General features: G+C 73.4%; 100 protein-coding genes and 1 riboswitch (1 of these 101 cut by a window edge). Of the genes, 35 read left to right on the top strand and 65 right to left on the bottom strand.

Annotated elements, in window-relative coordinates; translation table 11 throughout:
* Nucleotides 1-184: 184 nt before the first annotated feature.
* The 8 genes from QMF98_RS00005 to QMF98_RS00040 all read right to left on the bottom strand — a co-directional run bounded on the left by QMF98_RS00005 (nucleotide 185) and on the right by QMF98_RS00040 (nucleotide 10,866).
* Entirely contained in the window at nucleotides 185-1,192 is a 1,008-nt protein-coding gene (locus QMF98_RS00005) for a D-alanine--D-alanine ligase family protein (protein ID WP_337974071.1), read from the bottom strand.
* Between the two features lie 133 nt (nucleotides 1,193-1,325).
* Nucleotides 1,326-2,675 (bottom strand): aminotransferase-like domain-containing protein, encoded by a 1,350-nt coding sequence (locus tag QMF98_RS00010; RefSeq protein ID WP_337974072.1) that lies wholly within the window; start codon nucleotides 2,673-2,675, stop codon nucleotides 1,326-1,328.
* Nucleotides 2,676-2,798: 123 nt separating this feature from the next.
* Nucleotides 2,799-3,131 (bottom strand): thioredoxin, encoded by a 333-nt coding sequence (gene trxA / locus QMF98_RS00015; protein WP_291760281.1) that lies wholly within the window; start codon nucleotides 3,129-3,131, stop codon nucleotides 2,799-2,801.
* Nucleotides 3,128-4,144, bottom strand: a complete 1,017-nt coding sequence (gene trxB, locus QMF98_RS00020; protein ID WP_337974073.1) for a thioredoxin-disulfide reductase — start codon at nucleotides 4,142-4,144, stop codon at nucleotides 3,128-3,130. Before trxB ends, trxA begins: the two co-directional genes overlap by 4 nt.
* Nucleotides 4,145-4,264: 120 nt before the next feature.
* The gene (locus QMF98_RS00025; protein WP_337974074.1) at nucleotides 4,265-6,391 is read right to left on the bottom strand and encodes a protein kinase family protein; all 2,127 of its coding nucleotides are present in this window, start codon (nucleotides 6,389-6,391) and stop codon (nucleotides 4,265-4,267) included.
* 7 nt (nucleotides 6,392-6,398) lie between these two features.
* Nucleotides 6,399-8,072: a murein biosynthesis integral membrane protein MurJ gene (murJ, locus tag QMF98_RS00030; RefSeq protein WP_337974075.1), complete on the bottom strand. Its 1,674-nt coding sequence runs from the start codon at nucleotides 8,070-8,072 to the stop codon at nucleotides 6,399-6,401.
* Complete coding sequence (locus QMF98_RS00035; protein ID WP_337974076.1) at nucleotides 8,069-10,315, bottom strand: DUF6049 family protein; 2,247 nt, start codon at nucleotides 10,313-10,315, stop codon at nucleotides 8,069-8,071. The genes murJ and QMF98_RS00035 overlap by 4 nt, the downstream gene beginning before the upstream one ends.
* Nucleotides 10,312-10,866 (bottom strand): NUDIX hydrolase, encoded by a 555-nt coding sequence (locus QMF98_RS00040; RefSeq protein WP_337974077.1) that lies wholly within the window; start codon nucleotides 10,864-10,866, stop codon nucleotides 10,312-10,314. The genes QMF98_RS00035 and QMF98_RS00040 overlap by 4 nt, the downstream gene beginning before the upstream one ends.
* A gap of 71 nt (nucleotides 10,867-10,937) precedes the next feature.
* Between QMF98_RS00040 and QMF98_RS00045 the strand changes: the two genes are divergently transcribed.
* Nucleotides 10,938-12,413, top strand: a complete 1,476-nt coding sequence (locus tag QMF98_RS00045) for a CCA tRNA nucleotidyltransferase (RefSeq protein WP_337974078.1) — start codon at nucleotides 10,938-10,940, stop codon at nucleotides 12,411-12,413.
* Here QMF98_RS00045 and QMF98_RS00050 read toward each other — a convergent pair.
* The 6 genes from QMF98_RS00050 to QMF98_RS00075 form a co-directional block, all read right to left on the bottom strand.
* A complete protein-coding gene (locus QMF98_RS00050) occupies nucleotides 12,404-14,167 on the bottom strand; it encodes a SpoIIE family protein phosphatase (protein WP_337974079.1) in 1,764 nt (587 codons plus the stop codon). The two genes, QMF98_RS00045 and QMF98_RS00050, sit on opposite strands and share 10 nt — an antisense overlap.
* Nucleotides 14,164-15,474, bottom strand: a complete 1,311-nt coding sequence (locus QMF98_RS00055) for an MFS transporter (protein WP_337974080.1) — start codon at nucleotides 15,472-15,474, stop codon at nucleotides 14,164-14,166. Before QMF98_RS00055 ends, QMF98_RS00050 begins: the two co-directional genes overlap by 4 nt.
* A gap of 97 nt (nucleotides 15,475-15,571) precedes the next feature.
* Entirely contained in the window at nucleotides 15,572-16,927 is a 1,356-nt protein-coding gene (locus tag QMF98_RS00060) for a phosphoribosyltransferase family protein (RefSeq protein WP_337974081.1), read from the bottom strand.
* Nucleotides 16,928-16,956: 29 nt separating this feature from the next.
* Complete coding sequence (locus QMF98_RS00065; RefSeq protein ID WP_490715630.1) at nucleotides 16,957-17,367, bottom strand: Hsp20/alpha crystallin family protein; 411 nt, start codon at nucleotides 17,365-17,367, stop codon at nucleotides 16,957-16,959.
* Between the two features lie 143 nt (nucleotides 17,368-17,510).
* Nucleotides 17,511-18,605 carry an inositol-3-phosphate synthase gene (locus tag QMF98_RS00070; RefSeq protein ID WP_291760303.1) on the bottom strand — a complete coding sequence of 365 codons (1,095 nt, stop codon included), beginning with the start codon at nucleotides 18,603-18,605 and terminating at the stop codon, nucleotides 17,511-17,513.
* Nucleotides 18,602-19,267 (bottom strand): PadR family transcriptional regulator, encoded by a 666-nt coding sequence (locus tag QMF98_RS00075; protein WP_337974082.1) that lies wholly within the window; start codon nucleotides 19,265-19,267, stop codon nucleotides 18,602-18,604. Before QMF98_RS00075 ends, QMF98_RS00070 begins: the two co-directional genes overlap by 4 nt.
* 322 nt (nucleotides 19,268-19,589) lie before the next feature.
* Here QMF98_RS00075 and QMF98_RS00080 point away from each other — a divergent pair, with 322 nt between their 5' ends.
* The 5 genes from QMF98_RS00080 (at nucleotide 19,590) to rplI (ending at nucleotide 23,864) form a co-directional block, all read left to right on the top strand.
* The gene (locus QMF98_RS00080; RefSeq protein ID WP_337974083.1) at nucleotides 19,590-22,016 is read left to right on the top strand and encodes a transglycosylase domain-containing protein; all 2,427 of its coding nucleotides are present in this window, start codon (nucleotides 19,590-19,592) and stop codon (nucleotides 22,014-22,016) included.
* 190 nt (nucleotides 22,017-22,206) lie between these two features.
* The gene (gene rpsF, locus QMF98_RS00085) at nucleotides 22,207-22,500 is read left to right on the top strand and encodes a 30S ribosomal protein S6 (protein ID WP_291760311.1); all 294 of its coding nucleotides are present in this window, start codon (nucleotides 22,207-22,209) and stop codon (nucleotides 22,498-22,500) included.
* Between the two features lie 66 nt (nucleotides 22,501-22,566).
* A complete protein-coding gene (locus QMF98_RS00090; protein ID WP_337974084.1) occupies nucleotides 22,567-23,094 on the top strand; it encodes a single-stranded DNA-binding protein in 528 nt (175 codons plus the stop codon).
* A gap of 69 nt (nucleotides 23,095-23,163) precedes the next feature.
* Nucleotides 23,164-23,400, top strand: coding sequence for a 30S ribosomal protein S18 (rpsR, locus tag QMF98_RS00095; RefSeq protein WP_263731870.1), 237 nt, complete (start codon nucleotides 23,164-23,166; stop codon nucleotides 23,398-23,400).
* Between the two features lie 14 nt (nucleotides 23,401-23,414).
* A complete protein-coding gene (gene rplI, locus QMF98_RS00100) occupies nucleotides 23,415-23,864 on the top strand; it encodes a 50S ribosomal protein L9 (RefSeq protein ID WP_291760318.1) in 450 nt (149 codons plus the stop codon).
* A gap of 107 nt (nucleotides 23,865-23,971) precedes the next feature.
* Here rplI and QMF98_RS00105 read toward each other — a convergent pair whose 3' ends face one another.
* The 5 genes from QMF98_RS00105 to QMF98_RS00125 all read right to left on the bottom strand — a co-directional run bounded on the left by QMF98_RS00105 (nucleotide 23,972) and on the right by QMF98_RS00125 (nucleotide 29,289).
* A complete protein-coding gene (locus QMF98_RS00105) occupies nucleotides 23,972-24,691 on the bottom strand; it encodes an ABC transporter ATP-binding protein (RefSeq protein WP_337974085.1) in 720 nt (239 codons plus the stop codon).
* Nucleotides 24,678-25,682, bottom strand: a complete 1,005-nt coding sequence (locus QMF98_RS00110) for an ABC transporter ATP-binding protein (RefSeq protein ID WP_337974086.1) — start codon at nucleotides 25,680-25,682, stop codon at nucleotides 24,678-24,680. The genes QMF98_RS00105 and QMF98_RS00110 overlap by 14 nt, the downstream gene beginning before the upstream one ends.
* Nucleotides 25,679-26,905, bottom strand: a complete 1,227-nt coding sequence (locus QMF98_RS00115; RefSeq protein WP_337974087.1) for a branched-chain amino acid ABC transporter permease — start codon at nucleotides 26,903-26,905, stop codon at nucleotides 25,679-25,681. The genes QMF98_RS00110 and QMF98_RS00115 overlap by 4 nt, the downstream gene beginning before the upstream one ends.
* On the bottom strand, nucleotides 26,902-27,945 hold the full coding sequence (locus QMF98_RS00120; RefSeq protein WP_337974088.1) for a branched-chain amino acid ABC transporter permease: 1,044 nt from the start codon (nucleotides 27,943-27,945) through the stop codon (nucleotides 26,902-26,904). The genes QMF98_RS00115 and QMF98_RS00120 overlap by 4 nt, the downstream gene beginning before the upstream one ends.
* 99 nt (nucleotides 27,946-28,044) lie before the next feature.
* Nucleotides 28,045-29,289, bottom strand: a complete 1,245-nt coding sequence (locus QMF98_RS00125) for a branched-chain amino acid ABC transporter substrate-binding protein (RefSeq protein ID WP_337974089.1) — start codon at nucleotides 29,287-29,289, stop codon at nucleotides 28,045-28,047.
* Between the two features lie 653 nt (nucleotides 29,290-29,942).
* Here QMF98_RS00125 and QMF98_RS00130 point away from each other — a divergent pair.
* Nucleotides 29,943-33,686 carry a replicative DNA helicase gene (locus QMF98_RS00130; RefSeq protein ID WP_490715631.1) on the top strand — a complete coding sequence of 1,248 codons (3,744 nt, stop codon included), beginning with the start codon at nucleotides 29,943-29,945 and terminating at the stop codon, nucleotides 33,684-33,686.
* 64 nt (nucleotides 33,687-33,750) lie between these two features.
* Here QMF98_RS00130 and QMF98_RS00135 read toward each other — a convergent pair whose 3' ends face one another.
* Nucleotides 33,751-34,107, bottom strand: coding sequence for a YciI family protein (locus QMF98_RS00135; RefSeq protein WP_263731877.1), 357 nt, complete (start codon nucleotides 34,105-34,107; stop codon nucleotides 33,751-33,753).
* A 333-nt stretch (nucleotides 34,108-34,440) separates the two neighbouring features.
* Between QMF98_RS00135 and QMF98_RS00140 the strand changes: the two genes are divergently transcribed.
* The 3 genes from QMF98_RS00140 (at nucleotide 34,441) to QMF98_RS00150 (ending at nucleotide 38,944) form a co-directional block, all read left to right on the top strand.
* Nucleotides 34,441-35,508: a cytochrome c oxidase assembly protein gene (locus QMF98_RS00140; protein ID WP_337974090.1), complete on the top strand. Its 1,068-nt coding sequence runs from the start codon at nucleotides 34,441-34,443 to the stop codon at nucleotides 35,506-35,508.
* 216 nt (nucleotides 35,509-35,724) lie between these two features.
* A complete protein-coding gene (locus QMF98_RS00145) occupies nucleotides 35,725-37,722 on the top strand; it encodes a penicillin-binding transpeptidase domain-containing protein (RefSeq protein WP_337974091.1) in 1,998 nt (665 codons plus the stop codon).
* Nucleotides 37,723-37,894: 172 nt separating this feature from the next.
* Nucleotides 37,895-38,944 (top strand): zinc-dependent alcohol dehydrogenase, encoded by a 1,050-nt coding sequence (locus tag QMF98_RS00150; RefSeq protein ID WP_337974092.1) that lies wholly within the window; start codon nucleotides 37,895-37,897, stop codon nucleotides 38,942-38,944.
* A gap of 63 nt (nucleotides 38,945-39,007) precedes the next feature.
* Here QMF98_RS00150 and QMF98_RS00155 read toward each other — a convergent pair whose 3' ends face one another.
* From QMF98_RS00155 to QMF98_RS00170, 4 genes are all read right to left on the bottom strand, one after another.
* Nucleotides 39,008-39,829, bottom strand: coding sequence for a hypothetical protein (locus QMF98_RS00155; protein WP_337974093.1), 822 nt, complete (start codon nucleotides 39,827-39,829; stop codon nucleotides 39,008-39,010).
* 73 nt (nucleotides 39,830-39,902) lie between these two features.
* Nucleotides 39,903-40,439: a GNAT family N-acetyltransferase gene (locus QMF98_RS00160; protein WP_337974094.1), complete on the bottom strand. Its 537-nt coding sequence runs from the start codon at nucleotides 40,437-40,439 to the stop codon at nucleotides 39,903-39,905.
* Between the two features lie 131 nt (nucleotides 40,440-40,570).
* A complete protein-coding gene (locus QMF98_RS00165) occupies nucleotides 40,571-41,194 on the bottom strand; it encodes a YbhB/YbcL family Raf kinase inhibitor-like protein (RefSeq protein ID WP_337974095.1) in 624 nt (207 codons plus the stop codon).
* A gap of 62 nt (nucleotides 41,195-41,256) precedes the next feature.
* The gene (locus tag QMF98_RS00170) at nucleotides 41,257-41,706 is read right to left on the bottom strand and encodes a MarR family winged helix-turn-helix transcriptional regulator (RefSeq protein WP_337974096.1); all 450 of its coding nucleotides are present in this window, start codon (nucleotides 41,704-41,706) and stop codon (nucleotides 41,257-41,259) included.
* A gap of 88 nt (nucleotides 41,707-41,794) precedes the next feature.
* Between QMF98_RS00170 and QMF98_RS00175 the strand changes: the two genes are divergently transcribed.
* The 3 genes from QMF98_RS00175 (at nucleotide 41,795) to QMF98_RS00185 (ending at nucleotide 45,947) form a co-directional block, all read left to right on the top strand.
* Nucleotides 41,795-43,210 (top strand): MFS transporter, encoded by a 1,416-nt coding sequence (locus QMF98_RS00175; RefSeq protein ID WP_337974097.1) that lies wholly within the window; start codon nucleotides 41,795-41,797, stop codon nucleotides 43,208-43,210.
* Between the two features lie 106 nt (nucleotides 43,211-43,316).
* On the top strand, nucleotides 43,317-44,453 hold the full coding sequence (locus tag QMF98_RS00180; protein ID WP_337974098.1) for a 6-phosphofructokinase: 1,137 nt from the start codon (nucleotides 43,317-43,319) through the stop codon (nucleotides 44,451-44,453).
* A gap of 228 nt (nucleotides 44,454-44,681) precedes the next feature.
* Nucleotides 44,682-45,947: a hypothetical protein gene (locus tag QMF98_RS00185; protein WP_337974099.1), complete on the top strand. Its 1,266-nt coding sequence runs from the start codon at nucleotides 44,682-44,684 to the stop codon at nucleotides 45,945-45,947.
* Here QMF98_RS00185 and QMF98_RS00190 read toward each other — a convergent pair.
* Nucleotides 45,860-47,626, bottom strand: coding sequence for a cation:proton antiporter (locus QMF98_RS00190; RefSeq protein WP_337974100.1), 1,767 nt, complete (start codon nucleotides 47,624-47,626; stop codon nucleotides 45,860-45,862). The genes QMF98_RS00185 and QMF98_RS00190 overlap by 88 nt on opposite strands.
* Before the next feature lie 125 nt (nucleotides 47,627-47,751).
* On the opposite strand from QMF98_RS00190, the gene QMF98_RS00195 reads away from it, so the two are divergent.
* Together QMF98_RS00195 and QMF98_RS00200 are read left to right on the top strand one after the other, a co-directional pair.
* Complete coding sequence (locus QMF98_RS00195) at nucleotides 47,752-48,567, top strand: putative protein N(5)-glutamine methyltransferase (RefSeq protein WP_337974101.1); 816 nt, start codon at nucleotides 47,752-47,754, stop codon at nucleotides 48,565-48,567.
* Between the two features lie 97 nt (nucleotides 48,568-48,664).
* The gene (locus tag QMF98_RS00200) at nucleotides 48,665-49,159 is read left to right on the top strand and encodes an ATP-binding protein (RefSeq protein WP_337974102.1); all 495 of its coding nucleotides are present in this window, start codon (nucleotides 48,665-48,667) and stop codon (nucleotides 49,157-49,159) included.
* On the opposite strand, the gene QMF98_RS00205 is transcribed toward QMF98_RS00200, so the two are convergent.
* A complete protein-coding gene (locus tag QMF98_RS00205) occupies nucleotides 49,156-50,025 on the bottom strand; it encodes a hypothetical protein (protein ID WP_337974103.1) in 870 nt (289 codons plus the stop codon). The two genes, QMF98_RS00200 and QMF98_RS00205, sit on opposite strands and share 4 nt — an antisense overlap.
* Before the next feature lie 205 nt (nucleotides 50,026-50,230).
* Between QMF98_RS00205 and QMF98_RS00210 the strand changes: the two genes are divergently transcribed.
* Nucleotides 50,231-51,052, top strand: coding sequence for an SDR family NAD(P)-dependent oxidoreductase (locus QMF98_RS00210; protein WP_337974104.1), 822 nt, complete (start codon nucleotides 50,231-50,233; stop codon nucleotides 51,050-51,052).
* Nucleotides 51,053-51,086: 34 nt separating this feature from the next.
* Here the strand turns inward: QMF98_RS00210 and QMF98_RS00215 are convergent, their stop codons facing one another.
* The 3 genes from QMF98_RS00215 to QMF98_RS00225 form a co-directional block, all read right to left on the bottom strand.
* Complete coding sequence (locus QMF98_RS00215) at nucleotides 51,087-52,016, bottom strand: NAD(P)-dependent oxidoreductase (RefSeq protein ID WP_337974105.1); 930 nt, start codon at nucleotides 52,014-52,016, stop codon at nucleotides 51,087-51,089.
* Between the two features lie 42 nt (nucleotides 52,017-52,058).
* The gene (locus QMF98_RS00220) at nucleotides 52,059-52,901 is read right to left on the bottom strand and encodes an aldo/keto reductase (RefSeq protein ID WP_337974106.1); all 843 of its coding nucleotides are present in this window, start codon (nucleotides 52,899-52,901) and stop codon (nucleotides 52,059-52,061) included.
* Between the two features lie 117 nt (nucleotides 52,902-53,018).
* Nucleotides 53,019-53,711, bottom strand: a complete 693-nt coding sequence (locus QMF98_RS00225) for a GNAT family N-acetyltransferase (protein ID WP_337974107.1) — start codon at nucleotides 53,709-53,711, stop codon at nucleotides 53,019-53,021.
* A gap of 163 nt (nucleotides 53,712-53,874) precedes the next feature.
* On the opposite strand from QMF98_RS00225, the gene QMF98_RS00230 reads away from it, so the two are divergent.
* Complete coding sequence (locus QMF98_RS00230; protein WP_337974108.1) at nucleotides 53,875-54,567, top strand: 1-acyl-sn-glycerol-3-phosphate acyltransferase; 693 nt, start codon at nucleotides 53,875-53,877, stop codon at nucleotides 54,565-54,567.
* 52 nt (nucleotides 54,568-54,619) lie between these two features.
* Nucleotides 54,620-54,790: a CsbD family protein gene (locus QMF98_RS00235; RefSeq protein WP_337974109.1), complete on the top strand. Its 171-nt coding sequence runs from the start codon at nucleotides 54,620-54,622 to the stop codon at nucleotides 54,788-54,790.
* Nucleotides 54,791-55,065: 275 nt separating this feature from the next.
* Nucleotides 55,066-55,140: riboswitch (cyclic di-GMP riboswitch) on the top strand.
* Nucleotides 55,141-55,434: 294 nt separating this feature from the next.
* Here the strand turns inward: QMF98_RS00235 and QMF98_RS00240 are convergent.
* From QMF98_RS00240 to QMF98_RS00270, 7 genes are all read right to left on the bottom strand, one after another.
* A complete protein-coding gene (locus QMF98_RS00240) occupies nucleotides 55,435-57,999 on the bottom strand; it encodes a flippase-like domain-containing protein (RefSeq protein ID WP_337974110.1) in 2,565 nt (854 codons plus the stop codon).
* Between the two features lie 139 nt (nucleotides 58,000-58,138).
* Nucleotides 58,139-58,993, bottom strand: a complete 855-nt coding sequence (locus QMF98_RS00245; RefSeq protein ID WP_490715673.1) for a CPBP family intramembrane glutamic endopeptidase — start codon at nucleotides 58,991-58,993, stop codon at nucleotides 58,139-58,141.
* A gap of 431 nt (nucleotides 58,994-59,424) precedes the next feature.
* Nucleotides 59,425-59,643 carry a type II toxin-antitoxin system antitoxin gene (locus QMF98_RS00250; protein ID WP_337974112.1) on the bottom strand — a complete coding sequence of 73 codons (219 nt, stop codon included), beginning with the start codon at nucleotides 59,641-59,643 and terminating at the stop codon, nucleotides 59,425-59,427.
* A gap of 7 nt (nucleotides 59,644-59,650) precedes the next feature.
* A complete protein-coding gene (locus QMF98_RS00255) occupies nucleotides 59,651-60,613 on the bottom strand; it encodes an SPFH domain-containing protein (protein WP_337974113.1) in 963 nt (320 codons plus the stop codon).
* 173 nt (nucleotides 60,614-60,786) lie between these two features.
* On the bottom strand, nucleotides 60,787-63,138 hold the full coding sequence (locus tag QMF98_RS00260; protein WP_490715674.1) for a heavy metal translocating P-type ATPase: 2,352 nt from the start codon (nucleotides 63,136-63,138) through the stop codon (nucleotides 60,787-60,789).
* A 65-nt stretch (nucleotides 63,139-63,203) separates the two neighbouring features.
* Entirely contained in the window at nucleotides 63,204-63,437 is a 234-nt protein-coding gene (locus QMF98_RS00265; protein WP_263731902.1) for a heavy-metal-associated domain-containing protein, read from the bottom strand.
* A 28-nt stretch (nucleotides 63,438-63,465) separates the two neighbouring features.
* Nucleotides 63,466-63,747: a metal-sensitive transcriptional regulator gene (locus QMF98_RS00270; protein ID WP_263731903.1), complete on the bottom strand. Its 282-nt coding sequence runs from the start codon at nucleotides 63,745-63,747 to the stop codon at nucleotides 63,466-63,468.
* Between the two features lie 174 nt (nucleotides 63,748-63,921).
* Here QMF98_RS00270 and QMF98_RS00275 point away from each other — a divergent pair, with 174 nt between their 5' ends.
* Nucleotides 63,922-64,353 carry an SRPBCC family protein gene (locus QMF98_RS00275; RefSeq protein ID WP_337974115.1) on the top strand — a complete coding sequence of 144 codons (432 nt, stop codon included), beginning with the start codon at nucleotides 63,922-63,924 and terminating at the stop codon, nucleotides 64,351-64,353.
* A gap of 57 nt (nucleotides 64,354-64,410) precedes the next feature.
* Here QMF98_RS00275 and hemL read toward each other — a convergent pair whose 3' ends face one another.
* The 6 genes from hemL to hemE form a co-directional block, all read right to left on the bottom strand.
* Nucleotides 64,411-65,754 (bottom strand): glutamate-1-semialdehyde 2,1-aminomutase, encoded by a 1,344-nt coding sequence (gene hemL, locus QMF98_RS00280; protein WP_337974116.1) that lies wholly within the window; start codon nucleotides 65,752-65,754, stop codon nucleotides 64,411-64,413.
* Nucleotides 65,751-66,785, bottom strand: coding sequence for a porphobilinogen synthase (hemB, locus tag QMF98_RS00285; protein ID WP_337974117.1), 1,035 nt, complete (start codon nucleotides 66,783-66,785; stop codon nucleotides 65,751-65,753). Before hemB ends, hemL begins: the two co-directional genes overlap by 4 nt.
* Nucleotides 66,782-67,621, bottom strand: coding sequence for a uroporphyrinogen-III synthase (locus QMF98_RS00290; protein WP_337974118.1), 840 nt, complete (start codon nucleotides 67,619-67,621; stop codon nucleotides 66,782-66,784). The genes hemB and QMF98_RS00290 overlap by 4 nt, the downstream gene beginning before the upstream one ends.
* Nucleotides 67,618-68,628, bottom strand: a complete 1,011-nt coding sequence (hemC, locus tag QMF98_RS00295; RefSeq protein WP_337974119.1) for a hydroxymethylbilane synthase — start codon at nucleotides 68,626-68,628, stop codon at nucleotides 67,618-67,620. The genes QMF98_RS00290 and hemC overlap by 4 nt, the downstream gene beginning before the upstream one ends.
* A gap of 177 nt (nucleotides 68,629-68,805) precedes the next feature.
* On the bottom strand, nucleotides 68,806-70,296 hold the full coding sequence (locus tag QMF98_RS00300) for a protoporphyrinogen/coproporphyrinogen oxidase (RefSeq protein WP_348773386.1): 1,491 nt from the start codon (nucleotides 70,294-70,296) through the stop codon (nucleotides 68,806-68,808).
* Nucleotides 70,293-71,357 (bottom strand): uroporphyrinogen decarboxylase, encoded by a 1,065-nt coding sequence (gene hemE, locus QMF98_RS00305; protein WP_337974120.1) that lies wholly within the window; start codon nucleotides 71,355-71,357, stop codon nucleotides 70,293-70,295. The genes QMF98_RS00300 and hemE overlap by 4 nt, the downstream gene beginning before the upstream one ends.
* 45 nt (nucleotides 71,358-71,402) lie before the next feature.
* Here hemE and QMF98_RS00310 point away from each other — a divergent pair, with 45 nt between their 5' ends.
* On the top strand, nucleotides 71,403-72,656 hold the full coding sequence (locus tag QMF98_RS00310; protein WP_337974121.1) for a glutamyl-tRNA reductase: 1,254 nt from the start codon (nucleotides 71,403-71,405) through the stop codon (nucleotides 72,654-72,656).
* Between the two features lie 154 nt (nucleotides 72,657-72,810).
* Here QMF98_RS00310 and QMF98_RS00315 read toward each other — a convergent pair whose 3' ends face one another.
* Together QMF98_RS00315 and purB are read right to left on the bottom strand one after the other, a co-directional pair.
* Complete coding sequence (locus QMF98_RS00315) at nucleotides 72,811-73,686, bottom strand: UCP033725 family protein (RefSeq protein WP_337975669.1); 876 nt, start codon at nucleotides 73,684-73,686, stop codon at nucleotides 72,811-72,813.
* A 162-nt stretch (nucleotides 73,687-73,848) separates the two neighbouring features.
* A complete protein-coding gene (gene purB, locus QMF98_RS00320) occupies nucleotides 73,849-75,279 on the bottom strand; it encodes an adenylosuccinate lyase (protein ID WP_337974122.1) in 1,431 nt (476 codons plus the stop codon).
* 193 nt (nucleotides 75,280-75,472) lie between these two features.
* On the opposite strand from purB, the gene QMF98_RS00325 reads away from it, so the two are divergent.
* A complete protein-coding gene (locus QMF98_RS00325) occupies nucleotides 75,473-77,173 on the top strand; it encodes an alpha/beta fold hydrolase (protein ID WP_337974123.1) in 1,701 nt (566 codons plus the stop codon).
* A gap of 4 nt (nucleotides 77,174-77,177) precedes the next feature.
* On the opposite strand, the gene QMF98_RS00330 is transcribed toward QMF98_RS00325, so the two are convergent.
* Both QMF98_RS00330 and QMF98_RS00335 read right to left on the bottom strand, forming a co-directional pair.
* Nucleotides 77,178-77,567, bottom strand: a complete 390-nt coding sequence (locus QMF98_RS00330; protein ID WP_291760475.1) for a phage holin family protein — start codon at nucleotides 77,565-77,567, stop codon at nucleotides 77,178-77,180.
* A 91-nt stretch (nucleotides 77,568-77,658) separates the two neighbouring features.
* Nucleotides 77,659-78,102: a VOC family protein gene (locus tag QMF98_RS00335; protein ID WP_337974124.1), complete on the bottom strand. Its 444-nt coding sequence runs from the start codon at nucleotides 78,100-78,102 to the stop codon at nucleotides 77,659-77,661.
* A 59-nt stretch (nucleotides 78,103-78,161) separates the two neighbouring features.
* Here QMF98_RS00335 and QMF98_RS00340 point away from each other — a divergent pair, with 59 nt between their 5' ends.
* The 5 genes from QMF98_RS00340 (at nucleotide 78,162) to QMF98_RS00360 (ending at nucleotide 84,311) form a co-directional block, all read left to right on the top strand.
* Nucleotides 78,162-79,187, top strand: coding sequence for a helix-turn-helix transcriptional regulator (locus tag QMF98_RS00340; RefSeq protein WP_337974125.1), 1,026 nt, complete (start codon nucleotides 78,162-78,164; stop codon nucleotides 79,185-79,187).
* Nucleotides 79,188-79,199: 12 nt separating this feature from the next.
* Nucleotides 79,200-80,288, top strand: coding sequence for a histidinol-phosphate transaminase (hisC, locus tag QMF98_RS00345; RefSeq protein ID WP_337974126.1), 1,089 nt, complete (start codon nucleotides 79,200-79,202; stop codon nucleotides 80,286-80,288).
* A 169-nt stretch (nucleotides 80,289-80,457) separates the two neighbouring features.
* Complete coding sequence (gene pdhA / locus QMF98_RS00350; RefSeq protein WP_337974127.1) at nucleotides 80,458-81,609, top strand: pyruvate dehydrogenase (acetyl-transferring) E1 component subunit alpha; 1,152 nt, start codon at nucleotides 80,458-80,460, stop codon at nucleotides 81,607-81,609.
* Complete coding sequence (locus QMF98_RS00355) at nucleotides 81,606-82,664, top strand: alpha-ketoacid dehydrogenase subunit beta (RefSeq protein WP_337974128.1); 1,059 nt, start codon at nucleotides 81,606-81,608, stop codon at nucleotides 82,662-82,664. The genes pdhA and QMF98_RS00355 overlap by 4 nt, the downstream gene beginning before the upstream one ends.
* A 57-nt stretch (nucleotides 82,665-82,721) precedes the next feature.
* Nucleotides 82,722-84,311, top strand: coding sequence for a dihydrolipoamide acetyltransferase family protein (locus QMF98_RS00360; RefSeq protein WP_337974129.1), 1,590 nt, complete (start codon nucleotides 82,722-82,724; stop codon nucleotides 84,309-84,311).
* A 292-nt stretch (nucleotides 84,312-84,603) separates the two neighbouring features.
* On the opposite strand, the gene QMF98_RS00365 is transcribed toward QMF98_RS00360, so the two are convergent.
* From QMF98_RS00365 to QMF98_RS00390, 6 genes are all read right to left on the bottom strand, one after another.
* On the bottom strand, nucleotides 84,604-85,008 hold the full coding sequence (locus tag QMF98_RS00365) for a VOC family protein (protein WP_337974130.1): 405 nt from the start codon (nucleotides 85,006-85,008) through the stop codon (nucleotides 84,604-84,606).
* Between the two features lie 10 nt (nucleotides 85,009-85,018).
* A complete protein-coding gene (locus QMF98_RS00370; protein ID WP_337974131.1) occupies nucleotides 85,019-85,531 on the bottom strand; it encodes a helix-turn-helix transcriptional regulator in 513 nt (170 codons plus the stop codon).
* Between the two features lie 68 nt (nucleotides 85,532-85,599).
* The gene (locus QMF98_RS00375; protein WP_337974132.1) at nucleotides 85,600-86,280 is read right to left on the bottom strand and encodes a response regulator; all 681 of its coding nucleotides are present in this window, start codon (nucleotides 86,278-86,280) and stop codon (nucleotides 85,600-85,602) included.
* The gene (locus QMF98_RS00380) at nucleotides 86,277-87,518 is read right to left on the bottom strand and encodes a sensor histidine kinase (RefSeq protein WP_337974133.1); all 1,242 of its coding nucleotides are present in this window, start codon (nucleotides 87,516-87,518) and stop codon (nucleotides 86,277-86,279) included. Before QMF98_RS00380 ends, QMF98_RS00375 begins: the two co-directional genes overlap by 4 nt.
* A gap of 215 nt (nucleotides 87,519-87,733) precedes the next feature.
* Nucleotides 87,734-88,582 (bottom strand): ABC transporter permease, encoded by an 849-nt coding sequence (locus QMF98_RS00385; RefSeq protein WP_337974134.1) that lies wholly within the window; start codon nucleotides 88,580-88,582, stop codon nucleotides 87,734-87,736.
* Complete coding sequence (locus QMF98_RS00390) at nucleotides 88,582-89,532, bottom strand: ATP-binding cassette domain-containing protein (RefSeq protein ID WP_337974135.1); 951 nt, start codon at nucleotides 89,530-89,532, stop codon at nucleotides 88,582-88,584. Before QMF98_RS00390 ends, QMF98_RS00385 begins: the two co-directional genes overlap by 1 nt.
* Nucleotides 89,533-89,755: 223 nt before the next feature.
* Here QMF98_RS00390 and QMF98_RS00395 point away from each other — a divergent pair, with 223 nt between their 5' ends.
* Nucleotides 89,756-90,145 (top strand): antibiotic biosynthesis monooxygenase family protein, encoded by a 390-nt coding sequence (locus QMF98_RS00395; protein WP_337974136.1) that lies wholly within the window; start codon nucleotides 89,756-89,758, stop codon nucleotides 90,143-90,145.
* 51 nt (nucleotides 90,146-90,196) lie between these two features.
* Nucleotides 90,197-90,568: a hypothetical protein gene (locus QMF98_RS00400; RefSeq protein ID WP_337974137.1), complete on the top strand. Its 372-nt coding sequence runs from the start codon at nucleotides 90,197-90,199 to the stop codon at nucleotides 90,566-90,568.
* A gap of 21 nt (nucleotides 90,569-90,589) precedes the next feature.
* On the opposite strand, the gene QMF98_RS00405 is transcribed toward QMF98_RS00400, so the two are convergent.
* Genes QMF98_RS00405 through QMF98_RS00415 form a run of 3 tightly spaced genes read right to left on the bottom strand, consistent with a single transcriptional unit; the run spans nucleotide 90,590 to nucleotide 93,394 of the window.
* Complete coding sequence (locus QMF98_RS00405) at nucleotides 90,590-91,024, bottom strand: hypothetical protein (RefSeq protein WP_337974138.1); 435 nt, start codon at nucleotides 91,022-91,024, stop codon at nucleotides 90,590-90,592.
* A 3-nt stretch (nucleotides 91,025-91,027) separates the two neighbouring features.
* Complete coding sequence (locus QMF98_RS00410; protein ID WP_337974139.1) at nucleotides 91,028-91,510, bottom strand: QcrA and Rieske domain-containing protein; 483 nt, start codon at nucleotides 91,508-91,510, stop codon at nucleotides 91,028-91,030.
* A gap of 51 nt (nucleotides 91,511-91,561) precedes the next feature.
* On the bottom strand, nucleotides 91,562-93,394 hold the full coding sequence (locus QMF98_RS00415; RefSeq protein WP_337974140.1) for an MDR family MFS transporter: 1,833 nt from the start codon (nucleotides 93,392-93,394) through the stop codon (nucleotides 91,562-91,564).
* Nucleotides 93,395-93,973: 579 nt separating this feature from the next.
* On the opposite strand from QMF98_RS00415, the gene QMF98_RS00420 reads away from it, so the two are divergent.
* Nucleotides 93,974-95,320: an HNH endonuclease signature motif containing protein gene (locus QMF98_RS00420; RefSeq protein WP_337974141.1), complete on the top strand. Its 1,347-nt coding sequence runs from the start codon at nucleotides 93,974-93,976 to the stop codon at nucleotides 95,318-95,320.
* 194 nt (nucleotides 95,321-95,514) lie between these two features.
* Here QMF98_RS00420 and QMF98_RS00425 read toward each other — a convergent pair whose 3' ends face one another.
* From QMF98_RS00425 to QMF98_RS00465, 9 genes are all read right to left on the bottom strand, one after another.
* Nucleotides 95,515-98,202, bottom strand: a complete 2,688-nt coding sequence (locus QMF98_RS00425) for a GH116 family glycosyl-hydrolase (RefSeq protein ID WP_337974142.1) — start codon at nucleotides 98,200-98,202, stop codon at nucleotides 95,515-95,517.
* Nucleotides 98,199-99,314, bottom strand: a complete 1,116-nt coding sequence (locus tag QMF98_RS00430) for a glycoside hydrolase family 172 protein (RefSeq protein ID WP_337974143.1) — start codon at nucleotides 99,312-99,314, stop codon at nucleotides 98,199-98,201. The genes QMF98_RS00425 and QMF98_RS00430 overlap by 4 nt, the downstream gene beginning before the upstream one ends.
* A gap of 26 nt (nucleotides 99,315-99,340) precedes the next feature.
* Complete coding sequence (locus QMF98_RS00435; RefSeq protein ID WP_337974144.1) at nucleotides 99,341-100,162, bottom strand: carbohydrate ABC transporter permease; 822 nt, start codon at nucleotides 100,160-100,162, stop codon at nucleotides 99,341-99,343.
* Complete coding sequence (locus QMF98_RS00440) at nucleotides 100,162-101,136, bottom strand: carbohydrate ABC transporter permease (RefSeq protein ID WP_337974145.1); 975 nt, start codon at nucleotides 101,134-101,136, stop codon at nucleotides 100,162-100,164. The genes QMF98_RS00435 and QMF98_RS00440 overlap by 1 nt, the downstream gene beginning before the upstream one ends.
* Before the next feature lie 114 nt (nucleotides 101,137-101,250).
* A complete protein-coding gene (locus tag QMF98_RS00445; RefSeq protein WP_337974146.1) occupies nucleotides 101,251-102,624 on the bottom strand; it encodes an ABC transporter substrate-binding protein in 1,374 nt (457 codons plus the stop codon).
* A 49-nt stretch (nucleotides 102,625-102,673) separates the two neighbouring features.
* Nucleotides 102,674-103,885, bottom strand: coding sequence for a glycoside hydrolase family 183 protein (locus QMF98_RS00450; RefSeq protein WP_337974147.1), 1,212 nt, complete (start codon nucleotides 103,883-103,885; stop codon nucleotides 102,674-102,676).
* A gap of 41 nt (nucleotides 103,886-103,926) precedes the next feature.
* Nucleotides 103,927-104,862 (bottom strand): ribokinase, encoded by a 936-nt coding sequence (locus tag QMF98_RS00455; RefSeq protein WP_337974148.1) that lies wholly within the window; start codon nucleotides 104,860-104,862, stop codon nucleotides 103,927-103,929.
* Nucleotides 104,859-105,479 (bottom strand): KpsF/GutQ family sugar-phosphate isomerase, encoded by a 621-nt coding sequence (locus tag QMF98_RS00460; RefSeq protein WP_337974149.1) that lies wholly within the window; start codon nucleotides 105,477-105,479, stop codon nucleotides 104,859-104,861. Before QMF98_RS00460 ends, QMF98_RS00455 begins: the two co-directional genes overlap by 4 nt.
* Complete coding sequence (locus QMF98_RS00465; protein ID WP_337974150.1) at nucleotides 105,476-105,880, bottom strand: RbsD/FucU domain-containing protein; 405 nt, start codon at nucleotides 105,878-105,880, stop codon at nucleotides 105,476-105,478. The genes QMF98_RS00460 and QMF98_RS00465 overlap by 4 nt, the downstream gene beginning before the upstream one ends.
* Before the next feature lie 266 nt (nucleotides 105,881-106,146).
* On the opposite strand from QMF98_RS00465, the gene QMF98_RS00470 reads away from it, so the two are divergent.
* Nucleotides 106,147-107,223, top strand: coding sequence for a hypothetical protein (locus tag QMF98_RS00470; RefSeq protein ID WP_337974151.1), 1,077 nt, complete (start codon nucleotides 106,147-106,149; stop codon nucleotides 107,221-107,223).
* 13 nt (nucleotides 107,224-107,236) lie between these two features.
* Here the strand turns inward: QMF98_RS00470 and QMF98_RS00475 are convergent, their stop codons facing one another.
* A complete protein-coding gene (locus tag QMF98_RS00475; protein WP_337974152.1) occupies nucleotides 107,237-108,253 on the bottom strand; it encodes a LacI family DNA-binding transcriptional regulator in 1,017 nt (338 codons plus the stop codon).
* A gap of 279 nt (nucleotides 108,254-108,532) precedes the next feature.
* Here QMF98_RS00475 and QMF98_RS00480 point away from each other — a divergent pair, with 279 nt between their 5' ends.
* From QMF98_RS00480 to QMF98_RS00500, 5 genes are all read left to right on the top strand, one after another.
* The gene (locus tag QMF98_RS00480; protein WP_337974153.1) at nucleotides 108,533-109,225 is read left to right on the top strand and encodes a copper resistance CopC family protein; all 693 of its coding nucleotides are present in this window, start codon (nucleotides 108,533-108,535) and stop codon (nucleotides 109,223-109,225) included.
* 124 nt (nucleotides 109,226-109,349) lie between these two features.
* Nucleotides 109,350-110,888: an ABC transporter substrate-binding protein gene (locus tag QMF98_RS00485; protein ID WP_337974154.1), complete on the top strand. Its 1,539-nt coding sequence runs from the start codon at nucleotides 109,350-109,352 to the stop codon at nucleotides 110,886-110,888.
* A gap of 21 nt (nucleotides 110,889-110,909) precedes the next feature.
* On the top strand, nucleotides 110,910-111,857 hold the full coding sequence (locus tag QMF98_RS00490; protein ID WP_291760558.1) for an ABC transporter permease: 948 nt from the start codon (nucleotides 110,910-110,912) through the stop codon (nucleotides 111,855-111,857).
* Nucleotides 111,854-112,762 (top strand): ABC transporter permease, encoded by a 909-nt coding sequence (locus tag QMF98_RS00495; protein WP_337974155.1) that lies wholly within the window; start codon nucleotides 111,854-111,856, stop codon nucleotides 112,760-112,762. Before QMF98_RS00490 ends, QMF98_RS00495 begins: the two co-directional genes overlap by 4 nt.
* Nucleotides 112,759-114,430, top strand: partial view of a dipeptide ABC transporter ATP-binding protein gene (locus QMF98_RS00500; RefSeq protein ID WP_337974156.1) — the 5' portion only. 53 nt of this gene lie beyond the right edge of the window; 1,672 of the gene's 1,725 nt are visible here — the first part of the coding sequence; its start codon is at nucleotides 112,759-112,761; its stop codon lies beyond the right edge, outside the window. Before QMF98_RS00495 ends, QMF98_RS00500 begins: the two co-directional genes overlap by 4 nt.

The raw sequence follows: 114,430 nt of genomic DNA on the forward strand, positions 1-114,430 counted from the left end.
TGGACGCGGGAGAGCCGGGTGGACGCGGGAGAGCCGGGTGGACGCGGGAGAGCCGGGTGGACGGAAGCGCCTCGGCGCTGGTGGAGCCCCGGGGACGTGTGCAGCCTGGCGCCGTGGCGATGCCACGCCCGTGGCTGTGCCGGTGCTCGGACCCGCTGCGGGTGGGGGCCGTGCCGGGCGGCGGTCAGGCGTCGGTGGTGACCCGGGTGTCCAGGTGGTCGGTGGCCGTGCCGTTGTCGTAGGCCGCGATCGCGGCGTCGACCAGTGACCGGTACAGGGGCCCGAGCCCGAACCCGGCCGCCTCGGCCGCCTGCGGCAGCAGCGACGTCTCGGTCATCCCGGGCGCCACGTTCACCTCGAGGAACCAGGGCGTCCCGTCCGCGTCGACGATGAGGTCGGTGCGGGAGATGCGGGCGAGGCCGAGCGCCTGGTGCGCGGCGACGGCCACGGCGCCGACCCGCTCGGCGAGCTCGTCGGACAACCGGGCGGGGGCGAAGTACTCGGTGCGGCCCGGGTTGTAGCGGGCGTCGTAGTCGTACGGACCGTCGGTGACGATCTCGACCGCCGGCAGCGCGAACGGGCCGTCCCCGGTGTCGAGGACGCTGACGGCCAGCTCGGTTCCGATGACGGCACGCTCGATCAGGGCGGTGTCCGAGTAGGAGAAGCACTCGACCATCGCCCGCGGCAGCTGGTCCGCCGACGTCACGAGGGTCATGCCGAGCGCCGAACCCCCGCGGGACGGCTTGACCACCAGGGGCAGGCCGAGGCGGCGCACCACCGCGTCGAGGATCCTGGCGGCGCCCAGCTCGCGGAACAGCGACTGCGGCAGCGTCACGAACTCGGGAGTGGCGATGCCGGCCCGTCCCGCGACGGTCTTGGCGATCGGCTTGCTCCAGGCGACGCGGCTGGCGCGCGGGCCGGTGCCGAGCACCCGGAGGCCGAGCAGGGCCAGCACGTCGCGGACCGAGCCGTCCTCACCGCTGGCGCCGTGCAGCAGGGGCCACACCAGGTCGGGCGCGAGGTCCGAGAGCACCGGTACCAGGTCGGCGTCGACGTCGTGCACCGTGACCTCCGCACCCGTCGAGCGCAGCGCCTCCGCGACGCGACGTCCGGAACGGAGCGAGACGTCCCGCTCGTGGGAGAGGCCCCCGGCGAGCACGACGATCCGAGGGGCGGACGGGGTGGGGTTCACGCTGCTGCGCTCCAGTCGAACGGTCCGTCGAGCGGCGGACGGGGAACAAGCGGTGGTGCGAGGACGAACGGCGTCGGTTGTGCGCGACCGGTCACCAGAGGCGGGAACCCGTGGGGTCGGCCGGGAGCCGTCGTCAGGCGACGTCCGGACCCGGCGACTGCACCACGTCGTCGGACGCTCCGGCGGCGGTGCCGAACAGCTCGACCAGCTCCGACTCGCCGGACACGACGGTCGCCAGGCGACGGACGCCCTCACGGATGCGCTCGGGCGTCGGGTAGCAGAACGACAGTCGCATGTGGTCGGCGCCCTGACCGTCGTAGTAGAAGGCGGTGCCGGGCACGTAGGCCACCCGCGCGGTGACGGCGCGGGGCAGCATCTCCTTGGCGTCCAGGCCGTCGGGCAGCTTCACCCAGGTGTAGAAGCCGCCGTCGGGGACGGTCCAGCGGCAGTCCGGCAGGTGCTCGGCGAGCGCCCCCACCATCGCGTCGCGACGCTCGCGGTACATCTCGCGGTACTTCTTGATCTGGCCGCGCCAGTCGCAGGTGGACAGGTAGGCGGAGATCGCCAGCTGGGAGGCGTTCGACGGGCACAGGATGGCCGACTCGCTCGCGAGCACCAGCTTCTCGCGCACCGCGTGCGGGGCCACCACCCAGCCGACCCGGTAGCCGGGCGCGAACGTCTTGGAGAAGGAGCCGAGGTACAGCACGCCCTCGTCGTCCAGGCCACGCATCGCCGTGAGCGGCTCGCTGTCGAAACCGAGCAGCCCGTAGGGGTTGTCCTCGAGCACCAGCACGCCGTGCCGGCGGGCGATCTCCAGCACCTGGGGCCGACGCTCCGCCGACAGCGACACTCCGGCGGGGTTGTGGAAGTTGGGGACGGTGTAGAGGAACTTCACGCGACGGCCGGCGGCCTCGAGGCGGACCAGCGTCTCCTCGAGCGCGGCCGTCATCAGCCCGTGCTCGTCGATCGGCGTGTGCACCACGTCGGCCTGGTAGGCGCGGAACACGCCGAGCGCGCCGACGTAGGACGGTGCCTCCGCGACGACGACGTCGCCCGGGTTGATGAAGATGCGCGTGACCAGGTCCAACGCCTGCTGCGAGCCGGTGGTGACCACCACGTCGTCCGGGTGCGCGTCGATGCCCTCGAGGCGCATCACCTCGAGGATCTGCTCCCGAAGCGTCTCGTCGCCCTGGCCGGAGCCGTACTGCAGGGCGGTGAGCCCCCGCGTCGCGACCACCCGGGCCGTCATCTCGGAGAGCACGTCCAGCGGGAGGCCGTCGAGGAACGGCATGCCACCGGCGAGCGAGACGACCTCAGGCCGGTTGGCGACCGCGAACAGGGCCCGGATCTCCGAGGCACGCATGCCGTGCGTGCGGTCGGCGTAGGAGCCGAGCCACTGGTCGAGGCGGGTGCCGGTGCCGGCGGCAGCGGACGACGGGGGACGGCCCGGCGTCTCGCGGTCGGGCACAGGCGAAGGAGTCATGCGCGTCAGTGTCGCACGTCACCTGTGCGGGACGGCGGCACGGGTCGGTGGACGGTTCGGCCGGGGGTGGCGGCCGGTGGGCTCGAGCGGCGAGACGCCGAGCCGCGGCGGTGCCGCGGCGGGTCAGACCGCAGCCAGCAGCTTGCGCACCTGCTCGTTCAGCACGGCCTTGGGCCGGGCACCGTACAGCACGTCGACCAGCTCACCGCCGGAGACGAACTGCAGCGTGGGCAGGGAGACGATCCCGTACCGCGCGACGAGGCCCGGGTTGGTGTCCGCGTCGACGGTGACGAACCGCACCGTGCCGGCGTAGGTCTCGGCGAGCTCGTCGAGAACCGGTCCGACCAGCCGGCACGGCCCGCACCACTCGGCCGTGAAGTCGACCACGACGGGCAGGGGCGACGCCAGCACCTGCTCGTCGAACGTCGCGTCGGTGACGGGCTGGGCGCCGCTCACGCGGTCGCCTCGGCACCCGGCACCGTGACCAGCGCCTCGCCAGCGGGCACGGGGTCGACGACCTGCGGCTCCTCGACCAGACCGGCCAGGTAGTGCTGGGCGTCGAGCGCGGCCGAGCAGCCGGTGCCGGCCGCCGTGATCGCCTGCCGGTAGGTGTGGTCCACGACGTCGCCGCAGGCGAACACGCCGGTCAGGTTGGTGGCGGTGGTCCGTCCGACGACCTGCACGTACCCGTTCTCGTCCAGGTCGACCTGGCCCACCAGCAGCTCGGTGCGCGGCACGTGGCCGATGGCGACGAACAGCCCGCCAGCCGGCAGCTGCCGGGTCTCGCCGGTCAGCGTGTCGCGCAGCACCACGCCGGTCACCTTGTCGGCGCCCTCGATGCCGACCACCTCGGAGTTCCAGGCGAAGCGGATCTTCGGGTCGTTGTGGGCGCGGTCCGCCATGATCTTCGAGGCCCGCAGCTGGTCACGGCGGTGCACCATCGTCACGGTGCGGCCGAACCGGGTGAGGAACGTCGCCTCCTCGACGGCGGAGTCGCCGCCGCCGACCACGACGATGTCCTGGTCACGGAAGAAGAACCCGTCGCAGGTGGCGCACCAGCTGACGCCGCGGCCGGACAGCCGCTTCTCGTCCGGGAGCCCGAGCTCGCGGTACGCGGAGCCGGTCGACAGGATGACGGCGCGGGCACGGTACGTGTCGCCGCCGCCGGTGACGATCGTCTTGACCGGACCGGCGAGGTCCAGCGAGGTGGCGTCGTCCCAGACGACCTCGGCACCGAACTTCTCGGCCTGCTTCTGCATGGCCTCCATCAGCTCCGGCCCCTGGATGCCCTCCGGGAAGCCGGGGAAGTTCTCCACCTCGGTGGTGTTCATCAGCGCGCCGCCGGCGGTCACCGAGCCGGCGATCACGACGGGGGCCAGGCCGGCACGCGCGGCGTAGATCGCCGCGGTGTAGCCGGCGGGCCCGGATCCGACGACGACGACGTCACGGATATCGGTGGTGTCGCTCACGGGTGCATCCCTCGACTGTCGGAGTTCTGTGGCGCAGGCCGTCGGGAGGATGTCCCCGCCGGCCCGTGCGCACGCGTCAACCGATGGTAGGGCGCATCTGTTCCCGTCCCGAGCGCCCGCTCAGCCGAGCTGGACCTCGGTGAGCTCGACGCGGAACGAGCCGTCCGGCATGCTCGGCAGCTCCGTGAACCACAGGCTCAGGGTGCTGGTCGCCGTCGGCGGCTTCAGCGTGAAGGCGGCGTTGCCCGAGAGCGGGCCGGAGGCGAGCACCGTGCCACCGCCGGGGTTCGAGGCATCGGTCGCGCGGATCTCCACGGTGCCGCCGGTGCCGTTGGTGTGCAGCGTCACGGAAGACACGGAGGTCGCCTGCTTCAGCGTGATGACGTAGCCGATGCCCTGCTTGAGGCCGCCGAAGCTCGCCGACTTGTACGTGCGCGACACCCAGAAGGTCGAGGGGTCGCCGTCGAACGCCTTGGCGACCGCCTCCGGGTGGTCACCCTCCGTGCCGTTCGCATCGACGGAGGCTCCCGAGGCGATCACGGGCGCGCCGCCGGCGGGAGCGGCCGAGGCGCTGGAGGAGGCGGACGGGGTGCCGGGCCCGGAGGCGCTCGCGCTCGGGCTCGCGGAGTGCGAGTGGGAGGCGGTACCGGCGCCGCCATGGGCCGACGGGCCGCTGAGCAGCGACTTCGCCGCGAACGCGACACCGATGATCACCAGCAGCACGACGACGGCGAGCACGATCACCGTCGGGTCGAACCGACGCCGTCCGACCGGCTCCTCCCGGACCCGTCCGAAGTCGAACGGGTCGTCGTCCTGGCCCTCCGGCTCCCGCGGCACCGCGGGCGGCACCGCGGCCGGTGCGACCGCGGGGGGTGCGGCCGGAGGGAGGGGCGCGGCACCGCGGCCGGTGGCGGGACCGGTCGCCGCTGCCACGACGGGTGGGGTCGCCGCCTGGACGGGCCGCTGCGGTGCCGTCGCTCGCAGCGCCTCGGACGACGTGCGCACGGGGGCCTGGTTCGCCGCAGCCGCTGTGGGCGGGAACGCCGGCGGCGGGGTGGTCGCCGCGGGCGTCATCGGCCGGGTCTCGGCGGCCGCGGCCGCACCGGCCGCGGCCGCACCGGTCACGGCCGCACCCGGCTCCGGGAACGGGGGACGTGCGGGCGGTGCCGCCGATGCGGCGAACGACGGAGGCTGCTGCCCGACCACCGGGAAGGCGCTGGTGCGACCCGGTGCCGCGGGCGGCGGCGTGCCGGGGCGGTTGGTCCCCGCGCTGCTCTGGCTGAACGCGCTGCGGACGGACTGCCGCTGGACCCGGGGCGGCGGGCCGCCGGCCGCCGGCCCCTCGGCATCCGGCGCCACCGCACCGGCTGCGGCCGCACCGGCGAGCGCACCCGCCGCGGCCGCTGCGGCGGCGCCGAGGTGCCCCGAGGGTCGGCTGATGCGGATCTCACCCCAGGGCTCGAGCTCGCGCACCACCTCGGCCGGGCTGTGCGGACCGTCGTCGTACGGGCCCAGCGTCACCGAGCAGAGCGTGTCGAGGTCCGCGGGGACCGCGGTGACCAGGTCGGCCGGCGGGACGGGCACGCCGTCGACCACGGGCGCGACGGGCAGGCCGTCGGCGGCTGCGGCCGGACCCGGCCAGCGTCCCGTCAGGGCCGTGTACAGCAGCCGCACCAGGTCGACGGCGTCGGTCCGGCTGGTGCTGCGCGCGTCGCCCTCGACCCGGCCGAGCAGGGCGGCGTCCAGGGCGAGCCCGGACACGAGCACCCGACCGTCGTCCGCGACGCAGATCGCCGACGGGCGCAGCGCCTGGTGGTGCACGCCGCGGCGCCGCGCGACCTCGAGCGCCGCCGACGCCTCGCCGATCACCGCGCGGGCCTGGTCGGCGGTCAAGGGCTCGCGGACGACCAGCTGGGCGAGCGACGGACCCGACACCTGCTCGGTGACCACGTAGCCGAGGCCGTCGTGCGTGCCGACGTCGAGCACGCGCAGCAGGCGGGGGTCGGTGACCAGCGCCGCGCGCCGGGCCGCGTCGAGCCCCGCGGTCGACGACTCGGGGGCCAGCACCTGCGCCCGCACGGGTCTGTCGAGGATCTCGTCGACCGCCGCCCACGTCTGCAGGACGGGGACGGTGGACGGCTGGGGCTCGAGCACGCGGTAGCGCCCGGCGAGCAGAGTCCCTCGTCCGACCTGGTCCACGCGCAGCTCCCGCACCATCGGCAGGGACGTCCGGCGGGCGCCGGACACGTGCATGCTAGTCGGGACGCCCCGGCCGCCGCCCCGGGAACCGGGCGAGCACCGACCGCACAGGGCCGGCGAGGACCTCGAGCTCCGGGACGCGCATCGCCCGGAGCACCAGCACGTAGACGGTCACCATCGCCCCGCCGACCACGACGCACTTCGCCAGCGCCGCGACCAGGGACATCTGCGCGCCCGCGCCGAGCAGCAGCAGCAGCGGCACGCCGACCGCCAGGGCCGCCACCGAGGCGAGGGTGGCGCGCAGGTGCAGCCGGAGCACCCGCGACCCGTCGAAGCTGCCGATCAGCCAGTGCACGTGCCGCAGCGCCATCAGCGAGCCGATCACGTAGGAGAGGCTGACGGCCAGCGCCGACCCGGCCACCCACCACTGCGGCGGCGCGAGCAGCCAGCCGAGCAGGGTGCCGACGACGATGACCACCGCCATCACCACCTGCGGCGCCAGCATGCTGCGGGCGTCCTCGTAGGCGTAGTACACCCGCTGGCACATCGACCAGATGCCGAGCACCGGCAGGCCCAGGACCATCGCGACCGTGACGCCGCCCACCGCGGCGATCTCGCCCGGGTGCGGGTGCCAGATGATCAGGCGCACCACCGGGAGCGCGAGCAGGCCGACGATCACCGTGGTGGGGATGGTGAACAGGCCGAGCGCGCGCAGGCCGGTGGACAGCGTGTCGCGCACACCGGCTCGGTCGCGGTCCGTCGCCTGGGCCGACAGGCGCGTGAACAGCGCCGTCATCAGCGAGACCGTCACCAGCGAGTGGGGCAGGATGAAGACGAGGAACGCGTAGTCGTACGCCGCGTTCCCCGCGACGCCAGTGGTCGACTGGACCGTGGCGAGCCCGTGCGCCCGTGCCAGCGCCGCCGCGGGTGCCGCGGACGCGATCCGGGACTGGACGATGAACGCGAGCTGGCCCACCCCGAGGCCGGCGAAGGTCCACATCGCCACCGAGCCCGCCCGGCCGAGCCCGGTGCCGCGCACCCCCCACCGCAGCCGGAACCGCACGCCGGCCCTGGTCAGCGCGGGGAACAGCACCAGCGCCTGCGCCACGATCCCGAGGGTGGCCGAGCCCGCCAGCACGGCGACCTTCGCGCCGCTCCAGCCGTCGGCACTGCTCGACGAGCCGAACATCACGATGAACAGGCCGCAGCCCGCGATGGCGACGATGTTGTTCACCACGGGCGCCCACATGTACGGGCCGAACGACTCGCGGGCGTTGAGCACCTGCCCGAGCAGGCCGTACACGCCGTAGAAGAACATCTGCGGGATGCACCAGTAGGCGAAGGTGGTGGCCAGCAGCATCTGCTCGCGGTTGCCCGCGTCGGCGTACAGCAGCACCAGCAGCGGTGCTGCGATGGTCAGCAGCAGCGTGGTGGCGGCCAGCACGGCGAACCCGAGGGTGAGCAGCCGGTCGACGTACTGCTGGCCCGCCCGGCGCTTGTACGCCCGCACCACCTGCGGCACCAGCACCGCGTTGAGCGCCCCGCCCGCGAGCAGCTGGTAGAGGATGTTCGGCAGCTTGTTGGCCACCGCGAACGCGTCCGCGGCCTGACCGGTGGCGCCGATCGCAGCCGCGAGGGCGATGCTGCGCAGCAGCCCGAGGGCCCGCGACGCGGCGGTGCCGGAGCCCATCAGCGCGGAGGCGCGGCCGATGCTGGCCGACCGGCTCACGACGGACGTCCGGGCGACACGTCGCCACCGAGCGGAGGCAGCGGGGGCGCCTCGTCCTCGGAGGTGCGCCGGGCACCGCGGCGGGCGCTCTGGCCCCGTCGGACGGTCCGCACGATGCCCAGCACCAGGCCGATCGCCAGCAGCGCACCGACCACGGCGGTGCCGACGTTCTCGACGGTGGGTGCCACCCGTGCCGTGAACTGGGCGCCGGTGCCGACCGGCTGTCCGGCGAGGTCCGTCACCTGCGCGTCGACGATCACCTCGCAGTTGGCCGCCGCGTGCAGCACGACCGGGACGCTGGCCTCGGCACCGGCGGAGACGGTGACGGCATCGCTGGTGGCGGCGCCGAGGCAGCTCTTGCGGGGGTGCACCGCCACCCGGACGGTCACCGGGACGGGCAGGCCGTTGCGGACGGCGAAGCGGTAGGGCACGGATGCGCTGATCACGTTGAGGTTGCTGACCGGGGCCAGCGAGAGGCCGCTGCGGCGGTCGTCGATCGCCTGGATCAGCCGCGCGGCGAGCGCGTCGCGGTCGCCCGGTGAGGAGCGCCAGGCGACGGAGAGGGGGGTCAGCGTCTCGTCGTCCACCCCGGCGAGCAGCGTGTCGGGCTCCTGCGTGATGCTGGCGAACGCGCGGGTGGTGGCGCGTGCGGTGGCCAGCGCCTGCACGGTGGCGGGTGCGAGCTCGTCCGGCGCCGAGGCGCTGGCCGGCAGCGGGGCGCGCTTGCTGCGGTCGTCGGGGTTGCCGAGCGCCGTGCTGACCGGCTCGAGGCGGCTCCACGGCGAGCTGGACAGGGCGGCGAGCACCGCCTGGGCGGTGGTCGGGTCGGGGCTCCAGTCACGGGACGGGGCGACGAGCACGTCGCGCGGCTCGCTGGAGCCCGTGCGGGTCAGCAGTGCCAGCTCCGCCAGCGTGCGCTGGACGGCGGTGGCGGCCGTGCTTCCCCGTTCCACCGACTCGGGGTCGGTCAGCAGGGAGGTCAGCACGTCGTCGGGCACCAGGGCCGTCACCGTGCCGGCCGCCGTCTTCACGTCGGCACGGGCGGTGGTCGCGACGCCGCCGACGCTCTGCAGCGACTGCGGACCGACGACGACGGCCGCGGCGTCCACCGAGCGCGCCAGCCCGAGCGTGGCGGTGTCCACCGCACCGGGACCCGCCCACAGCACGTCGGTACGGGCGGTCTGCCCACCGATCCCCACGTCGGAGGACAGCTGCTGCGCGGTCCGGAGCAGGTCGGCGCCGTTCCCGTGCGCGACCGTCGCGAGGTCCGGGTCCGACCACGGCAGCGCGAACGTCTCCCGGCCGGACAGCGCCGTCCCGAGGTCGCTGGCCCAGGCGCGCGCGTGCGCGCCCGAGACCTGCGCGTCCGCGACCAGCGCGGGGTCGACGGCCAGGCCCAGGTCGGGAGAGCTACGGGCGAGGTCGAGCACCGCCCGCAGCCGACCGCCGGCGCTGGTCAGCCGCTCCAGGGCGGCCTGCTCGGCCGCGCTCGGCGCCACCGCCACCGAGCCGGGAGTCGACGCGGTCCCGCTCGGGCTCGGCTGCGGGGTCGCACCGGCCGTGGCACCGCTCGTCGACGCCCCGGTCGCTCCCGGTGTCGCACCGGCGTTGGCGCCGCCCGCGACCGTCGGCGTGCGCGCCGGGCCGGTCAGCGGCAGCAGCACGGACACCCGCGCCTGCGGCACCGTGCCGTCCGGCAGCCACAGCGCGAACGTGCGCGCCGTACCCGCCCGGTCACCGCCGTCGTCGGTGACGTCCACGGACAGGCCCCGGGGACCCCAGCCGCTCGAGACGTTGTTCAGCCCGATCGCGGACGCCGGGACGGTCAGGTCGACGTTCAGCTGCGCACCGGGCGCCAACGCCCCGGGGTGCACCGTGGTCAGCCGGACGCCGACGACGCCGCTGGAGCGGTCGATCCAGGACGACAGCTCGGCGCGGGTCGTCGGCCGCAGCCGGTTGATCCGCAGCGCGACCGTAGGGTCCGCGATGCCCGCCGAGCCGGTGTTCCGCAGCGTGACGCTGACGGTGAGGTCGTCGCCCGGCCGCAGCACCGTCGGCATCACCCGCTGGATCGAGACCGACACCGGCAGGTCCGTGTCGAGCGCCGACGCGCTCGGGCTGGGCGAGCCGCTCGCCGCGACAGCTGGTGCACCCCCGAAGACGCAGGTCAACGCGATGAGCAGCACCGCGAGCAGCACGACGGGCGTGGCGCGGGCGGGTGCGCGCCGGACGGGCCGGCTCATGCCTCGTCGGCGAGCACCGCGCAGGCCGCCTCGGCGAGCCGGCGCTCGTTCGGGTACGCCAGCCGCGCCGGCAGCGCGCCGACGGCCACCCAGGCGACGTCCTCGGCCTCGCCGTCGGGGTCGCCCTCGACGGACAGCTCCCCGCTGACCGCGCCGAGCAGGAAGTGGTGCACCACCTTGTGCACGCGGCGGTCCTCGCCGCTGAACCAGTAGTCGATCACCCCGAGCCGCCGCAGCACCCGGCCGGTGATGCCGGTCTCCTCGGCGATCTCCCGGACGGCGGCCTGCTCCGGTGTCTCGTCACCTTCGAGGTGACCCTTCGGCAGGCACCACTCGAGCCGTCCGGCACGGTTGCGGCGTGCGATGACGGCCGCGTGGAACAGGCCGTTGCGGCGCAGCACCACCAAGCCGCCCGCGGAGGTCTCGTCCACCACCGGGAGCGGGGTGCTCACCGCTCGGACCGGGGTGGTGGTGGGATCGATGCGCAGCCGGTGCCCGCCGGGCGGGGCCGGCACCCGCCCCGAGGCGTGACCTTCGGCGGCGGCGGACATGTCGACACTGTAACGACTCGGGCACGGCGCCCCGGTCCGGGCGGTCCGCCCCGGTCTGGCAGGCTTGCCGGGTGCCGATCGACCGCCCGAACCCCGACGAGGCCGCCCTGCAGCGGCGTGCCCTGGCGTCGCTCGCGCAGCTGGCGCCCGACGCCGTGGCCCTGGGCCGTCGGTTCGCGGACGCGGGTCACGAGCTGGCGCTGGTCGGCGGCCCTGTGCGCGACGCGTTCCTCGGCCGCGTCAGCGCCGACCTGGACTTCGCCACGTCGGCACGGCCCGACGAGTCCGAGCGGATCCTGTCCGGCTGGGGCGACGCGCACTGGGACATCGGCAAGCGGTTCGGCACGCTGGGTGCGCGCCGGTTCGGTCGCGGTGGCTCGTCGGACGTCGTCGTCGAGGTGACCACCTACCGCACGGACGCCTACGACCCGACGTCCCGCAAGCCCGCCGTCGAGTTCGGCGACACCCTCGAGGGCGACCTGTCGCGCCGGGACTTCACCGTGAACGCGATGGCGGTGCGGGTGCCGGACCTGCAGTTCGTCGACCCGTTCGACGGGCTGGGCGACCTGGCGCGGCGCGTGCTGCGGACACCGGTCGACCCCGAGCAGTCGTTCGACGACGACCCGCTCCGCATGATGCGCGCGGCCCGGTTCGTCGCCCAGCTCGGGTTCGGCGTCGACGACGCCGCGCGTGCTGCGACCGTCGCGATGGCCGAGCGGCTGTCGATCGTCTCCGCGGAGCGGGTGCGCGACGAGCTGGTCAAGCTGCTGCTGTCCGACCACCCGCGGGAGGGTCTGCAGGTGCTGGTCGGCACGGGCCTGGCCGACCAGGTGCTGCCCGAGCTGTCCGCCCTGCGCCTGGAGATCGACGAGCACCACCGCCACAAGGACGTGTACGAGCACTCGCTGACCGTCCTGGAGAAGGCGATCGCCCTGGAGACCGGCCCGGACGGCGCCGTACCCGGTCCCGACCTGGTGCTGCGGCTCGCCGCGCTGCTGCACGACGTGGGCAAGCCGCGCACGCGGCGGTTCGAGCCGGGCGGTGGCGTCAGCTTCCACCACCACGAGGTGGTCGGCGCCAAGCTCGTCGCCAAGCGGCTGGCCGCGCTCCACTTCGACAAGCAGACGGTGCACGACGTCGCCCGGCTGACGGAGCTGCACCTGCGGTTCCACGGCTACGGGGACGCGGGCTGGACGGACTCGGCCGTGCGCCGGTACGTCACGGACGCCGGCCCGCTGCTCGAGCGCCTGCACCGCCTGACCCGGTCGGACTGCACCACGCGGAACGTGCGCAAGGCGGCGCGCCTCTCCGCCGCGTACGACGACCTGGAGGAACGGATCGGCCGCCTGGCCGAGGCGGAGGAGCTCGCCTCGATCCGGCCCGACCTGGACGGCACGCAGATCATGCAGGTGCTGGGCATCGGACCGGGCCGGGACGTCGGTGAGGCGTACCGCTACCTGCTCGAGCTGCGGATGGACCGCGGTCCGCTCGGTGCCGACGCGGCGCGCGAGGAGCTGCTGCGCTGGTGGGCGGCCCGTCAGTCCTGACGCACGGCGGGTTCGGTGGCCGACGGCACCCGGACCACCAGCAGGCAGAGGTCGTCCTCCTGGGACGACGCGGCCAGCCGCTGCACCAGGCGGTCCCGGACCGCCGTGGCGTCGGCGTCGTCCGGAACGGCCTGCAGCTCGGCCTCGAGCTGGGCCACGCCCTCGCGCAGCCCGCGGTCCCGTCGCTCCACCAGCCCGTCGGTGTACACCACCAGGGTCGAGCCGGCCGGCAGGTCGACGGTCGCCTGCTCCCGACCGGCCGTGTGCGACGTCAGGCCGATCGGCGTGCTGTTCGCCTGGTCCAGGCGCAGCACCTCACCACCGGGAAGCCGCACCATCGGCGGCGGATGACCGGCGCGGGCGTACGTCACGCGGGCGTGATCGCCGGCCGGCACCCAGTGCAGGTAGACGCACGTGGCGACCTCCGCCATGCCGAGGCCCTGCACCAGCTCGTCCAGCCGGTCGAGCACCTCACGCGGCGGCAGCCCGGCCCAGGCGTGGGACCGCATCAGCGACGCCAGCTGACCCATCGACGCCGCGGCGCGCAGGTCGTGGCCCACCACGTCGCCGACGGCCAGGCCGATGGCGCCGTCGCGCAGCGGCAGCACGTCGAACCAGTCGCCGCCCACCTGCGCGTAGCGGGAGGACGGGACGTAGGCGGTCGCGAGGTCGAGGCCGGCGACGGGTTCGACGTGCGGGAGCAGCCGCTGCTGCAGCGTCAGGGCCGCCTCGCGCTGCGCGAGGTACAGCTGCACGTTGTCGAGCGCCAGGCCGGCACGGCGGCCGAGGTGGGCCGCGGTGATGGCGGTCTCCGGGCCGAAGCCGTCCGGCTCGTGGTGCAGCAGGACGAGCACGCCGAGCACCCGGTCGCGCGCGCGCAGCTGCACGATCAGCGACGAGCCGAGGCCGAGCCGTTCCAGCAGCTTCAGCTCGCCGGGCGTGCTGCGCGACGGCAGGTCCGCGCGGTCCACCGGCATCGGCTCGGGCACCAGCTCGATGCTGCTGTCGAGGGCGCCCCGCACCCGGGGTGAGCGCTCGAGCCACCAGCCGGCCTCGGCCTCCAGCCGGGCCGCGGTCGCGGCCAGGCGGGGGTCGGTGGCGACGACGTGCACCCGCTCGAACCGTCCACGCTCGCCGACGACCGCGACGAAGCCCCAGGTGGCGAGGGCGGGGACCACCACGTCGGCCAGCGCGTCGACCGCCGTCTCGTAGTCCAGGTGCCGGGAGAGCTCGTCGCTGACCGCACGCAGCAGGTCGAGGCGGGAGCTCGTCTGCCGGGCCAGCTCGAGCTCGAGGTCACGCGCGTCGTCGTCACCCACCTGGGCCGTCACGTCGAGCTGGGCGCCGACCAGGTGCGTCACCTGCCCGTCGGCGTCGTGCACCGGGCTGATCACCACCCGGTTCCAGAACACCGACCCGTCGCGCCGGTAGTTCAGCAGCACCTCGCTGACCGACCGGCCGGCGCGCACGGCGTCCCGCATCCGGCGCACGGCAGCCGGGTCCGTGGCGGGTCCCTGCAGGAACCGGCAGTTGCGGCCGAGCGCGTCCTCGCGTGCGTAGCCGGTCAGGCGGGTGAACGCCTCGTTCACCCAGACCAGCGGCTGGTCCGGCGCCTGGGCGTCGGACAGCGTCAGGGGGAGGTCGCCCTCGGTGACGGCCAGCGCCAGCAGGCGCTCGTCGGGCACCCGGCCGACGAGCTCGGCGGGAAGGGGGATGCCGTCCGGCGGGGTGCGGCGCCCCGCGGTCGCGGTCATGACCGCACGCTCTCGGCCGACACGTGGCCGACGGCGTTCGCGTGGTTCGACGCGCGCGCGTAGACCAGCGCCGATCCGAGGTAGCCGGCGGCGAGGACGACGAACAGGCCCCGCGACCAGCCCGTGTCCGGCAGCGTGACGGCACCGAGTGCGGCGGCGCCGACGAAGGCTGCGTTGTAGAGGACGTCGTACAGGGCGAACGCCCGGCCGCGGTACGCGTCGGCCGTGTCGCGCTGCACGATCGTGTCGACCGCGATCTTGGCCGACTGCGCCGCGAGGCCCAGGGTGGCGGCGGCCACCAGCACCACCGGCAGCGCGAGGGTCACCACCAGCATCAGCTGGCTGACGGTCGCCACCACCAGGCAGACGACGATCCACCGCTGCGGCCCCAGCCGCGGGCTGAGCACCGGGGTCACCACGACGGCGAGCGCGAAGCCGATCCCCGACGCGGCAAGCACGGTGGCGAAGGTGCGCAGCCCGGCGTCGACGTCCGACGGCGAGTTCAGCAGGTTGCGCGAGATCAGGATGCTCGCCATGAAGACGACGCCGTAGCAGAACCGGTGCCACGCCATGATGCCGAGCGCCTCGGCCGGTGTCCGGCGGGCCACCAGGTACCGCGCTCCGGCGCCGAGCTCACGTGCCACCACGCCGAGCGCGCGGCGCACCGGCATCACCACCGGCTCGTCAGGTCCCAGCTGGTCGCGACCGAGGCGGCCGGCGAGCGCCGACGCGGCGCCCATCACCGCGGCGGCCGCCACCAGGGCGATCGCGTCGCGCTCGCGTCCGGCGGGCATCAGCCGGCCCAGCACGAAGCCGAGCAGCGCACCGACCCCTGCGGAGGCGGCGCCGAGCGTCGGGGTCAGCGAGTTGGCGGTGAGCAGCAGCGGTCCGTCGACGACCTTCGGCAGCGATGCGGACAGCGCCGCGAGCAGGAAACGGTTCACCGACAGGGTGACCAGCGCCAGCACGTAGACCAGCGGGCCGACGCCGTGCACCACCATGACGAGGGCGATCGTGGCGGTCAGCACCACTCGCACCAGGTTGCCGTACAGCAGCACCTGCCGCCGACGCCACCGGTCCAGCAGCACCCCGGCCCACGGACCCACCACGGTGAACGGCAGCAGCAGCACGGCGAAGGCCGCCGCGACCCCGGTGGCGGTGCTGGCCGTCTCCGGCGAGAAGAAGAACAGCGTGGCCAGGCCGACCTGGAACATGCCGTCCGCGCACTGGCTGACCAGGCGCACCGTGAACAGGCGCCTGAAGCCCACCAGGGGCCACAGCCGTCGGAGGTCCTCGGTCACCTGCACGGACTCAGGCTAAGCGCAGGTGCTCCGGCTGCCACGCCAGGGGCGCCGACCTCACCCGCTTGGCGGGGCCAGTACCACGAGCGTGGCGTCGGCTTCGTCACACCTGCCGGTACCCCGACACGACGGCCGCCTCCGGAGCAGCGGTGGCAGCCCCGAGAAGGTGCTCGACGAACCAGTCGCGCGCCAGACCCGCGGCCTCGGCGAGTGCGCCTGGCTCCTCGAACAGGTGCGTCGCCCCGCAGACCACCGCCAGCTCGCGGGGGCAGCGCATCAGGTCCAGCGCCTCCCGGTTGAGCCCGAGGACGGTCGTGTCCGCGCCGCCCACGACGAGCAGCGTCGGCGCGCGGACCGCCGCGAGCCGCGTGCGGGCGAGGTCCGGTCGGCCCCCGCGCGAGACGACCGCCGCGATGTCCGACCCGGGCTCTGCAGCGGCCCACAGCGCAGCACCGGCGCCCGTGCTGGCCCCGAAGTAGCCGACGAGGCAGCCCGCGGCGTCCGGACGGGCGCGCAGCCATCGCGTCGCAGCCAGCAGCCGCCCCGCGAGCAGCTCGATGTCGAACACGTTGGAGCGGTCCAGCTCCTCGTCGGCACCGAGCAGGTCCAGGAGCAGCGTGCCCAGACCGGCGCGTCGCAGCACGTCCGCCACGAACCGGTTGCGCGGGCTGTGCCGGCTGCTGCCGCTCCCGTGCGCGAACACCACGACGCCGCGCGCCGGCTCCGGCAGGTACAGGTGGGCGCCCACCGTGACGGAGCCGACGGGGATCTCGACGTCGAGGTCCGCATCCAGCTCGTCGTTCCCCGTACGGACGGGAAGCTGCCGCGCGGCAGCCGCGTCGAGCAGGACGACGACCTCCTCGTCGGTGGTCGGCGAGAAGTCGCGGTAGTGCGAGCCGACCGCGCGGAACGCCTGCGGTGCTGCGACGCACACGACCTCGTCGGCCTCCGGCAGCTCCCGGAGCGCCTCGACCGGCGCCACCGGCACCGCGACGACGATCCGTGCGGCGCCGAGCGTGCGCGCGACCTCGCATGCCACCCGCATGGTGGACCCGGTGGCGATGCCGTCGTCGACGATCACCGCCACCCGTCCGGCGAGGTCCACCCGCGGGCGCCCGCTGCGCAGCAGCGCGACCCGTGCGTCGAGCTCGATCCGCTCCTGCCGCTCCACCTCGGCGAGGTCGTCCTCGGACACGCCCAGCGTGGCGAGCACCGCGTGGTCGACGACCCGTGCGTCGCCCTCGCCGATGGCGCCCATGGCGAGCTCCGGCTGGTACGGCACGCCCAGCTTGCGCACGACGACGACGTCGAGCGGCGCACCGAGCGTCTGCGCCACCTCGTACGCCACCGGGACGCCACCCCGTGGCAGCCCCAGCACCACCACGTCCTGCCCGCGCAGGCGCTCCAGGAGCCGGGCCAGCTCTCGACCGGCCTCGATGCGGTCCGCGAAGAGCTTCACTGTTGCCCCCCACCTTCGTGCGGAGCTGGTCAGGCCCTCGCCACGGAGATCTTCACGGGTTCGGTCGGGTGCGCCGCCGTCGTCGGGACGCGTACCTCCAGGACCCCGTCGCGATACGTCGCGGTGACGTCCGTCTCCGAGCAGCCCGCGGGCAGCGGGATGCTGCGGGCGAAGGACCCGTAGCGGAACTCCGAGCGGTAGGAGTCCTTCCCCTTGTGCTCGGACTTCTCCTCGCGCTCGGCGCTGATCCGCAGGGTCCCGTCCACCACGGTCAGCTCCACGTCCTTGTCCGGGTCGACACCGGGCAGCTCCGCCCGGACCACCAGCGTCCCGTTCTCGACGTACTCCTCCACGCGTAGCCACGGCTTGTCCCAGTCGCCCTCGACGAACCGTCGGAACATCTCGGGCAGCTCGACCCGGTCGCGTCGCACGATTGCCATCGTCGACCTCCCTCGGTCACGGTGGGCGACTGCGCTGTCGCCACCAGGATCGACGCTAGTCCTGTGGTTACCGACGCAGAAGGGCCCCGCACCCTCTCGGGTGCGGGGCCCTTCCGGCGTCAGCTCAGAGCGCGAGGCTCAGCTCAGCGCTCGTTCTCGCCGCGGATGAACGCCTCGAGCGCGGCGCGCCCGGCGGTGTCCTCCATCTGCACCGGCGGGGACTTCATCAGGTAGGTCGCCGCGGACAGGATCGGGCCGCCGATGCCGCGGTCCTTGGCGATCTTCGCCGCACGGATCGCGTCGATGATGATGCCGGCCGAGTTCGGGGAGTCCCACACCTCGAGCTTGTACTCGAGGTTCAGGGGCACCTCGCCGAACGCGCGGCCCTCGAGGCGGACGTACGCCCACTTGCGGTCGTCGAGCCACGCGACGTAGTCGGACGGGCCGATGTGGACGTTGCGGTCCTCCTTCTTGCCCGACAGCGGACCGTCGTTCAGGTTGGAGGTGACCGACTGGGTCTTCGAGAGCTTCTTGGACTGCAGGCGCTCGCGCTCCAGCATGTTCTTGAAGTCCATGTTGCCGCCGACGTTCAGCTGGTACGTGCGGTCCAGGATGACGCCGCGGTCCTCGAACAGGCGGGCCAGCACGCGGTGCGTGATGGTGGCGCCGACCTGCGACTTGATGTCGTCGCCGACGATCGGCACGCCGGCGTCCTCGAACTTCTTGGCCCACACCGGGTCGGACGCGATGAACACGGGCAGGGCGTTGACGAACGCCACACCGGCGTCGATGCAGCACTGCGCGTAGTACTTGTCGGCGATCTCGGAGCCCACGGGCAGGTAGGAGACCAGCACGTCGACCTTGGCGTCCTTGAGCGCCTGGACGATGTCGACCGGCTCGGCGTCCGACTCCTCGATGGTCTCGGAGTAGTACTTGCCGAGGCCGTCGTTGGTCACGCCACGCTGCACCGGCACGCCCAGCGGGGGCACGTCGGAGATCTTGATGGTGTTGTTCTCCGACGCGAAGATCGCCTCGGACAGGTCGAAGCCGACCTTCTTCGCGTCGACGTCGAACGCCGCCACGAACTCGACGTCACGGACGTGGTACGGGCCGAACTGCACGTGCATCAGGCCCGGCACCTTGGTGTCGACATCGGCGTCGCGGTAGTACTGGACGCCCTGGACCAGCGACGAGGCGCAGTTGCCCACGCCGACGATGGCCACGCGGATGGAGGTCATCCTCGCTCCTTCTCAGTGTGCGCCGGGGCGGGGTTGCTCTCGGCGTGGATCTCGGGACGGGCCGGACGGCCGGTCCCCTTGGTCGGTGCGACGGCGCGCGCGGGACGCACGCTCCGCTCGTTGTCGATGAGGCCGTCGAGCCAGCGGACCTCGCGCTCGACCTGCTCCAGGCCGTGCCGCTGCAGCTCGAGCGTGTACTCGTCCATGCGCTCGCGGGTGCGGTTCAGCGACTGCCGCACCACCTCGAGGCGCTCGGTCAGCCGCGTGCGGCGTCCCTCGAGGATCCGCAGCCGCGTCTCGGCGTCCGTCTGCGCGAAGAACGCGAAGCGGACGTCGAAGTTCTCGTCCTCCCAGCTGGCCGGGCCCGACGTGGCGAGCACCTGCTGGAGGTGCTCCTTGCCCTCGGCGGTCAGCTCGTAGACGATGCGGGCCCGCTTGCTGGCCACGGCGCGCTCGACCCCGACCGTGGCGGTCGACTCGGCGCCGACGATCAGCCCGCGCTCGGCGAGCGACCGCAGCGCCGGGTAGAGGGAGCCGTAGGACAGGGCTCGGAAGCTGCCGAGCACCAGGTTGAGCCGCTTGCGCAGCTCGTACCCGTGCATCGGCGACTCGGCGAGCAGGCCCAGGATGGCCGGCTCGAGGACGTCGGTCCGTCCGTGCACGGCTCACCCCCTCGGCGTACTGTCGGACGACGCCGCAGCGCCGATGTATCAATTCGATACATCTGCAGAGTACGTCGAGCCGATGTGTCGGCACAAGCCGCCCATGCACGGACACCGGCCCAGGCCGGCGCTCCGGCGCCTGCGGAGGCCCGGCGGCCGGCGCGCGGAGCCTTCGCGCCGATCCGGTGAAAGTTGCCCCGCAACAGCGGCTGAGCGGCCCCCGCAGGGGGTGGTCCCCCATACTGCTGTGAGTCCTGGGCGCCCGTTCAGCCCTGCTTGGCGCGTCCGGGACCGTCCCCGTCGTCGTCCGGAAGGCCCTGCGTTGTCAGCGAGCAGTCGGCGCACCCCGCCGCCCCGGTCCCGCCGGGGCTCCGCCCGTCGTCCCGCCGCCGGCCGGTCCGGCCGCGGCGCGGCAACGGGTCGCCGCCGCTTCTTCGACTACCCCCGGTCCACCGTCACCGGCTTCCGCCGCTGGCTGCCGTCCTGGCGCGTCGTGCTCGGCACGCTCCTCGGCCTGGTCTTCGTCGGGCTCGGTGCCGCGGTCGCCGCCTACGCGACGCTCAAGGTCCCGTCCCCGTCCGCCCAGGTGAAGTTCCAGACTTCCACGGTCTACTTCGCCAACAACGCCGACGGTTCGCGCGGCCCGGTGATGGGCACGTTCGCCGACCAGAAGCGCGACATCGTCGACTACTCGACGCTGCCGTCGTACGTCGGCAAGGCCGTGGTCGCCTCGGAGGACCAGACCTTCTACCAGAACGCCGGGGTCGACCCGAAGGGCATCGCCCGCGCCCTGTGGAACAACCTGCGCGGCAACGCGCAGCAGGGCGCCTCGACGCTGACCGAGCAGTACGTGAAGACGTACTACAAGAACCGGACGACGACGAACTACATCGGCAAGGCCGAAGAGGCGATGCTCGCCATCAAGATCGGCCGCACCGAGTCCAAGGACCAGATCCTCGGCCGGTACCTCAACACGATCTACCTGGGCCGCGACTCCTACGGCATCCAGGCGGCCGCCCAGTCGTACTTCGGCGTGGACGCCAAGGACCTCACCGTCTCGCAGGCCGCGCTGCTCGCCGGCATCATCCCGTCGCCCAACAACTGGGACCCGGCCAACGCCCCCGACAAGGCGAAGGCCCGCTGGAACCGCGTGCTGGACTACATGGTCAAGGGCGGTTTCCTCTCCCAGGCGGACCGGGACAAGCAGGAGTTCCCGCAGACCGTGCAGTACAAGCAGTCGAACGCCATGGCGGGCACCAACGGGTACCTGCTGCAGATGGTGCTGGACGAGCTGCAGACGTCGATGAACCTGTCGGTCGGCGACATCAAGACCGGCGGCTACACGATCATCACGACGATCGACCCGGCCGTGCAGAACGAGGCGGTGCGCGCCGCCGGAGACCTGTACTCGGGCAAGCTGGCCAACGGCGCGACGCCGAACCCGCGGACGCGCGTGGCGATCACCAGCGTCAACCAGGCCGACGGCTCGATCGTCGCGCTCTACGGCGGGGCCGACTACCTGAAGGACCAGCGGAACACCGCGACGTACGACGCGATCCAGGCGGGCTCGACCTTCAAGCCCTTCACGCTCATCGCGGCGCTGGAGAAGGGGATCGGGCTCAAGACGACGTTCAACGGCGCGTCGCCGCAGATCATCCCCGGCTGGGATCCCTCCGGCAAGGACAACAAGGTCGTCAACTACGAGAAGGGCGACCCGGGGTACATGGACCTGGTGAAGGCCACGGCGGAGTCGGTGAACACCGTCTACGCCCAGCTGAACCTGAAGGTCGGGCAGGACGCGTCGGCGGCTGCCGCCAAGGCGGCCGGGGTCACCTCCACCGTCCCTCCGGTGAACTCCAACGTCCTCGGCTCGGGCACGGTGCACCCGCTCGAGATGGCGGGCGCGTACGCCACGATCGCCTCGCAGGGCGTGCAGCACCCGACCTTCATCGTGCGCGAGGTGCTCGACTCCAACGGGAAGACGGCCTTCAAGGGCGGCAGCGCCGGCAAGCCGGCGTTCCCGGCCGACGTCATGGCGGACACGACGTACGCCATGCAGCAGGTGGTGCAGAACAAGTCCGGGACCGGGCACCAGTGGATCAGCCCGTTGAACATCCCGATCGCCGGCAAGACCGGGACGTCCTCGAACACCACCTCGGCGTGGTTCGACGGCTTCACCACCAGCATCACGTCGGTGGTCGCGATGAGCCAGGTGGGCGAGGACGGCAAGTCGCAGGAGACGATCACGCCCTTCGGCGCCGGCATCAAGGAGATCACCGGTGGCACGTGGCCGGCCGCCCTGTGGGCCGACTACATGAAGCCGGTGCTCGCGATGCCGCAGTGGACGCCGAAGTCCGACTTCCCGCAGCCGGCGTGGATCGGGAACAAGCCGACGGCGACGCCGACGGCCGTCCCGACCGACACCGCGACGCCGACAACCGAGCCGACCACCCAGGCGCCGACGACCGTGCAGGTGCCCGGTGGCCTCGTCGGCCGCACCGAGGCGGACGCCTCGGGGGCGTTGCAGAACGTCGGCCTCTCCGCGGTGATCGTCACCGCGCCGTCGGCCACGGTCCCTGCCGGCCGCGTCATCTCCGCGTCGCCGGCGTCCGGCACCACCGTGCCGGCCGGGTCCTCCGTGACCCTCACGGTGTCCACCGGTCCGGCGGCGCCGCCTGCGACGACATCCGCGCCCGTGCCGAGCACCTCGGCGACGGCGGGCGGACCGGCCCCGAAGACCACGCCCTGATCCGGCTCTGACCGCCGTCCAGCCGCGAAGGCGCCGTCGCCCACAGCCCCGGACCGGGGGCTGCGCACCGCACGCTACGATGGGCCGCTGCCCCGCGTGCTCGTCGTCGTCCTGACGGCTGCCCGGGGGCGGACGCACAGACCCTCCTGCCACGGACCGACCGTGGCCGCGAAGACCAGAGGAGGTGGGTATGAGCCTGCGTCAGTACGAGATCATGATCATCCTCGACCCCGAGATCGAGGAGCGCACCGTCGCCCCGTCGCTCGACAAGTACCTGACCGTCGTGAAGTCCGACGGCGGCAGCGTCGACAAGGTGGACATCTGGGGCCGCCGTCGTCTCGCGTACGACATCAAGAAGAAGGCCGAGGGCATCTACGCCGTCGTCAACTTCACCGCGAGCGCCGCGACCGCCAAGGAGCTCGACCGCCAGCTGGGCCTCAACGAGGTCGTGCTGCGCACCAAGGTGCTCCGCACCGACGCCTGACCCGTTGTGGGTGCCCGCCGCTAGCGTGCGCCGAAGTCAGTCGACACGAACCTGCGAGGAGCTGGCATGGCCGGTGAGACCACCATCACGGTGATCGGGAACCTGACCGGGGACCCGGAGCTGCGCTTCACCCCGTCCGGGGCCGCGGTCGCGAACTTCACGGTCGCGTCCACCCCCCGCACGTTCGACCGCCAGTCGAACGAGTGGAAGGACGGCGAGACGCTGTTCATGCGCTGCTCGATCTGGCGGGAGGCGGCCGAGTCGGTCGCCGAGTCGCTGACCAAGGGCACGCGCGTCATCGTCGTCGGCCGGCTCGTCCAGCGCTCCTACGAGACCCGTGAGGGCGAGAAGCGCACGGTGGTCGAGCTGCAGGTGGACGAGGTCGGTCCGTCGCTGCGCTACGCCACGGCCAAGGTCACCCGGACCCAGCGGTCCGGCGGTGGCGGCGGCTTCGGTGGTGGTGGCGGCGGTGGCTTCGGCGGCGCCGGCGGGTACGGCGGTCAGGGTGGTTCCGGCGGCAGCCAGCAGGACGACCCGTGGGCCACGCCCGCGGGTGGGTCGGCCGGCGGCTACTCCGACGAGCCCCCCTTCTGACAGACAACTGATTGATTCCCATCCCCGGGCCGGGCAAGCCCGGGGCTCCGACAGACGAGGAGCACCACGATGGCCAAGCCCGTCGTTCGCAAGCCCAAGAAGAAGCAGAACCCGCTGAAGGCGTCGAAGATCGACGTCGTCGACTACAAGGACACCGCGCTGCTGCGCAAGTTCATCTCCGACCGCGGGAAGATCCGCGCTCGCCGGGTGACCGGGGTGTCCGTCCAGGAGCAGCGGGCGATCGCCCGCGCCGTCAAGAACGCCCGCGAGATGGCCCTGCTGCCGTACTCGTCGTCGGCACGCTGAGGAAGGGGACCGACATGGCGAAGATCATCCTGACCCACGAGGTCACCGGCCTCGGCGCCCCGGGCGACGTGGTCGAGGTCAAGGACGGGTACGCCCGCAACTACCTGATCCCGCGCAGCCTGGCCACGCCGTGGACCACGGGTGCCGAGAAGGACGTCGCGGCCATCCGCAAGGCTCGTAAGGCGCGCGAGATCGCGACGCTGGACGAGGCGAAGGCCACGCGCGACTCGCTGCAGTCCAAGCCGGTGACGGTGGCCGCCAAGGCCGGCGACAGCGGCCGGCTGTTCGGCGCCGTCACCACCGCCGAGATCGCTGCGGCGCTCGTCGCCGCGGGCGCTCCGGCCGTGGACAAGCGCAAGATCGAGATCGCCCAGGCGATCAAGTCGGTCGGCGACTACTCGGTGCAGGTCCGCCTGCACCCGGAGGTCGCCGCCAAGGTGACCGTCAAGGTCGTCAAGGCCTGACGCTCCGCAACGACGCAGAACGCCCCGCCCCCGGGATCCGGGTGGCGGGGCGTTCTGCGTCGGTGGCCGGGTACGCGGGCTGCCGCCGGGCCGGGCTGAGGCCGAGGTCAGGCGACGCCGAGGTAGGCCTGCTTGACGGCCGGGTCCGCCAGCAGCTCCTTGCCGGCGCCGGAGGTCACCACCTCACCGGTCTCCAGGATGTACGCGCGGTGCGAGCGGGACAGCGCCTGCTGCGCGTTCTGCTCGACGAGCAGGATCGTCGTCCCGGCCTGGTTGATCTCGGTGACGATCCGGAAGATCTGCTGGATCACCATCGGCGCCAGGCCCATGGACGGCTCGTCGAGCAGCAGCAGCCGAGGCCGGGCCATCAGCGCGCGGCCGATGGCGAGCATCTGCTGCTCACCACCGGACAGCGTGCCGCCCACCTGGTCGCGGCGCTCGTGCAGGCGCGGGAACAGCTCGTACACCCGCGCCAGCGTCTCGTCGTGCTCGGCCTTGGTGGGGAACACCCGGGCGTAGGCGCCCATCTCGAGGTTCTCCACCACGGTCATGCCGGGGAACACACCGCGTCCCTCGGGCGCCTGGACGATGCCGGCCAGCACCCGCTCGTGGGCCTTCATCCGGCTGATGTCCTTGCCGTCGAACCACACGGAGCCGCGGGACAGCTGCCGGATGCCGGAGATCGCGCGCATCGTCGTCGTCTTGCCCGCGCCGTTGGCGCCGATCAGGGTGACCAGCTCGCCCTCGTCGACCGTCAGCGAGATGCCGCGCACGGCCTCGATCCGGCCGTAGGAGACCGTGAGGTCCTTCAGCTCAAGCAGTGGCATCGTCGGGAACCCCCAGGTAGGCAGCGATCACGGCCGGGTCGGCGGACACGTCCGCGGGCAGGCCGTCGGCGATCTTGCGGCCGAACTCCAGCACCACCACGCGGTCGGTCACGCCCATCACCAGGCGCATGTCGTGCTCGATCAGCAGCACGGTGTAGCCGTCGTCGCGGATCTTGCGGATCAGGTCCATCAGCTGCTGCTTCTCCGCCGGGTTGAAGCCGGCGGCCGGCTCGTCCAGGCAGAGCAGCTTGGGCTCGGTGGCCAGGGCCCGGGCGATCTCCAGGCGGCGCTGGTCGCCGTAGGGCAGGTTCCGCGCCTGCTGCGTGGCGCGCTTGCCGATGCCGACGAACTCCAGCAGCGCCATGCCGCGCTCCAGCGCGTCGCGCTCCTCGGCCCGGTGTCGCTTGGACCGGAACACCGCCCCGGGCACCGAGGTGCGGTGCCGGGCGTCGGTGCCGACGATCACGTTCTCCAGCGCCGTCATGTCGGAGAACAGCCGGATGTTCTGGAACGTGCGGGCGATGCCGAGCCGCGTGATCTGGTTCCGCTTGATCGCGCCGATCGGCCGGCCGTCGAAGACGACCTGACCCGAGGTGGGCCGGTAGACGCCCGTCATGGTGTTGAAGCAGGTCGTCTTGCCGGCGCCGTTGGGGCCGATCAGGCCGAGGATCTCGCCGCGCCTGATCTCGAACGTCACGGCGTCGAGCGCCGTCAGGCCGCCGAACCGCACGGTGACGGCGTCCATCTGGAGCAGGGAGCCGCCGACCTCGGTGCGGATGGTGCGGTCCGGCGCCACCAGCTCGGCGACCAGCTCGGGGTTGGCCAGGTCGGGGTTGACCTCGGCGACATCGACCGGCACCTCGTCGATCACACCACCGTCGGGCAGGAACTCCTCGGCGACCGAGTCCTCGGTGACGTACCGGGACTCGGTGCCGCGGTGCTGCTCGGAGTGCTCGGACCCGGCCTCCGGCATCTGCGGGTTGATGCTCATCGGGCCTCCCCCACGGTCTCCTCGGTTCGGTGCGTCAGCGCGGTGGCCGCCCGCCGCGCCGCGGCGTACACGTCACGGCCGTAGGTCAGCAGCTTCTGCCGGGCGGGGAACAGGCCTTGTGGTCGGAAGATCATCAGCACCATCAGGGCGACGCCGAAGAACAGGTACTTGTAGTTGGCGATCTCGTTGCCGTTGATCGGGATGCCGAACAGGTTGGTCCGCCCGATGAAGAAGTTGGGCAGGTAGACGACGATGAACGCGCCGAGGATCACGCCGAGCTTGTTGCCCTGACCGCCGAGCACCACGGCGCACAGGAAGAGCATCGAGTTGATCACGTTGAACGTGGTCGGCACGACGAACTGGACCTGGCCGGCGTACAGGGCACCGGACAGGCCGCCGATCGAGGCGCCGATCAAGAACGCCCACAGCTTGAACTTGAACGTGGGGACGCCCATGATCTCGGCCGCGTCCTCGTCCTCGCGGATCGCGACCCAGGCGCGGCCCACGCGCGACCGCTCCAGGTTCCCGACGAGCACCAGCACCACGACGATCAGCACCAGGGAGAGCCAGAACCACGCCGTGCCGGAGTTCAGCGGGTGGCTGGTGTTCCCGGCCGAGAACACGCCGGTGGGGTGGGTGCTGCTGGTGCCGACCACGGGGTAGGCGATCCGGGACAGGCCGCGACCGCCGCCGGTGATGTCGGACAGGTTGTCCGCGAGCAGCCGGACGATCTCGCCGAAACCGAGGGTGACGATCGCCAGGTAGTCGCCGCGCAGGCGCAACGTCGGCGTGCCGAGGATCAGGCCGGAGATGGCGGTCAGGGCGACGGCGACCGGCAGTGCGGCGAGCCACGCCCAGTGCGGGTCGAGCCAGTGCACCCGCCACGGGCTGTCCGGGCTGGTGATCAGGCCGACGGTGTAGGCGCCGATCGCGTAGAAGCCGACGTAGCCCAGGTCCAGCAGACCGGCCTGGCCGACGACGACGTTGAGCCCGATGGCCAGCAGCGCGTACATGCCGAACTGGGCGAGCACCCCGCCGAAGTCGGTGCCGACGGTGGTGAGCACCGGCGGGCGGAGCACGGGCAGCAGGGCGATCAGCACGATCGCCGGGATGCCGACCAGCCACTGGGTCTGCCGCGGCAGGGTGTCCCACCACAGCCGGATGCGGTCGCCGACACCGAGATGCGGCGCGGCCACGGTGGCGGTCGAGCTGTCGGTGCTCATGCGCGGGCCCTCCCCAACGACTCACCCAGGATGCCGGTCGGCCGGAACATGAGCACCAGGATGAGCAGCACGAACGCGACGACGTCGCGCCACTCGGTGCCGAACAGGGCCTGCCCGTACAGCTCCATGACGCCCAACAGCAGGCCGCCGAGCAGCGCGCCGCGCAGGTTGCCGATCCCGCCGAGCACCGCGGCGGCGAACGCCTTGATGCCGAGGATGAACCCGCCGGAGTAGAGGATGCCGCTGGGCACCCGGAGCGTGTACAGCAGGCCGGCGGCACCGGCCAGGATGCCGCCGACCAGGAACGTCAGCATGATCACGCGCTCGCGCGACACACCCATCAGCGTGGCGGTGACCGGGTCCTGCGCGACGGCGCGGATGCCGCGGCCGAACTTGGTGGCGTTGATGAACCGGTCGGTGGCGAAGGCCAGCGCGAGGGCGGAGGCGACGATCACCAGCTCGACGTTGTTCACCGTCGCGTTGCCGAAGTGGAACTGGGCGGTCGCCTGGACCAGCCGGATCGGCTGCTGCGCGTTCACGCCGCCGAGGTTGCCGCCCGTCAGCTTGGGCAGCACGAAGTGCACGAACTCCTGCAGCACGAAGGAGGCGCCGATCGCGGTGATGAGGAAGACGAGGGCCGGGGCGCCACGGCGCCGCAACGGCCGGTAGGCCACCCGTTCGAGCCCCACCGCGGCACCGCCGGCGACCGCCATGCCGCCGACCATCGCGACGAGCAGGTACAGGATCGTCATCAGCGTGCCCTGCTGGTAGGCGTCCCCGCTGGGACTGAAGCCGAGCAGCATCAGCGTCGCGTACTGGCCGAACATGCCGAACATGAAGATCTCGGAGTGCGCGAAGTTGATCAGGCGCAGCACCCCGTAGACCAGCGTGTAACCGACCGCGACCAGGGCGTAGATGGACCCGTAGGTCAGGCCGTCGACCGTCAGGGCCCAGAAGTTGCGGCCGAGGGCGCCGATGTCGAAGGCGCTGACCATGCTTCCGGCGAGGACGTGCCCGCCGGCGAGCAGGAGGACGCTCATGTTGCTCCTAACGAGAACCGCCACGGCACGCGGCCATGACGGGGCGAGCGGGACTGACGACGACGGCCGGGCCCTGGTGGGCCCGGCCGTCGTCCGGGGTCACTTCACCTGGTAGACCCAGGTGCTGGCCGAGGCCAGCTCACCCGTCGAGTCCCACTTGTAGTTCTTGGCCAGCCCGGCGCCGTCGTACGACGAGACGAACTTGACCAGGTCGCCGCGGGCGGTGATGCCCTTGTCGATGCCCTTCAGCATGATCGTGCCGAGGTCGTACGCCTCGACCGAGTAGACGCCGGGGGCGACGGAGAACATCGCCTTGTAGTCTGCCGCGAACTTGTCCGGGGCCGGGCCGCACGGGCAGGTGAGGTAGGCGCCCTTGGACGCGTTGCCTGCCTGCTTGACGAACTCGGGGTCGTTGGTGCCGTCGCCGGAGGCGAACGCCGCGGTCACACCGCCCTGACGCAGCTGGGACACCAGGGGCGCCGCCTCGGCGTAGTAGCCGCCGTAGTACACGGCGTCGGGCGATGCGTCCTTCACCAGCTGCACCGCGGCCGAGAAGTCCTTGTCACCCGTCTTCACCTTGGCGTTGCAGGAGGAGACGGCGACGGAGCCGAGCGTCTTCGCGACGACGGTGGCCAGGCCGATGCCGTAGTCGGAGTCGTCCTGGATCACGCAGACCTTCTTGTAGCCCAGCGTGTCCTTCATGTAGCTGGCGATCGCGCCGCCCTGGGAGTTGTCGTTGCCCAGGCCACGGAAGAAGTTGTTCCAGCCGTTGGTGGTCAGGCTCGGGTTGGTGGCCGAGGCCGTGAGGGACAGCAGGCCCGCCTGGTTGAAGATGGTGCCGGTCGCCTTCGTCTCACCCGAGAACGCGGGGCCGAGCAGCCCGATCACCGTGCTGTCCGAGACGATCTGCGGCGCTACCTGGGTGGCCTTCTGCTGGTCACCCTCGGTGTCGAACTGCTTAACGGTGACCTGGCAGCCGGCGTTCGCCTTGTTGTGCTGGTCGACCGCGAGCTTCAGCCCGTTGAGGATGTTGGTGCCGAGGGCCGCGTTGGGACCGGTGAGGGCACCGGCCATCGCGATCGAGATGTTGCTGCAGGTCGCCTTGCCGTCGCCGGCCGGGTCGGCAGCGGCGCCGCTGCCCGAGGCGGACACCTTCTTGCCGGTCGCGTCCACCTGCACGAGCGGCTGGATGGACAGGCTGCTGGAGGCGGAGCTGCCGCCGGTTGCGCCTGAGGTGCTGCCCCCGCCGCCGCCGCCCGTGCTCTTCGAGGAACAGCCGGCCAGCACGAGGCCGGCGGTCATGACGAGCGCCACGCCCGCGAGCCGCGGTGTCGATCTGCGCATGTGTGCTACCTCCTGGTTGGTCGAGGCACGGCCTCCGTCCCGACCCCTGAGCGTCGGGTTGGCACGCAAGGTAGGCCCGTTGCGTTTCCGTGGAGTTTCCACTTCACACGCAAACGGATCACGAGTCGAGATCCGGAGGGCCACGATGCGATCACGCCCTCGACTCGGGTGACGACGATGGTAGGGGTCAACCGGCCGGGATGCGATGCCTGTTACCGACGCGTCACATCGGACCGCTGCGGCGTCACGGGTGCGTCGGTGCTGGGGACCGGGCTGGGGACGAACCGGACAGCCCGCGTCGGCAGGTGTCCGCAGGCTGTCCACGGTGTGAATCCGAGACCAATTCGTGATGATGGGGATGCGCTCCACAGCCCGTGCACAGCGCTGTCGCAGGTCGCTGACGTGCCGGAAGACGTTCCGGACGGTTGTCCACAAGGCTGTCCACCAACTGTGCACAGCCGCGCCGCCGTGGCTCCACAGGGGGTGTGGACGGCGGTCGTTGAGCGGTGCGGCGGCGGCCGCCTACTCTCGCCCTGGCCCCTCGTGGACGGGCCGTGCGTGCGGTCGCAGGGGGCGGTGTCCGTGAGGATGTCGGTGGCGTCCGGTAGAACACACGTTCGAGAGTGCAGGACGGCGAGCGGGGTGGAGGACCGGTGACCATCGAGGACCTGGAGTACGGCGTGCCGTCCGCGCGGTCGCACGGCGACTCCGGCGACCGGCGGTACGACCCGGCAGACCGGCTCCCGCCCCAGGACCTGGACGCGGAGCGGTCCGTGCTCGGCGGCATGATGATCAGCAAGGACGCGATCGCCGACGTCATCGAGCAGCTGCGCGGCACCGACTTCTACCGGCCCGCCCACGAGATCGTGTACGAGGCGATCCTCGACCTGTACGGCCGCGGCGAGCCGGCCGACGCGGTCACGGTCGCCGACGAGCTGACCAAGCGCGGTGAGATCGGCCGCATCGGCGGTGCGCCGTACCTGCACACGCTGATCGCCACCGTCCCGACCGCCGCGAACGCCGGCTACTACGCGCGCATCGTCCGCGAGCGGGCCATCCTGCGGCGTCTGGTCGAGGCGGGCACCCGGATCACGCAGCTCGGCTACGCCACCGACGGCGGCGACGTCGACGAGCTGGTGAACTCCGCCCAGGCCGAGGTGTACGCGGTCACCGAGAGGCGGGCCAGCGAGGACTTCCTGCCGCTGTCGCAGATCATCGGCGGCACCGTCGACGAGATCGAGGCGGCCGGTCACCGTGGCGAGGGCATGCAGGGGGTGCCGACCGGGTTCGCCGACCTGGACCGGCTGACCAACGGCCTGCACGCCGGTCAGATGATCGTGATCGCCGCTCGGCCGGCCATCGGGAAGGCGCTGGCGCTCGACACCGCGCTCCCGACACCCACCGGGTGGATGACGATGGGCGACGTGCAGGTCGGCGACCTCCTGCTCTCCGCCGACGGCACACCCACCCGGGTGGTGGCCGCCACGGACGTGATGACCGGCCGCCCCTGCTACCGCGTCACCTTCGACGACGGCTCGACGATCGTCGCGGACGCGTGGCACCAGTGGGCGACGCGCACTCGCGCGGACCGGCGCCGCAGCGACCGGGGCCGGCTGGGAATCCGGACGACGGAGGAGCTCGCGGCGACGTTGCGGTGCGCCACCGTGGACCAGCGTGCCAACCACAGCGTCGACACGGCGGCGCCGCTCGACCTGCCGGAGGCCGAGCTCCTCGTCGACCCGTACGTCCTCGGCGTGTGGCTGGGGGACGGCAGCGCGGACGGCGCGCGCTTCGTGTCGGCCGACCCCGAGATCGCGATGGAGATCGAGTCGCGCGGGTACGTGGCCCCCGCGACGGTGTGGTCGCGGGGGCCGGCGGGTACCCGCGGCTACGGGATCGCGCTGCCTCCCGCTGAGCCGTTCGCGGAGCGGGAGTGCGAGGTCTGCGGCGCGCCGGACGTCGAGTGGCGGCTCCGGACCCTCGGCGTGCTGGGGTCGAAGCACATCCCGGCGCAGTACCTGCGTGCCAGCGAGCGGCAGCGCCGCGATCTGCTCGCCGGTCTGCTGGACACGGACGGAACCGTCAACCCGACGGGCAGCGTGCAGCTGACGTTCACGGACGAGCGACTGGCAACCGACGCCCGGGAGCTCGTCCACACGCTGGGCTACCGCAGCGGACTGTCCACGCGGCGGGTGGCAGGGAGCCGCGAGTCCCGCTCCACGGCGTACACGATCACCTTCACCACCGACGACGACGTGTTCCTTCTCGAGCGGAAGCGGCTGGTGCACAAGGACCGGCGGCGGCCCTCCACCCCGCGCCTGAGGCAGCGGATGGTCGTCGCGGTCGACCGGGTCGACTCCGTGCCGGTCCGGTGCGTCGAGGTCGAGCACGCCGATCACCTGTACCTCGCGGGACCGGCGATGATCCCGACGCACAACTCGACCCTCGGGATCGACATCGCCCGGTCGGCCTCGATCAAGCACAACATGGCGTCCGTCGTGTTCTCGCTCGAGATGAGCCGCAACGAGATCACCATGCGACTGCTGTCCGCCGAGGCGCGGGTGCACCTGCAGAAGATGCGCACCGGTCAGATGGGCGAGGACGACTGGGCCAAGGTCGCGCAGACCATGGGCAAGATCTCCGAGGCGCCCCTGTTCATCGACGACTCCCCCAACATGTCGCTGATGGAGATCCGCGCCAAGTGCCGTCGGCTCAAGCAGCGCCACGACCTCAAGCTGGTGATCATCGACTACCTGCAGCTGATGAGCTCCGGCAAGCGCGTCGAGTCCCGCCAGCAGGAGGTGTCCGAGTTCTCGCGTGCGCTGAAGCTGCTCGCCAAGGAGCTCGAGGTGCCGGTGATCGCCATCTCGCAGCTGAACCGTGGTCCGGAACAGAGGACCGACAAGAAGCCGCAGATGAGCGACCTGCGTGAGTCGGGCTGCCTGACGGAGGACACCCGGATCCTGCGAGCGGACACCGGCGCGGAGACGACCTTGGGCGAGCTCTACGCGCTCGGTGCCCGTGACGTTCCCGTCTGGGCCTTGGACGACCGCCTTCAGTACGTCCGGCGCCACCTGACCCACGTGTTCCCGACCGGCGTCAAGCCTGTGTTCCGGCTCACCCTCGCCTCCGGCAAGCGAGTCACGGCCACGGCGAACCATCCCTTCCTCACCTACGAGGGGTGGACGCCGCTCGAGGAGCTGAGCGTCGGGTCGAGGCTGGGCGTGCCGCGGCACGTGCCCGGTCCGGAGCGCACCGCGCACTGGGACGACCGCAAGGTGGTGATGCTGGCGCACCTCCTCGGAGACGGGTCGTTCGTGCGACGCCAGCCCATCCGGTACGCGTCGATCGACGAGGCGAACCTCGCTGCCGTCAGCGATGCCGCTGCAGCCTTCGGCATCACGCCGCTCCGTGACGACTACGCGGCGGCGCGCGTGACGACCCTGCGGCTGCCCGCTCCCTACCGGCTCGCTCGCGGGAAGCGGAACCCGATCGCGGAATGGCTCGACGACTTCGGATTGTTCGGCGCCCGGAGCCACGAGAAGTTCGTGCCGACCGAGGTCTTCCACCTGCCGAAGCAGCAGATCGCGCTGTTCCTCCGGCACATCTGGGCGACGGATGGGTCCGTCACCGTGAACGCCACCGGCCGCGGTGGCCGGATCTGCTACGCGTCGACGTCTCGTCGGCTCGCGGAACAGCTCGCGGTGCTCCTGCTGCGGTTCGGCATCTCGACTCGGTTGCGGACCGTCCGTAAGGCGGGTTACCGCGACGGCTACACGCTCGACATCTCCGGGGTCGACGACCAGCGGCGGTTCTTGCAGGAGATCGGTGTGCACGGCGCCCGCGGAGTGCAGGCGCAGCGACTGCTCGAGATCGTTCGAGAGCTGTCCGGCAACCCGAACGTCGACACGGTGCCCCGTGAGGTGTGGGACGACGTGCGCGACATCCTGGTCGAGCGCGGCATGACGCACCGCGAGTTCGCCGCGGCGATGGGCACCCAGTTCTGCGGCTCGACCCTGTGGAAGCACGCTCCGTCCAGGGCGCGGCTGGGACGGGTGGCCGAGGTGCTGCAGTCGGAGGACCTCGAGATCCTCGCCGTGAACGACCTGCTGTGGGACCAGGTGGTGGCGATCGAGCCGCTCGGCGAGCAGCAGGTCTTCGACGCCACGGTGGTCGGTACCCACAACTTCGTCGCGAACGGCATCGCGGTCCACAACAGCATCGAGCAGGACGCGGACATGGTGATCCTGCTGCACCGCGAGGACGCCTATGAGAAGGAATCACCTCGTGCAGGTGAGGCGGACCTGATCGTGGCCAAGCACCGAAACGGTCCGACGGACACCATCACGGTGGCGTTCCAGGGGCACTACTCGCGCTTCGTCGACATGCAGATGTAGGTGCGGCGGCGGTCGCGATGTCGCCAGGCTCACAACCGGGTGGGGCGCATCAGCCCACGCGCGCTCAGTCCGCGCGGGCGATCACCTCGGCGATGGACCGGGGCGGGATGCCGGATCCCGGGACGATCATGCTGCGCGGTGCGCGCCAGACCGCGTACTCGTGGACGTACTTGCCGGCGACGACAGCGGGGTCACGATCGCCGAGCTCGCGTGCCCGGTCGAGCGAGCACACGAAGATGCTCACGCCGTGCAGCCCGTCCGGGCCGGATGCCGGGCCCGCGGCGATCAGGTCCCCGGACGCCCACAGGTCGGCGATGTGCGCCAGGTGGGCGTCCTGCAGCTCGTTCTCGCCCTCCTCGGTCAGGAGCGGTGGGTTCGGACCCGCGAGGAGCCGGGCAACCACGAACGTGTCGAACTGCATGGGTCCTCCTCGGCCGCACGAGTTCACGGAAGCTGCGGCGGTGATGGGCCATGGCGCCGTATCGACGGCACCGGAGCGAGGTCCCGCCCGGAGCGTGAACCGAGTCTACGAACGCCGGACTGTGAGGCTCCTGCTCGAGTTGACCGTGGGTGAACGGCACCGCACCCTGGGGCACGTGGAGGGTCCGGTGGGACGTCGCGGTCAGACGGCGGCCGTGCCCCGCGTGCCGGTTGGTCGGCTCAGCGTGCCGGTTGGTCGGCTCAGCGCACCCGTCGGGCGGCTCGGCGCACTTGCACCACCGGGTGCGAGGGTCCCCGTCCAGGCTGCGGCGCTGTGAACCCCGGCCCGCTGACCACCGCGTCGGCGCTCGGCTCGTGGCAGGTCGACGCGCCGGCGCTCGTCCTGGTCGTGCTGGCCGGCGCTGGGTACCTCGTCGGCGTCCGGGCCGTCCGACGTGCGGGGACGGAGTGGTCGCCGCTGCGCTCGGCCGCCTTCCTGGCCGGCCTGGTGCTGGTGGTCGCCTCGACCTGCTGGTTCGTGGGCGTGTACGCGCACCTGCTGTTCTGGGTGTTCACGCTGCAGGTCTGCTTGCTGCTGCTCGTCGCGCCCCTGCTGCTCGGCGTCGGTGCCCCGGTCGCGCTGGTCGCCGCCGTCCGCGGGCGCGGGCGCGGTGCGCCGCTCGACGGCGACGAAGCGCGGGAGTCGCGGCGGCCGCTGCTGCTGCGCGTGCTCGGTGCGCCGGGCGTCGGTCCGCTGCTGCTGATCGTGGTCACGGTGCTGGTGTTCTTCACGCCGCTGCTGGGTGCTGCTCTGCGGCATCCGCCCGTCTTCCACTCCGTCCACCTGCTCCTGCTGGCCGCGGGCCTGGTGCTGGCGCTCCCCGTGACGGACGAGGGGATGACGCTCAGCTCCCTCGGTTACGCGGCGCTGATCGGCCTGGGCTTCCTCGAGTTCCTCCTCGACGCCATCCCGGGCATCGCGCTCCGGCTGCACGGCAGCCTGCTGGCCCCCGAGTACTGGTCGGTGCTGCACCGCGGCTGGGGTCCGGCGCCGTTGGACGACCAGCACCTGGCCGGCGGCATGCTGTGGTTCTTCGGCGAGGCGGGCGACCTGCCGTTCCTGGTGATCGCGATGATCGCCTGGATCCGGGCCGACGCGCGCGAGGCGGAGCGCATCGACCGCGCCCTCGACCTGGTGTCGGCCGAGCCGACCTCGGCCGCCACCGGCGCACCCACCACCGCCATCCCGGCCGGCGAGGGCGACGCTCCGGTCGCCGCGACGGCCCCGCCGCTCGACCGGCCCTGGTGGGAGACCGATGCCGGCGTCTTCGGCGAGGAGCGCGCCAGACGGTACGGCTGGACGACCCGCGAGGGGCAGGGCGGTGCTCAGGGTCCGTCCTGACACCGTGCGGGATGACGCCGACATGCCGGCACCGTGCGGCTGCCGTCCGCGGGGTTCGGTCGCCCGTTCCGGGCCGTGACCCGTGAGTGACGTGGCAGGCTCGTCGCGGGTCAGGGGGACCGCGAGGGGGCGATGGTGATGGCGGAGTCGGGTCGCACGGCTGGACGGGCTCGTGAGGTCCGGTCGGGTCGTCGGACGGGGACGACGGTGGCGGCCGTGCTGGCCGTCGTCGGGCTCGGCATCGTCGGGCTCGCCGGGTGCTCGCCGCACCGCCCGACCCCGAAGGCGGAGGCCGACGCGCTCGCCGCCGCGTTGACGTCCGGCGGCTTCTCGCACGTCGCGCTCGCGGCGGGCGCGCCGGACGCCGCCGCGCTGACCGCGGCACGGACCGCCGCGTTCGCCGGCCTCGACGGCGCCACCCCCACCGTGTCGGTCGCGTCGGTCTCCGTCGACCCGAAGGAGAGCACGAAGGCGACGGCGGGGCTGCACTGGGAGTGGGACCTGGGCACCGCGAAGCCGTGGACGTACGACGTGACGACGCAGCTGGACCTGGTCGAGGCCGGCGGGACGCAGGCCTGGAAGGCGCACTGGCGCACCTCCCTGCTCGCGCCCGACCTGGCCGACGGCGAGGTGCTCACCGAGCAGCGGGTGGCGGCCCAGCGCGGCACGGTGCTCGCGGGCAACGGCGACCCGATCATCACGCCACGGCCGGTGTGGCGGGTCGGCATCGACAAGACCCACGTGGACGCCTCGGGCCAGGACGCCGCCGCCCGAGCGCTGGCCACGGCCCTCGGCATGGACCCCGCGGCGTACGCGGCGCAGGTGGCGGCGGTCGGCCCCAAGGCGTTCGTCGAGGCGATCACCGTGCGGCAGGGCGACGCGACGTACGACATCGGCGCGCTGCGCAAGCTCGCCGGCGTCAACACCGTGAACGACTCCCTGCCGCTGGCGCCGACCCGCCTGTTCGCGCGGCCGATCCTCGGGCAGGTCGGTCAGGCGACCAAGGAGATCGTGGACGGGTCGCACGGCGCGATCGTCGCCGGCGACCTCGCAGGCCTCTCGGGGCTCGAGCGGCAGTACGACGAGCAGCTGCGCGGCAGGCCGGGGCTGACCGTGCTGGCCACGGCCGGTGCGGTGAAGCGACAGCTGTTCCACACCGACGCCGTGGCCGGGGTCCCGCTAGGGACCACGCTCGACGTGCGGCTGCAGACGACGGCGGAGCAGATCCTCGCGCCGGTGCAGGGCAATGCCGCGCTCGTCGTCATCCGGCCCTCGACCGGCGAGATCCTGGCCGCGGCCAGCGGACCCAACGGCGACGGGACGTCGACCGCGACCGTCGGTCAGTACGCGCCGGGGTCGACGTTCAAGGTGGCCGGCGCCCTGGGGCTGCTGCGGGCGGGCCTGACCCCGGACAGCACCATGCCGTGCCCCGGCAAGGCCGTGGTCGACGGGTACACCTTCAACAACGTGCCGGACTACCCCGCGTCGGCCCTCGGTGACATCCCGCTGCGCACCGCCTTCGCGCACTCGTGCAACACCGCCTTCGTCGGCCAGGCCGGGACCGTCGACGCGAACGCCCTGCTCGCGGCGGCACGCTCCCTGGGCCTGGACCCGGCCCCGTCGCTCGGGTTCCCTGCGTTCCTCGCCTCCGTGCCGACGGACTCGACCGGGACGGACCACGCGGCGTCGATGATCGGGCAGGGTCGGGTGCTCGCCTCTCCGCTCGGCATGGCGACGGTCGCGGCGTCCGTCGCGGCCGGCCACACGGTGACGCCGGTGCTGGTCAAGGCCTCGGCGGGGACTGCGACGGCGGGCGCGGCCCCGGCCGGGTCGGCGTCAGGTGCGACGAGCCCTACGGCCGCGGCGTCGTCGTCGGGCGCCACGGGCGCAGCGGCGCCCAGCCCGTCCTCGTCGGCCACCGAGCCGGCGACCCCCGCCAAGCCCCTGACCCCGGAGGAGGCGACCACGTTGCGCACCCTGATGCGCGGCGTGGTCACCGACGGGACGGCGACGATGCTGCGCGACGTGCCGGCACCCGAGGTGGACGCCAAGACCGGCACCGCGCAGTTCCAGGGCCCGCAGGGCCTGGCGAACCACGCCTGGATGATCGCGATCCACGGGGACCTCGCCGTCGCGGCCTTCGTCGAGACGGGTGACCTCGGGGCGACGACCGCCGGGCCGCTGGTGCACCAGCTGCTGCTCGCGGCTGGCTGACCGCTCGGCGTCGAGAACCACCTCTGACCAGGCGTTCCACACCCGTCGTCGCCCGTCCCCGCCGGTCGTCGTCGACCTCGTGACCGCGTCCGACGGCAGCCTCCGGCAGGGCTAGCGTGAGAGACGGCTCCCGCACATCGGTGTGCGAGAGGCGTCCCGACAGGAGTGCATGATGCGCGCAGTCGTCGTCTCGGCCGTTGACAGCTACTCGTTGGCCGAGCTGCCCGACCCGGTGCTGCAGGACTCGACCGATGTGATCGTCCGCGTCCGGGCGACCACGGTGTGCGGAAGTGACGCGCACCTGATCGCCGGCCACATGGGGCCGATCCCGCCCGAGGGGTTCCCACTCGGCCACGAGCTGGTCGGCGAGGTGGTGGAGGTCGGGGCGGCGGTCCGGAACGTGGCGCCCGGTGACCGGGTGGCCGCGCCGGCGGCGCCGTGGTGCGGGACGTGTGCCGCGTGCCGCGCCGGGCAGATCCAGCGGTGCCTGCGCGGCGGCATCTTCGGTGCGGGTCCGGCGTTCGGCGGCCTGGGTGGTGCGCAGGCGGAGCTGGTGCGGGTGCCGTGGGCGGACAGCTGCCTGTCGCGCGTGCCCGACGGTGTGACCGACGCACAGGCTCTGACGGTCGGGGACATCCTGTCGACCGGGTGGACCGCGGTGAAGCAGGCGGTCAGCGCGCCCGGGCAGACGCTGGTGGTGTTCGGTGCAGGGCCGGTGGGCCTGTCCGCCGTGCACACCGCGCGGCTGCACGGCGTGCGGCAGGTGATCGCGGTGGACAGCATCGCCGAGCGGCTCGAGCTCGCGCGGGCCATGGGCGCCGACCACGTGGTGGACCCGACAGCGGTGGACGTCGCCACTGCCGTGGCCGACCTGACGGCGGGCCGCGGTGCCGAGGCCATCGTCGACGCCGTCGGGGTGCCGGCGACTATCGGCGCGTGGTTCGACGTCGCCGGCCTCGGCGCACACGTCGGCATGGTGGGCATCCCGGCGGGGCCCGTGCCGCTCGCGCTCGGCGCGCTGCAGATGAAGAACGTGTCGCTGTGGACCGGTCTGGGCGACCTGGGCCACATGGACATGCTGCTGGCGATGATCGAGGCCGGCCGGCTCGACCCGAGCCCGATGTTCACCGACACCGTGCCGTTCGACGCGATCGAGGCGGCGATCGCCGACTTCGTCGCGCGCAAGCCCGGCCTGGTCAAGCAGCTGGTCACCGTGCCCTGACCTGCGGCTGAGCTGCGAGCGGGCGGTCGCGTCGCGCGGCCGCCCGCTCCGGCGCCGCGGCGGCTACGGGCGGTTGTAGCTGCAGCTCGAGAGGGGCAGCCGCAAGGCGCTGCGCAACCGTGAGCTGGCGAGCGCCCTCGCGTCGTTCAGCGTCCGGTCCTGCGCCTGGTTCGCCGACAGGTATCCGGGGTTCTGCGAGGCCGTCTGGACGAAGGCGTCGTACTGCTCGATCGCCGTGATCAGCCCGTCCGCGGCCGGCCGCTGGGACGCGGAGAACGGGATCGTCTTGAGGGCCGCGAGGAACTTCTCGTCACCCTGCAGCTGCAGCACCATCTGGTCGGGCCGCACCTTGAAGTCCTGGGACCTGATCGTGTTGCTCATCGCGGACCAGTCAGGGTAGGACGCGTTGACCGCGCGGACGTACGCCGTGGCGGCGGCGGAGGCGCCGAACGGCGCACGCTCCGAGCCGCAGGCGGCGTGCTGCTGCCGGACGACGGGCAGCGCGATGGCGCCCATGACGACGATGAAGACGAGCACGCCGAGCCCGACGAGCCACGGCAGCGCGCGCGAGGACCGGCGGGGAGGCGGGGAGAGGTACGGCCGGTAGGGCTGCGCGTAGCCCTGCGGGTACGGCTGCTGGTACGGCGAACCGTAGGGCGGGTAGCCGGGCTGCGCCGGCGGCTGGTAGGGCTGCTGGGCCGGCGGCTGGTACGGCGAGCCGTACGGCTGCTGCGCCGGCTGGCCGTAGGGCTGGGCGCTCGGCGGCGCGTACGGCTGCGAGCTCGGCGGCGTGAACGGCTGGGGGCTGGGTGGCGTGAACGGCGGCGGGGCCGGCTGGCCGTAGGGCTGCTGGTCAGGGGGCTGGGGCTCGTACGGCCACGTCACGGCGTCACGGTAGGACGGTGACTGCCGCAAGGGGACGCGTTCGGCTGTGCAGGCCCCGTCGCGGGGCCTGATTTCATCCGGCAGTGGCGGGCGCCAGGTCCAGACGGAAGTACGCGCTGTGCGGATCGGGCCGGTAGTCGCCGAACGGTCCGCACGGGACGAACCCGGCTCGCGTGTACAGGCGATGGGCCGGTGCGAAGAAGTCGTGCGTGCCCGTCTCGAGGTGCACGGTTCGGTAGCCGCGGGCGGTCGCCTCCGCCAGGGCGGTGTCGAGCAGGACGGTGCCGATGCCGCGACCGCGGGCCGCCGGGGCGGTCCGCATCGACTTCAGCTCGCCGCCGTGCGGGTGCAGCTCCTTGAGTGCGACGGTGCCGAGCAGCGTCCCGTCCGACGTGCGGGCGGTCCAGAACGTCAGCGCCGGCGCCGTCAGCGCCGACGGGTCGAGGGCGTGCACCGACTCGGCCGGCGAGGTGGCGTGCATGTCGTCCAGATGGTCCTGCAGGAGGGCGACGACGTCGGGGCGCAGCGGGTCGTCCATCGAGACGGTCACGGAAGTCGGCTGCGCGGTCGGCTCGGCGGCGGTCCGGTCGTCGTGCTGGGCGAGATCCATCCGACCATCCTGCAGGGCACCCGTGGTCCATCCGCAACCGGGCAGACGGCTGACCGAACGGGCCGGTCTGGTCCGGGCGAGCGGGCCGGTCCGGGCGTCGTCCGACCCGGCGAGACGGGTCCGGCTCGCGCTCAGCCGCGCTGCCGGCCCTCGAGGAACCCGCGCGCCAGCACGTGCCCGTCCAGGTGCGGCACCAGGTGCCGGACGGCGGTGGCGTGCGAGTCACCCGCCGCACGCTGGCCCTGCGCCCGGACGGTGGCGGCCGTCAGCAGCTCGTCGGGCACGGCCGTGCCCAGGGCGAACAGGTGGAAGCCGTACCGGTGGTCGCCGTGACCGGGCAGCGGCCGCGGACCGTGGTAGCCGGTGCGGCCCCGCCGGTCCGGCAGCCAGCGGATGCCCGGCCGGTCCGGCACCAGCTCGCCCTCGGCCACTCCGGTCAGATCGGCAGGGAGCAGGGCGGCGAGGTGGATCCCCGGCTCGGCGAAGGGGACGTCGACGTCCTCCATCACCAGCAGCAGCTCCGCGGTGCCCGCCGGGACCGGCGCCCAGCGCAGCTCCGGCGAGAGGTTGGCTCCACGTCCGAGGCCGGAGTGTCGGCGGTCGATCACCCCGCCGTGCGGGAACGCCGGGCTGGTCAGCTCGATCGTCGTCGGGCTGGCGAGCTCCGGGGCGTGGCGCAGGCTGCGGGTGGGTCCGGGGCGGCGGCCGCGCAGGGCGACGCCGAGAGGCCAGAGCCAGACGTCGCGATGGGGCACAGGGTCCTCCGGTGGGGGGCGGGGCTGGTGGGCAGGCTGTGGGCGGCTGTCGGGTGGAGCCCTCAGGAGTCGGCGATGCGTTCCAGCACCTCGGCGGCGCGGGCGAGCACCGCGCGCTCGTCGTCGGTCAGCTCGGCGAGGCGGGCGTTCAGCCAGCCGACCCGCTGGGCGCGGACCTCGCTGGCGAGCCGATCGCCATCGGCGGTCAGGGAGAACAGGACGCGCCGGCCGTCGTGCGGGTCGCGCCCCCGGACCGCGAGGCCGCCCGCCGTGAGGCGGTTCACCGTCTGGCTCATGGAACCGGGCGTGACGTGCGCCCGGCCGCTGAGCTCGGACAGGGAGAGCGGACCGGCCTTGAGCAGCTGCGTCAGCGCGAACACCGCCGCGTCGCCGATCTCGCCGTGCGCGCGTTCGGAGCGGAACCGGCTGTAGAGGTGGGCGACCGCGGCGCGCACGCGCCCGCTGAGCTCGGGGATCGCCGGGGTGGACGGCTCAGTCGCTCGGTGTTGCACAGTCGCTTAGTATACCGAAACAGATGCTGAGTACTACGAAACACCGGCGCTCGCGGCAGTGCCACCCGCGGAGCTCCTCGGAGGTGCGATGACCAGGACGGACGAGCCCCCCACCGTGGTGGAGCGGCCGCCGAACCCGTTCGGCTGGCGGTTCAGCCTGCCGCTGCTGCTCGGCTCGACCCTGAACCCGATCAACAGCTCGATGATCGCCGTCGGCCTCGTCTCGATCGCCGCCGACTTCCGCACCGGCCCGGCCGCGACGGCGTCGCTGGTCTCGGTGCTCTACCTGTGCAGCGCCGTGATGCAGCCGACCATGGGCAAGCTGTCCACCCTGTTCGGCCCCCGGCGGGTGTTCCAGGCCGGGGTCGCGGTGCTGCTGATCGGCGGGGTCGTCGGCGGCCTGGCCCCGAACCTGGGCGTGCTGCTCCTCTCGCGCGCGCTGATCGGCGTCGGCACGTCGGCGTGCTACCCGACGGCGATGGCGCTGGTCCGCCGCCGCGCGAGGACGACGGGTGCCGGGGTGCCCAGCCGGGTGCTCGGCAGCTTCTCGATCGCGGCGCAGATCACCGTGGTGATCGGCCTGCCGCTCGGCGGTGTGCTGGCCGGCTCGTTCGGGTGGCGGGCGCTGTTCTGGGTCAACGTGCCGCTCGCGGCGCTGGTGATCGCGTTCGCGGCGGTGGCGGTCGAGCGGGACGAGCAGCTGCCGCGACGCGGTACGGCGGCGACCGTGGCGGCGCTGGACCTGCCCGGCATCGCGCTGTTCGCCGGCACGGTGGTGGCGCTGCTCGTCTTCCTCGGCGACCTCGCCCGGCCGCGGTGGTGGCTGCTCGCCGTGGCCGTCGTGCTCGGCGTGCTGCTCGTCGTCCGCGAGCGCCGCACCGCCACCCCGCTGCTCGACGTGGTGCTGCTCGGCCGCGACCGGCCGCTGCAGCGGACCTACGGCCGGGCGCTGCTCGCCGGGCTCGGCATGTACACGGCGCTGTACGGCGCCAGCCAGTGGCTCGAGGCCGCCGGCGGGTACTCCCCGGCGCAGGTGGGGCTGATCATGCTGCCGCTCTCGCTCGCCAGCATCGGCGCCGCACGGTTGGTATCCACCCGCGGCTGGGTGCGCGCCCCGCTGGTGGTCGGCGCCGTGGTGCTGATCGCCGGCGGGACGGTGATGCAGGTGGTGCACGGGCGCTCGCCGATCGTCCTGCTGGTTGCCATGTCGGTGCTGTTCGGCCTGTCCAGCGGCTTCAGCAACGTGTCGAACCAGACGGCGCTGTACGTCCAGACGGCCGACGCCGACATCGCCACCGCGTCGGGCCTGTCCCGCACGTTCGCCTACGTCGGCGCCATCTTCAGCTCCAGCCTGATCGGGCTGACCTTCGGTCCCCGGGTGTCCGACCACGGGTTCCACCTGCTCGGCTGGGCGGTGGTGGGCATCGGCACCGCATCGCTCCTGCTCACCGGCCTGGACCGGGCGATCCCCGGCCGGGTCGCGGTGCGCCGGCCCACCGCCTGACCGGCGGTTGTCCCGGTCCGTCGACCCCGACAGACTTGCCGTACCGGGCCCGCACGGACCCGGTGGGCGGCCCGCCGCGAGCGGGTGCGGACGAGGGACGACGACGATGGCACGCAGCAGCAAGCCCAAGCGGGTCGGCATCCTCACCGCCGGTGGCGACAGCCCCGGCCTCAACGCGGCGATCCGCGGGTTCGGCAAGACCGCCATCGGCCACTACGGCATGGAGCTGATCGGGTTCCGCGACGGCATCACCGGCCTGGTGGAGAACCACTGGGTGGACCTGGACGCCCATGCGCTGTCCGGCATCCTCACCGTCGGCGGCACCATCCTGGGCACCAGCCGCGACAAGGTGCACCGCATGGTGGTGGACGGCGAGACGCGGGACATGGTGCCGACCGTCGTGGAGAACTACGCGGCGCTGGGCCTCGACGCCCTGATCATGCTGGGCGGCGGAGGCACGGCGAAGAACGCGATGCGCCTGGTCGACGCGGGGCTCAACGTGCTGCACCTGCCGAAGACCATCGACAACGACATCGCCTGCACCGACACCTCGTTCGGGTTCGCCACCGCGATGGAGATCGCCACGGACGCCCTGGACCGGGTGCACAGCACGGCCCACAGCCACCACCGGATCATCCTCACGGAGATCATGGGGCACCGGGCCGGCTGGCTGACCCTCGGTGCCGGACTGGCGGGCGGCGCCGACGTGATCCTCATCCCCGAGATCCCGTACACGGTCGACGCGATCGCGCAGACGATCAAGACGAGGACGGCACGCGGCTCCAACTTCTCGGTGGTGGCCGTCGCGGAGGGTGCTCGGGACGTCGACGACACCGCCGACTACCAGGCGGCGCTGCTGCTGGCGCGGTCCGCCAAGACCGGCGAGGCGCAGCGCGCCGCCCAGGCCCATCTGGCCCACGTCGAGGACGCGCAGCGCGAGCACACCTTCCGGCTGGCCCGCGAGCTGGAGGCCGCCACCGGCCTGGAGTCGCGCGTGACGATCCTCGGCTACGTGCAGCGTGGCGGCACGCCGTGCGCCGCGGACCGCCTGCTGGCCACCCGGCTGGGGGCGGCCGCAGCCGACCTGGTCGCCAACGGGGAGTTCGGCGTGATGGTGGCCGCACGCGGCGAGGGGACCGAGGCGGTGCCGCTCTCCGAGGTGGCCGGCAAGGTCAAGCTGGTGCCGACGGACCACGCGTGGATCGCCGCGGCGCGGCAGGTGGGGACGGGGCTGGGGGACTGACTGGGGGACTGACTGGGGACTGACGCCGGTCACGGCACTCCCCTCGGACCCGGCGGAGTTGTCCCGGCAACATCCGCAGGACCTGCACATCTGCTGCCCTACGGTGGTCGGTGGCGCTGTCTCCAGGGGCCTCCGGTGGGGGCCGGTGCAGGTTCCGGCCCCGGGGTGAGACGGCGTGCCCCGCGCCTCGGTCCTGAGGTGCTCCCGAGCACGTGAGGCCCCGCCACCGTGACCATCGTCGAGACGTTCGTACCGATCCGTGCCGTGCAGCGGCGCGCCCCCGCCGCCGGCACGTGGATCGAGCGACCGTGGTTCCTCTGGGCCTGGATGGCCCTGTGGTCGGCGGTGCACGCGGGTGCCGCCCTCGTCTCGTGGCACTACGTGATGACGGGAGCGAGCCTGCTGCGGTCGTCCGCGCGGGACGGCGGCCTGCACCTGTACGCGGCGCACCCCGAGCTGCAGATGGGTCCGGTGACCTTCCTGGTGGTCTCGCCGTTCCGGGCCGTGCCGGAGGTGCTGACCGGTGCGGTGGTCGCGCTGCTGATCGCCGCGACCGGGCCCGCGCTGCTGCTGGTGCTGCCCCGCCTGGTGGACGCGCCGGTCAGCAACCGGCAGCGCGCGCTCGCGGGGGTGGTGCTGCTGCCGGTGTGGGCCGAGCTCGGCGTGCACTACGTGCACCTCGACGACGCGCTCGCGCTGGTGCTGCTGGTCGCGGCGATGCTGGCCGTCACGCGTCAGCGACCGGTGGTGGCGGCCCTGCTGCTGGCGGCGTCGGCGGACGCCAAGCCCTGGGCCGTCGCCTTCGTCCCGCTGCTGCTCGCGCTGCCGCGGGAACGGTGGGCCCGCGCGCTCGGCACGTGGGCCGGCGGCCTGGCCGTCGCGTGGCTGCCGTTCCTGCTGGCCGACCCCGGGACGGTGCACGCCGGTCGGTTCGCCATCCCCAACGACGCGTCGTCGTCGCTGCGCGCGCTCGGCATCACCGCGTCCGGGACGCCGATGTGGGACCGACCCGTGCAGGTGCTGCTCGGCGTGGCGCTGGCCGTGGTCGCCGTGCGCCGCGGCCGGTGGCTGGCGGTGCCGGCCGTGGTGCTCAGCGTCCGGATGCTGCTGGACCCGGCGACGTACCCGTACTACGGCGCCGGTCTGGTGCTGGCCACGGTGCTGGTGGACCTCGGCGTGCGGCGGACCCGCTGGCCCTGGCTGAGCACGGTCGTGGTGGCCGGCACGTACGTGGTGCGGCACCTGGGACCGCTGACGCCGACGGACCCGCAGCTCGGCGTGCTGCGGGCGGTGGTCACGGTGGCGGTGCTGGCAGTGGCGCTCGGACCGGATCCGGTGGCGGTGGTTCGTCGGCTGGTCGCAGCGGTGCAGACCCGGCGGCTGATCGCCGTCGTCCGTCGTCGGCCTCAGCCCGCCGAAGCCCCCCGCATCTCCACCCCGATCTGCTCGGCGTCGAGCACCCGCAGCGCCTGGTCCAGGGACTGGGAGGAGTAGGCGCCCTCGTCGCGCAGCCGCAGCAGGCGTGCCCGACGAGCCTGCAGGATCTCCAGCCGCAGGTCGCGGTACTGCGCCCGCGTCTGCTCGGAGGCCTCCAGCGCCTCGTCCTCCGGCAGGTCCGGGTCCGCCACGGTCGCCTCCTCGCGCTGCCGGGCGCGGTCCAGCATGTCGTCCGGGTAGGGGCTGCCGTCCGGGCGCCGCAGGTCGGGCTTGTCCAGCCGCGCCCGGACCGCCGCGACCAGCTCGACGTGCAGGGCCATCCGCTCGGAGGCCAGCTCCGCGTGCGGATCGCGGCTCAGGCCCAGCACCCGCACCAGCCACGGCAGCGTCCCGCCCTGCAGCAGCAGGGTGCCGCCGGCGACGACGAAGCCGATCAGCACCAGCGTCGACCGCGACGGCGTGGACGCCGGGAGCGACTGCACCGCCGCGACGGTCACGGCCCCCCGCATGCCGGCCCACACGAGCAGCACCCCCTCGCGCCACCCGAACGACTCCGCCGCCAGGTAGTCGATGTCGGAGATCAGCCGCCGTACGCGGGTCAGCCGGCTGCGCCGCGCGGCGCGCACCTGGGCCAGCTGCTCGGTGTCCATCCCGGGCGGTCGCGGCTGGGTGCGCTCGGCGGCGCGCCGGGCGGCGAGCGCGCCCTCGGCCTCCGAGAGCCGGTCGCGCACCTGCGCGCCGCGCCGCACCCGGCGGCGCTGCAGCCACAGCGAGGGGACGACGAACAGCGAGCGCACGACGAGCACCAGCGTCCCCGCCAGCACACCGACCACCAGCGCCCGCACCAGCGACCCGTGCTCGCCCCGCACGTCCCGCACCAGGCCGAACAGCTGCAGGCCCATCACCAGGAACACGGCGCTCTCGATCAGCAGCTCGAGCGTGCGCCACACCGCCTGCTCGTTCAGCCGGTCCTGCGCGCGCAGCCGCTTCGGGGCGTCGTGGCCGGTGACCAGCCCGGCGGTGACGGCCGCCACCAGGCCGGACCCGCCCAGGTGCTCGGTCGGCAGGTACGCCACGAAGGGCACCACCAGCGAGATCGCCACGTTGACGGTCGGGTGGTTGATCCGTGCCCGGACCGACAGGTTCACGCGGCCCACCAGCCACCCGATGCCGACGGCGCTGACCACGGCCCACAGGAACCGGCCGGTCACGCTCCACAGGGTGACGGTGGCGGCCGTCGCGGCGATCGCCGAGCGCAGCAGCACCAGCGCCGTGGCGTCGTTGAGCATGCTCTCGCCCTCGAGCACCGTGACCAGGCGGGGGGACACGCGGGCGCGCCGGACGATCGTGGTCGCCACCGCGTCGGTGGGGCTGATCACCGCGCCGACGGCAAGGCCGGTCGCCAGCCCGATGCCGGGCACCAGGTGGGTCAGCGCGACGCCGACCACCGCGGTGGACAGCAGCACCAGGCCGACGGACAGCTCCGAGATGGTGGTCAGGTCGCGGCGGAAGTCCATCGTCGGCATCGCGACCGCCGCGGAGTACAGCAGCGGCGGCAGCACGATGCCGAGCACCCACCGGGGGTCGACCGTGATGGCCGGCACGGCCGGCAGGAAGCTGACGGCCACGCCGACCAGCACCAGCAGCAGCGGGGCGGACACGTGCACCCGCGGCGCGAGCTCCGTCACGGCGACCACCACGAGGACGCCCAGCACCACCCAGCCGACCGGTTCCATGCGGCGAGCCTCCTCGTCGGGCGAGTGCGGGACGCGAGCCCCGGGCCGCGGGGATGCGCCGACGCGTTCCGAGTCTGCCCTGCGCGCGGCGATCCGGCCGGGGTGCGGCTGCTATACACGGCGGGATGAGCAGCGCGGGACGGACGGCCGAGGACGACGTCGTGCGGCGGCTGCGTGCCGCGGGCTGCGTGTTCGCGGAGGAGGAGGCCCGGCTGCTGCTGGCGGAGGCGCCACCGGACCGGCTGGACGCCTGGGTGGACCGCCGGGTGGCCGGCGAGCCGCTGGAGCACGTGCTGGGCTGGGTGCTGTTCGACGGGCTGCGGGTGGCCGTCGGCCCCGGCGTCTTCGTGCCGCGCCGGCGCTCGGAGCTGCTGGTGCGGCAGGCGGTGGCCGCAGTGCGGTCGCACGACGAGGGCCACCGGCCTGTCGTCGTCGAGCTGTGCTGCGGTGCCGCGGCGGTCGCCGCCGCCGTCGGCCACCGGGTCCCGGGCGTCGAGCTGCACGCCGCCGACGTCGACCCCGCCGCCGTCGCCTTCGCCCGCCGCAACCTGGCGCCGGTGGGCGGCACCGCCTGGCTGGGCGACCTCGACGAGCCGCTGCCCGAGCGCCTGCGGGGCCGCGTCGACGTGCTGGTGGCCAACGCCCCGTACGTGCCGACCGACGAGGTCGCCTTCATGCCGACCGAGGCGCGGGACCACGAGCCGCTGCGGGCGCTGGACGGTGGACCGGACGGCGTGGACGTGCAGCGGCGGGTGGTCGCCGCCGCGCCGCGGTGGCTCGCGCCGGACGGGGTGCTCGTCGTGGAGACCAGCCGCCGCCAGGCTCCGGTCACCGCCGCCGCGTTCCGCGCCGCCGGGCTGACGGCCCGGGTGGTGCGCAGCGAACGCCTGGACGGCACCGCCGTGGCGGGACGTCCGGATCGCCGACGCGGGCACCGGTAGCGCCGGGATCGGTAGCCCATGCGCGCCGCACGGGTTACCGTCGTCCGGGTCCGCGACAGGTTCGGGTGCGTATCTGACGCCGCACGGGGAGGCGATGGTGAGCGACGTGTCGAGCGAGATGCAGGCAGCGCTCCAGGCCGCCGGCATCCCCGACTCCGAGGCCGACCAGCCGCTGGCCCGTTCGACACCACCGCCGACGTTCCAGCTGGTGCGCACCTGGGTGCTCGACACCACCGCCGAGCTCCGCGCGCTGCGTGCCGAGATCCACGAGGCGGTCACCGGCCATGTCGGCGAGATCCTCACCGGCGGTGTCCCGGAACGCGTGGTGCTGGTCGCGTCGGAGCTCGCCACCAACGCGCTGCGCTACGGCATCCCGCCCACCCAGGTCTCGCTGCTGGCCGACGGCACCACCTACCTGCTGGACGTCGAGGACCGCGCGGTCGACCGGCAGCCGGTGCTGGCGGCCGCGCGGCAGCACGGCGAGGGCGGGTTCGGTCTCTACCTGGCACGCCGCCTGGCGCTGCAGGTCGGCTGGTACGCGGACGGCACCAGCAAGCACGTGTGGGCGACGTTCCTGGCTGACGAGGTCTAGCCGGCCGACGGGGTCTGGCCGGGGACGACCACCGCCCAGAGCCGGTCCCAGCCGCCGAGCACGGTGCGGCCCGCGACCAGCTCGGCGCTCGGTACCTGCACCACGTCGCCCGATCCCGGCTCGTACACCGCCAGCACCGGCCCCTCCGCACCGACGGCGAGGGTGACGTGCCGAGGGGTCGCACCGTCGCCGACGAACAGCGCCGCCACCCGTCCGCCGGCCACAGCCGCGGCGACCGCCTCGGCGGCGGCGCGCCGCGAGCCCTCGTCGTCGGGGTCCACCAGCCGGGTCCGGAACCGCGCCACGGGCCCGGCGCCCCCGTCGGCCGGCACTCCGCCACCCCGCACCCCGGCCCAGATCCGCGTCAGCTCGGTCGCCACCGCCCACGGCGGTGTGCCGAGCGCTCGCGGCCACGGCACCTGCCACCGACCGCCGGGCAGCACCGGCGCCGTGGTGCGCGCGTGCACCACCCGCTCGGCTGCCGCGAACCGCTCGCCCAGGTCCGCGGCGGCGTGCTGACCGGTCCGGGCGTCGAACCCCTCGAGCAGCCACAGGGCGTAGACAGGGTCGGCCAGCGCGCGGGCCGTCACCAGGCACGCAGAGCCGCACGTCGTGCCGCTGCGCTGCCGCAGCTGCCGGGACAGGGGGTCGAGCAGGGCGGACAGCTGCTCGGGCGGCGTCGTGCGGAGGTGGTCCTCGAGCCGGTGCAGCGTCGACTCGCGGTGACCGGCGGCCGCCGCCGCGAGCAGCACCGCCCCCTGGTCCGCCGACGGCAGCGGCGAGCGTGGCGCCGTCGGACCGCCGCCCGGCCGCTGCGCCCGAGCGGCGCACGCCCACGCGACCCTGCCGAGCGCCGCCCACTCCACCCGAGGCACGCTACCGGCGGCCCCGCAGGCGCGCCGCAGCACCCCGGCCGGTCTGCCGCGGCGCACACCGCCGTCCGGACCCAGGCTCCCGGCACACGCGCCGCACATCGGACCGCCGGAGCCGCGCCCGGACGCCGCAACAGGCAGGAGGATGAGAGCCGGGAGCGGGCCGGGACGCAGGGGCCGGCGCAGGAGGGGAGCAGACGTGGCGCGCAAGACGATCGTCATCACCGGTGCGAGCGACGGGATCGGCGCGGCCGCCGCACGGGAGCTGGCCGCCGCCGGTCACGAGGTGGTGGTGGTCGGTCGTGATCCGGACCGCACGCGGTCGGTCGCCGAGGAGCTGGACGCCGAGCACCACGTCGCCGACTTCACGCGGCTGGACGACGTCCGCTCGCTGGCGGCGGCGCTCGCGGCGGCGCATCGGCGCATCGACGTGCTGGCCAACAACGCCGGCGGTTTCAACGACCGCCGCTACGTCACGCCCGACGGTCACGAGCGCACGTTCCAGGTGAACCACCTGGCGCCGTTCCTGCTCACCACGCTGCTGATCGACACGCTGGTCGAGTCGGTCGCCAGCGTGATCACCACGTCGAGCATCGCGGCCCGGCGGGCCCGCGTGGACCTGGACGACCTGGACGCCCGGCACGGGTACTCGGCACAGCGCGCGTACGGCGCCAGCAAGCTGGAGAACATCCTGTTCACCCGTGAGCTGCACCGGCGGTACCACCGCCGCGGCATCTCCACCGCGACCTTCCACCCGGGCGGGGTGGCGACGAGCTTCGCGACGGACGCCGACCATCTGTGGGGACGGCTCTACCGCTCACCGTTGGGCCGGCGGGCGATGATCGGCCCCGAGCGAGGCGCCGACACGCTCGTGTGGCTCGCCGAGGGCACCGCCGGTGAGGACTGGGTGTCCGGCCAGTACTGGGTCAAGCGCCGGATCGCGCGCACCAACCCGCTGGCGGCCGACCGCGACCTGGCCCGCGGCCTCTGGGAGGCCAGCGCCGCCATGGTGGAGGAGTAGGCCAGCACCCGAGCTCGGGGCGGTGGACGACGACCTACGGCTGCGCGTGCCGCCCCCGCGGCACCGAGTCGCCCTCGGTCCCGCCGGCACCCCCCGACCGCACGCGGAACGCCTCCACCACCGCGGCGATGTCCCGCGGCGTGCCGTGCTCGTCCACCGCGGCGGCGTACGCGTGCTCGAGGGTCTCGACGAGTGCGGTCGGCGCCCCGGCCCGCCGGGCCTCCGCCGCGACCAGCTCGAGGTCCTTGCGCAGACCGGCCAGCTCGAACTGCGGCTCGTAGTCGCCGGACAGCATCGCGGCGCCCTTGACGTGGGCGTACGGGCTGTCCGGCTGGCCGCCGTCGATCGCGTCCAGGAACAGCTGCGGGTCCAGGCCCCACACCTGCGCCAGCGCCACCGACTGCGCCACCCCGGCGGTCAGCGTGGCGATCCAGGCGTTGGTCACCAGCTTCAGCCGTGACGCCGGCCCGGGTCGGTCCGCCACCCAGACGGTCCTCGTCCCGATGGCGTCCAGCACGGGCTGCACGCGAGGGCGCAGCTCCTCCGGGCCGGACGCGAGCACCACGAGCTTGCCGGCCAGCGCCGGCTTGCGGGTGCCCAGCACCGGAGCGTCGACGAACGCCACGCCGTGCTGCTCGGCCAGCCCCGCCAGCCGAGCCGTCCCCTCGGAGCCGACGGTGCTCGACTGCACCCACACCGCACCGGCGGGCATCGCCTCGATCGCCTCACCCATCACGGCCGCCACCGCGTCGGTGTCGAACAGCATGGTCAGCACCACGTCGGCGTCGCGCACCGCCTCCACCGGGGAGTCGGCCACCTTGGCGCCGAGCTCGCCCAGCGGCTCGGCCTTCTCCCGGCTGCGGTTCCACACCGTGGTGGACACCCCCGCGCGCAGCAGCGAGACGGCGAACCCGTATCCCATCGTGCCCGTGCCGAGCACGGTCACCCGCAGGTCGTCACTCATGGCACACACGGTCGCACCGACACGCCGTGCGCGCGCGTCGACTCAGTCCTGCGGCACCCAGTTGAACTCGTCGGGGTCCGGTCCGGTGCGCATGCCCCGGTCCAGGGCCTCGATCGCCGCCATCTCCTCCTCGGCGAGCTCGAAGTCGAACAGCGCCAGGTTCTCGTCCATGCGCTCGCGGTGCGTGGTCTTGGGGAACACCACGTCCCCGCGCTGCAGGTGCCAGCGCAGCGCCACCTGGGCGGGCGTGCGGCCGTGCGCGCCGCCGATGCGCACCAGCTCCGGGTCGGACAGCACCTTGCCCTGGGCGATGGGCGACCAGGCCTCGGTGACGATGCGGTGCTCGCGACCGTAGGCGCGCAGCGGGTTCTGGGACAGGTAGGGGTGCACCTCGATCTGGTTCACCGCCGGGGTGACCGTGGACGTCTCGGCCAGCCGGCGCAGGTGGTGCTCGTGGAAGTTCGAGACGCCGATCGCCCGGATGCGGCCCGTGGCGTAGAGCGCCTCGAGGGCCTGCCAGGTGTCGACGAAGTCGCCGACCTTCGGCAGCGGCCAGTGGATGAGGAAGAGGTCGAGGTACGGCGTGCCGAGCGCCTCCAGGGTCCGCTCGAACGCGTCGTGGGCCGCCTGCGGCTCGTGGAACCCGTTGCTCAGCTTGCTGGTGATGAAGACGTCGGAGCGGTCGAGGCCGGACCGCGCGAGCGCCTCCCCCACCCCGCCCTCGTTCTTGTACACCTGCGCGGTGTCGATGTGCCGGTAGCCCGACTCGAACGCGTCGAGCACCACCTCTGCGGTCCGCGAGGGTTCCACCTGGAACACCCCGAAGCCCAGCTGCGGGATCTCGACCCCGTTGTTCAGCGTCAGGTGGGGCACGACGGCAGGCACGGTGGCTCCTTCACGAGCGGGAACGACGGGCGAGCTGACGGGCGAGGTCGCAGACGACCGTCCACTCCCATCAGACCGCCGATCCGGCCTCACCGCCAGGCAGCGCGTCGAGCGCCGTCAGGCCGCGCGGACCGCCGCCGCCTCGCGCGCCGGCCGCAGCATCGGCACGATCCACGGCCCGTCGGCCCCTGCCAGCGACACCTGTGCGCCGGTCTCCTCGTAGCCCATCTCGGCGTAGTAGGCGACGTTCTCCGGCTTGGTCGTCTCGAGGTACGACCGCTCCCCGGCCTCGTCCGCCAGTGCGAACGCCTGCTGGATCAGGCGGTAGCCGCGCCCCGCGCGCTGCAGGTCGGGCCGCACGCCCAGCGCCTCGACGTACCAGGCGTCCGTCGGCACGCCCCCCGCGGTCAGCGAGCCGAACCGGGCGATGCCCCGGCTGTGCTCGCGCGTGATGGTCGCCATCCGGGCGATGCGCAGTCCCTGCCGCAGCCAGCGGGCGGTGGTCATCGGATAGGTGTGCGGCGGGTAGATGGCGATGGCCCCGGTCACCACCGACCCGATGCGGGTGACGTAGGCGCGGCCGTGGTTGATCGCGTCGTCGAGCGTCATCCGGTAGAGGGCCTGCAGCTCCTGCTCGCGGCGCCTCGGGTCCGGGAACAGGTGCCGGTAGCCGGGGTCGTCGGCCAGTGCCGCCGCCAGCACCTGAGCGGCACCCCGCCGGTCCGCCTCCACGAGCGGGACCAGCACGTCCGGCGTCGTCCGGACCGTGTGCACCCGCGCGGGTCTGCGCTCGGCGCCGTCCGTGACCATAGGCGCATGATCACCCGGACGTTCGTCCAGTTGCAACACCGGGCTGTGACTCGGAGAGCCGTTCGGGTGACGCTCGCCGGTGGGGGTGCCGGGTTCGTCCTCCCAGGTCCGACGTGGTGGGATGTCCGCACGGCGACGGAGCCGACGACGAGCAGGAGGCCGGATGACCCCCGCACGGCAGACCCTGGGCACCCGGGTGCGCCGGGTGGCCGCCCGGACGTTCTGGCTGGTGAGCCGGTGGCGGCTGGTGACGGAGCGGATGCCGGTGGACGGGACCGGCGTGCTGATCGGTGCCCCGCACACGTCCAACTGGGACTTCGTGCTGATGCTCGCGATCGCCTGGGAGGCCGGTCTGCCCCTGCGCTGGCTCGGCAAGCACACCCTGTTCCGGGGGGCTGCCGGCCCGCTGATGCGCGCTCTCGGCGGCATCCCGGTGGACCGGCGGGACCCCACCGGCCTGGTCGACGCCGTTGTGGCGCGGCTGCGGGCCGGTGAGCGGTTCTACCTCGTCGTGACCCCCGAGGGCACGCGCTCCGGCAACGGCTGGAAGTCGGGGTTCTACCGGATCGCCCGCGCCGCGGACCTACCCGTCACCCTCGGCTACGTCGACCGCACCACCATGACCACCGGCCTGGGCCCGACCCTGCGGCTCACCGGGGACGTGCCGGCGGACATGGACCGCATCCGAAGCTTCTACGCCGACAAGTCCGGCCTGGTGCCGGCACGGCGCACGGAGCCCAGGCTGCGCGACGAGGACGGCGCTGCTCCGGCCGTCGACCCCGCACCGGGCGACGCGGGCCCCGCCGGGCTGCGGCCGCCCGCCGCTCCGGATGCGGGTGGGCCGAACCCGACCTAGCGTCGACCGGGTCGGCCGTCGCACGACGGCAGCGAGCAGGAGGGAGCAGCCGATGGGACTCGACGACAAGATCCGTCACCAGGCCCAGGAGGCCAAGGGCAAGGTTGAGCAGGGCGTCGGTCGGGCGACCGACAACGAGCGCCTCGAGGCCGAGGGCAAGAAGGACGAGGCGGTGGGCGAGCTCAAGCAGGAGGGCGACCGCCTCAAGGACAAGCTGTCCTGATTTCCCGCAGCACGCCCCGGCACCGACGTCGGTGCCGGGGCGTCGTGGCGTTCCTGGACGGTCGGTCACGCGTCCCGCGGGCCGTCGTCACAAGGCGGTCGGACGCGGTCGGATTGTGCCGACTCGCCGTCACAATGCTGCACGAAGTGTCCTTACACGCCCGATTGGCTCTCCGACCAGGACTGACGTCCTGCGGGTGAAAAAGCACCAAGTGCCCGAATTGAGGAGTCTGAGGGCCTTCCGGGGCGACTTGTCATCATCTACTGTCTGACCTGTCAGCGAATGGGCAAACCCTCCGCAAGGCGGGGACGCAAAGCCACGGGACCCTCGAGGTCAGCCGGGCTACCGAACAGGCAGGACGGTCACATGGACCAGCGAGGATCGGCAGCAGAACCGGTCAACACGCCCCTCCAGCCCCTCTCCACACCCGTTGCGCGTGTGCAGTCGTGGGCTGGCGTAGCGGCCAGGATCGGCGCGGGGACAGTGATCCCCCACCAGGACCTCGCTGCCTGAGGGCCACCGCCTGAGCCACACCGTGCGCCGTCGGCGCGCTGCGACATCGTCGTTGCCGCTCGCCGTCGGGTCGCCGGATGCCGTCTGGTCGCTGCACGTCGTCCGACGAGGCGCCGCGCGCCGCGAGGTGACTAGAGCTCGCCGAGCTTCTGCAGCCGCCGCATGGCCACCCAGCCCAGCGGGATGCGCAGCCAGTACGTCAGCACCCGGAACAGCACCGCCACGGACAGGGCGACACCGGGGTTGAGCCCGACGACGGCGCCGAGGCTGGCCGTCAGGGCGGCCTCGACCGTGCCGACACCACCCGGCGTCGGCACCAGCGAGCCCGCCGTCGTGCCCGCCAGGTACACGATCGCCACCTTGACCAGGCTGGCGCTCTGGCCGAGCGCGGCGAGGCTCGCGTCGAACGCGAGCACGTAGCCCATGGTCATCACGGTGCTGCCCAGCAGGCCCAGGCCCAGGCGGGTCGGCTGGCCGATCACCTGGATGAACCGCGGCCACGTCTGCCGCAGCGTCGGCATCGCCTTCGCCAGCGCCCACTGCCGCACGCGCGGCACCAGCAGCGCGGCGGCCACGAGGCCGGCGACGGCGGCGACGGCGACGAGCACCACAGGGGAGACGGGCAGCGCCGACTGCTGCTGCGTCCCGGACAGCAGGGACAGCACCAGCAGCAGGAGCACGGTGACGACGAACTGCGTCACCTGCACCAGCGCGACGGTGGCCGCCGCGAGGGTGGCCGAGACGCCCCGCTTGGTCAGCGTGCGCAGGTTGAGCGCCGCGGGGCCGATGCCGGCGGGTGCCGCGAGGGCGACGAACGTGCCGGCTGTCTGCACCAGGGTGGCCCGCCACAGCGGCACCTTGACGGGGCTGAACGCGACCAGCGCCAGAGCTCCGCCGAGCAGCGTGATCAGGCCCAGCGCATAGGCCAGGACCGAGTACCGCCAGTCGCTGGCGCGCAGGGCGGCGGCGATCTCGTTCACGTTGATCGTGGTGAGCACCACGAACACGGCCACCACCGTGACGATGATCGTCAGCAGCGTCCGGGCGCCGAACCGCACGAGCTGCTGCGGCTCCACGTCCGCCTGGGGCAGCCGGGCCACCAGCGCCTCGCGGACCTCCGTCAGCACCTCCTTGTGCGCCCGCATCGCCTCGCGCGTCTGCCGCGGCAGGGCGATGGTCTGCAGCAGCGGACCGATGGCGGCCACGTCGGCGGCGTCGAGCGCATCCGCTGCCGACCGGACGGCGCGCTCGGCGCCCACTCGCAGGGCCAGCAGCGCCAGCACCTGCATCAGGTCCATCCGTCGGGCCAGCTCGGACGACGCGACGTCGCCCTGCTCCCAGCCGGTGAGCCACACCCGCGGGACCCCGTGCGAGACGGGTCCGACGACGATGTTGTCGCTGGTCACGGCACGGTGGGCGATGCCGGCCGCGTGGGCGCGGCGCAGCTGGGCCCACACCGCGCGCAGCAGCTCGTCGGTCAGCCGGGCGTCCGGCAGGTCGGTCAGCGGGACGCCGCCGTGCGGGTGGTCCAGCAGCAGCAGCATCGAGTCGGCGTTCTCGCCGATCCGCAGCAGGCCGGGGGTGTCCACACCGGCGGCCTCGGCGGCGTAGGAGAGCAGGGCGGCGCGCTCGGCGGCCTGGCGCAGGGACACCACCGACCGGCCCTCGAGACCGCGCAGCCGCAGGCTGCGCCACAGGCGGGCCAACGAGCCGACCACCTGGCGGTCGCGGTCGAGGACCACCAGGTCGAGCACCTCGTCGTACGCCGTCTCGACTCGGTACACGCGGGTGCCGGACGAGCGGGCCAGCGCGGCAGAGGCCGGGTCGGGATCGGGCAGCGGCGGGTACCGGTCGCGGTGCGGTGCCGCGGCGGTCTCCTGGTCCGGCACCCGCACCAGCCGCCGCGGCGTGTAGCCGGCCCGGCGCACACCCACCGCGAGGTCCTCGCCGTACGCGCGCTGCGGGGCGACGCCGGACACGTACCGGACGGCCATCCCGACGATGCGGCCCAGCAGCACCGACACCGCGACGCCCGGCAGGGACACCTGCCCGGTGATCAGGGTGATGCCCACGGCCACCCACAGGGCGTTCCAGCCCCACCGCACGGAGGTGCTGACCCGGGACCCGGCGACGGTCAGCACCCCGGCCGCCAGCGCGGCGTACGCCGGCAGCGTCAGCTGCCAGCCGGTGCCGACGCGGATCGAGAGGTTCTGGGCCAGGTCGGTGGACGTCAGGCCGCTGATCAGCCAGTGCGCGCCGGCGTTCAGCGCGAGCGCCGCAGCACCGCCGACCATCGTCTCCAGCAGCAGCCGTCCGCGCCGGCGCAGCGCCTGCTCGCCGAGCACCAGCAGCGGCACCGCCAGCGTGATCAGCCCGACCAGGGCGTTCACCGGGACGAACAGGATGCGTCGCAGCAGGGTGGCGAAGCCCTGGACGTCCTCCGCGACGCCGGAGGTGGTGTTGTGCGCGTACGACGCCAGCGCCAGCACCAGCGCCACGCCGAGCACCCCGAGCACCACGCCCAGCAGGTCGCTGGGATGCTGCACGCGCGACGTCGGGACGTCGATCACCTCGACCGGAGGAGGTGGCACCGCCGTGTGCAGCCGGAGGGTCGGTTGCTCGTGCGGGTCGGTGCCGGGCACGTCCTGCGCCGTGTCGTCCGCACGGGCGCCGGGCCCGGAGGACTGGGCGGTCATGCGGGCGAGTCTAGGCAGGGGACCCTCACGGGCGCGGTCGGTCGGCGCGGGTTCCGCGAGCCGTCTGCCGGGCGCTCGGGACAGTCGGGTGAGCGGTGCTCGGAGCGCTCAGGACGACCGCGCGGGGTGCTCGGAGCGCTCAGGACAGACCGAGCGCGGTGCGCCAGTGCGCCGGGACCAGCGCGTACCCGATGAACACGACCATGTCCATCACGGCGTGGGCGACCACCAGGGGCATCACCCGCCGGCGTCGGCGGTAGTACTCGGCGAACACGACGCCCATCACCGCGTTGCCGACGAACGGTCCCCAGCCCTGGTACAGGTGGTACGAGCCGCGCAGCAGGGCGCTCGCGGCCACCACCAGCGGGCCGCGCCAGCGCAGCTCGCGCAGCCGTTCCGAGAGGTAGCCGACCGCCACGACCTCCTCGAGCAGCGCGTTCTGCACCGCGGAGAAGACGAGCACCGGCACCGTCCACCACGCCGCGTTCAGCGCGCTGGCCTGCACCTGCACGGTGATGCCGAGCGCCCGCCCGGCGGCGTACAGGCCGAGGCCGGGGATGCCGATGGCAGCCGCCAACCCCACACCGACGGCCAGGTCCTGCCACGGGCGGCGAGCATCGAGGCCGAGGCGACGCACCGCCGAGCGGCCGTTGGCCGACAGGAGGTACAGCGCGAGCGCGACGGGCACCAGGGCGAACGCGATGGAGAGCAGCTGGTAGGTCAGGTCCAGGAGCGGCCGTGGGGACTGGCTCTGGTTCAGCGCGGTGCTCTGGGACGCCAGCGGGGGCCCGGCGGTCAGGCTGGCGACCAGGCTGACCACCGCGTACACGCCGGAGCGGCCGAGGGACAGGCCGAGGACGATCCAGATCTCGGCGGTCAGGCGGCGGGAGAGCGCGCGCCGACCGGGTTGCGGGGTTCCGGCGGGTCGTTCGCCCGACGTCGTCGGTTCGGCAGGTGCCGTCCGGGCTGCCGAGCCGGGGCCCGCAGGGTCCATCAGCCTTCGCTCGGCCGCCGTCGGGGCGGCGCCCGTGGCGTCCCGGGCTGCCTCGTCGGCCGACATGCCGCGAAGCGTACGACCGGCACCTACGTGCCGACGCGACCCGGCATGCCGCTCGGAGGTCTGGCGTGCCGCTCGGAGGTCCGGCGTGCCGCTCGGAGGTCGGGCATCGGTTCTCGGCGTGTACGCCCTCTGTACGTACATCAGGCGTACACACGAGAAGAGAACCTCCCCTCGGCCCGCGACACGCTGTCGTGGTGGTGTGGGGACTTCGGACGGGGTCGGACGTGTCCGGGTGGGGTCGGACGGGTGCCGGCGGGTCTGGCGGGCTGCTGGTGCAGGGATGGCGTCGGACGCGCCGGTGGTGCAGGGCGGGATCTGACGGGGTGCTGGTGCCTGGGGTCCAGCGTGATGCTGGGGGGGTCGGGTCAGGTGGGCGCGGACGGGGGCCGGCCTGGACGGCGGGGTGGGCGGAGCCCGGGCGGGGTGCGTCCCGCCCGGGCCAGAGCCTCGCGGAGCAGCAGCTCGATCTGCGCGTTGACGCTGCGCAGGTCGTCGGCGGCCCACCGGGCGAGCGCGTCGTGCACCGCGGGGTCCAGCCGCAGGAGCACCGCCTTGCGCTCGCGCGGCTCGCCGCCCTCGTTCACGGGTGGCTCACGTGTACAGGGACCCGGTGTTGACGATCGGCGTGGCCCGGCTGTCGCCGCACAGCACGACGAGCAGGTTGGACACCATCGCCGCCTTGCGCTCCTCGTCCAGGGTGACCACCGCGTGGTCCTCGAGGCGCTTGAGCGCGTCCTCGACCATGGAGACGGCACCCTCGACGATGCGGCTGCGGGCCGCGATGATCGCGCCGGCCTGCTGGCGCTGCAGCATCGCCTGGGCGATCTCGGGGGCGTACGCGAGGCTGGAGATGCGCGCCTCGACCACCTCGAGACCGGCGATCGCCACGCGGGCGGCGACCTCCGCGGCGATCTCGCCGGACACCACGTCGGTCGCGCCGCGCAGGGTCTCCTCGCCGGTGTCCGGGCGGTCGTAGGGGTGAGACATCGCGACGTGGCGCAGGGCCGACTCGGACTGCACGCGGACGAAGTCGACGTAGTCCTCGACGGCGAACGTCGCCTTGGCGGTGTCCGCCACCTGCCAGACGACGATCGCGGCGATGTTCACCGGGTTGCCGTCGGCGTCGTTGACCTTGAGCTCGTTGGTCTCGAAGTTGCGCACCCGCACCGACACCCGGCGGCGGTTGCTGAGCGGGACGGTGGTGAACAGGCCGGTGCGGCGGACGGTGCCGATGTAGCGGCCGAACAGCTGCACCACCCGGGTGGAGCCGGGGCTGATCACGCCGACCCCGGTGAAGGTGAGGACGGCGACGGCGATCAGCAGCACACCGAGGCCGGCGTGCGAGTCGTCGCCGGTGGAGTCGGCCTGCGCGAACTGGTTGAACGCCGTGATGACCAGGGCGACGTCGATCAGCAGCAGCAGCACCGTGGCGGCGCTGCCGAGGGACCAGGCGGTCCGCTCGGACACGTCGACCCGCGTCCCTCCGCTGCCCACGGGGCGACCGGCGGGTTGACCCCCCACCGAAGCCTGGGGGGGTGGGGCGATGTCCGACATCTGGCTCGTACTCCTTCGCTGACCGGCGGCCCCGGTGCGGGGCTGCGATAGCAAAGTGATATCAGGTTTCGAGTCGGACCGGGAGGGATTGGAGGACGACGATGCCCGGGGCCGACGCGGTGGTCGGCGCCCGGGCATCGGGCTGAGCGGTCGCCTCAGGAGAAGCGCTGGCGTCAGGAGAAGCGGCGCAGGCGCAGCGAGTTGGTGACGACGAGCACGGAGGAGAACGCCATCGCCGCACCCGCGATCATCGGGTTGAGCAGGCCGGTCGCCGCCAGCGGGATCGCCGCCACGTTGTACGCGAAGGCCCAGAACAGGTTCTGCCGGATGATCCGCAACGTGGTGCGCGACAGCCGGATCGCCTGGGGCGCCGACTGCAGGTCACCACGCACCAGCGTCAGGTCGGCTGCCTCGATGGCGACGTCCGTGCCGGTGCCCATCGCCAGGCCGAGGTCGGCCGACGCCAGCGCGGCGGCGTCGTTCACGCCGTCGCCGACCATCGCCACGGTGGCGCCGCCGGCACGGAGCCGCTCGACGGCGGCCACCTTGTCCTCGGGGAGCACCTGCGCCACCACGTCGGCCTCGTCGATGCCGACCTCGCGCGCCGCCACCCGAGCGGCCCGCGGGTTGTCGCCCGTGAGCAGCACCGGACGCATGCCGAGCGCTCGCAGCTCGGCGATCGCCTGTGCCGACGTCGGCTTCACCGGGTCGCGGAGCACCAGCACGCCACGCGCCGAGCCGTCCCAGGCGGCCATCACGGCGGTGGCGCCGTCCGCCTCGGCGGCGTCGAACCGCTCGTCGAGCGGGGTGGTGTCGACGCCCTGCTCGTGCAGCCAGGCGGGACGCCCGACGAGCACGCGACGGGCGAGTCCGACACCGGCGTGCGCGGCGCGCACCACGCCGGCGACGCCGCGGCCGGGGGTCTCGACGAAGTCGTGCACGTCCAGCTCGGGTGCCGCGGAGGTCATGTCGGCGGTCCCGACTGCGGTTGCCACGTCGACCGCGCCGGCGGCGGAGGTCGTCGTGCGTTCGTCTGCCGCTGCCGTGATCGCCGCTGCGATCGGGTGCTGGGAGCCGCGCTCCACGGCGCCGGCCACCGCGAGGACGTCGTCCGCGTCGACCCCGTCCGCCGCCAGCACGTCGACCAGGCGCATCGCACCGGCGGTGATCGTGCCGGTCTTGTCGAGCACCACGGTGTCCACGGCGCGGGTGCGCTCGAGGATCTCCGGGCCCTTGATCAGGATGCCGAGCTGCGCGCCGCGGCCGGTTCCCACCAGCAGGGCGGTCGGTGTGGCCAGGCCCAGGGCGCAGGGGCAGGCGATGATCATCACGGCGACGGCGGCGGTGAACGCCGCCTGAGCCGAGGCGCCGGACAGCAGCCACACCACGAGCGTCGCGACGGAGAGGGCCAGCACCACCGGGACGAACACCGCCGAGATCCGATCCGCCAGCCGCTGCACCGGTGCCTTGCCGGTCTGCGCCGAGGCGACCAGCCGGCCGATCTGTGCCAGTCGGGTCTGCTCGCCGACGCGGGTGGCCCGCACGACGAGGTGGCCGGAGGTGTTGACGGTGGCACCGGTGACGGCGTCGCCCGGGCCGACGTCCACCGGCACCGGCTCGCCGGTGAGCAGCGAGGCGTCCACCGCGGCCGTGCCGCGCACCACGACGCCGTCGGTCGCGATCTTCTCGCCGGGGCGGACCACGAACTCGTCGTCCACCCGCAGCGCGCTGATCGGCACCCGTCGCTCCACGCCGCCCACCAGGACGGACACGTCCTTGGCGCCGAGGTCCAGCAACGCCCGCAGGGCGTCACCGGCCCGGCGCCGCGAGCGGTGCTCGGCGTACCGGCCGGCGAGCAGGAACGTGGTGACCACGGCGGCCACCTCGAAGTAGAGCTCGGGCGTGGTCATGCCGTGCGCGCGTGACGGGATCAACGTCGGCCGCATGTGCATGCCCAGCTCACCGGCGCCGCCCAGCAGCAGCGCCCACAGCGACCACGTGGTGGCCGCGATGATGCCGAGCGACACCAGGGTGTCCATGGTCGACGAGCCGTGCCGGCCGGCGGCCAGCGCCGCCCGGTGGAACGGCAGCGCCGCCCACGTCGCCACCGGCAGGGCCAGGGCGGCCACCACCCACTGCCACCCGCGGAACTGCAGCACCGGCACCATCGAGATCAGCACCACGGGCACCGTCAGCACGGCGGCGAGCCGCAACCGCCGCCGCAGGTCGGTGCCGCGGGCATCGGTGGGCGCGGAGGTGTCCTCGTCGCCCATGTCCATGCCCATGCCACCGGTGACCGCGGCGATCTCCTCGTCGGTCATCGGCGGGGTCGGCGTGATCGGGTGCGCGTCGTACCCGGCGGCCTGCACGGCCGCGACCAGGGCGTCGACGTCCGCCGGGGAGCCGCCCTCGGGCACCGCGACCCGCACGTGCGCCTGCTCCAGCGCAAGGTTCACCGTCGCCTGCACCCCGGGCACGCGGTTGAGCCGCTTCTCCACGCGGGCGACGCAGGAGGCGCAGGTCATCCCCTCGACGGCGAGGTCGAGCTCGACCACCCCGGTCGCGTCCGGGGTGCCGGCGACGGAGGTGCTCACAGCAGCGAGCCCCGCGGGGTCACCGCGTAGCCGGCCTCGTCGATCGCGGCGGCGATCGCCTCGTCGGAGATCGGGGCGTCGGACGTGACCTTCACCGGGGACGAGCCGCCGGCGACCAGGTCGATCGACACGTCGGTGACACCGGGGATGGCCGTCAGCTCGGACGTGACGTGCTGCACGCAGTGGCCGCAGGTCATGCCGTCGACGGAGAACTGGGTGGTGGTGCTCATGGCTTCTCCTTGGTTGGTGGTGCGGGACTCAGCTGCGGACGAGCCGGGCGATCGCGTCGGCCGCCTCGCGGACCTTCTCGTGACCGGCCTCGTGGGACTGCCGGGCGGCGTCGACGACGCAGTGGTCGAGGTGGTCCTCGAGCAGGCCCAGGCCGACGGCCTGCAGCGCCTTGGTCACCGCCGCGATCTGGGTGAGGACGTCGATGCAGTACGTGTCCTCGTCCACCATGCGCGCGATGCCGCGCACCTGCCCCTCCACGCGGCGCAGCCGCTTGAGGTAGGCGTCCTTGTCGTCGCTGTAACCGGGCACCGGGGGTCCTCCTCGCGCGGGCCCTCGTCGACCCGTCGTCCGTGACTATATACCCCTACCGGGTATTGGTACCAGGGACGGACGGCCCGTGTCGGTGACGACCCCCCTAGGCGAGTGCGTCCGCGAAGGCTGAGGATGACGACGACCGGACCACCCGACGGCGAGAGGGCTGCCATGGACCACGTCGCACGAGCAGAGGTGCTGATCGGTGCGCCAGCGGAACGCGTCTGGGACGTCCTGACCAGCCCTGAACCGCGCCCGGAGATCATGTTCGGCGCCCGCACCGTCAGCGACTGGCAGCCCGGCCACCGGATCACGTGGAGCGGCCAGTGGCAGGGCCACCCCTTCGAGGACAAGGGCGAGGTGCTGGAGGTCGAGCGTCCGCACCGGCTGGTGGTGACGCACTTCAGCCCGCTGTCGGGCCAGCCGGACGTGCCGGAGAGCTACCACCGTCTGCAGTACGTGCTGGAACCGGTGGACGGCGGAACCAGGGTCGTCCTCGAGCAGGACAAGAACCCGACGGCCGAGGCGGCCGAGCACAGCGCCGCCAACTGGCGCACGATGCTCGACGGGCTGAAGACGGTGTCGGAGTCACCCGCCACCTAGTCCGCCCCTGCTCCGGCTGTGCCGTGACCGTACAGCCGCCGCGGGCCGACGATGCGGTCAGGCCGTGAGACGCTCCGCCGTGGCGGCGGCGGCAGCGGCCGCCGGCAGGGCGGCCTCGATCCGGCCGATCGCCTCCTCGTCGTGCGCGGCCGAGACGAACCACGCCTCGAACGGCGACGGCGGCGCGTACACGCCCTGCTCGAGCAGTGCGTGGAAGAACGGCGTGTAGCGCCAGTGCTCGCTCGCCAGCACGGCGTCGTAGTCCCGGGCCCCCGCAGCGGCCGGCCCCGGCCCGAACATGGTGCTGAACAGCGAGCCCGCCCACTGCATGGCGTGCGGCACGCCGGCCTCGCCGAGCGCCCGGGACAGGGAGCCGCGCAGCCGGGCCGACGTGGCGTCGACCTGGGCGTAGACGTCCTCGTCGGCCAGCCGCAGCGTCGCGAGGCCCGCGGCCACTGCCACCGGGTTCCCGGACAAGGTCCCGGCCTGGTACACAGGTCCGAGCGGCGCGAGCGACGCCATCACGTCCGCCCGCCCGCCGACCGCCGCGACCGGCAGCCCGCCGCCGATCACCTTGCCGAACGTCAGCAGGTCCGGCGTCCAGCCCTCGGCCTGGCCCTCCAGCCCCCACCAGCCCGCCGGCGACACCCGGAAGCCGGTCAGCACCTCGTCCTGGATCAGCAGGGCACCCGCCTCGGCCGTGATCCGGCGCAGCTCGGCGTTGAAGCCCGGCAACGGCGGCACCACACCCATGTTGGCGGGGGCCGCCTCCATGATCAGGGCGGCGATGCGCGGACCGTGGGCCTCGAAGGCGGTCCGGACGGCATCGAGGTCGTTGTAGGGGAGCACCAGCGTCTCGGCCGCCACCTCGGCGGTGACGCCCGCGGATCCCGGGAGCGCCAGCGTGGCGACGCCGGAGCCCGCCGCGGCCAGCAGCGCGTCGACGTGCCCGTGGTAGCAGCCGGCGAACTTCACGACGAGGTCGCGGCCGGTGAAGCCCCGCGCCAGGCGCAGCGCCGTCATCGTCGCCTCGGTGCCCGTCGACACCAGCCGGATCCGCTCGGCGGCGGGGACGCGGCGGCGGATCTCCTCCGCCAGCTCGACCTCGGCCAGCGTCGGGGCGCCGAAGCTGAGGCCCCGAGCCGCCGCCTCCTGCACCGCCGCGACCACCTCGGGGTGCGCGTGCCCCAGCAGCGCAGGACCCCACGAGCCGACCAGGTCGACGTACTCGTCCCCGTCGACGTCCCGCACGTACGCGCCGTGCGCCGAGGCGATGAACCGCGGCGTCCCGCCGACCGAGCCGTACGCGCGCACCGGCGAGTTCACCCCGCCGGGGATCACCCCCAGTGCGCGGTCGAAGGCGTCCGCGCTCGCGGACTGCTCGGTACGGGCGTGGGTCATCGGGTCCCCTCGGAGAGCCAGTGGGCCAGCTCGACGGCCCAGTAGGTGAGCACGGCATCGGCACCGGCGCGGCGGATCGACAGCACGGACTCGGTGATGGCACGACGGCGGTCGATCCAGCCGTTCGCGGCGGCGGCCTCGATCATGGCGTACTCACCGGACACCTGGTACGCCCAGACCGGCACGGGAGACGTGGCGGCCACGTCGGCCAGCACGTCCAGGTAGGACATCGCCGGCTTCACCATGACGACGTCGGCCCCCTCGGCCACGTCGGCCTCCACCTCGCGGGCGGCCTCCCGGCGGTTGGCGGGGTCCATCTGGTACGTGCGGCGGTCGCCCTGCAGCTCGCTCTCGACGGCCTCACGGAACGGGCCGTAGAACGCCGACGCGTACTTGGCGGCGTAGGCGAGCAGCGCGGTGCCGGTGAACCCCGCCGCGTCGAGGGCGTCGCGGCAGGCCGCCGTCTGGCCGTCCATCATCCCGGACAGCCCGATCAGGTCGACCCCCGCCTCGGCCTGCGCGAGCGCCATGTCGGCGTACCGCACCAGCGTCGCGTCGTTGTCCACGCTGCCGTCCGGCGCCAGCACGCCGCAGTGGCCGTGGTCGGTGAACTCGTCCAGGCACAGGTCCGCCTGCACGACGAGCGCGTCGCCCACCTCGGCCACCACGTCGGCGATCGCCAGGTTGAGGATGCCGTCCGGTTCGGTCGCGCAGCTGCCGACCGCGTCGCGGCGCAGCGGGATGCCGAACAGCATCACGCCGCCGATGCCGGCCTCGGCCGCCTCGGCGGCGGCGCGGCGCAGCGAGTCGCGGGTGTGCTGCAGCACGCCGGGCATCGAGCCGAGCGGGCGGGGGTCGGTCAGCCCCTCCTTGACGAACATCGGCAGGATCAGCTGCTCGGCGTGCACCCGCGTCTGGGCGGCGAGGCGGCGGCGGGCGGGGGTGGCGCGCATCCGGCGCAGGCGGGTGCGACCCGGGGTGGGGACGGCGGTCGGCACGGAGGTCGGGACGCTGGTCGGGACCGTGGTCATCGGGTCTCCTTCGGATCGAGTTCTGCTGCGTCCGGTGCGGCGGGAGCCGGGGGGACATCGCCGTGGGCGGCCGCCACCGCGTCGGCCAGGGCGCCGACCAGGGCGGTCATGGTGCGTTCGGGGGCGACGACGGCCACCGGCAGGCCCGCGTCGCGGGCCGCGTCCGCCGTCGTCGGCCCGATGCAGGCGAGCAGCGTCCCTGCCGGCGCAGGGCCCAAGCGTGCCGCGAGGGCCCGCACGGTGCTCGGCGAGGTGAGCAGTGCCGCGGAGATCGACCCGTCGCGCCATGCGGCGACCACGTCGTCGGGCGCCGGGCCGGCGGGCACCGTGCGGTAGGCGACCACGTCGTCGACCGCCCAGCCACCGGCGCGCAGCCCGTCCACCAGGTCCGGGCCGGCCAGGTCGCCGCGGGCGAACAGCACGCGCGCGCCCGCGACGTCGGGCCGGGGCCACGCCTCGGCGAGCGCGCGGGCGCCGGACGTCCCGACGAGGTCCGCCGTCACACCCACGGTCGCGAGCGCCCGGGCCGTCGCCGGTCCGACGGCTGCGACCCGGGTGGTGCCCACCACGTCGCCCAGCGCCTCGGCGCTCTCGAGCGCGCGGCCGACGAGCGCGCCGACCGCCGCCGCGCTCGTCACCGCCAGCCAGGTGTACCGCCCGGCGCGCAGGTCCGTCATCGCGGCGTCGAGCACCGCCGGGTCGTCGATCGCCTCGGTGCGCACCAGCGGCACCACCACCGGCTCGGCACCGACGGCTCGCAGCGCCGCCTCGGCGTCGGCGCTCCCGGACGCCGGCCGGGGCACCAGCACCCGCAGACCCGCCAACGGACCGGTCATCCGCGCACGTCCTGCTGCTCCCGGACACCGGGCTGGCCGGCGTCAGGCGCCGCCGGACGGGCCGATGCGCTCGGTCCGACCGGCGCCAGCTCCGCCGCGCCGTCCTCCAGCAGCAGGTCGGCCACCCGAGTGCCCAGGTCGGCGGCGGCCGCCACGTCTGGCACGGCAGCGCGCAGCGTGCGGCGCAGCGCCCGGCTGCCGTCGACCCCGGCCACCACGGCCTGCAGCTCGAGCTGGTCGCCGACCAGCTGGGCGAGCGCTCCGACCGGTGCCGCGCAGCCCGCCTCGAGCCGCGCCAGCAGCGCCCGCTCCGCGGTGACTGCCAGCCGGGTGGCGGGATCGTCCAGCGTGCGCAGCGCCGCTGCCAGCGGACCGTCCCCCACCGCGTCCGCCGCACGGACCTCCACGGCCAGCGCCCCCTGCCCGGGCGCCGGCAGCATCAGGTCGGCGTCGAACACCTCGGTCACCGCGTCGAGCCGACCGAGCCGGGCCAGCCCCGCGCGCGCCAGCACCACCGCGTCGAGGTCCCCGGGACCGGAGCCACCCGCAACCCGGCCGAGCCGGGTGTCGACGTTCCCGCGCAGGTCCACCACGTCCAGGTCCGGACGTGCGGCGCGCAGCTGCGCGGCGCGCCGCGGCGAGCCCGTGCCGACGCGTGCACCGCGCGGCAGCCCGGCCAGCGTCAGCCCGTCCCGGGCGCAGAGCGCGTCACGGGGGTCCTGGCGCACCGGCATCGCCGCGACCACCAGCCCCGGCGCCGCACTGGTCGGCAGGTCCTTGAAGGAGTGGACCGCCACGTCGCAGCGTCGCTCGAGCAGGGCGTCGCGCAGGGCGGTGACGAAGACGCCGGTACCGCCCAGCGCCGCGAGGGACGCCCGGCTGCGGTCGCCCTCCGTGCGCACGCGCACCGTCTCCACGTCGAGCCCGGCCGCCATGAGGTCGGCGGCGACGTGTCCGGTCTGGGTGAGCGCGAGCGCACTCGCGCGCGTGCCGATGCGCACCTGCATGGGCGTCAGTGTCCCTCCGGCTGCTGTGGCGTCGAAATTCGGGGCGATCGAGACGCTTTCCGGCCGTGGTGCCGGACGGCATTGCGACCCACGGCACACCCGGCCCCAGAAATCATCGACCGCACATTTATGACAGCCCGTCAGAAAAATGGCGGCCTGTCGACTCGCGACGTCGGTTCAGCCCCGCGGCGCGAGCGCCGTCAGCAGCGCCGCGGCGGCCGAGCGCGCCTGCGGCACCACGGAGGCGAGCCCGTTCCCCGACACCCATGCGCCCGTCAGCGCGAGCCCCGGCACTCGGTCGACCGCGTCGCGGACCGCCGCCACGGCGTCCCGGTGGGCGGCGCTCGGCCGGGGCAGCGCCTGCGTCCACCGCACCACGTCGTGACCCACCAGCCGCTCGGCCGGCAGCGGCACGCCCAGCAGCACCGCGGCGTCCGCCAGGGCCAGCCGCACCAGCTCGTCACCGGACGGCAGCGCCGCGGCGTCGCCCTCGGCGCGGCCGAACGAGAGCCTGACCACGTGGCGGCCCGGTCCGGCCGCCGCGGCGAGCCACTCCCACTTCGCGGTGGCGTGCGTGAGCGCCTTGGCGGTCACGTCGGTGACGTCCGGGGCCACCAGCACCCCCGTGCCGCGGGGCGCCGCGTCGAGCGCGGTGACGCCGTCGAGCACCAGCGTGACCAAGGTGACCGGCGTCCCGTCGTCCGTCTGCATGGAGCCGGGGTCGGCACCGGTGAGCTCGGCGATCAGCGGGACCGCGGCAGCCGTGGCCAGCAGCACGCGGTCGGCGTGCAGCTCCTCCTTCGCGGTCCGCACGACGAAGCCGCGGACCGGATCGACCTCCGCCCCGGTCCGGTCGTCGTCCACCGCCAGACCGGTGACCGCGGACCGCACGCGCACCTCGCCGCCGTGCGCCCGCACGTCCGCGACCAGCGCGTCGACCAGCCGCCACACGCCGCCGGACAGCCCCTGCACCGCGGACCCGGCCGGTGCCGCTGCCCGCAGCGCGCCCACCGCCTTGCCGAGCGTCCCGTGCTGCGCCAGTGCCGCCCGCAGCCCCGGCGCGACGACGTCCACCGCCAGCTGGTCCGGGTCGGCCGCGTGCACGCCCCCGACCAACGGACGCACCAGCCGGTCCAGCACCCGGGCGCCCATCCGGCTCCGCACCAGGGCGCCGAGCGTGGTGGCGTCCGCGCCCACCCGTGCCGGCAGCACCCCGTCGAGCCGGGCGCGCCACGAACCGAGCGTGCCGAGCGTGCGGCGCACGTCCGCGGCACCGGGGTCGGTCGGGATGCCGAGCAGCCCGGTCGCCGGCAGCGGGCCGTCGCCGGTCACCAGGTGCACCCAGGAGCCGCGCGGCGCCGGTGTGCACAGGTCGTCGGCCATCCCCAGCTCGCCGACCAGGGCGGCTACCGCCCCGCCGCGCGTCGCGAACGACTCCGCACCCGCGTCCAGCCGCAGCCCCGCCACGTCGTGCGACCGCACGGCGCCGCCCGGGGCGTCCCGGCCGTCCAGCACCAGCACCCGCAGGCCCGCCCGGGCGAGGTCACGCGCCGCGACCAGCCCACCGAGACCGGCGCCGACGACGACGGCGTCCCAGCGCTGCTCCTCCGGCACGGCGTCGACCCGCGCGCCCCCGGCGACGCCCGCCACGTCGGCGTCCTCGGTCACAGCGAGTGCACCAGCTCGACCAGCCTGGTCAGCACGTCGGGATCGGTGTCCGGCGGCACACCGTGACCGAGGTTGACCACGTGCGCCGGTGCCACCGACCCGCGCTCCACCACGTCCCGCACGTGCGCCTCGAGCACCTCCCACGGCGCCGCGAGCATCGCGGGGTCCACGTTCCCCTGCAGCGGCGTACGACCGCCCAGCCGCCAGCTCGCCTCGTCCAGCGGCACCCGGTAGTCCACGCCCATCACGTCGGCACCGGCGTCCCGCATCGCCACGAGCAGCTCGCCGGTGGCGACCCCGAAGTGCACGGCACGCACGCCGAGCTCCCGCACGCCGGCCAGCACCCGTGCCGAGGCGGGCACCACGTGCTGCGTGTAGTCGGTCAGCGACAGCGACCCCGCCCAGGAGTCGAACAGCTGCGCCGCCGACGCCCCGGCACGCACCTGCGCCTGCAGGAAGGCCCCGGTCACGTCCGCCGCCCAGCTCATCAGCGCGTGCCACGCGGCCGGGTCGGAGTGCATCAGCCGGCGGGCGCCCAGGTGGTCGCGGGATGCCCGGCCCTCGACGAGGTACGCGGCCAGCGTGAAGGGTGCGCCGGCGAACCCGATCAGCGGGGTGTCGCCCAGGGCGGCCACCGCGGCGCGTACCCCGGCGGTGACCGGGGCGGACCGCTCGTCGTCCAGCGGGCCCAGGTCGCGCAGCCGGGCGACGTCGTCGAGCGTCCGCACGGGCGAGGCGAACACGGGCCCCACCCCCGGCTCGATCTTCACGTCGACGCCGAGCAGCGCCATGGGCACGACGATGTCCGAGAAGAAGATCGCCGCGTCGACGCCGTGCCGGCGCACCGGCTGCAGCGTCAGCTCCGCCGCGAGGTCCGGGTCCAGGCACGAGTCGAGCATCGCGACGCCCGCGCGCGAGGCCCGGTACTCCGGCAGCGACCGTCCCGCCTGGCGCATGAACCACACCGGCAACCGCCGTGGCCGGTGCCCGGAATACGCGCTGACCAGGGGAGAATTGGCGGTGCGGCCGGTACGCAGAGGGTGGTCCTCGGGAAGGGTCACACCGCGATTGTGCCGGACAAATGTTCGGGTGATTCAATCGGCGGCGTGGCGCTGCTCAGCTGTGCCGCCAGCCACCACGACCTCGAGCTGTCCGCCCTGGAACGTCTGTCCACCGACTGGGCCGGCGTCGGCCCCGAGCTCGTGGCGGCGGCGGGTCCCGTCCGGGGTGCCGTGGTCCTCGCCACGTGCAACCGCTTCGAGCTGTACCTGGACGTGGACGACGAGCGGCTCGCCGAGGCCTGCGCCGCGGCGTCCGAGGCCGTCGCCGCGCGGTCCGGTCTGGCGCCGACCACCGTCCGCGGGCACCTGCGCCACCGGACCGAGACCGAGGCCGCCCAGCACCTGTTCGCCGTCGCCGCCGGGCTGGACTCGATGGTGGTCGGCGAGCGCGAGATCGCCGGACAGGTGCGGCGCGCGCTGACCCACGCGCGCCGCGAGGGGACCACCACGTCGGTGCTGGAGCAGCTGTTCCAGCGGGCGTCGCGGGTGTCCCGTGCGGTCGAGGCGGCGACCGGGCTCGGCGGCACGGGCCGGTCCGTGGTTGGGGTCGCGCTCGACCTCGCGGCGGGCACGCTGCCCCGGCACGTGCACGACGGGGCGGCCGCCGCGGACGAGCACGTGGACTGGTCAGGGCTGCGCGTGGTGCTGGTCGGCACCGGCTCCTACGCCGGCGCCAGCCTCGCGGCACTGCGCAGCCGGGGGTGCCGGGACGTGCGGGTGTGGTCGGCCAGCGGCCGGGCACCGGCCTTCGCCGAGGCTCGCGGTGCGCACGTCGCCGACCCGGACCTGCTGTCCGAGCTCGCCCACGCCGACCTCGTCGTCGCCTGCAGCGGCACCGGCGGACCGGTGCTGCACGGGTCGGCGCTCGCGGCCGTCCGGTCCGCCGCGGGGAACGCCGAGCCGCTGACCGTCGTGGACCTCGCGCTGCGGCACGACGTGGACCCGAGCGTGGGTGCGTTGCCCCAGGTGCACCTCGTGTCGCTGCACTCGGTCGCGGAGCACGCCCCGGCCGGCTCGGTGGCGGTCACCGAGGCCACGGAGATGGTGGCTGCCGCCGCGGCGGAGTTCGTCGCCGAGCGCCGGGTCCGTGCCTGGGACCCCGCCGTCGTCGCCGAGCGCACGCGGGTGCTCGCGGCGACCGAGGACGACCAGGCTGCTCGCCGACGCGCCCGTGCGGCGCTGCACGGCCCGACCGTCCGTGCTCGGGAGGCTGCCCGGCGCGGCGACGTCGACGCGTACCGTCAGGCGCTCGCGGAGCTGGCCGTCGTCCAACCCGTCGTCGGCGACTCGATCGCCTGAGCCTGACGCGGCACCGCATCGGCCCTGGTCGCGGCGCCCGGAGCGCCCGGCCGCCCGCCCGACGACGGACGTGCCGGGCCTGGACGGGGGGAGCGCCAGGCCCGGCACGCGTCCGGGGTGCTGCGCGGACCGCAGACCGCGCCGCCGGGGTCCGTCAGTAGTGCGCGTGGTGCTGGTAGGGGGCGCCGTAGGAGCGCTGGGGGGTCGTCGTCGGACCGGGGGCCCACGTGAGGGGCACCACCTGGTTGGTCTGCAGGTCGGTGAGCTCGGCGGCGTAGACCACTGCCTCGTACACGCCGGCCTCCACCTGCTGCAGGTGCAGCCGCTCGGCGCGGTCCATGTCGTCGCCCAGGTGGGAGATGCGGGCGACCACGTACCGCTGCGCGTCCTGCCACTGGTCCACCACGCGCACCGCGAGGCCGTTCCAGCGTGCCGTCAGGTCGAGCTCGAACAGCTCCGAGACCTCGGTGCGGGCGACGTGCCGGTACCAGCGGCCGCTCGGCGACTGGTCGAACCCGGTCTCCGCCAGCGGCGGGTTGGCCAGCGCCAGCACCACGGTGTCGTCGTCCAGCACGTCTGCCTCGAGGTACGCCGAGTGCCACTTGGCCACCGGCCCGACGCAGCGCGAGAGCGACGACAGGCCGGGCTGGCCCGGGATGCCGGGCGCCGAGGTCCAGCCGGTGCCCACGTCGCCGTACCAGGCGAGCAGCCGCGAGCTGCCGTCGGAGTACACCCGCACCAGCTCGGTGCGCGGCGGGATGCGGGAGTGCCGCAGCCACCACAGCGGGACGATGTAGCCGGGCACGTCGCGGTACTGCAGCTGCGGTGACGACTCGAAGCGGAGCAGGTCCACGTGGTCGTCGGTGGGCCGGAACGGTGAGCCGGGGTAGCCGAGCCCGTGCACCTCGAACAGCTGCGCCGGGGTGGTGGCGAACGACACGTCCGCGGCGCGCACCACGTAGCCGGCCATCCGGTCGTGACCGTTGACCAGGTGCGCGTACGACGACGCGGGTGTGACCACCTTCTGCATGAGCGTCACGGGAGAACCCTGCTGCGAGATGGGGAGGAACCGGGTGAACCGGACGAGCCGTGGGCATTCTTGCCCTAACCGGCACACGTGTCCAGGTTGCGGCGCGTCGCCGCGGGAGCGCTCACACGGTCGGGCGACGGCGCCGTCGCCGTCCCCCGGTCGTCAGTCCGTGAGGTGGTCCACCAGGTCCGCGGCGATGCCGGTGTACGACGCGGGCGTCATCGCCTGCAGTCGGGCGGCCACGTCGTCGGGCAGGCCCAGGCTGCCGATGAACTCGCGCATGTCCGCCGCCGTCAGCCGGTGCCCGCGCGTCAGCTCCTTGAGCCGCTCGTACGGGTTCTCCATGCCGGTGACGCCGGCGACCGAGGCGGCGCGCATCGCCGACTGGACCGGCTCCGCGAGCACCTCCCAGTTCTGGTCGAGCTCCGCGGCCAGCAGCGCCGGGTCGACCGCCAGCCCGCCGAGACCCCGGCGCACGTTGTCGATCGCCAGCAGGCTGTGCCCGAACGCCGGGCCGATGTTGCGCTGCGTGGTCGAGTCGGTCAGGTCCCGCTGCAGGCGGCTGGTGACCAGGGTCGCGGCGAGGGTGTCGAGCAGGGCGGAGGAGATCTCGAGGTTCGCCTCGGCGTTCTCGAACCGGATCGGGTTCACCTTGTGCGGCATCGTCGAGCTGCCGGTGGCGCCCGGGACGGGGATCTGCGTGAAGACGCCGCGGGAGATGTACGTCCACACGTCCGTCGCCAGGTTGTGCAGCACGCGGTTGAACCGGGCGACGTCCGCGTACAGCTCCGACTGCCAGTCGTGCGACTCGATCTGCGTGGTCAGCGGGTTCCAGGTCAGGCCGAGGTGCTCGACGAACGTGCGGGAGACGAGCTGCCAGTCAGCGCCCGGCACCGCGGCGGTGTGCGCGCCGTACGTTCCGGTGGCGCCGTTGAGCTTGCCGAGGTACTCGTCGGACTCGATGCGGCGCAGCTGCCGGCGCAGGCGGTGCGCCAGCACGGCGAGCTCCTTGCCGAGCGTGGTCGGCGTGGCCGGCTGGCCGTGCGTGAGGGCCAGCATCGGCAGCGCGCGGTGCTCGGCTGCCAGGGCGGCCACCTGGTCGACGAGGTCGACGGCCGCGGGGAACCACACCTGCTGCACGGCCCCGCGCACCATCAGCGCGTAGGACAGGTTGTTCACGTCCTCGCTGGTCAGCGCGAAGTGCACCAGCTCACCGACCGACGGCAGCACGGTGTCGGTGCCCAGCGCCTCGGGCGCTGCCGCCAGCCGCCGCTTGAGGAAGTACTCGACCGCCTTCACGTCGTGCACCGTGGTCCGCTCGATCGCGGCCAGCTCGGCGATCTCCTCGGCGCCGAAGCTGTCCACCACCCCGCGCAGGTACTCCTCCTCCGCCGGGTTGAGCGACGGGGCGCCGGGCACCACCGCGTGCGCGCACAGGTGGATCACCCACTCGACCTCGACGGCGATGCGGGCGCGGTTCAGCGCGGCCTCGGAGAGGTGGTCCACCAGGTCGGCGACGGCCGGACGGTAGCGGCCGTCCAGCGGGCCGAGGGCGATGGCAGGGGTGATGTCGGCCAGGCGCACGCGGGGCATGGCAGCAGTGTCCCAGAGCGGTGGCCGACGACGGCGTGGGGTGCGGACGTCGAGACGGTGAGGCCCGTCGGACGGCTGCGACGGGGTCGTCGCCGGCGTGTCGTGCACCCACAGCCCGGACGGCGCGCTCGTCGTCCGTGTCCTCGATGCTCGGGCGCCCGCCGCGCCCGGGGGCGTCCCTAGCGTCCCGGCCGTGGACATCCGAGGGGCGCAGGTGGTGCTGACGGCGGCGCAGCAGGACGTGGGGTGGGTGCGGGCGCAGGTGGCCGCCTGCCAGGGGCTGCCGTGGAGGTCGCCGGCGGCGGTCGCGTACGAGGACCAGGTCGCGGCGGCCGCTGGGGACCTCGGCCGGTGTGCCCGGGGACTCGTCACGTCGGGACATCTCGTGGCGGCCGGGCTGAACGGTGGACCCACCTGGTGCACCTCGGACGACGGACCGGTACCGCCGGTGCCGGGCGGCGCGATCCCGCCGTCGCGCTCGACGGTGGGCGGCACCTCGGTCCGGGTGGGTGCCGACGGGGTGACCAGCGTCGACCCGCAGGCCCTGCAGACCGCCGCCGCCACGCTCACGTCGTGCGCCGAGCGCCTCGACCACGTCCACGCGTCGCTGTCCACGCTGACGGTCGCGCTGCCGACGCCGGTGCTGGTCGACAACCACCAGCGAGCCTCGATCTGCCTCCTGCTCACCGCCCGCTGGTCGCCGTACCACCTGGCGGAGCACCTGCGGGAGCTGGCGAAGCGGCTGCACGCCGCGGCGGAGGTGCACGCGGCCGGCGAGAGCACCGTGTCGGGGGTCGTGCGCGGGGCGGGCGCCGTCTGGGGCGGCCTCCTCGGGCTCCTGCCCGCGCCGGTGCTGGCAGTCGAGGGCGTGCTGGCAGCGGGCACCACCGCGCTCGCCGGCCTCGCCCTGGTCGGCGAGACCGCGCGCGTCGTGGGGCCCGAGAAGGCCGCGCAGCTGGCGGCGGCGACCGGGGCCGCGGCGGCGAAGGCGGCCGTGCGCTCGGGGGCGGTCGAGGTGGCGACGACGACCGTCTCGGCAGTCGCACGGGGGCAGGTTGGCGGCCTCCCCACGCTGCACCCGGTACCCGGTGGTGCTGCGGCGCTCGCCGGGCTGATGACCGGGCCGGCGGGCACGGCCGTGGTGACGCCCGTGGCGGCACCGGTGCCGCAGCCGGCACCGTATGGCCTGGCCGACGTGATGCAGCTGGTCGCCACCAGCTACGGCGGCTCGGCGGCGCCGGACACCGAACCGGGCACGGTGACCATCCAGCGGCTGGACCGACCCGACGGCACGCGCTCCTGGGTGGTTGCCGTGCCCGGCACGCAGACCATGGCGATGTCCGGGACGGTCCCCACGGACATGGGCACCAACCTGCGCCTCGAGGCGGGTCTCGCCGACACGATGACGGCCGGCGTCCTGGCCGCGATGCGGCAGGCCGGCATCCCGGCCGGCCAGCCCGTGACGCTGGTCGGCCACAGCCAGGGCGGCATGGTGGCGATGAACGTCGCGTCCCGGGCCGGCAAGGAGTTCACCGTCGGCGCGGTGGTGACCGCCGGCTCACCGGACGTGCCGGCGCAGCTGCCGTCCACCGTCCCGGTGATCCGCATGGAGCACGTGGAGGACGGCACCGCGCGGCTCGACGGAGCGCCGACCCGGGTGACGCCGCAGGTGACGGCGATCACCAGGCAGCTGGCCGACGACGGCCAGGGCACGCCGGACTGGGGCAGCGCGCACGGGATCCAGAACTACGTCGAGACCGGTCGTCGAGTGGACGAGGCGGCCGCGGAGGCGCCGGGGTCGATCCCGGGAGTCAGCGCGCTCGACGACGTGCTCGGTGGTCCAGGGACCGTCGCGACGACGTCGCAGTACGTGATCCGGCGGGAGGTGGACTGACGGGTCAGTGCACGCGGCGGCGGCCGACCACCAGGGACAGCACCCAGCTGACGATGCTGATGATCAGCGCGCCGACCACGGCCGTGCCGAAGTTGTCGACCTGCAGGCCCCACTCGGCGTGGCTGGTGATCCAGGCGGTGAGCATGAGCATCAGGGCGTTGACGACCAGCGTGAACAGGCCGAGCGTCAGCACGTACAGCGGCAGGGAGAGCATGGCCACGATCGGCTTGACGATCGCGTTGACCAGGCCGAAGACGAAGGCCACCAGCAGCAGCACGCCGACGGTGCTGCCGGTGAACCCGCCGCCGGCCACCTTCACGTGCATACCGCTGAGCAGCTGCGTGGCCAGCCAGATCGCCACGCCGTTGATGAGGACCCGCAGCACGAAGCGCACGGTTCGATCCTGCCAGCCGGACCCGCCCGCCGACCAGGCCTGACGTGCATCGATACCTGGTCAGCGGGTCGGACGGTCGGCCCGGCGGGCGTCAGCGTCCGAACTTGGCCCTCGCCTCGGGGCTCACCGGTGTGAAGCAGTTGACCAGGGTGCCGTCGGGGTCGCGCAGCAGCAGCGAGCGGTTGCCCCAAGGCATCGTCGTCGGCTCGTTGACGAAGGTGCCACCGGCGTCGGTCAGCCCGTCGTGCAGCCGTGCGTACACGGCGTCCACGTCGTCCACCAGGAACTCGACGATCGCCGTGCGGTTGTCGGCGGCGTGGACGGCACCGGGCGCGAACGCGGCGACGGTCCGTGTGCTGCCGATCGCCAGCGTGCCGGCGGGCGTGGGCAGCTCGGCGAAGTCGGGGGTCGCCCAGTGGACGGGGGTGTCGGTGACGAGCTCGTAGAACGCGGCCAGGCGGGAGACGTCGTCGGTGATCACGCGGACGGAGACGAGCGAGGCGGGACGGTGGGGAGCGGGGTCGGTCGAGGTCATGCGGTGACGCTAGGACGGATACAGGACAGGATCCGCCCGGTTTACGCGAGGATGTCGGGGTGACCCGTCCCACTGCCCGCGTGCTGGCCCTGCTCGAGATCCTGCAGGCCGGTGGGACGCGCACCGCCGTCGATCTGGCGGAGCGGCTCGGGGTCGACGAGCGGACCGTCCGCCGGTACGTCGAGCACCTGGTGGACCTCGGCATCCCGGTCGAGTCGGTGCGCGGCCGCTACGGCGGCATCCACCTGGTGCCGGGCTACCGGATGCCCCCGTTGATGCTGACGGACGACGAGGCGCTCGCGGTGGTCGTGGGCCTCGTCGGCTCGCGTCGGTCCGGGTCCGCGGGATCCGGCGGCGTGCCCGGCGCGAGCACCGTCGCCCGGGAGAGCGCCACCGCGAAGGTGCTGCGGGTGCTGCCGAAGACGCTCGCGCACCGGCTCGACGCCCTGCTGACCGGCGTGCGGTTCACGGCGCCGACCGGCGACCCGGCAACGGTGCAGGCCGACCACCTGCTCGTGGTGGCCGAGGCGGCGCGGGACCGTCGGCCGGTCGCCCTCGACTACACCGACTCACAGGGCCGCCGCAGCAGCCGGACGATCCACCCGTACGGCATCGTCGCCCACGCCGGCCGGTGGTACGTGACCGCCGCCGACCCGGCGGCACCGGGCGTCCGGACGTTCCGGGTGGACCGGATCGAGGCCCTCAGCACGCTGCCGGGCTCGTTCGAGGTGCCGGAGGGGTTCGACCCCGCCGGTGCGCTGCTGCAGGCGGTGGCCGGTGCACCACGTCGGCACGCGGTCCGGCTGCGCGTCCAGGCGCCGGTGGACGCCGTGCGCGGCATGTTCCCGGCGGGCATCGCCACGCTGGACGACACGGATGACACGGACGACACGGGCTGGACGCGCGTGGTGATCCAGGTGGAGCGGCTCGACTGGGTGCCGACGGTCCTCGCGGGCGTCCCGGTGCCGGTCGTCGTCGACGGACCGGAGGAGCTCCGGCCGCTGGTTCGCGCCCTGGCGGCTCGGTTGACCGCAGCCGCAGCCCCGGCCGCAGCCACAGCCGCCGCCCCGGCCGCGGAGGGCTGACGGCGCGGTGGCATGCTGTCCGGCGTGACCCGCGCCCCCCGCGTCCCGCTGCGCCGTGCCCTCGCCGACCTCCCGCCGTACGTGCCGGGCGCCCGCGCCGGCGGCGGGGCGATGGCGTACAAGCTGTCGTCCAACGAGAACCCGTTCCCGCCGCTGCCCTCGGTGATGGCGGCGATCGCCGACGGTGCGGTGGACGTGAACCGGTACCCGGACATGTACGCCACCGAGCTGACGGAGGCGATCGCGCGGCACCTGGACGTGCCGGTCGAGTCGGTCGTGACCGGCGGTGGGTCGGTGGCGCTGCTCGGCCACGTGCTGGCCGCCGTGTGCGAGGCCGGCGACGAGGTGGTGCTGCCGTGGCGCTCGTTCGAGGCGTACCCGATCTACATCACGCTGGCCGGTGCCGTCGGCGTGCCGGTGCGGGTGGGTGCGGACGGCCGCCTGGACCTGGCTGCCATGGCGGCCGCCGTCACGCCGCGCACGCGCGTGATGCTGATCTGCACGCCGAACAACCCGACGGGCCCGGCGGTGCGCGCCGACGAGCTGGCGGTGCTGCTCGACGCCGTGCCGAAGGATGTGCTGGTGCTGCTGGACGAGGCGTACGTCGAGTTCGTCCGCGACCCGGAGGCGGCCGACGGCCTTGCGGTCTTCGCCGAGCACCCCAACGTCGTGCTGCTGCGTACGTTCTCCAAGGCGTACGGGCTGGCCGGTCTGCGCGTCGGCTACGCCGTCGCCCGCCCCCGCCTGGCCGCGGCGATCCGGGCCGCCTCGACGCCGTTCGGGGTGTCGCACATCGGCCAGCTCGCGGCGCTGGCGTCCCTGGCGGCGCAGCAGGAGATGCGGACCCGGGTCGACGCGATCGTCGCCGAGCGTGCGCGCATGCTGACCGGCCTGCGCACCCAGGGCTGGGACGTGCCGGACAGCCAGGCGAACTTCGTCTGGCTGGCGCTCGGGGAGCACGCGAAGTCGTTCGCGGACCGGTCGGCCCGTGCAGGCGTGCTGGTGCGGCCCTTCGCCGGCGACGGCGTGCGGATCAGCGTCGGCGAGACCGAGGCGACGGACCTGCTGCTCGAGGTGACCGCGGAGCTCGTGCGGCGCTGAGCGCGTCCCACTGGCCGGGCGCGGCCCGGCGCGGCACGCTGTGGGGAGCCGACAAACCGGCCCCGGAAGGCTTGTCGGCACCCCGGCCGGGAAACCTACGGTTGCGTAGCCTACGCTGACGTAGGTTCGGCGCCGGGAGCGGGCGCACCGCCGCACACGAGGAGCACGCGTGACCACTCTTCCCACGTCTCTCCCCCGGCACGAGGGCCCTCTGACGGAGGACGGCCTCGTGCAGCTGCTCACCCCCGCCGGCGAGCGCGTGGCGCACTCCGACCCCTATGCGGACGCGCTGGACGCCTCCCGGCTCCGCGCGATGTACCGCGACATGGTGCTGGCCCGCCGGTTCGACACCGAGGCGACCAGCCTGCAGCGGCAGGGCGAGCTGGCGCTGTGGGCCCAGGCGCTGGGTCAGGAGGCGGCGCAGGTCGGTTCCGGGCACGCCGTGCGCGACCAGGACCAGGTGTTCCCCAGCTACCGCGAGCACGGCGTGGGCATGGTGCGCGGGGTCGACCCGGTGGACATCCTGCGGCTGTTCCGCGGCGTGGACCACGGCGGCTGGGACTCGGAGGCGGTCAGCTTCCACCTGTACACGCTGGTGGTGGGCGCCCATCCGCTGCACGCCGTCGGCTACGGCATGGGGCTGCAGCGCGACGGGCTGGTCGGCACCGGCGACGCGGCGCGGGACGCCGCGGTGATCACGTACTTCGGTGACGGGTCCACGTCCCAGGGCGACGTCAACGAGGCCCTCGTCTTCGCCGCCGTGAACCAGGCGCCTGTCGTCCTGTTCTGCCAGAACAACCAGTGGGCGATCAGCGAACCCACCACCCGGCAGGCGCTGGTGCCGATCGCCGACCGCGCGCCCGGCTTCGGCATCCCCAGCGTCCGGGTGGACGGCAACGACGTCATCGCCACCTACGCCGTCACGGCCGCGGCGCTGGACCGGGCCCGCAACGGCGGCGGCCCCACCTTCATCGAGGCGTTCACCTACCGGATGGGGGCCCACACCACCTCCGACGACCCGACGCGCTACCGCACGCACGAGCAGGAGGAGCACTGGCGGCGTCGCGACCCGATCGACCGCCTGAAGGCCTACCTCGAGACCGCCGGCGAGCTGCCCGAGGTGTTCCAGGCCGAGCTGGCCGGCGAGGCCGACGCCCTCGGCGAGCGGGTCCGCACCCAGGTGCGCGCGATGCCGAAACCGCCGGCGGACAGCATGTTCGAACACGTGTACGCCACCCCGCACGCGGTGGTGGACGGCGAGCGCGCGGCGTTCGCGCAGTACGAGGCGTCGTTCCTGGACACCGAGGAGGCCCACCGATGACCACCACCACCGAGCGGCGCACCGCGGCCGCCCCGTCCGGCGTCCAGAAGCTGACCTTCGCCAAGGCGATCACCCTCGGACTTCGTCGGGCGATGGCCGACGACCCCAAGGTGCTGCTGATGGGCGAGGACATCGGCAGGCTCGGCGGCGTGTTCCGCGTGACGGACGGGCTGTACGACGAGTTCGGCGCGCAGCGCGTGGTGGACACCCCGCTGGCCGAGTCGGGCATCGTCGGCACCGCCATCGGCCTGGCGCTGCGCGGCTACCGGCCGGTGTGCGAGATCCAGTTCGACGGGTTCATCTTCCCGGCGTTCGACCAGATCACCACCCAGCTGGCCAAGCTGCACTACCGCTCCCGCGGTCGGCTGACCGTCCCGGTCGTGATCCGGGTGCCCTACGGCGGCGGCATCGGCGCGGTGGAGCACCACAGCGAGTCGCCGGAGGTGCTGTTCGCGCACACGCCCGGCCTGCGGGTGGTCAGCCCGTCGAGCCCGGCCGAGGCGTACACGATGATCCAGGCGGCGATCGCGTCGCCGGACCCCGTGCTGTTCTTCGAGCCGAAGGTCCGGTACTGGGAGAAGGGCGAGGTGGACCTCGGCCCGGCCGACGACGAGCGGCTCTCGGGTTCCGTCCCCGCGCCGGACGACGCCGTGCTGAACCGGGCGCGCGTCGTCCGCCCCGGCACCGACGTCACCGTGGTGACCTACGGCGGGAGCGTGGCGACCGTGCTGAAGGCGGCCGACGCCGCCGCGGCCGAGGGCACCAGCCTCGAGGTGATCGACCTGCGTGCCATCTCACCGCTGGACACCGCGACGGTCGCCGAGTCGGTCCGCCGCACCGGCCGCTGCGTCGTGGTGCACGAGGCGCCGGTGCTGTACGGCTCCGGTGCCGAGGTCGCGGCGCGGATCACCGAGGAGTGCTTCTACCACCTGCAGGCTCCGGTGCTGCGGGTCGGCGGTTTCCACACCCCCTACCCGGTGGCCAAGCTCGAGCACGAGTACCTGCCGAGCCTGGACCGCGTGCTCGACGCCGTGGACCGCACGCTCGCGTTCTGACCGGCCGACCCACCCGCCGTTCCGCGGCCTTCCCCCTGACGTACCGAGGAGACACCGGTGCCGACCTACCAGCAGTTCCCGCTGCCCGACGCGGGTGAGGGCCTGACCGAGGCCGAGATCGTCGAGTGGCGCGTCGCGCCCGGCGACGTGGTGAGCGTCAACCAGACGATCGTCGAGATCGAGACCGCCAAGTCGCTGGTCGAGCTGCCGTCGCCCTGGTCAGGGGTGGTCAGCCGGATCCTGGTCGAGGTGGGCACCACGGTGGACGTGGGGACGCCGATCATCGAGATCGACACCGACCCCTCGGGGACGGCGGCGCCGGCGGCCGGTGGCGGCGCGGTGAGCGGGGCCCAGTCGCCGCACGGCCACCACGAGCACCCGTCCCGTGCGTCCGAGGAGCCGGGCGGTGCGGAGGAGATCGGGGCCGCCCGTGACGAGCGGGCGGAGACCTCCGGATCCGTGCTGGTCGGGTACGGGCTGGGGTCGGGTGGGTCCGCTCGGCGTCCGCGCGCGGGCGTTGCGGGCGCCGGGGGCGCGGCGACGAGTCCGGCCGCCCCGGCCCCCACAGGCGCACCGGTCAGCACGTCGCCGGCCACCGCGTCTGCGGCGCCTGCCGCCGCGGGCGCACCCGTGGCGGCACCCGTCCCCCCGGCGGCACGTCCGGCCGGCGCGGGGAACGGCAGTGCCCTCGCGGCGCCGAGCACCGCCGCACCGTCGTCGGGATCGTCGTCGGTCGTTTCCTTCCACGCGCTCGCCAAGCCGCCCGTGCGCAAGCTCGCCAAGGACCTGGGCGTCGACCTGGAGATCGTCACGGCGACCGGTCCCGGGGGGATCGTGACCAGGGAGGACGTGCTGGAGCAGGCCAACCGGGCGGAGGGCCGCACGCTCGCCACCTACCCGGGCGACGACGCGCCCTGGCTGGCCAGCGGCACGGTGTCCGCCGACGGCCGCCAGACGCGGGTCCCCGTGAAGTCGGTGCGCAAGCGCACCGCCGAGGCGATGGTCACCAGCGCGTTCACCGCCCCGCACGTCACGGTGTTCCACACGATCGACGTCACGCGCACCATGCACCTGGTGCAGCGGCTGCGCGCCGACCGCGAGTTCGCCGACGTCCGGGTCACCCCGCTGCTGATCGCCGCCAAGGCCCTGCTGCTCGCGGTGCACCGGCACCCCGAGGTCAACGCCTCGTGGGACGACCAGACGCAGGAGATCGTCTACAAGCACTACGTGAACCTCGGCATCGCCGCGGCCACGCCGCGCGGTCTGGTGGTGCCCAACATCAAGGACGCGAACCGGATGAACCTGCTGCAGCTGGCGCAGGCGCTCGGCGAGCTGACCGCGACCGCACGGGCCGGCAAGACGTCCCCGACGGGGATGTCCGACGGCACCATCACCATCACCAACGTCGGGGTGTTCGGCATCGACACCGGGACGCCGATCCTCAACCCGGGCGAGGCCGCGATCCTGGCGTTCGGCGCCATCCGTGAGCAGCCCTGGGTGCACAAGGGGAAGATCAAGGTCCGCCACGTGACCCAGCTGGCGCTGTCCGTCGACCACCGGCTGGTGGACGGGGAGCTCGGCTCGCGGGTGCTCGCCGACATCGCGACGATCCTGGCCGACCCGGCGCAGGCGCTCGTCTGGGGCTGACCCCCGCGGGCGTGCGCAGGCTCCTCCGGCGCCCGTGAGCCGCGCGGCCGGGCGGGAACGACCTTCCCTTTCGCGCTGTACGCCTGGTGTACGTACACAGGGCGCACAGCGCGAAAGGGCATCAGGGTTGAGGACGGCCCGAGAGGGCGCCACTGCCCGACGGGCCCAGCGGCTCGACAGGGCCGAGCGGCTCGGCCGGCTCGACAGGGCTCATCGGCTCGACAGAGCTCGGCGGATCGTTAGGCCGAGCGGCTCGGCCGGCCCACCAGGGAGGTCGGCCGTGGGCCTCGGGTCAGGCCTGCTCGATGCGGACCATGTTGCCGGCCGGGTCGCGGAACGCCGCGTCGCGCACGCCCCAGGGCTGGCTGACGGGCTCCTGCAGCACCTCCGCACCGGCCGCCGCGGCGACCTTCTCGAAGGTCGCGTCGAGGTTGTCGGTGCGCAGCTGCAGCATGCCGAGCGCGCCCTTGGCCAGCAGGGCGGCCAGCGCGTCGCCGTCCTCCTGGGAACGGCCGGCGTGCGCCTCGGACAGGACGATGTTGATCTCCGGCTGGCTCTCGTTCACCAGGGTGATCCAGTGGAAGCCGCCCTGGGCGACCTCGTTGCGCACGGTCATGCCGAGCGTGTCGCGGTAGAACGCGAGGGCGGAGTCGATGTCGTCGACGGCGACGTGGACGCCGCTGAGGGAAACGGTCATGACGACGACGCTAGGCGGGCGCCGTGGCGGGTGCTTCTTCGAAACTGCTCGATTCGAAGCTGCTCGACGGCACGGTGTCCGGCGTGGCGCCGGGGCCGGGGCCGGCCACCGCCGAGGTGCTGGAGCGTCGGCGCTGCGGCCGGGTGACGGCCATCACCTGGCAGACGGGCACGTCGTGCAGGGGGGAGTGGTCAGCGGCGCGGTACTCGCTGGGGGTCTGGCCCACCAGCTCGGTGAACCGGGAGCTGAACGAGCCGAGGCTGGTGCAGCCCACCTCGAAGCAGACCTCGGTGACGCTGAGGTCGCCCCGTCGCAGCAGGGCCTTGGCCCGCTCGATGCGCCGGGTCATCAGGTAGGCGTACGGCGTCTCGCCGTAGGCCTCGCGGAACCGGCGGCTGAAGTGTGCCGTGGACATGAACGCGGTGGCAGCCAGCGCGGGGACGTCCAGCGGCTCGGCGTACTCGCGGTCGATCCGGTCACGTGCGCGGCGCAGCCGTCGCAGCTCGTCGAGGTCCGCCGCCATGCACCGATTGTGCACATGGCCGCGGCTCGACCGCTGCCCCCTGCTCCCGCCCCGGGTGGCTGGCGTCGTCAGGTCTCGGCGGGACCGACGCGCACGAGTCCCGTCTGGTAGGCGACCACCACCAGCTGGGCGCGGTCGCGCAGGTCGAGCTTCACCATCGAGCGGTTGACGTGCGTCTTCACCGTGGCGGGGGAGATCACCAGGCGTTCGGCGATCTCGTCGTTGGTCAGCCCCTCGGCCACGAGGGCGACGATCTCGCGCTCGCGGTCGGTCAGCTGCTCCAGCCGCGCCGGGACGCCGGCGGCGGCGACCCGGTTGGGCTGGGAGAGGAACGTGGTGATCAGGCTACGGGTGGCGGCCGGCGACAGCAGCGCCTCACCGGCCGCGACCAGGCGGATCGCGTCGAGCAGGTCGTCCGGGTCGACGCTCTTGCCGAGGAACCCGCTGGCGCCGGCGCGCAGCGCGAGGAAGACGTAGTCGTCCAGCTCGAAGGTGGTGAGCACCAGCACCTTCACGCCGGCCAGGTCCTCGTCCGAGCAGATGCGGCGGGTGGCCTCGAGGCCGTCCACTCCTGGCATCCGGATGTCCATCAGCACCACGTCGGCGCGGGCGCTGCGGGCCAGCTCGACGGCCTGGGCGCCGTCGGCCGCCTCGCCGACCACCTCCAGGTCGTCGGCGCCGTCCACCAGCACGCGGAACCCGGCACGGATCAGCGCCTGGTCGTCGGCGATCACCACGCGGGTGGTCATCGATCCGCCGTCCGCGGCGCCAGCGGCAGCTGCGCGGCGACCCGGTAGCCGCCGTCCTTGGTCGGGCCCGTCTGGAGCTGCCCACCGGCCGCCGCGACCCGTTCCCGCATGCCCACCAGCCCGAGGCCCGAGCCGATCGGTCCGTCCTCGGAGGGCGTCGGGCCGTCGCCGGTACCGCGCGGCACCGCACGGGCCGGCGGCCGGTCGTTGGTGACCGTCACCTCCAGACGATCGCCGCGCGTGGACAGCAGCACGGTGGCGCGAGCCCCGGCAGCGTGCTTCTGCACGTTCGTCAGCGCCTCCTGCACCAGGCGGAACGCCGTCAGGTCGACCGCGGGCGTCAGCTGCCACGGCGGCCCGGACCGTTCGACGGTCACCGGTGTGCCGATCGCGCGGGACGACGCCACCAGCTCCCCGACGCGGTCCAGGCCCGGTGTCGGGGCGGTCGGCAGGTCGGCCTCGTCCTGCCGGAGCACGCCCAGCACCGACTGCAGCTCGGTCAGCACTGCCTTCGCGGACTCGCGCACGTGGTGCAGGGCCTCGCGCGCGGCGGCGGGATCACGCTCGACGACGTGCTCGGCGACGCCCGCCTGCACGCTGATCACCGCGGCGTGGTGCGCGATCGCGTCGTGCAGCTCGCGCGCGATGCGCACCCTGTCCTCGGCCACCCGGCGCAGCGCGGTCTCCTCGCGGGTCTCCTCCGCGCGCCGGGCCCGGTCCTGCAGCGCCGCGAGGCTGGCGCGCCGTCCCTGCACGGCCATGCCGAGCGCCGCGGCCGTCCACAGCCAGAGGATCAGGTTGTGCCGTCCCCACACCTGGTCGGCCACGGTCAGGCCGAGGGCCCAGGTGGCTCCGAGCACCACGGAGGTGGTCGCAGCGGCCACCAGCGCGTGGGCGCGGGAGGCGCGGCTGGCGTAGACGTACAGGGCGATCACGAGGGCAAGCTGGGCCAGGTTGACCGACCACTCGCCCAGGAGCGCGGCGAGAGCGGCCGTGCCGGTGGCGAGCAGGGTGACCAGCGGCAGTCGCCTGACCTGGGTCAGGGCGGCTGCGCTCACCAGTGTCAGGACGACGTCCGGCCGGGTGATCCTCAGGTCGAAGTCGCCGCCGTAGCGTCCGGACTGCGCCATCAGGGTGGGCACCCGCAGGAACACCACGGCGAGGACGACGGCCACCAGCAGGTCGACCAGAGCCGGGCGCGCACGCAGCTCCCCGACGACCGTCCTGACCCTCACCATGCGCGCCACCCTAGGTCCGCCCTCATCTGGAGCTCGCCCGGACTGCCGCCGGTCCCGGGCGGTCGAGCGTCGCCGCGTGTCGGCGGGGAGGTCCGCCAGCCCTTTCGGGCTGTACGCCTGGTGTACGTACACCGGGCGTACAGCGCCGGAAGGGGATGGTGCCGAGCCGGGCCGAGCCGAGCTGAGCCGAGCCGAGCCGTCGGTGCACCGCCTGGTCAGACGTCGCGCCGGCTGATCGCCCACACCGCGCCGCCCACGACCGCGAGCACCCACACGACCAGCACCGCGGCGCCCGCGCCGGAGCTCAGCACGTCCGTCCCGGCGCGGTCGATCGTGGTGAACGCCGCCGCGGACGAGCTCGGCAGGTACTTCAGCGCCGGGTCCCAGCTGGCGGGCAGCAGCGCGCCGGCCAGCTGCGGCAGCACCAGCAGACCGGCGATCAGCACGCCGATGCTCCCGGCGACGCTGCGCAGCAGGACGCCGAGACCCATGCCGAGCAGGCCGGCGGCGGTCAGGTAGCCCGCCATGCCGACCACCTGGCGCAGCACCCCGGGGTCACCGAGCGCCGCCGTGTGGTTGCCGCCGGAGTGCAGCACGGACATGCCGAGGAAGAACGCCCCGAACACCCCGACCAGCGTGCTGACCAGCAGCACGGCGGTCAGCACCACCGCCTTGCTCAGCACCACCTGCCAGCGCCGCGGCACGGCTGCCACGGTCGAGGCGATCATGCGCGAGCCGTACTCGCGGGCGCCGAGGATGCAGCCGAGCACGCCGACCACCAGCACGCCGAGGTTGGCGCCGGTCAGCACGGTGGCCACCGGCCCCATCTCGGCGAACCGGCCCGCACGGCCCGTGTCCCCCATGCGGTTGTTGGACATCGCGGCGGCCAGTGCGGAGAAGCCGATGAGCAGGGCGACCAGCAGGGCCTGGCCCACCCAGCTGGCGCGCAGCGTGCGGAACTTGATCCACTCGAAGCGGATCACCCGCCCGAAGCTCTGCCGGTAGTGCCTGATCAACCGTCCGTCGGGCAGGACGGTGGTCGGGGACGGGATCGTGGTGGTCATCAGGCGGCGCTCCTCTGGGCGGTTCCGGCGTGCGGGGCGTGGTGCTCGACGGCACCGGCGTACTCGACCTCGTCGCGAGTCAGCGCCATGTAGGCGGACTCGAGCGAGCCGGTGCGGGTGGCCAGCTGGTGCAGGCGCAGGCCGTGCGCGGCGGCGATGTCGCCGATCTCGTCGGCCGCACGTCCTCGAACCTCGAACGTCCCGGACTCCGTGGAGGTGAGGGTCACGCCGTCGCCGGCGAGCAGCGGGGCGAGCGTGGCGGCGTCGGGCGAGGCGACGACGACCGTGCCGACCGACGCGTTCGCGATGAACTCGGCGATCGGCATGTCCGCGAGGATCCGGCCCCGGCCGATCACCAGCAGGTGGTCCGCCACCAGCTCCAGCTCGCTCATCAGGTGCGACGACAGCAGCACCGTGCGGCCCTCCGCGGCGAGCTCGGCCAGCAGCGCGCGGATCCACTGGATGCCGTCGAGGTCCAGCCCGTTCACCGGCTCGTCGAGCAGCAGCACCGTCGGGTCGGCCAGCAGCGCCGCCGCGATCCCCAGCCGCTGTCCCATGCCGAGCGAGAACTCCCGCGTCCGCTTGCCCGCCACGTGGCTGAGCCCCACGGTGCCGAGCACCTCGTCGACCCGACGCGGTCCCACGCCGACCGTGGCGCCCAGCGCCAGCAGGTGGTTGCGCGCCGTCCGGCCGCCGTCCGTCCCCTTGGCGTCGAGCAGCGCGCCGACCTCCGCGAGGGGAGCCCGCGAGTCGACGTACGGCCGCCCGTTGACCAGGGCGACGCCGGAGGTCGGCCGGTCCAGGCCGAGCACCACCCGCATGGTGGTGGACTTCCCGGCGCCGTTGGGTCCGAGGAAGCCGGTGACCACCCCCGGGGGGATGGTGGCGCTGATGCCGTCGACGGCGACCTTGTCGCCGTACCTCTTGGTCAGCTGATGGAGCTCGATCATCGTTCCGCCTGTCTGTGGGCTGGTGGCGGACGTGCCGTGTCACGGGCGTGGTCCGGTGGAGTGCGGGACCAGCGTCGCCTGGTGGCGGCCTCGTCGTCGTCCTCCGACCGGACCGTCGTCCGCGTACGACGAGCGCGGTACGCGACGTCGCACGCCTCTGGCGGAGGGGAGCACTGATACGGCACGGTGGGCTGCCGCCCGCCCGTCGACCCCGGAGCACCCCGTGAGCCAGCACGAGCCGACCCCGTCCTCCCTGCCGACCCTGTCCTCCTTGCCGACCCCGTCCGCCCTGCCGACCCCGCCGCCCGAGCCTCCCTACTACGCCGTCGTGTTCACGTCGCTGCGCACACCGGGCGACCAGGGCTACGCGGAGCGCTCCGACGAGATGGAGCGGCTGGCCGTCGGCATGCCGGGGTTCCTCGGGCTGGACTCGGCGCGCGACGCCGACGGGTTCGGAATCACGGTGTCGTACTGGCGGGACGAGGAGTCGATCGCCGCCTGGCGCGACCAGGCGGACCACGCCGCGACGCGCGCGGACGGGCGCGCGCACTGGTACGAGTCCTTCACGGTGCACGTCGCCAAGGTCGAGAGGTCGTACGACTTCCACCGCTGACCTGGTGCGGCGGACCTCTCGGTGCCAAGGTCGGCACCGAGGGGGCGTCCGATGCGCGTGCTTCGGTGGGTGGCGTGGGCGGCGGTGGCCGCATGGGTCGCGCTGTTCGTCGCGTGGATGATCCAGGGCCGGGAGCTGCCGATCCCGTTCGTCGCAGCGCCGTACGTGGCGTTCGGCGTGCTGTTCCTGGTCGCGGTGGTGCGGAACGTGGTGCGGCCGCGGCGCGGCGGTGCGGCGCGGGCGACGCTCGGCCCCGTGGTGCGGGGGTTCGACGACGTGCAGGACATCTACTTCGGGCGGACGCCCGGCATCACGCCGCGCTACGGCAGCGACGAGCCGGACGTCGCATCGCTCGTCGAGCCGCACCCGGACCCGCTCGACGAGCGGCGGTGGGTGGTCCCGCCGCAGCAGCCGCGTCCCTGACCGTCACGTCGGCAGGCTCGGTCAGGAGCGGCGGGGGCGTTCGACGACGAGCAGGACGAGCGCGAGCGAGATGGCGGCCGTCTCCGTGATGGCGGACGTCCAGATGGGGACGCCCGTCCACTGCTCGTGCACGCCGAACAGCCCGTGCGCCGTGGTGGAGACGAGGAACGCGCCGAACGTCGCCACGCCGAAGCCGAGGGCGCCGAGCAGCGGCAGCCAGTGGCGCCAGACGAGCAGCAGCACGCCGATCACCAGGCCGCCGACGGCGTTGAGCAGGAACGCGGGACCGACCACCGTGAACTGACGGAACCCCGAGAACCACAGCTCGAGGTGCACCACGGCGGACAGCAGCACGCACGCGGCGAGCAGGCCGCGCAGCACGTCGGAGGCCGCCTGGCGTCCGGTGTGCCAGGTGCCGGCGGGAGAGCGGGACGTCGTCGTCCCCGGCTCGGACACGGCTCAGCCCTTGCCCGCCACGACGGTGCCGTTCACCACGTGCACGTCGACCGGGGGGAGCGGGGACGGCGCCGGGCCCTGCTTCACCGAGCCGTCGAGGCCGAACACCGAGCCGTGGCACGGGCACTCGAGGTCGGTCTTGGCGGCCATCACCGTGCAGCCCTGGTGCGTGCAGATCGCCGAGAAGGCGGTGACGGTACCGGCTGTCTGCTGCACCAGCAGCACCGGCTTGCCGTCGACCTTGGTGGCCAGCGCGCCGCCCACCGGGATGTCCGAGACCTTCGCCAGACCGCCGGCGGCACCGCCGCCGGAACCGGAGCCGCCGGCAGCTCCCGACCCGCCGGAGCCGCCCGACGACGAGGCGCCGCACGCCGCGAGGACGCCGACGGCCGCCACGCCGAGCCCCACGGCGCCGCCGCGCACCAGCAGGTCACGCCTGCTCAGGCCGGGTGCCTCCGCGGTGTCGGTCTGCTCGGTCGAGCTCATGCACGCCTCCGGGGTGAGCGCAAGGGTCAGACGTCCTGACCTGCACCGACGCTAGTCGGTCGCGGCGTCCGGCTGCCCGTCGGTCGCCGGATTCACAGCAACCTTTACGTCCGCGGCGGCGGTGCGCTCGTCGGACACGCGCTCGTCGGCTGCCGCCGCACGCTCGTCGTGCGCCCGCTCGTCCGCCTGCCGGCTCTGGATGCCCGACACGTTGCGCAGCGGCAGCTCGGGCACCAGGAGGGTCAGCACGATGCCGGCCACCATGACGATCGCCGCGAGCAGCAGCACCTTGTCCACCGACTGGCTGAAGCCGACCAGGAACGGCTGCGCGAGGCGCGGGTCGAGGGCGTTGATGAAGGCGGAGTCGTCCAGCGACGGGGCAGGACCACCCTTGAGCATGCCGATCACGGCGGCGTTGGCCGGGTTGGCCGCGACCGCCGGGTCCGCCACGGCCGCGAGGAACGACGGGGTCTTGACGGCGGCCCGGAACGCCGTGGCGATGTTGTCGCCCACCGTCGAGAACAGCACGGACAGGAACACCGCGGTGCCGAGGGTGCCGCCCATCTGCCGGAAGAACAGGGACGACGACGTGGCGACCCCCATGTCCTTGGCCGGCACGGCGTTCTGCACGGCGAGCACCAGCGGCTGCATGACGAAGCCGAGGCCGAGGCCGAACACCACCGAGTACGTGAAGAACTGCGCCATCGGCGTGGTCGGGGACAGCCGGGAGAACAGCAGCGCGCCGATGCCCATCAGCACCGTGCCGCCCACCGGGAACACCTTGTAGCGACCGGTGCGGGCGGTCGTCTGACCCGAGGCGATCGACGCCGTCATGATCCCGACCGTGAAGGGGATCAGGACGAGGCCGGCCTTCGTCGGGCTCAGGCCCCGAACGATCTGCAGGTAGAGCGGCAGGGTCGCCAGGCCGCCGAACATGCCGAGGCCGATGACGGCGTTGGCGCCCGCGCCGACCGAGAAGGTCCGGTTGCGGAACATGTAGAGCGGCAGGATCGCGTCGGCGCCGGCCCGGGTCTCCGCCGCGAGGAACAGGCCGATGCCCACCACGCCGATCGTGTAGCAGAGCAGCGCGTTGCCCGAGCCCCAGCCCCACGCGCGGCCCTGCTCGGCGACCAGCAGCAGCGGCACCAGCGCGACGATCAGGGCCAGCGCGCCCGGCCAGTCGATGCGGTGCTCCACCTTGCGCAGCGGCGGCAGGTGCAGCACGCGCCAGATCACCGCGATGCCGACCAGGCCGAGCGGCACGTTGACCAGGAACACCCACCGCCAGCCGGTGATGCCGAGGATGTGCGGGGTGCCGGCGAAGAACCCGCCGATCACCGGGCCGAGCACGGACGACGTGCCCCACACCGCCAGGAAGTAGGCCTGGTAGCGCGCGCGCTCCCGGGGTGCGACGAGGTCGCCGAGGATGGTGATCGCCAGGCTCATCAGGCCGCCGGCGCCCAGGCCCTGCAGGCCGCGGGCGAGCGCCAGCTGGTACATCGACCCGGCCATGCCGCTGAGGATCGAGCCGATGACGAACAGGCCGATCGCCGTCATGTAGAACGGCTTGCGGCCGTAGATGTCGGACAGCTTGCCGTACAGCGGCGTGGCGATCGTCGAGGTCAGCAGGTACGCCGTGGTGACCCAGGCCTGCAGCGACAGGCCGTGCAGGTCGTCGCCGATGGTGCGGATCGCCGTCGCGACCACCGTCTGGTCCAGGGCCGCGAGGAACATGCCGATCATCAGGCCGCCGATGATCGTGAGGATCTCGCGGTGGCTCGGGGCGTGCAGGCCGGCGGACTGTGGCGACGCCGGGGACGCGGCCCCTGAGGCGGCGGGAGGCGAGGCCTCCGGGGTGCTCTGCTGGTCGGTGCGAGAGGACATCGGACCTTCTCGGGCTCTGGGCGGTCGCTGGGACGGTGCGTCGTCGCTGGGACGGTGCGTCGTCGCCGGGGCGGTGCGGTGTGGTCGGGTGCTGCTCGTTGCGGCGCGCGGGGCGCACCGCGGTGCGAGGGCCGAGCGAAGGCGTCGCAGGACGTCCGTCGGCAGCTTCCCCGCACAACACCGTCCACAGCGAGATGTGTTCCCGCTGTGCGCCGGCGGCGGCCGTGCAGCGACGACGGTCGGCTCAGGTGCGATCGATCGTCAGCCGCTGTCCCGACGAGCACGGCGAGACGCGCCCCGGCCTGCGTGCGGCCGGACGGGGATCCGTCGAACCGTCCACAACCCCGCTGATTTGCCGTATTTCCTCGACTGAGGGCCGGCCTTTTCCACCCAATTCACGTCGGGGTGTATGAGGGCTCCCCAGTGTGCTGACCTGCGCCTACGCACCAACCGCTATGTCAGTGGTCGTCGGTAGTGTCGTTCGAGTGGAAAGCCGGTGCGGCGGCCGGGGAATGTGCAGAGGGAGGTGAAGGCGTGGGTGGGATATCGGCGGTTCAGAGTGCGGCTGGACCGCAGGGGATGACCGGTGCCGCGTCGACCCTTCTCGCCCTGACGGCTGCGGTGGACGACGTCGTCGGGCTCGTGCGCGTTGTCGAGGCGGACCACCGCGGCGGCCAGGACTCGATCGACCTCCTCCTCGGCGTCCGGGCGCAGCTCGACAGGCTGGTGGTCGCGTCCTCCTGCCTCGCTGTGACGGTGGACGCCGACGGGTGGTGGGCGTTGGAGGGTGCGCGGTCGTTCTCCCACTGGCTGGCCGCCGCGTCGGGGTTGTCGGTCGCCCGCGCGCGTGAGGTCGTCGCGACCGGTCGGGCGCTGCGGGACCACCTCCCGGCCACGGCGCGTGGGGCCCTCGACGGCGAGATCGGCGCCGAGCAGGCGGCCGTTCTCGCCAGGCTCGCACCCACGTCGGACGCCCGACGCGCTGCGCTCGCCGCTCCGGCGGAGGAGTGCGGCGAAGGGTTCCTGACGGCTGAGGCGAAGGTGCTTCCCGTCGGCTCCTTCCGACGGCTCGTCCAGCGATGGGCGGCGGCGGCTGATCCGGAGGCGGACGAGCGTGGCTACCGGGACGCCTGCGACCGGGAGCACGTCACCCTGTCGACGACGACGGGCGGCGTCCAGCTCGCCGGGTTCCTCACCACCGAGCACGGTGCAGTGCTCAGCTCGGCCCTCGACTCCGTGATGACGCCGCCGGCGCCGGACGACAGCCGCTCGACGCCGCAGCGTCGCGCCCAGGCGCTCGCAGACGTGGCGCGGCTGTGCCTCGACCACGGTCTGGTCGGGACGGGCGCCGCCGTCCGGCCCCACGTGTCCTGCGTCGTGGACTTCGAGACCCTGCGCCGGGTCGTCGGTACCGACAGGGCCGGGAGGGGCGGGGCGGACCGTGCCGGGACAGCCGACGCCGGTCGGTTCGGTGGCTCCCGTCGGGGATTCCGGCTCCCGGCCGTGGCCGACGTCGAGCGGTTCGCCGTCGCAGAGGTCCTCGGGTCGGGTCCGGTGCCGCCCTCCGTGCTGGCACGGCTGGCCTGTGACAGCGAGATCAGCCGGGTGGTCTTCGGTCCGGACTCGCAGGTGATCAACGCGGGCCGTGCCGAGCGGACCTTCTCCGGACCACGGCGTCGAGCGGTCATCGCCCGTGACGGAACCTGTCGATATCCCGGGTGCAGCGCGCCGCCGGCCCTGTGCGAGGTGCACCACCTGGACGGCTGGGCCGCGAGGCAGGGCGAGACCGACGTGAACCGTGGCGTGCTCCTGTGCTGGCACCACCACGACGTCGTGCACCGGCGTGACATCCAGATCGACGCGGCGCCGAGCGGTGGGTTCGGGTTCCGCACGCGCCACGGCGCGCCCGTGGCCCGGTCCGCATGACGATGAGGAGTCCGAACCGTCGGGTGAGGAGCTCGGAAACGGTCGGGTGCGGTCCAGCGCGGGCGGATACGTCGAGGGCGACTGCTCGGCTGTGCCCGGACCGGTTCGCGGTGCAGCGCGGACGCCTGCTCGCCCGGCTGGGCACGGAATGCCCGACGGATGTGCCACCGCACGGGACGGTCACGGCGACCGGCTCAAGGACGACGGACCGTCAGTCGTTGCCCCGCACCGATCACCGCACGGGGCAGTCCCAGCACGATCCGTGAACCGGTCCCCGACTCGTCCGTCAGTCCGGTCACAGCCCTGTCGAGCTCCACGCCGTCCACCGCGACCCGGGGCACCGCCCCGAACCGGCCAGGCAGGCGCAGCTCAGACAGCGTCAGGCTGCCGTGCTCCACGCGCAGGGCGGCGCCACCGTGACCGAGCTCGACGGTGCCCCACGCCTCGCCGGTGACGAAGGGCAGGCGCGCCATGCCCGCGTGGTCGTCACGGTCGTCCGCCGCGAGGAGCGCCGCGATCGGCGCGAACGACAGCGTCCCGCGAGCGGCGTCGTGCTGCTGCCCGGTGATCGCAGTCAGCACGGTCCAGCCCGCCATCGACCGGGCGTAGTGGTCCCCGCACTCCACCTCGTTCCACGGGTTGCGCCGGGAGCCGTCGTGCCGTGCCCACAGGCCGCGCAGGATCGCCATGCCCTCGTCGACCAGGCCCTCGTACAGGCAGTGGCTGGCCACCTCGTACTCCGAGCCGCTCCACACCTCGTCGGCGTACCGGGTGGGGACGGTCGGCCGCCCACCCGTGGGCCACGAGCACATCACCAGCCCGGAGTCGTCGCCGTCGGCGTAGACCCGGTCCTGGTGCCCCGCGTCGCGGAACGACGTGCGGCGGTTGTGCCGCACCACGGCGCGCAGCGCCTGCACGACGTGCTCGCGGGGCAGCAGGTAGCCGAGGTCCAGGGTGTGCGCCCACCACTGGCCGATCAGCTGGTCGGACAGGCAGCCCGGTCCCCACTGGAAGCGGTCAGGCTCGTCCGGCGCCAACACCTGCACGTAGTAGTCGCCGTTCCACAGGCGACGGTCGTACTCGGCGGATCCCGCCTCGAACCGGTCGCGGCACCAGCGGGCCCGCGCGTCGTCGCCCTGGAGCAACGCCAGCTCCTCGGCCGCGCGCAACGCCGCGAGCCAGAGGGTGCCCATGAAGGGGTTGGTGCCACGCAGGTCGATGTCGTGGGTGCTCGGCTGGATGCCCGAGAGCACCCCGGTGCCTGCGGGGTCCCACCGCTGGGCGACGTGGTCGAGCAGCGCGCCGATCCGCGGCCACCGCCGGGACAGCCAGGCGTCGCCGGCTCCGGCCCGCAGCTCGCGGTAGCACTTGAGGACCGCGCCGAGCATGCCGTCCAGCGCGGGCTCGTCGGGGCCGCCGATCGTCACGTCCCACAGCTGCGGCAGGTACGTCGGGGCGATGACGCGGTGCGGCAGGGAGCCGTCCGGCGCCTGGGCCACGTCGAGCTCGGTGTCGCGCATCGACAGCTCGAGCGACGGGAACAGCGCGGCCATCGCGTGCTCGTAGTTCCACACATGCGTGCAGTTCAGCGGGCACGAGCCGCCGACCGCGCCGGCGTGGTGCAGGGTCGACGCACCGTTCACCCCCTCGAACCCGAACACCTCGCCGGTGCCGGCCCGGAAGACCGTCGGGGTGCGCAGGGGCACCGCCTGCGCTGCGAGCCGCTCGGCGACGTCGGTCGGCAGCGACGAGTCGCGGAGCGTGCGCCGCCAGGCGTCCGAGGCGCCGCGCAGCTCCTCCCAGCGCGCCGTCACGTCCGTGACGACGTCGGTGGCGCGCGGGTAGCGGCGCGCGTACCAGTTGCCGAGCCAGAACCTGGACAGGCCACGCTCGGGGTGGCGCGGCCCGAAGTCGGGGTAGTTGACGAACCGGTGGGGGAAGGACCATGCGAGGACGGCACGCACCGCCGTCGACTCGCCGGGTGCCAGGTGCCAGGGCACCGCGACGGCGCCGGCCCACGTCTGCCCGGCGGGGCTCGGTCCCCGCCAGCCGTTGCCACCCAGCTCGTCGCCGCCACCGACGAACGCGCTGAGCGACCCGTCCTCGGGCAGCCCCGGCACGACGAGCGCGCGCAGCCGCTCCGCGAGGTCCGCCGGGGTCGACCAGCACAGCTGCGCGACGGTGCCGTGCCCCTCGAGGGCGAGCGCCAGCTGGCCCGCCCGCGGGTCGCCGTCCGGGATCGAGCCGTTCTCGCACACCAGCGTGGTCCACCGGCCGGCGCGCTCGAGGCGGTTGGTGTTGCCGCCGTACCCCGGGTGATGGGTGCCGCGGGGGTTGACCACCCCGTCGGCACCGACGTCGTTCTGCAGGGCACCCGCGAACCAGCCGTGCAGGTGGTCGTCGGACCGGTTGGTCAGCCGCACCGTGAACATCGCCGCGGGGACCGAGCTGGTGTCGGCGTCGTGCGGCACCAGCGGGCTGAAGGCCTCGATCGTCACGCCCACCGGCAGGTCGGCGTCCACCACCTCCAGGTCGGCGAACGGGTAGAAGCCGCGCAGCCGGGTGCCTGTCACCGGCTGGAACGCCCCGAACAGCTCCTCGTGCCAGGCCGGGACCGCGGCGTCGTTCACCATCGGCACCGGTGGTGTCGCGAACGACCGCGCCTGCAGCACGCGCAGCCCGTCGACCGGCGGCTGCAGGCCGCTGTACCGCAGGGCGAAGAACGTGTTCGGCAGCTCACCGAGGTGGTTGCCGAGGTTGTGCAGCTGCCACTGCCGCAGCGCGCCGTCCGCGCCGATCGCCAGGTTGCCCGTGCCGATCCCGCCGAGGGGCAGTGCCGCGGCCGGCGCCGAGGCGTTGTCCAGGACCGACGCGTCCGTCATGCGCGCGGCGTCCGCGGCGGCGTGCTGCCGAGGTCCGGCACGGGGGCGGTGCCGAGGTGGACCTCCAGGTCGTCGGCGCTCGGTGCGGCCGGCCGGTGGGCGGTCGGACGATCGAGGTAGAAGACCGCGGTCGACGCGATGTCGTCGTGCAGCGGAAGGTAGCGCCAGCCGGACCGCCAGCCGAGGGCCTGGATGGTCACCCGCAGCCGCTCGTGGAACCGGATCGGGTCCGGCAGGTGCCAGCGGTACATGCCGAACCGCTGCTGCGAGACGTACAGCCCGTCGGGCCGGATCACCTGCGGCAGGCCGAGGTACGGCGTGGTGTACGGCGTGTAGCCCTGCCCGGGCACGTCGAAGTTCCACGCGCCGCCGAAGTAGTCCTCGGTACCGGTGCCGCAGATGGTGGGGAACTCGTCGTCGGAGTCCAGGTAGAACTTGATCTCGCCCTCGCCCCACCAGCCGTTGGCGTTCACGCCCCACGCCAGGTACGTCCCGACGTACTGGCCGGAGCCCTCGATGCCGTCGAGCAGCGTGTGCGGCACCTTGTCCGCCAGGGGGTTGGAGCGCCGCCACTGGGCGTGGAAGTAGCCCTCGCCGGAGTGGTCGCCGCCGACCTCGTAGGTGATCTGGTAGTACACGCGCACCTGGACGTCCGAGGTGTTCTCCAGCGTCAGCCGCGCCCCGGTGCGGAACGGCATCGGCCAGTACGAGTTGAACCCGCCGTGCGGGTTCGCGGCGACCACCTGCGAGCTGACCTGGGCGAAGACTCCCCAGCCGTTGCAGAAGAAGTCGCCGTACGGCACCTCGACGGCCGGTTCGGTGGACCCGTCCCAGTAGGCGCGCAGCAGCAGGGTCCGCCAGTTGTCCGTGTGCGTGGTGATCCACACGTGGGTGATCCGCCCGGCGCCCTCGATGCTCGCCAGCTCGAACGTCTCGCCGGCGGCGATGTCCACGCTGGGGGAGATCTTCCAGCCCGGTCCGAGGTCGCGGGCGTTCCACGCGCCGGTGCCTTCGGTCGCCCGGCCGCCGTGCCCGACGGCACCGGTGAAGTTCTCCGGCGAGATCGACCGGGTCTGCCGGTCGTTCAGTGCGCTGATGCTGCGCAGGTCCATGTCCACCCCTCGTTGCGTGCGACGACTTACTTGATGCCGGACAGCCGGACGCCGGCGACGATGTGCCGCTGGAACACCAGCAGCAGGACGATCGTCGGCAGCGCGGCCAACGTCGAGGCGGCCATCAGCTGCCCGTACTGCGGGCCACGGTCGTCGAGGAAGTTGGCCAGCACCGGCATGATCTGCTGCAGCGTCGGGTTGCTGATCGTGAGGATCGGCCACACGTAGGCGTTCCAGTACGCCATGTAGGAGATGATCCCGACGACGACGAACACGGCCCCCGAGTTGGGCACGAAGATCTTCAGGAAGATCCGCCACCGCGAGCAGCCGTCGATCCGAGCCGCGTCCTCCACGGCCGTCGGCATGCCGAGGAAGAACTGCCGCATGAAGAACATCTGGGCGGCCGAGGCGACGCCGGGGATGATCAGCACCGCGAGCGTGTTCAGCATGTGCAGCTTCGACACGACGACGAACGACGTGATCAGGATCGACATCGCCGGCACGAACATCGGCATGATGCACAGCACCCAGAGCACCCTCTTGAGCGGGAACTCCAGGCGCGCGAACGCATAGGCGGCCAAGGCGTTCACCGCGATGCTCAGGGCGGTGAAGATCACCGCCCCCACCATCGTCAGGCCCACCGCCGTCATGTACTGCCTGTCGTGCAGCATCGCCGTGTAGTTGTGCCATTCCCAGACCTGCGGCAGCACGGCGAACGGCGTCTTCAGCACGTCGAGGTCGCGCTTGAAACCGCACAGCGCCATCCAGGCGAGCGGCAGGAGCATGCTGAACGCGATGAGGACGAGCAGCATCCACTTCGCCGCGAGGGAGCGTCGGGACCGGACCATCAGGCGTCCACCGCCTTCTCGGACTTGATCAGGCGGAACACCAGCGCAGAGATGGTGCCGAGGACGATGAACAGCACCAGCGACGCGGTGATGGAGAACGTCATCGCGTACGGGGTGGCGCTGCGGAACTGGTTGAAGATGTAGAGGTTCGGCGTGGTGGAGGCGTTCACCGGCCCGCCGTTGGCGATCAGCAACGGCAGCAGGAACTCCTGGAACGCCGCGACCAGACCGGTGACGAAGAGGTACAGCAGGACGTTCTTCAGCAGGGGGAGCGTGATGTACCACGTCCGCTGCAGGAACCCGGCGCCGTCCAGCTGAGCGGACTCGAGGTAGCTTTCCGGGATGTCGAGCAGTCCCGCCAGCATGATGAGCGTGGTGATGCCGAGGCCCAGCCAGATGCCCGGTACAGCGACCGCCGGGATCACCATCGAGGCGTTGCCGAGGAAGTTCTTCGGCCCGAGGTTCACCACGCCGAGCAGCCAGTTCGCCAGGCCCTGGTCGGCGTAGATCAGGCGGAAGAGCACCGAGGCGATGACCGCGGAGACGACCGTCGGCAGGTAGACCGTGGTCTTCATGAACGACGCCATCCGGGCGCCGAGGGTCTTGATGAAGCTCGCCAGGAGCAGGGCGATCAGCATGCCGCCCGGCACCACGATCACGGCGTAGTAGCCGCCGACCTTCAGCGACTGGTAGAAGCCAGGGTCGGTGAGCACGTACTTGTAGAAGCTCAGCCCGACGAACACGGGGGCCTTGTAGAAGTTGCCCTGGTACATGCTCTGCTTGAAGGCGTACACCAGCGGCCAGACGACGAAGATGCCGAGCAGCACCACCATCGGCGCCAGCATCAGGTAGGCCGTGCGCCGCTCCTCGCGGTTCGCGCTGCTGCTGCGCCGCTCCGGTGTTCCCGCCTCGACGACCTCCGCCGTGACGCTGCCCAGCCGCTTTCGCGGCGTCGTTGCCTGCGTGGTGGGCATCTGCGTGTCATCCCTTCCTGTGTGTGCTGCGTCGCCGTCGAAGGGCGGCCCGCTCGACGGCGGTCCCGGAGGCGGCTCGATGGCCACCCCCGGGACGCCGACGGGTCCGGGTCGTCAGGACTGCGGAGCCGTGCCCTTGAGCTGCTGCTTCTGGATGGTGCTGTTGATGGAGTCGTTCGCGGTCTTCAGCGCCGCGTCGACCGGTGCCGTGCCCTTCATGCCCGACTCGATGGCCGTGCCCATCGCGAGCGAGATGTCCCACGGGTAGACCGGCTCGGCGATCCCGTGGGCGACGATGTCGTCGGAGATCGTCTTCATGTTCGCGTCCTGGGTGGTGCTGGGGTCGTTGGCGGCGATCGCCTTGTCCACCGAGGTGCGGGTCGTGTACTTCGAGTAGCCGGCCTGCTTGAAGAAGTCGGCCATGATGTTCGGGTCGCCGGCCGCCAGGTAGGAGATGAACGCAGCCGCCTCCTTGGGGTGCTTGGACTTGGCGTCGAGCGTCAGCGTCCAGCCGCCGAGCGTCGCGGTGGTCTCCCCGGTGCCGCCGTCCTTGGTCGGCAGCGCGGCGACCACCGTCTTGGCCAGCAGGTCGGGCTTGTCCTTCTTGATGGCGCCGAGGGCCCACGAGCCGTTGACCATCATCGCGACCTCACCGCTCTCGAACGGTGCGGCGTCGGTGTAGCCGACCTTGGGGTTCTGCGGCATCAGCTTGTTCTGGTACAGCGTCTTGTACAGGTTGACGACGTCCGCGAAGCAGGAGTCGGTCGCCCGCGCCGAGGCCCAGTCGTCGGTGATGGGGAAGTGGCCGCAGGAGTTGTACTGCAGGCCCCAGCTGGACCAGCCGAGCTCGGTGGCGACCGACGCGATGGTGATGCCCTTGACGTTGCCGGAGGTGAGCTTGGTGGACCAGTCGACGAGGTCCTTCCAGGACTTCGGCGGGCTCGCCGGGTCCAGGCCCGCGGCCTTGGCCATGTCGCTGTTGATGTACAGCACGGCGGACGGCTCGACGAGCATCGGGTAGCCCCAGTGCTTGCCCTTCTCGGTGACGAACGGCGCGACGTTCGGCTTGATGTCGGCCAGCGCTGACGCCGGCAGGTAGTCGTCGAGGGCCGCGAACTGGCCCTGCGCGACGCCCGGCTTGATGTTGCCGTAGTTCGTCGTGACGACGTCCGGCTGGTTCCCCGCGGCCTGTGCCGCCTGCAGCTTCTGGGTCCAGGTGTCGGCCGGTACCACTTTGTAGTCGACCTTGACGCAGGTCTGCGACGAGTTGAACTGGTCGACGTACTTCTTGTACCAGGCCTGCTGGTAGTCCTCGAACTTCTGCTGCCAGAACGTGACGGTGGTCGGGCTCGCGCAGGCAGTGCCCACCCCCCCGCCGGCCGCCGCCGTGGTGCCGGACCCTCCGCTCGACCCGGTGCCGCACGCAGCGAGCGTGACCGCGCCGGCGACCGCCAGCGTGAGGGCTGTCAGCCCCTTGCCTCGCCTCATTTCTCCTCCTCCTGTCGGGGCGCGTCGCTGCGCCAACAGCTCGCCGTACCTACTTCTGCAGGTCGGCGCGGTACCAGAAGACTTCGTACGGATCCCAGATGGACAACGTGAAATAGATCGTCTTCCCGCCATCTGCCGTGTACCGGTCGAGCATGTAGGGCGCGTAAGGACCGGCGACGTCGTGCGCTCCGACCAGGGTGATCGGCTGTCCCCACGGTCCCCACGGGGACAGGCCCTCGCGGATCACGATTCCTGTGCCTTCTTTGAGGTACGTCATCACCCAGCGGCCGAGATAGGCGTTCCACGCGACCGACAATTCTCCGACGGTGTCGTCGAGAATCGTCGTCGCCCGTGCCGCCTCGGTACCCCAGGTGGGGTTCCCCGTACCGTCGACGGTCGTGAGATAACGCCAGGCGGAGGCGTCCTCGACCTTCGCCGCGGGCACCTTCGCCAGGTGCACGCCGCCGAACCGTCCGTGGGTGATGCCCCAGACGTAGAGGGTGTCCACGCCGTCCTCGGTCACGTGGTGGGTGGCCACCTGGACGAACCCGGACGTACCGCCCCAGCGGGGGCCGTCGAGCACCGTCCAGCTCTGCCCCTGGTCGGTCGACCGGGCGAGGCCCGCGTCGTTGACGTCCCACTCGCCCGGGGCGCCCCAGTGCCGCACGGACATCCAGTGCAGGTACATCGCCCCGCCGGCCTCGAAGCCGTAGGTGGGGATCACCGTCATCTCGACGTCGTCCACCTTCTTGGACGGCAGCAGCTCCTTGGCCAGCCCGAGGTCGTCGGTGACCATGCCGCCGAGCGTGATGCCGTCCGAGGGGTCGGCGTCCGTGGTCCACGCCATCGCGTTGGACCGCCAGCCGGTGCCGCCGCCACCGGTGGCGCCCTCCGCCCGACTGGCGAAGTTGTCGCCGAACGTGAACCAGACCTTGCCGTTCGCCTCGAACATCGAGCCGAGGTCGGCGTAGCCCATGCCCCAGCGCACCGTGCTGCCGGGGGCGTCCGCACCGCTGATCTGGCCGACCTGCGTCACGTCCCGCACGCCGGTGAGCGCGAAGGGCGTCGAGCTCGGCAGGACGAAGGACGCCGGTGCGGGCGGACCGGGCGGGAGGCTGGTGGCGGCGGACGGGCTGGTGCCGGTGGTGGAGCGCGCGCCGCCGCCGGGGGACGGAGTGCGACCGGCGCACGCCGCGACGAGCAGCAGGCTCGTCCCGGCCGCGACGGCGGCGAGGCTCCTGACGACCTGGCGGCGGTGCACGGTCCTCCTCGAGCGATCGGGTGACGCGTCCGGCGGGCGCATCAGCGGGGGCTGACCACGGAGGTGGGTGCCGCGACCAGCGCGCGCACCTCGTCGGCCGTCGGGGCGGATGCCGCCGACCCCGTCCGGGTGACGGAGATGGCTGCGGCGGCGTTGGCGGCGTCGGCGGCCGTGGTGAGGTCGAGCCCCTGGGCGAGCCCGGCGGCGAGGTAGCCGCAGAACACGTCCCCCGCACCCACGGTGTCCACCGCGGTGACGGCTCGCGCCGGCACGCGCCGCACGGCGCCGTCCCGGGTCAGCACGAGCGCGCCACGTTCGCCCAGGGTCACCACGACGTCAAGTCCCCAGCGGTCTCGGAGCGCGGCCGCGGACGTCGCCGGGTCGGCACCTGGCTCGCCGCTCAGCGCCGCGAGCTCGCCCTCGTTGGGCACCAGGACGTCCACGTGCTCCAGCAGCTCCGCCGGCAGCGGGCACACCGGTGCGGGGTTCAGGATCACCGTCACACCGCGCTCGTGGGCGATCCGGGCGGCCGCAACAGCCGCCTCCACGGCGAGCTCGAGCTGCATCACCAGCACCTTCGCGCCGGTGATCACGGGCGCCGCGTCGACGATCTGGGCGGTGTCCACGACGTGGTTCGCCCGGGGCACGACGACGATCGAGTTCTGGCCGCTCGGTTCCACCAGCGGCAGCCCGACACCGGTCCCCGCGTCGGGCCGGACGGTGACCGCCGTCGCGTCGATCCCCTCGGCCTCGAGCATCGCGCGGAACTGCACACCCATCTCGTCGTCGCCGACGCAACCGACCATGGCCGTGCGCGCACCGGCCCGCGCGGCGGCGACCGCCTGGTTGAAGCCCTTGCCGCCCGGGGCGGAGGAGAACCCGGTACCGATCAGCGTCTCGCCCGGCTCGGGCCGGCGCGGGGCGTAGGCGACCAGGTCCATCATGAAGGAGCCCACGACGCAGACGTCGGCGCTCATGCGATGCTCCGGTCCCCGAGCAGCTGGCGCCCGAGGGAGCCGCCGGGGTGGAACACCGCGAACTCCTCGGCGGTGAACCCGTTCAGCGTCATCAGGCCCGCGGCGAGCGCGTCCCCCAGAGCGAGGGTGCTGGCGGTCGACGCGGTCGGCGCCAGCCCCAGCGGGTCGGCCTCGCGTTCGACGTGGATCGACAGGTGCACCCGGGCGAGCGCCGCGAGGCTCGAGGACGGCCGACCCGTCATGGCGACCACCGCGGCACCGCGCGCGAGGACCATCCGAGCGAACTGGCACACCTCGGCGGTCTCGCCGGAGTAGGAGATCAGGATGGCGACGTCGTCCCGGGTGACCATCCCCGAGTCGCCGTGCAGCGCCTCGGTGGAGTGCACGAAGAACGCGGGCGTGCCGGTGCTGGCGAGGGTCGCGGCCATCTTCGAGCCGATGTGCCCGGACTTTCCGAGGCCGGACACCACCACCCGGCCACGCGTCTGGCTGAGCAGGCGCAGCGCGTCCGCCAGTGCCGGCCGCACGACGAGGCGCGTCATCGCGATCGCCTCGGACTCGGCCGCCATCGCACGGTCGGCCGCCGCGAGGGCCTCGTCGAGGGTCGCGCCGCTCATGCGACCACACCCTTGAACAGGAGGATGTTTCCGAACGTGCGCCGCTCGCCCGTGCGGATGGCGAGCCGAGCTCCGCGAGCGGCGTCGTAGAACGCCGACCGGGTGAGGCTCCGTACGGCCTCGGTCGGTGCGGGGCAGGCGTCCCGGAGCGCGGTGACGGCCGGGGCCTCGACGTCCTCGGGCTGCATCAGCACCGCAGAGGTCGGCACGTCCAGCGGGAGCACCGTGCAGATCGCCTCGACGACGGCGTCCGCGTCGAGACCGGGCAGGTCGACGACCGCACGGGCCAGCCGATCGGCAGGGAAGTGCGCGTCGCACACGAGCACGCAGTCGCCGTGCCCCATCGCATCGAGGTGATGCAGCAGGGTTCCCGTCAGCAGCGGGTGGATGCCAGCGAGCACCGTTGCTCCGTTCGTCTACATCCCCGGACGGGGAATCGATTTCCCGTTGTCTACACCTCCTGTGCGGGGACGGTCAACAGGCCGTTGCCGGACTGTGACCCGACGGTCGCGGCAGCTCCGGAGCGCAGCAGGGTGGACACCATGCGTTTGTGCAGGTGGATGCACATATTCCCCCGCCGTCGACCTGTCACGCAGTCGAAGCAGATGCCCGCCGCTCGTCCCGGATCGTCGGGGCGGGCCCCGGCTGCCGGGCTTCCACCCTTGAAATGGATTGCTGGGATGTCTACCGTCTGGCCATCGGCGCGCCGTTGCCCGCAGCACCGGCGGGCGCCGGGACGATGGCCTCGGTCGAGGCGGTCGGCACGTCGTCGGACTCGGTGGAGGCGTCCGTATGGCTGCAACCTGACCCGTCGAACGGCAACGCGCCGCGGTGGGGCCATCCCGACGGCATCCAGGTGGGGATCGAGCCCGGGCTCGGTCCGCGCGGGCTGCTGCGCGTCTTCGCCCCGTACCTCGGGAGCACGCGGCTGCTCAACTTCGTCGCCGTGGAGCCGCTCGCCTCCGGAGCCACGGACCGCGGCTACTCGGAGCTCGAGCACAGCGCGCTCGACAACCGTCCGGGCAAGCGGTTCTGGGCGTCCCACGACCCGTCGAACGGCTCACCGCGGCCGACCGACGAGCCCGTGCCGGGCGTGGTCACGCACGAGGGCGGCGTCGAGCGCCTGACGGTGCACGTCCACAGCGAGCGGTTCGACAACGGCGCCGAGGTGGTGGTGCGGGTCCGGTTCCGGGCGGACCGACCCCGCGAGGTGTCGCTCGCGGCGCTGCGGCGACCCGGCAGCGCCGAGCTCACCGCCTGCATCCTGTCGGCGACGATGGGCAACTACGCGCGGCTGCGGCGCCTGCACCTGGCGGACGGCGTCGTCACGCCGGCCGAGCTGTGGCCCGGCTTCACCGGCACGGAGTTCACGCCGCACGCCCGGTTCGGGCTCGACCGGCTGCACCGCGACGGTGCCGCCGCGCTGGTGTGGGCGACTCCGGACGAGGAGCGCCCCTGGTCGGCGGTCCACGCGGCCGGCACGGCGGCCCACTGGCGCTACGAGGGGATTCGGGCGGTCCAGGGCTGGCGCGTCGAGGAGCCGAGCGGTTCGGCGGCCGCGCAGGTGAACGCGCGCCGGGCGTACTGGGCCAGCGCCTCGCCGATCCCCGGAGGACCGGCGTACGAGAACCTCGAGGTGGTCGACGCGTTCCGGGACGGTCAGGAGGTCGTCTACTGGTGCGAGCCCTACGCCGACGACGAGGAGCTCGTCGCCGCCGTCCGCCGGCACGGCGCCGCGGTCTGACGCCGGGTGACGCTCAGGCCCGGCGCGTCGACGAGGCCCTGACCAGCAGCTCCGGGTCCAGCACGATGTGCTGCGGCGCGGAGTGCGCGGACGAGCCGCGGGACAGCAGCAGCTCGGCGGCGAGCGCGCCCATCTGGGCGACCGGCTGGCGGATCACGCTCACGCCGGGCACCACCATCCGGGTCCACTGGTCGTCGTCCGTGCCGACCAGGGCGATGTCGTGCGGCATCTCGAGCCCGGCCGCCTGGATCGCCCGGTAGGCGCCGACCGTCAGCGGTCCGTTGGTGGTGAACACGGCGTCCGGCGGGTGCGGGGACGTGAGCAGGGCGCGCATCGCGACCTCGCCGCCCTCCGGGCGCAGGTTGGTACGTCGCACCATGGACGGACTCAGCGGGTGCGGTCCCTTGGAGAGGGCGTCGCGGAAGCCTGCCAGACGCTCCTCGGTGGTGCTGACCTCGGAAGGGCCGGCGATGCAGGCGATGCGGTTGTACCCCATCTGCATCAGGTGCTCCGCAGCGAGCCGGCCGGCGAGGTGGTTGTCGACGAAGATCGTGTCGCCGGTGTAGCTGTCGACGCGCCGGTCGACGACGACCACGGGGATGCCGGCGGTGAGCAACGGTGCAAGATTCGACTGCTTGGCCGATGCGGCGGCGATGACGACGCCGGCCATACGCTGCGCGATCGCGGTCTGGATGTAGACGCGCTCACGGCTCAGGTGCTCGTCAGTGTTGCAGAGCATCACGGACAGCCCGCGCTGCGCGGCGACCGACTCGAGCGAGGCCACCATGCCGGTGAAGAAGGCGTTCTGGACGTCGGAGACGATCGCCGCCCACACGTCGGACACCTGCCGGCGGAGCGCTCGACCGTTGCTGTTGGGCACGTACCCCGTCTCGGCGACCGCCTGGCGCACCCGCGCGGCCATCTCGGCGTCGACGGAGTCCCGACCGTTGAGGACGCGGGAGACGGTCGCGGCTGACACGCCGGCGACCCGTGCCACGTCCTGGATGTTCATCGGGCGTCCGTCGACCACGGTCAGCATCGTGGCACGGGTTGGGAATCGTTTGCTCGCTCGCACCGGCGCCGTCTCACCCCACGGGCTCCCCGGGTGTCCGGCGAGGTCCGTACCGCGGGCCGTTGGTCCCTGACGCGCAGCCGTCACCACGTCCACGCGCCCGTGCCAGGCCGGGGCTGCGGGAACCGCCCCGGGTCGCCCACCGCCGACCCCACAGCACTCCCGGCTCGGCCCAGCGGGTCGCGGCGCACTAGCGTGCGGTCCGTGCCGAGACGGAGCAGCAGCAGGTGGAGGTTCGTGGCCGTCGCCACGGCCGTGGTCGCGGCGACGGCGGGACTTGGCCTCCTCGGAGCGCTGCCGGCGTCGGCCCACGACGAGCTGGTGTCCACCGACCCCGCGGACGGTGCCACCGTCGCGACGGCCCCGGACCAGGTGACCCTGACGTTCACCGACAAGGCGATCGCGCTCGGCACCGAGGTGAAGGTGACGGCTCCTGACGGGTCGGTGGTCAGCACCGGCGACCCACAGCTGGGGCCGACCACCGTCGCACAGCCCCTCGGCGCGGCGCGCCCGGCCGGCACGTACACGGTGGTCTGGCGCGTGACCTCTGCCGACGGACACCCGGTCTCCGGCACCTTCCGTTTCGCCGCCACGTCGGCGGTCGGCGTCGCGGCCCCGACAGCCTCGGCCGCGCCGTCGCAGGTGCCCAGCGCCACGCCGGGCGCCTCCGCCGCCAGCCCCTCCGCCGCCAGCCCCGCGCCGACACCGACAGCCTCGGCCGACCCGGCGCCGTCCGCGTCGACCGGCCGCCCGTCGTACTGGCTGGTGGTCGGCGCGGTGCTGGTGCTCGCGGCCGCGGCGGCTGCCCTCGGTCGGCGTCGGCGCCAGGCGCTCGGCGCCGGTGCTGACTCCCGCGCTGAGGCCGGTGCTGACTCAGGGCCCGACGCCTCCAGCGGCACCGGGATCCCATCGGAGCAGCCGCAGCCCTGAGCCCGCGTCCCCAGCTGGCCGCCCCGGCGACCGACGTCGGGGACGAAGCCGAACCCCCCACACGTTGACCTGGACAGCGGCGCTCGCGCCCGTGCGTCCCGCCTCCCGCCCGAAAGGACCTCCGATGAGCACCAGACGTGGGCCTCACGCCCTCGCCGCGATCGGGCTTCTCGTCGCCACGGCCCTGGCGGTCACGGGGTGCACCGCGGGTGCGTCACCGAAGCCGACCGCCTCGTCGTCCACCGCCGCCGCCCGCACCGACGCGACGCTCCGCCTCGGCCTGGCCGCCGCGCCGGCCAACCTCGACTTCACCAGCACGGGCGGCGCCGCGATCTTCCAGGCGCTGCTCGGCAACGTGTACGAGGGCCTCCTGCGTCTGGACCAGGACGGCAAGGTGGTGCCGCTGCTGGCCACCGGGTACACGGTCAGCCGGGACGGGCTGACGTACGACTTCACGCTGCGGGAGGGCGTGAAGTTCAGCAACGGGTCGCCGTTCGACGCGGCCGCCGTGAAGTTCTCCCTCGAGCGCGTCAAGACGTGGAAGGCGAACACCCCCGGCAACCTCGCGGTGCTGGACCACGTGGAGGTGGTCTCCCCCACCGAGGCCAAGGTGGTGCTGACCAAGCCGGATGCGACGGTCCCGTTCTGGCTGGCCGGTCCGCTCGGTGCGATGTTCTCCCCCGACGCGGTGGACTCCCTGGCCACCAAGGCGGTGGGCACGGGACCGTTCACGGTCGCCTCGTACCAGACCGGCGTGAAGCTGGTGCTGACCCGCAACGACGCCTACTGGGGCGCGAAGGCCCTGGTCAAGCAGGTGGACCTGGACTACTTCGCCGATGCGAGCGCCGCCGCGAACGCCCTGCGGTCCGGCGGTGTCGACGCGCTGTACCAGGCGGAGGCGTACGACCAGCTGGCATCGTTCAAGGCCGACCCGCGGTTCACGGTGACCGCCGGCAGCTCGCAGGGCGTGGTGGTGCTGTCGATGAACGAGGCCAACCCGGCGCTCGCCGACGTGCGCGTGCGGCAGGCGATCAGCCACGCGATCGACAAGAAGGCGGTGGTCGCGGCGGCCACGGGCGGCGTCGCGACGGAGCTGCACGGACCGGCGGTGCCGACCGACCCGTACTTCGTCAGGTCGGACGAGCCGTACCCGTACGACCCGGCCGCAGCGAAGCAGCTGCTGGCCGACGCCGGCGTCACGGGGCTGAACCTCACCTTCACGGTGCCGAACCGGCCGTACGCGCAGGCGATCAGCCAGGTGGTGCAGTCCGACCTGGCCGCGGTGGGCATCACCGCCACCCTGCAGACCCAGGAGTTCCCCGCCGTGTGGGTGGACAAGACCCTCACCCAGCACCAGTTCGACCTGACCGTGGTCAACCACGTCGAGCCGCGCAACGTCACCAACTACGGCAACCCGAGCTACTACTGGAGCTACTCGAACCCGGCGGTGGGGAAGGACTTCGCGGCGGCGAAGGCGGCGACCGACGAGGACTCGTACATCACGCACATGACCGACGCGGTGCAGGCGATCATCAAGGACGCCGCGGGGGTGTGGCTCTACAACCCGCCGAACGTGGTGGTGTCCACGACGGCCGTGCACGGGATGCCGACCAACGACCTGGGCGTGGGGATCGGCCTGGCCGGCGTCTCCGTCACGGGCTGACGCCCGACCGGTGGGCCGTCGATGCTGCTGACCGTGCTGCGGCGCCTCGGGGTGTTCGCCCTGACGGCGCTGGTGGCGTCGGTGGTCGTCTTCGTGCTGCTCGCCGTGCTGCCGGGCGACCCGGCACGGGCGCAGCTCGGCCTCGACGCGACGCCCGACCAGGTCGCGGCGCTGCGCCACCAGCTGGGCCTCGACAGGTCGCTGCCGGCGCAGTACGTCCACTGGCTCGGTCAGCTGGCGACCGGGAGCCTCGGCATCTCGTACTCCACGCGCGCGCCGGTGGGGCCCGAGGTGCTGAACGCCATGCAGGTGTCGCTGCTCCTGGTGCTGGCCGGCATGGTGGTGGCGGCGCTGATCGCCCTGCCGACCGGGCTGCTGGCGGCGGTGCGGCAGGGGCGCGCCGACGGCGCGGCGCTCTCGGCGGCCACGCAGGTGGGCATCTCGGTGCCGAGCTTCCTGGCCGGGCTGCTGCTGGTGACGGTGTTCGCCGTGCGGCTGCACTGGCTGCCGTCCGGCGGCTGGGTGGCGCCGGTGGACGGCGTCGGCGGGTTCCTGCGGCACCTGGTGCTGCCGGCGCTCGCGTTGGGCCTGGTCAGGGGCGCGATCCTGTCCCGCTACCTGCGCTCGGCGCTGCTCGACGTGCAGCGTGAGGACTTCATGCGGACGGCTCGGGCCAAAGGGATGACCCGGTGGCAGGCGCTGCGGCGGCACGGGCTGCGCAACGCCCTGGTGCCCGTCGTGACGGTGACCGGGGTCGAGCTTGCGGGGCTGCTGGTGGGGGCCGTGGTGATCGAGACGGTGTTCGTCATCCCCGGGCTGGGGTCGTTGCTGCTGCGGTCGGTGGCCAACCGCGACCTGGTCGAGGTGCAGGCCGTCGTGATGGTGGTGGTGCTGCTGGTGCTGGCGCTGAACCTGCTGGTGGACCTGGTGTACGTGCTGGTGGACCCGCGGCTGCGGCGGGCGCGATGAGCGCGACGACGAGCGGGCCCGGCCGGACGAGCGGGCGCGGGACGACGAGCGGTGGTCGGCCGACGAGCGGCGGGCGGCCGACGACGCGACGGTGGAACGCTCCGCTGCTGGTCGGGGCCGTGATGGTCGCCGCGGTGGTGGTCGTCGGGCTGGTGTCGCTCGTCTGGACCCCGCACGACCCGCTGGTCACCGCCCCGCTGCACCGGTTGCAGGGGCCGAGCACCGCGCACTGGCTGGGTACGGACGGCCTCGGTCGGGACGCGGCGAGCATGCTGATCGCCGGCAGCCGGGTGCCGCTGCTGGTCGGGCTGGTCGCGGTGCTGATCTCCCTGGTGCTGGGCGTGCCGTTCGGCATCGCGGCGGCGATGACGCGGCAGGGCGGCGCGGGGCTGTGGCTGATGCGGTGGAACGACGTGGCGCAGGCGTTCCCCGCGCTGCTGCTGGCGATCGTGCTCGCGGCGGTCCGAGGGCCGTCGACGTGGACCGCCATGGTGGCGCTGGGGATCGGCGCGGCGCCGGGGTTCGTGCGGGTGACGCGCGCGGGGACGCTGCAGGTGCTCAGCCGGGAGTACGCGCTCGCGGCACGGGCCGCCGGGCGCGGACCGCTGTACACCGCCGTGCGGCACGTGCTGCCGAACATCCGCAGCATGCTGATCGTGCAGGCGTCGGTCGGTTTCGCGCTCGCGGTGCTGGCCGAGGCCGCGCTGTCCTACCTGGGCCTGGGCACGCCGCCACCGACGCCGTCCTGGGGCCGGATGCTGCAGGACGCGCAGGCCTTCCTCTACGTGCAGCCCCTGCTGATCGTCTGGCCGGGGGTCGCCATCGCGTGGACGGTGCTGGGCTTCAACCTCCTGGGCGACGGGCTGCGGGACCGCCTCGACCCTCGGCTGGAGGCGGCGTCGTGAGCACGTTGCTGCAGGTCAGGGACCTGCGCGTGCACTCGGGACCCCGGGAGCTGCTGCACGGGATCGACCTGCGCGTGGAGCGCGGCGAGCGGGTGGGGCTGATCGGCGAGTCGGGCTCGGGCAAGACGCTGACGCTGCTGGCGCTGATGGGCCTGCTGCCCGAGACGCTGCGCGCGACGGGCGCCGCGCGGCTGGACGGCGAGGACCGGGACCTGCTGACGCTGGGGGACCGGGCGTCGGCGCGGCTGCGCGGGCGGCGGATCTCGATGGTGTTCCAGGAGCCGATGACGGCGCTGGACCCGCTGCTGCCGGTGGGCCGCCAGGTGGCCGAGATCCTCACGCTGCACGGGTTCGCCGGGGGGCCACGGGCTGCCCGGGCGCGGTCCGTGGAGCTGCTCGACGGCGTGGGCCTGCCGGACCCGGCCGCCGCGGCGCGGGCCTACCCGCACCAGCTGTCCGGCGGTCAGCGGCAGCGCGTGATGCTGGCGATGGCGATGGCGAACACCCCGGACCTGCTGCTGGCCGACGAGCCGACCACAGCCCTGGACGTGACGGTGCAGCGGCGGGTGCTCGACCTGATGCGCGAGCAGGTCGCACGGTCCGGCACGTCGCTGGTGTTCGTCACGCACGACCTGGGGATCGTCGCCGACCTGTGCGACCGGGTGGTGATCCTGCGCGACGGGGCGGTGGTGGAGGCCGGCCCGCTGGACCGGGTGTTCTCGGCGCCGCAGCACCCGTACACGCGCTCGCTGCTGGCGGTGTCCGCCCTGGCGACGGACGCCCGGGGCCGGTTGGTGACGGTGCTGGACCTGGGCGCCGGGACGACGGGCGCGGGGACGACCGACACAGCGACGGCGGGCGCGGGGACGACCGAGACCGGCCCGCACGAGGTGCTGCCCGACGAGGGCACGCGCGTCTTCAACCACGTCCCCGGCGCGGCCCCGCTGCTCGCCGTCGCCGATCTGCGCCGCACCTACGTCCGCCCGCACCGCATCGGCCGCGCCACGCACGTGCAGGCTGTCCGCGACGTGTCGTTCGAGGTGCGCGAGGGGCAGCGGTTCGGCGTGGTCGGGGAGTCCGGCAGCGGCAAGTCGACGCTGCTGCGGCTGGTCACGGGCCTGGACCAGGCGACCGCCGGCTCGGTGCGGATCGCCGGGCGCGAGGTGGTCGGCACGCCGGAGCGGGCGCTCGGCTGGCTGCGGCGGACCGCGCAGATCGTCTTCCAGGACCCGATGGGGTCGCTGGACCCGCGGATGCGGATCGCCGAGGTGGTCACCGAACCGCTGCGCGGCGTGGGTGCCGACGAGCGGCGGGCGCGGGCGGCGGAGGTTCTCGACGCGGTCGGGCTGCCGGCGACGGCTCTCGACCGCTACCCGCACCAGTTCTCCGGCGGCCAGCGGCAGCGCATCGCGATCGCGCGGGCCGTCGTCACCCGCCCCCAGCTCCTGGTCGCGGACGAGGCCGTGTCGTCCCTCGACGTGTCCGTGCGCGCGCAGGTGCTCAACCTGCTGTCCGACCTGGCGGACGAGTACGGCCTGACGCTGCTGTTCGTCTCGCACGACCTGGCGGTGGTGCGGCGCACCTGCGACACCGTCGCGGTGATGAACGAGGGCCGGATCGTCGAGTGCGGCCCGACCGACCAGGTGTACGAGCACCCGCTGCACCCGT

The organism is Cellulomonas sp. NTE-D12 (assembly GCF_027923705.1).
Classification (GTDB): domain Bacteria; phylum Actinomycetota; class Actinomycetes; order Actinomycetales; family Cellulomonadaceae; genus Cellulomonas.

Excerpts from the sequence above, each read along its gene's own strand:
- QMF98_RS00370 (WP_337974131.1), bottom strand. The coding sequence starts at position 85,531 with ATGGCGGCGGACCTCGACGAGCTGCGACGGCTGCGCCGCGCACGTGAC.
- QMF98_RS00245 (WP_490715673.1), bottom strand. The coding sequence starts at position 58,993 with ATGGACCCTGCGGGCCCCGGCTCGGCAGCCCGGACGGCACCTGCCGAA.
- QMF98_RS00150 (WP_337974092.1), top strand. The coding sequence starts at position 37,895 with ATGCGCGCAGTCGTCGTCTCGGCCGTTGACAGCTACTCGTTGGCCGAG.
- QMF98_RS00430 (WP_337974143.1), bottom strand. The coding sequence starts at position 99,314 with ATGGACCTGCGCAGCATCAGCGCACTGAACGACCGGCAGACCCGGTCG.
- QMF98_RS00160 (WP_337974094.1), bottom strand. The coding sequence starts at position 40,439 with ATGGATCTCGCCCAGCACGACGACCGGACCGCCGCCGAGCCGACCGCG.
- QMF98_RS00040 (WP_337974077.1), bottom strand. The coding sequence starts at position 10,866 with ATGTCCGCCGCCGCCGAAGGTCACGCCTCGGGGCGGGTGCCGGCCCCG.
- QMF98_RS00235 (WP_337974109.1), top strand. The coding sequence starts at position 54,620 with ATGGGACTCGACGACAAGATCCGTCACCAGGCCCAGGAGGCCAAGGGC.
- purB (WP_337974122.1), bottom strand. The coding sequence starts at position 75,279 with ATGCCCCGCGTGCGCCTGGCCGACATCACCCCTGCCATCGCCCTCGGC.
- QMF98_RS00050 (WP_337974079.1), bottom strand. The coding sequence starts at position 14,167 with ATGACCGCGACCGCGGGGCGCCGCACCCCGCCGGACGGCATCCCCCTT.
- QMF98_RS00065 (WP_490715630.1), bottom strand. The coding sequence starts at position 17,367 with ATGGCAATCGTGCGACGCGACCGGGTCGAGCTGCCCGAGATGTTCCGA.
- QMF98_RS00115 (WP_337974087.1), bottom strand. The coding sequence starts at position 26,905 with ATGAGCACCGACAGCTCGACCGCCACCGTGGCCGCGCCGCATCTCGGT.
- QMF98_RS00445 (WP_337974146.1), bottom strand. The coding sequence starts at position 102,624 with ATGAGGCGAGGCAAGGGGCTGACAGCCCTCACGCTGGCGGTCGCCGGC.
- hemC (WP_337974119.1), bottom strand. The coding sequence starts at position 68,628 with ATGCAGGTGCGCATCGGCACGCGCGCGAGTGCGCTCGCGCTCACCCAG.
- QMF98_RS00105 (WP_337974085.1), bottom strand. The coding sequence starts at position 24,691 with ATGCCACTGCTTGAGCTGAAGGACCTCACGGTCTCCTACGGCCGGATC.
- QMF98_RS00230 (WP_337974108.1), top strand. The coding sequence starts at position 53,875 with ATGACCCCCGCACGGCAGACCCTGGGCACCCGGGTGCGCCGGGTGGCC.
- QMF98_RS00435 (WP_337974144.1), bottom strand. The coding sequence starts at position 100,162 with ATGGTCCGGTCCCGACGCTCCCTCGCGGCGAAGTGGATGCTGCTCGTC.
- QMF98_RS00180 (WP_337974098.1), top strand. The coding sequence starts at position 43,317 with ATGGCACGCAGCAGCAAGCCCAAGCGGGTCGGCATCCTCACCGCCGGT.
- QMF98_RS00195 (WP_337974101.1), top strand. The coding sequence starts at position 47,752 with ATGAGCAGCGCGGGACGGACGGCCGAGGACGACGTCGTGCGGCGGCTG.
- QMF98_RS00460 (WP_337974149.1), bottom strand. The coding sequence starts at position 105,479 with ATGAGCGGCGCGACCCTCGACGAGGCCCTCGCGGCGGCCGACCGTGCG.
- QMF98_RS00035 (WP_337974076.1), bottom strand. The coding sequence starts at position 10,315 with ATGAGCCGGCCCGTCCGGCGCGCACCCGCCCGCGCCACGCCCGTCGTG.
- QMF98_RS00380 (WP_337974133.1), bottom strand. The coding sequence starts at position 87,518 with ATGGTGAGGGTCAGGACGGTCGTCGGGGAGCTGCGTGCGCGCCCGGCT.
- QMF98_RS00455 (WP_337974148.1), bottom strand. The coding sequence starts at position 104,862 with ATGAGCGCCGACGTCTGCGTCGTGGGCTCCTTCATGATGGACCTGGTC.
- QMF98_RS00440 (WP_337974145.1), bottom strand. The coding sequence starts at position 101,136 with ATGCCCACCACGCAGGCAACGACGCCGCGAAAGCGGCTGGGCAGCGTC.
- QMF98_RS00375 (WP_337974132.1), bottom strand. The coding sequence starts at position 86,280 with ATGACCACCCGCGTGGTGATCGCCGACGACCAGGCGCTGATCCGTGCC.
- hemL (WP_337974116.1), bottom strand. The coding sequence starts at position 65,754 with ATGACCCACGCCCGTACCGAGCAGTCCGCGAGCGCGGACGCCTTCGAC.
- QMF98_RS00070 (WP_291760303.1), bottom strand. The coding sequence starts at position 18,605 with ATGACCTCCATCCGCGTGGCCATCGTCGGCGTGGGCAACTGCGCCTCG.
- QMF98_RS00010 (WP_337974072.1), bottom strand. The coding sequence starts at position 2,675 with ATGACTCCTTCGCCTGTGCCCGACCGCGAGACGCCGGGCCGTCCCCCG.
- QMF98_RS00125 (WP_337974089.1), bottom strand. The coding sequence starts at position 29,289 with ATGCGCAGATCGACACCGCGGCTCGCGGGCGTGGCGCTCGTCATGACC.
- QMF98_RS00240 (WP_337974110.1), bottom strand. The coding sequence starts at position 57,999 with ATGACCGCCCAGTCCTCCGGGCCCGGCGCCCGTGCGGACGACACGGCG.
- QMF98_RS00255 (WP_337974113.1), bottom strand. The coding sequence starts at position 60,613 with ATGTCGGACATCGCCCCACCCCCCCAGGCTTCGGTGGGGGGTCAACCC.
- rpsR (WP_263731870.1), top strand. The coding sequence starts at position 23,164 with ATGGCCAAGCCCGTCGTTCGCAAGCCCAAGAAGAAGCAGAACCCGCTG.
- QMF98_RS00400 (WP_337974137.1), top strand. The coding sequence starts at position 90,197 with ATGCGCGTGCTTCGGTGGGTGGCGTGGGCGGCGGTGGCCGCATGGGTC.
- QMF98_RS00290 (WP_337974118.1), bottom strand. The coding sequence starts at position 67,621 with ATGACCGGTCCGTTGGCGGGTCTGCGGGTGCTGGTGCCCCGGCCGGCG.
- QMF98_RS00175 (WP_337974097.1), top strand. The coding sequence starts at position 41,795 with ATGACCAGGACGGACGAGCCCCCCACCGTGGTGGAGCGGCCGCCGAAC.
- hisC (WP_337974126.1), top strand. The coding sequence starts at position 79,200 with ATGCTGTCCGGCGTGACCCGCGCCCCCCGCGTCCCGCTGCGCCGTGCC.
- QMF98_RS00190 (WP_337974100.1), bottom strand. The coding sequence starts at position 47,626 with ATGGAACCGGTCGGCTGGGTGGTGCTGGGCGTCCTCGTGGTGGTCGCC.
- QMF98_RS00410 (WP_337974139.1), bottom strand. The coding sequence starts at position 91,510 with ATGAGCTCGACCGAGCAGACCGACACCGCGGAGGCACCCGGCCTGAGC.
- rpsF (WP_291760311.1), top strand. The coding sequence starts at position 22,207 with ATGAGCCTGCGTCAGTACGAGATCATGATCATCCTCGACCCCGAGATC.
- QMF98_RS00275 (WP_337974115.1), top strand. The coding sequence starts at position 63,922 with ATGGACCACGTCGCACGAGCAGAGGTGCTGATCGGTGCGCCAGCGGAA.
- QMF98_RS00120 (WP_337974088.1), bottom strand. The coding sequence starts at position 27,945 with ATGAGCGTCCTCCTGCTCGCCGGCGGGCACGTCCTCGCCGGAAGCATG.
- QMF98_RS00420 (WP_337974141.1), top strand. The coding sequence starts at position 93,974 with ATGACCGGTGCCGCGTCGACCCTTCTCGCCCTGACGGCTGCGGTGGAC.
- QMF98_RS00315 (WP_337975669.1), bottom strand. The coding sequence starts at position 73,686 with ATGCAGAAGGTGGTCACACCCGCGTCGTCGTACGCGCACCTGGTCAAC.
- QMF98_RS00265 (WP_263731902.1), bottom strand. The coding sequence starts at position 63,437 with ATGAGCACCACCACCCAGTTCTCCGTCGACGGCATGACCTGCGGCCAC.
- QMF98_RS00110 (WP_337974086.1), bottom strand. The coding sequence starts at position 25,682 with ATGAGCATCAACCCGCAGATGCCGGAGGCCGGGTCCGAGCACTCCGAG.
- QMF98_RS00390 (WP_337974135.1), bottom strand. The coding sequence starts at position 89,532 with ATGATCGAGCTCCATCAGCTGACCAAGAGGTACGGCGACAAGGTCGCC.
- rplI (WP_291760318.1), top strand. The coding sequence starts at position 23,415 with ATGGCGAAGATCATCCTGACCCACGAGGTCACCGGCCTCGGCGCCCCG.
- QMF98_RS00215 (WP_337974105.1), bottom strand. The coding sequence starts at position 52,016 with ATGAGTGACGACCTGCGGGTGACCGTGCTCGGCACGGGCACGATGGGA.
- QMF98_RS00485 (WP_337974154.1), top strand. The coding sequence starts at position 109,350 with ATGAGCACCAGACGTGGGCCTCACGCCCTCGCCGCGATCGGGCTTCTC.
- QMF98_RS00425 (WP_337974142.1), bottom strand. The coding sequence starts at position 98,202 with ATGACGGACGCGTCGGTCCTGGACAACGCCTCGGCGCCGGCCGCGGCA.
- QMF98_RS00470 (WP_337974151.1), top strand. The coding sequence starts at position 106,147 with ATGGATTGCTGGGATGTCTACCGTCTGGCCATCGGCGCGCCGTTGCCC.
- QMF98_RS00335 (WP_337974124.1), bottom strand. The coding sequence starts at position 78,102 with ATGACCTCGACCGACCCCGCTCCCCACCGTCCCGCCTCGCTCGTCTCC.
- QMF98_RS00355 (WP_337974128.1), top strand. The coding sequence starts at position 81,606 with ATGACCACCACCACCGAGCGGCGCACCGCGGCCGCCCCGTCCGGCGTC.
- hemB (WP_337974117.1), bottom strand. The coding sequence starts at position 66,785 with ATGACCACGGTCCCGACCAGCGTCCCGACCTCCGTGCCGACCGCCGTC.
- QMF98_RS00385 (WP_337974134.1), bottom strand. The coding sequence starts at position 88,582 with ATGACCACCACGATCCCGTCCCCGACCACCGTCCTGCCCGACGGACGG.
- QMF98_RS00260 (WP_490715674.1), bottom strand. The coding sequence starts at position 63,138 with ATGACCTGCGCCTCCTGCGTCGCCCGCGTGGAGAAGCGGCTCAACCGC.
- QMF98_RS00225 (WP_337974107.1), bottom strand. The coding sequence starts at position 53,711 with ATGGTCACGGACGGCGCCGAGCGCAGACCCGCGCGGGTGCACACGGTC.
- QMF98_RS00135 (WP_263731877.1), bottom strand. The coding sequence starts at position 34,107 with ATGCAGTTCGACACGTTCGTGGTTGCCCGGCTCCTCGCGGGTCCGAAC.
- QMF98_RS00365 (WP_337974130.1), bottom strand. The coding sequence starts at position 85,008 with ATGACCGTTTCCCTCAGCGGCGTCCACGTCGCCGTCGACGACATCGAC.
- QMF98_RS00490 (WP_291760558.1), top strand. The coding sequence starts at position 110,910 with ATGCTGCTGACCGTGCTGCGGCGCCTCGGGGTGTTCGCCCTGACGGCG.
- QMF98_RS00090 (WP_337974084.1), top strand. The coding sequence starts at position 22,567 with ATGGCCGGTGAGACCACCATCACGGTGATCGGGAACCTGACCGGGGAC.
- QMF98_RS00495 (WP_337974155.1), top strand. The coding sequence starts at position 111,854 with ATGAGCGCGACGACGAGCGGGCCCGGCCGGACGAGCGGGCGCGGGACG.
- QMF98_RS00415 (WP_337974140.1), bottom strand. The coding sequence starts at position 93,394 with ATGTCCTCTCGCACCGACCAGCAGAGCACCCCGGAGGCCTCGCCTCCC.